Raw genomic sequence first — 114,766 nt, 5'->3', positions numbered from 1 at the left:
CTGAAGGTCCCGTCACCGCCAATCATAAAAAGTATGTTCACATTTAGTCTCGTCAGGGCGTCTACTATCTCGTCCGCAGGTTGATTCCCACGGGAGGATCCCAAAACTGTGCCGCCGTATTCGTGTATGCGGACCACCGATTCGGGCGTAAGTTCCATTACCGGGATGCCGTATTTTGGGATAAAGCCCCGAAGTCCATAACGGATGCCAACTATGGGCTGCACACCATAGCCGAAGTGCAGGGTCATGACGATAGCGCGGATTACGTCGTTTATGCCTGGACAGAGCCCGCCACATGTCACTATCGCGCAACGTGTCTTGGCTGGATCGAAGTATATCTTTCTTCTTGGCCCGGCCATCTCAAAGGAGGGTAGGGATGCGCCGCGTTTGATGGTCTGTCTGATGTTATGTTCCGACACCCTTACGAGCACCCGGTCTTCATCTCGGATGAAGCAGGAATACAGTTTTTTCACCAGCGGCGAGTCTATCTTGCATTCACCGAGCGAGATTATCGTCGTCTCTATTTCCTCATCCTCACCTATTTCATCTATTATGTCATTGTATCCTGCAACGTTGGGCAGGCATCTATCTTTTTCTTGCAACATATCGGCTACCTCGAAGATGTTTATTTTTTGATCTTTTACACTAGCCAAAAATACTCTGCTGTGTCAATGTAAAAAGTCGTTATGAAGGTCATGAGGGATATGATAATCGGTATTTTCGATTCAGGTGTTGGTGGGCTTACCGTGGCACGGGAGTTACGGCGCATGCTTCCCGGCAGACAGCTCGTATATTTCGGCGATACGGCCAGAGCTCCTTATGGTGCAAAGAGTCCCGAGACGCTTATCAGGTATGCGGTTGAGGATGCACGGTTTCTCATCAGTCAGGGGGCGGGGTTGATAGTGATCGCCTGTCATAGCGCTGCTAGCGTCGCCACAGAGGCGTTGAGGAAGACGCTTGATGTGCCTGTATTCGAGGTTATCACGCCGTCCATAGACCAGGCCGTGGCCAGGACGCGTAAAAAGGTCATAGGGCTTATAGGGACGAGGGCTACTGTCTCAAGTATGGTATATGAGCGGGAGATCAGCGCCAGGGATCCTGAGATAAAGGTCTATAGCCAGGCATGCCCACTGCTTGTACCCTTGGTCGAGGAGGGTTGGTTCGAGGCACGCGAGACCAGGATGATTGTGAGGAGATATCTTAGGCCCCTTAAAGACAAAGGAATAGACACCCTGGTACTCGGTTGTACCCACTATCCGCTTTTAAAGCAAGTGATTACGGAGAAGATGGGGAAACGCGTTGAGATAATAGATCCATCGCGAGAGGCTGCGGCGGCTATCAGAAATTATCTTGGAGACGACAGCACTGCCGGCATGTTAGGGGTGCGGGCCAAGGCCAGGTTCTTTCTGTCTGACGTCACCCCCATGACCGAGCGGATAGTCGCATGGTTTTTGGGAGAAAAGGTAAGGCTCGAAAAGGTGACCATTGGCTAGAGTGGCGACATGGGTTCTTTAAATAGCCTTCGAATCACCTCGAGATCTTCGGCCGTATCCACATCCAGCGGGGCCTTTTCAATCTTTACCACGCCGATTCGGAAGCCATTTTCAATGGCCCTTAGCTGTTCAAGTTGTTCGATCCTTTCGAGGGCGCCGGGTTTAAGTCCAGCAAAGGTCTTTAAAAAGCCAAAACGATAGGCATAGAGGCCGACATGCCTCAAAAAGGCCCCTCTGATCCCTTTCAGCACCCCATCGCGGTCGAATGGGATCAGCGCCCTTGAAAAATATATGGCGTGCCACCTGGCATCCACCACCACTTTAACCCTGTTGGGGTTTATCGCCTCTTCCATATCCATGGGGCATGCAGGTGTGGTTATAGCGAGCTCGGTTTCGCGGACGAGCCTTTCTATGATCATTCGGACCGGCTCCTCCTCGATCAGCGGCTGATCTCCTTGAATGTTCACCACAATATCTTCATCCGAGAGCCCAAGTGCGCGCGCCGCCTCGGTGATCCTATCCGTGCCCGACAAGAGCGTCGGATCCGTGAGCACAGCATTGCCTCCTGCCTCTTTTATGCATTCGGATATGCGCCTATCGTCAGTGGCCACCACTACTTGATCCATGTCAGGGATGCACACGGCCCGTGTATATACATGCAGTATCATGGGCCTGCCTCCGATGTCGGCAAGCGGTTTCCCGGGTAGTCTGGTTGACTTGAATCTGGCTGGGATAATGGCAACGATCTTCATCCCTTTTTCACCTCCAGTGCGATTTTATAGATGACGCCCTTGGCTATGCCTGTGGCCTTACTCAAGGTCTCAGCCGCCTCTCTGACTGATGTCGAGGCGAGCATAAGGGAAACAGCGTCCCTTATGGCCTCTTCGCGGCCCTTGATATCCGGTTTGACAGGAGGCGCCCCTTCAGCAACAATGGTGATCTCCCCTTTTATTTCATTCGGCAGGTCTTTCATGATTTCACTTATATGGCCCGCCATAATAGTCTCATGCACCTTTGTTATCTCCCTTGCAATAACTATCTTTCTGTCCCCCAGCACATCCAGCATGTCCACCATGAGTTCGTGGAGCCTGTGTGGGGCCTCAAAGAGGACGAGCGTGCAAGGGAGGCCTGATGCTGCTTCAAGACTCTTTCTGCGTTCACCTCTCTTGGATGGCAGGAATCCGAGAAAGAGGAAGTTGTCCGCTGGCATACCGGCCACACTGAGGACGGTCGTGACGGCTGACGGGCCTGGGATCGGGATGACCGAAAAACCAGCCTTTCTTGCAGCTGCTACAAGCCTGGCCCCTGGATCTGAAAGCGCGGGGGTCCCTGCGTCAGTGACCAGGGCTGCGTCCTTTCCCTGTTCGAGTGTCTTCAAGATCACATCTTTTACTATAAGTTCGTTTTGCTGCCTGGAGCTTATGAGTTTTGGGTTGAGTCCGAGATGGCTTAGGAGTTTCCTCGCCTGTCTCGTATCCTCTGCAGCCACCAGATGTACCCTTGCGAGGGTCTCAATTGCCCTAATGGTTATGTCTTTGAGGTTTCCAATCGGGGTTGCGATTACATAGAGTCGACCCGGTTTAATGTGCGTCTTTTTGTCTGTAGACATGGATTATCCGCTGAATGGCGGTTGCGTGTGTAAAGACAGCGAGGATTATGAGCATAGGATAGATGAGATCGAAGATGAGCCCTACAACCAGGATGAGGATTCTCTCAAAACGCGTGAGGAGTCCGACATTGCAGGTAAAACCCAAGGCCTCTGCGCGGGCCCTTGTGTAGCTCACCAGAAGGGAGCCTGACATGGCGGAAAGTGTCAAGAGGGGTGCCCACCATCCCCAACCGTCTGTATCTGAGGATGTATGAATCATGAGCCCTACAAACAAAAAGAATTCCGCATAGCGGTCAACGGCAGAGTCAAGAAAGGCCCCGAATCGGCTCACCATACCGTTCTCCCGCGCGACAAGGCCGTCGACGGCGTCCAGGGGGCCGAATACGGCTAGCATTATCCCTGCCCAAAATAAAGATCCGAGACCAATCATGACCCCTGTCGCCCCATATGCCGCAAGTCCGATTATGGATATAGCATTTGGGCCAAGACCTATGTGAGAAAAGAGGCGTGCGACGGGCAGGAGAAGGGGCCTTGACCATCCCCTGGCCAGATCGCTTGGTGACTTCACGGCCGTAGTCCCCCTAACCGTTGAGCCCAAGGGCCCTGAGAACCCCTGAGCAGCGGCCGCATACATCTTTGAACGTAAGGTCTTTGCCTACGTCTTCGCTCCATGTCCAACACCTGGCGCATTTTTGTCCGGCTGCTGGTTCTACCTTGATGTAAAGGCCTGCTACCCCTTCGGCCTCCCGGATATCTTCCCTATTAGGGCGTTGTTTCGTATAGATCGTCTCAAGTTGGGAGACTATGGCTAGCATCTTCATGATGGACTCGTGTCCCTTCAGGAAGGCTTCGGTCTCCCCATCGCTTGTATACAACGTGACCTTGGCATCAAGGGCAAGCCCTATCCGCTTCTCTTTGCGCGCTGTCTCAAGGGCCTTTGTGACCTCGGCCCTTATGGACAAAAGCCGCTCCCATTCCAGTCTTTCCTCTTCACTTAGAACATTTGCATCAACATCCGGAAATCCAGCCAGGAATACGCTCTCTTCCTTATCGCCAGGCAGATAATCCCAGGCCTCATCCGCGGTAAAGGAAAGGACAGGTGCGATCAAAAGCATCAGATCGCGGACTATCCGGTAGATGGCGCTCTGGGCCGAACGCCTCAGCCGCCCGGCAGGGAGTTCACAGTAGAGCCTGTCTTTCAGGATATCGAGATAAAGGGCGCTCATGTCAACCGTGCAGAACTGGTAGGTCTGATGAAACACCATGTGAAATCTCATATCCTCATAGGCCTGTTTCACCTTGGCTATAAGGTTTTCAAGCCGCCACAGCGCCCAGCGGTCTATGGGCTCGAGCTCTTTCAAGGGCAGTGTGTCCCTTTCAGGATCAAAGTCAGAGAGGTTGCTTAAGAGGTAGCGGATCGTATTTCTTATCTTTCTGTAGGCCTCTGTCAGGCGCTTCAGAATCTCTTTGGATATCTTGATGTCGTCCTGATAGTCCTCGGCAGAGACCCAGAGCCTCAATATCTCAGCGCCATACTCCTTTATTACGTCGGCAGGCGGGATCACGTTTCCCACGGACTTGGACATCTTCTTGCCCTCTTTGTCCACAACGAATCCGTGTGTGAGGACCGCCTTATAAGGCGCCCTGTGCCTTGCGGCCACAGAGGTGAGGAGTGAGCTCTGGAACCACCCACGGTGCTGGTCGCTCCCCTCGAGATAGAGGTCGGCAGGGGCGTGAAGCCCTTCTCTATTTTCAAGGACCGCTGCGTGGCTTACGCCCGAGTCGAACCAGACGTCAAGGATGTCCATCTCCTTTTTGAGCGCTGTTCCGCCGCACTTCGGGCACCTTGTATCAGGCGGTAGGAGTTCCAAGGCGTCTCTCCTGAACCAGGCGTCCGCCCCTTCCTTTTCAAATATGGAGACTAGGTGCGCCGCGATCTCTTCATCCATCACCGGCTCTTCGCAATCTCCGCACAAAAATACAGTAACAGGCACCCCCCAGGCCCGCTGCCGGGATATGCACCAGTCAGGCCTTGACTCGACCATGCCGTAGATCCTTTCCCTTCCCCACGATGGGATCCACCTTACGGTGTCTATGGCCCTTAACGCCTCTTTCCTAAGGTCGCCGGCTTCCATCGATATGAACCACTGGGGCGTGGCCCTGAATATCACCGGCCTTTTGCAGCGCCAACAGTGAGGATAGCTGTGTGTTAGGGACTCGCTTGATACAAGCGCGCCATTGCCTTGAAGGAGCTCGATTATCTCGTTATTGGCGTCAAATATGTTTTTGCCGTGGAAAAGCGGGACATCCGCGGTAAAACGGCCCAGGTCGTCCACAGGTGAATAGACCTCAAGGCCGTATTTGAGACCGCTCTCGTAGTCGTCCACCCCGTGACCGGGGGCTGTGTGGACACAGCCTGTACCTGCCTCAAGCGTTACGTAGTCTGCAAGTATGATCCTACTCGACCGATCAAGAAACGGATGCCTCGCAGACAATCCCTCAAGCTCAGCGCCCTTGAATCTACCCAAGATCCTTGCATCCGTCTGCTCGAGACCGCAGAGTGCAAGGATCTGCAGGAGCCGCCCTTCGGCAAGGATCCAGACCTCGTCTTTTACTTCTACGACTAGATAGTCAAATTCCGGGTGAAGAGCGATCGCCATGTTCGCCGGAAGCGTCCAGGGCGTGGTTGTCCAGATTAGCACAGATGCAGGGCGAGCGAGGTCTTTGATGCGCGCCTTGAGCCAATCTGTTAGGTCATCTTCGGCCTTGAACTTTACGGTGATGGCAGGGGAGCGGTGGTCTTCATATTCGACCTCGGCCTCTGCAAGGGCCGTTACACAGGTCGGACACCAGTGTACGGGTTTTTTGTTCTTTATCACGTGGCCTTCGTTGAATATGCGGCAGAACTCCCTTGCAATCGACGCCTCATAGTCAAAGGTCATGGTGAGATACGGGTTTTCCCAGTCGCCCAGGACGCCAAGCCTCTTGAATTCATCTCTTTGAACGCCTACAAATTTTTCAGCGTATCGGCGGCAAAGGTTGCGGATATCAAGGCGTCCCATCTCCTTCTTTTTGGGGCCGAGTTCCTTTTCCACGTTGTGTTCGATGGGGAGGCCGTGGCAGTCCCAGCCAGGGATATATGGGGCGTCAAGGCCCATCATCTGACGCGACTTTATGATTATGTCCTTCAAGACCTTGTTGACCGTATGGCCGAGGTGGATATGCCCGTTTGCATAGGGAGGGCCGTCATGGAGGATGAATTTAGGGCGTCTCTTGCCCTGTTCCCTCAGGAGTCTGTAGAGGTCCATCGCCTCCCAGCGTTTGAGCATCTCCGGCTCCTTCTGCGCCAGGTTGGCCTTCATTGGAAAGCCTGTCTTCGGGAGATTCAGCGTGTCTTTATATTCCATTTTTTTAAATCCCTTTCTTTGACAAATTGCAGCCGTTCGATCAAACAGATAGACAGAACACCCAATCGTATGCCAATTCAATGGGCAAGATGGGGTAAAATGCGTAAAAGTTGCCATTAAGATACATGAAATATGAAGAAATGACTACATGGCTTTTGCCCTGGTCGTTGTTTTGAGATGGATTTTGTGGTACAAATGAAATCCATGGTTTACCCTGATAGCAGCCCCAACGTGGTCATTTCCTTGTTTTTATCTTTTTTAAGGCTCGGGCTTACGGCATTCGGCGGCCCAGCTATGGTTGCGCATATAAAGGAACTTTCGGTAAGGCGCAAGGGGTGGCTGGACAGCAAGACCTTTAACGATGGCGTCGCCCTCTGCCAGTCCATACCTGGTGCGACCGCCATGCAGATGGCGGCCTATGTGGGGCTCAAGGTGAGCGGCATAACCGGGGCCTTGGCGTCCTACATAGGTTTCGGCCTTCCGGCCTTTATCCTCATGGTGGGGCTTTCGATTGGTTATATCATATCCCACGGGGTTTCGTGGACTGCATCAGTCTTTGCCGGACTCCAGGTGATCGTGGTTTGCATCGTAGCTAACGCCACTTTCGTATTCGGCAGGTCTATATTGAAGGGCGCCAAGGCTGTCTTGATGGCGGTTGCATCCGCCGTGTTCTTCTGGCAAGGCATAAGCCCTTTTTTTGTTGTGATTGGCTCTGGAGTGGCAGGATGTTTGTTTTTCAGCACCACTGAAGGTACGGACCTCCCAAACCCCCGCGGCGAGTCAGTCTTGTCTGTCGTCAAACGCGATATTGTTCTTGTTGCAGCCTTGTTTTCAGGCCTTTTTGCCCTTTATGTCTTAGATGACAAATTTTTTCACCTCGCCCTTCTGATGATGAAAATAGACATGTTCGCATTTGGAGGGGGCTTTGCCTCTTTACCGTTGATGCTCCATGAGATTGTAAACGTAAAGGGCTGGCTCGACGGCAAGACGTTTATGGATGGAATAGCTCTAGGCCAGGTTACGCCAGGCCCCATCGTCATTACGGCTGCATTTGTCGGATATTTGTTATATGGATTTGCAGGTTCAGTGGTTGCAACTATAGCGGTCTTCACGCCGTCATTTCTGATATTGGTCATGGTCGTCCCGGTTTTTGACAGGCTGAGGTCATGCAGGTATTTCCTGCCGGTTACAAAGGGAATCCTTTCGTCTTTTGTGGGGTTGCTCTTTTATGTAACGTTGAAGTTCGCCTTTGACATCCATTGGGATGTCGTGAGAGCGTTGTTGGCGTTGGTGGCCTTTGTTGCATTGTCCAAACAGATAGACGTCCTATATGTTGTAGTTGCAGGGGCCGTTGCCTCTTTGATTGTGTTTTAATCCTATCGAGAGTTTTATGATTTTATGATAGGATAGCCCCTAGGATCCCTGCCCCGACGATCACGAAAGACGGATCTGTCTTGGTGAAGGCGATTACAGCAAAGCTTATAACGGCGATCCCTAATGTGGGAAGGTCCACAAGCGCTGTATGTCCAAGCGAAACGGCCACTACTGACAACAATCCTATAACGGCTGGTTTTATCCCTTTGAAGCCCGATTGAACGATTATCGATTCCTTGTAATCGTAATAATATTTCGTCACAAGCGTTGCAATTATAATGCACGGCAAGTATGAACTTAGCATTGCCAATATAGCCCCTATCAAACCGCTGATTTTGTATCCGATAACGGCATTCATAACGGTCATGGGGCCAGGGGTGATCTGCCCGATCGCGATGGCATCCAGAAATTCCTGGTTGGTAAGCAGATGATTCTTTTCCACGAATTCTCTCTGGAGCATAGGAAGCATCACATAGCCACCTCCTATGGTGAGTGCGTTGATGACGATAAGCAACCAGCACAGTCTTAGCAAAACCATCATATACTCCTTCCATAGACAACGAAGCCGAGTGCTCCTGATGCCAGGATAAGGCCGATGGGATTCAATTTGAACAATATGAGGGCAAAAAAGGCGGCCAAGGCAAACAGCGCCGTCTTGTAATCCCTGATAGTGCTTTTTGCCATTTTTAGAATGATTGAAAGCAGCAATCCTATTACGGCTGCTCCAACGCCTTTCATGGCCGAATTCAGCAGGACATTGTCTCTGTTTTTTATATAAAAGATCGCAAGTAATATGGCCAGCACGCTGCCTGTAAACGACTGGCCGACGGTTGCGGCAAGGGCGCCTTTTATCCCTCGCAGCCTGTAACCTATGCAAATACCAGTATTTACTATGGGCGGACCGGGCGTCATCTGTCCGATGGCTATGCTTTCAATAAATTCTTCATGTGTCAGCCATTTGCGCCTTTCAACCAGCTCCCTTTCAAAAAAGGCAAGCATGGAATAGACCCCTCCGAAGGAAAGAGTACCTATTTTAAGGAAGACCAAAAATATCTTTTTCAAAGAGATGGTCGCCATGACAATCCTTTACATTAATTTTCAAATCTATTTTCGGCGGAATTCGTTCTTTGCCTTGTCACAATCTTGTCACAATTATAAACCGTCTTGATGCCGAATATTAAGGAGTCGGCTGATCGTTCCGTCATAGAGGATTGCGGCTTGACATATCATTATTTTTTTATATATAATTAATTATATATGTCTAAAAATTATCCTTCAAAGATATTCGGCTATATATTTAAAGATTTCGATCTACTGCCCCTCATGATGTGTATGATAGATGAACTCCATTTATAAAATCTATGATGGCCATCCTAAAAAAACAAGAGCTCTTTTATTAAAATCCGGCATGTTTACAATATAACAAGATTAAGGGAGGTAAAAATGGATAATCTTACCAGGCGTCTCAGTTTTCTTGACAGGTTTCTAACCATGTGGATATTCCTTGCGATGGCGGCAGGGGTGCTAGGCGGTTATTTTTTTCCGTCGGTAAAGGACGTTATAGATCTTTTTCAGGTCGGGACGACAAATATCCCAATCGCCATAGGCCTTATCCTCATGATGTATCCCCCGCTTGCCAAGGTGCGCTATGAAGAGCTTGGCAAGGTATTCAGAGACAAAAAGGTCTTGACCCTTTCCCTTGTGCAGAATTGGATCATAGGGCCGATCCTGATGTCTTTACTTGCAGTCATCTTCTTAAGTGGCTATCCACACTATATGTACGGCCTTATCATGATAGGGCTTGCCCGCTGCATAGCCATGGTGATAGTATGGAATGATCTTGCCTGTGGAGATCGTGAGTATGCAGCAGGCCTTGTGGCGTTTAACTCCATATTTCAGGTACTGTTTTATTCCCTCTATGCATACATATTCATTACAAAATTTCCGCTGTTGTTTGGCCTTAAGGGAATAATCGTTGAAGTAAGCATGTTAGAGATAGCCAAGAGCGTATTTATCTATCTTGGCATACCTTTCACGGCAGGCATTGTTACCCGTTTTGTCTTTTTAAAAATCAAAGGCAGGGAGTGGTATGAAAGGTCTTTTATTCCAGTCATAAGTCCTGTTACCCTTATCGCCCTTCTTTTTACCATAGTTGTTATGTTTGCCCTTAAAGGCGAGTATATTGTAAGGCTTCCGCTTGATGTACTCCGTATAGCGATACCACTGCTTATCTATTTTGTCAGCATGTTTCTTGTATCATTTTATCTTGGAAAGCTGTTTGGGGCTGGTTATGAAAAAACAGCTACCCTTTCCTTTACCGCAGCCAGCAACAACTTCGAACTGGCCATCGCCGTAGCCATCGCGGTCTTCGGGATAAATTCAGGCGAGGCCTTTGCAGCAGTAATCGGTCCGCTGGTCGAGGTGCCGGTCTTGATCAGTCTTGTAAACCTGGCGCTTTATTTTCAGAGAAAATATTTTACCGATCAATACTGCAAGGTCAGCGAAATAGAACAATTATAAAATAATGTTTGGAACGGCAATGATTATGAAGCCATACCATCGGATGCGATAAGAAAGGCCGTCTGTAACATTGCAAGATGTTGTTAAAATAAGCAAAAGATTGAAAAAGGAGTCTCTAATGTCAGCTTTAAAAAAACACCAGACCTTTCCATCAGCCCTCTTTTTGACGCTTGCCCTTGTCCTTTCGGGTTGCGCAAAACCTGCCGTGCTGATGACCTCAACCCATGAATTAGGGATGGCAAACGAGAGTCGGCTTACGGTGCTCGGTTCCCCTCAGCCAAGCAGGGACAAAGATACCCTTTGCAGAGGAGACCTCAGTAAGATCATGACCTCTGCTTCGCTTGATCCGGATCAGCAGCAGAAGCTTCATTCATTTATATGCGGAGGCAAGGACTCAGTCAGCGCGCTTAACCATTTCTATTACGGCCTTCCCGATAACCAGCGTCTGAAACTCAGGCAGGCCTTCGAACACTATGGATATGACATACAGAATTTCGGCTGTTCCTGTGGTTTTTGATATATTTTTGGCGCGCACAACGCACAAACACCTATAACCATGTCACAGAGGTTGTAATGGCGCCTCTAAAATAAAAGGAGAAAATATGATCGAGAGAATTCGCTTCAAAGCAGCCCTTACTGTAATCACGGCGTTTTTTTTGACCGTGGCCTTTGTGTTGACGCCATGGGCGTCAAAGGCTGCATGGGCTGCGGATGCGCGCCCTGTCGCACCATCAGTCATCGCCTACTTTTTCCACGGCACGTACCAGTGAGTTACATGCAGAAAGATCGGCGATCTTTCAAAAGAAGTCATCACAAAGGATTTTGCTGATTACATCAAGGCAAAAAGGCTCAGTTTCGAGGTAGTTAACGTGCAAACCCCTGAGGGCGAGCACTTCATAAAGGATTTCGGGCTCTTCACCAGCTCCCTTGTGCTTGTGGAGCAGGAAAACGGGCGCTCAGTGCGCTACAAAAACCTCGCCAGGGTCTGGGAACTGGCAAGTGATGACACCGCACTTAAAAAATATGTGCATGATGAAACGGCCCAATTTCTGAAGGCTGCAAAATGAGGACAAGACCCCATGGATTTTAACAGCTCCTATCCGGCATTGACCGCCCTCTGGCTCGGCGTGCTCACATCCATCAGCCCATGCCCGCTTGCAAGCAACATAACCGCCCTCTTTTACATGGCTGGCGGCGCCGGTGGCGCAAGGCCAGGCAGGGTATTTTTTAAGGCGCTCTGTTACGCCGCCGGCAGGGCCGTGGCCTACACCCTCGTGGCATGGCTTCTGGCCTGGGGCGTCCTTTCAGTGCCGGCCGTTGCGAATTTTCTCCAGACCTATCTGAACCAGGTCCTTGGGCCGGTGTTATTGATAATTGGAGCGGTGCTGATGGGGTGGATCAGGTTTCCGGCCATAGGGCTTTCAAAGGGGGATAGGCTGAAGGGCCTCGCGGACAGGGCCGGGACCGGTATGGCCGGCGCTGGGTTCCTCGGCCTCCTCTTCGCCCTTTCCTTTTGTCCGGTTTCGGCGGCCCTGTTCTTCGGAAGCCTCCTTCCCATTGCAATAACAAAGCAAAGCCCGGTGATCATGCCAGTCTTTTACGGCCTTGGCACGGCCCTCCCTGTGGTGGTTATCGCCATCCTGCTCTCCCTGGGCATGGATGTGACAGGCAGGCTCTTTTCCACGGCCAGGGTGTTTGAGACCTGGATAAAAAGCCTTACGGCAGCGGTATTTTTTGCCGTGGGCGGCTATTATACATGGTCTTTTCTGCTCTCTCCCATATTCCATTGAGTCTTAATGACCTGATTCTCCTGACAAGGATAAAATATGATATATAATTTGAACAAGGGCTGGATGCAGACTTGCGCGCATAAACGGGTCCAATATCCGATGCTTTCGTAAAAAATCCGGAATGTGATGGCCAAACAGGGGCGAACCTTACCAGAAGGAGGATGAATTATGTCTGAGCAGAGTTGTTCAATAACCTCCCCCGACCTTTCGCAGATAGAGGTTGTAGTCCTGAAGCCGGAAAGCAGGGTCAGTGATTACCAGGAGGCCGTGACCCTTGCCAGGAGCCAGGCTGCGCAGCGGTTCGAGGAGTATATGCTCGTTTCCTGGTATGACAGGGATCGGGATTTCGAGTCACCGCCCAATACCACCGAGTGTCCGAAGGCCTGTCAAAAGAATGGCTATATCTTCTATGGCCTGAGCCATGGCGCAAAACTCAAGGTGGATATCGAGAACGGCCGCTTTGTCTTTTTCTTTGCCCCGGTGGAATAATAATCCCTGGTACAGTATACCTGATGCAGGGACGAAACCATTTCGTATAAGTCGAGTCATATCTGTATGGAGCGCGTCTGGATCAGGATGAACTCGGTCGTCGCTCCAGCATTCTACAGCGCCACAGACTCGAGCTGGGCACCTCTTTTAGCCTTTTTTCATGCCGGTTGTTGTTTTGCGGCCATGTCTGGTGTTACGTCACATGGCACCTCAAGCGAATCGGCGATACTCATAAAACTCTGGAACAGCTTCACCGCCATCATCGCCTCGCATATCTCCTTCTCGGTGGCTCCGGGACATAAGGCCATGGTCTGGTGCGCCAGATGGCAGTATTGGCATCCCTTCATTACCGAGACCACCATAGCGATTATCTCCTTTGTCTTGCGGTCCAAACTACCCTCCCCAGCATGATCCTCTTCACCCGAAACCAGTTCAACTCGGCCCACTCGGGATCCACCGCCGCCTGTGCTTTAAAGAAATTGGGTATCATGCCAAAATTTGCCTTCATATCGTCATAAACTCCGCCGCTTTCCCTGTAGCCTGTTCCTCGTGTAACAGCTTGCATCCCGTTGTGTCCTCCTTAGCAATGGAAATTTCCCCCTTGGCCTTCCGGATTCACGCCTGGTCCATTGGAACCAAGAATATCTCTCCTGTCATCCGCAACGCCTCATCCTCTTCCTCGGCACATCTTTCTTTGACCACTCTTAGAAGCCTTCCAGCCGCTGTCTTATTCCAAAACCATTGTTTGAACGCCGAAGCCCCGGACAATCCGATCGAGCCTGGCCGGGCCAGCACTGCCTCGTAGTAAAACGTCCTGAGGTCAGTTGCAGCAAGGCGAAGCGCGGTAGCCAGATCGAAGTTGTGCACTGGCACATCAATTGCCTCTCCCAAGGCAAGGCGGGAAAGCAGTTCCAAGGCGTCCTCCGGCCCGAAGTATCCGACCGTCGAACGCCCGCGCCTCTTAAGATTCAGGTCATACCACGGCCGCAGTTCCGCGACCTCGCGCCTGAAGGCGGATACGAGCGCCCTCTCACCCGTCTCGTTTCCCGGAGGCGGAGCGAAACTGGCGGGGCAGGCCAACCCTTTCTCTCCGTATTCCGCTCCGGGTCCATCCCCAGGCGCTTCTTCGGTGAAGTCCCGGAGCACCGGCCCTTCCGAGGTCTCCAGAAGTTCAAGGGCCTCCAGGAGCACCCTGCGCTGGAAGTCAGCGGCATCAGGGGCGCCCAATGGGCGGCCGAGTTCGAAGGGTACCCAGAGCGCCCTAGGTGGGCGTATGATTTCCGTATGTTCACGGATAAGGCTGATCTGTGTGGTGGGAATGCCTTCTGATTCGAGGTAATGCGCCAATGCGCCCACGGCGCGGGTGCAGAGCGGTCACACCGGCACCAAGAGGGCTGCGTCCACGCCGTCACCCTTTAGAATAGCGGCCATGTTGCGCGCTGACGGCTCCATTTCTGCTGGATTGGCCCCTCCCATAAATGAATAATGGTAATCGGCCACGCTTCCGATGACGCCATCAGCTGCTAGTTCATGGAGCCGATCCAAAGGAAACACTACATTCCAATCCCGCTGGAAGCCGGTGCGATCGAAATTGGTCGATATGTGGGTCATCACCAGATCCATGGCCTTCGTGTCCGCCGGGATTATACGGTACTCCCCGCTCATCCCCACGAAAGGACGGTCGTCACGACGATGCAGTCCGGCGGTGGATATTAAGGACACCCGCCGTTGCGATAGAGGCGACCCCTGCACCCATGGCTCGTCCTTAAATGAAGGACAGGGAAGGTCCGCTATGTGAGAGCGAAGAGGTTCTGGTATTTTTTCAAGTCTTGCCATTTAAACTCCTTTTCCGTTATGCATTGTCTTCCCGGGTCCTGCGTTCCGGCAAGGAAAGATATCCGGCTGCGCCCGATGCCCAATACCCTAATAAGTTGTATATGCAACTCTATGGACAAAAAAATTATTTATTTTGGATAGTTCCCATCGGCCAAAACCTTTCCGTCAGCTTCATCAACGCATTGGCTCCATCCCGGCCGAGACAGCTCAATGTATCATCCTGCGCCTTCGCCCAGGCAAGATACGCCTTCTCAAGGACGCTTTCGCCTTTGGGGGTGATTTTGACAACAGCAAACCCGCTCCCACCTTCTTTGATGGAGTCTATCCAATTATTTTTTTTCATGCGCTCGATATTCCTGCTCAGGGTTGATTTCTCCATATGCAGAATCCTGCATATGTCACCGTATCTAGCGCCGCCTGTAATAAGGATGATCGTCAGGATGCTAGCCTGATTGAGGCTTATGCCATACGGACGCATGGCCGTATCATATATATTTGTTATGATGCGATTTAGCAGTCTGACCCTGACGGCAATACAGTCTCTTGAGATCAGCTCCGCCTGCTTGCGAAGATTAGAGTTTTTCATGTATATGTCTCTATGTTGTATATACAACATATCTAAAATAACCCAGTTTGTCAAGGATGGCTTCCTAGCAATCACCACTTTACCACATTCACCAGGGCCGGGCCCCGCTGCACGGTCCGGTGGTATTCCACCGCCGGTTCGCCAAAGGCCATCGCATACCCCAGGGTGTGGTTTTCGGGAATGCCGAGCCTGCCGGCCACGTCGGGGCAGGCGGCAAGTGCCATCATGAAGATGCCGTCCCAGACAGTGCCGACCCCGTGGGCATGGGCGATCAGCTGGAAAGTGGTCAAGGCGATAAGGGTATCCTGTACCGGACAGGGGGCGTCCGCCGGTGCGCTGGTGATGATAAGATGCGGCGCTCCCCGAAAAAGAATGTCCTTGCCCTCCTGCTGCCAGGCAATGACAGCTCGGCCGAGGTACTTGCCGGTCAGACCTTCCGGTAGTCTCCCTTCATCTTGAAGTTGCGCAAGGCGGCTAATCAGATGATCCCGTAGCCTGTTCATCACGGCCCGCTCCCTGACCACGGTGAAGAGCACCGACCTTGAGTTGACCCCGGTGGGCGCATGGCAGGAGATTTCAAGCAGCTCGTCGATCAGCTCCGGGGCCAGATCCCTATCGCGATAGCGGCGCACCGACCTCCTCCCCTTGATCAGGGTCGCAAGGCCTGCCGGATCCGGCATGTTTCCCTTGAGCACGGTGCCCGCGTCAGGGTCCTTGCCGAGGATCGAAACGGCCGCGGTCGGGCAGACGGCAAGGCAGTGCTGACACTGGAAGCACCCCGCTTCATTGGTCATTTTAGGGTAGCCATCCATGACGATGACACCCGCCGGGCAGTCAAGCGCACATTCGCCGCACTGGATGCAACGCTCCTCATCGATGTGAAACTCAATCATGGTATCCTCCTTCAGGATGCTCATCCGCATACATCTGCTCTTTCCCCTCCCTTCTTATCCCTCACCCCAGCCCTCTCCCACAAAGGGAGGGGGGGATTTTTGCCTTCTTTAACCTTAATTTTTTATAGAGAACCATTATTTAATATATCATCTCCGGCCGTCTTGGCAAAATAAAGAGACCAGTTCTTTTTTAGCCTTAACTACTTGATTTTCCTAAAAAGACCTTGCATAAGATATTTTTTATTTACCGTTTTTGTGACATAGATCACAATCCTTTGTGAGCGGCGTCATTGAATCGATCTGACGCTATCCCTTAGTGTGTTTAAAAAAACAAGGAGGGTTTGTTATGTCAAAAAAGGGGATAGTGCTTTCTGTCTTTTTGTTTTTGTCTGTGTTTTGCCTGAGTAAACAGGCTAACGCAGGCCCTGCGATTGATTTTGGGGACAATGGGGGTTACTTGCAGATTGATGTAAAATTTCAGGGCATCCTGGACCATACTGATTTTGGGGCAGGAACCGATAATAACAAATCTCGCAATGACCTCTACTTAAGAAGGGCGAGGCTTGTCTTTACCGGAATGTTTAATGACACCTGGGGCGCCAAATTCCAGACCTGCGGCGGCACCAGCGCAACCCGCAACCTTGGAGGCGGCGGCTATGAGCTTGCCAAGTCGAACACCAAGGCCAACTCCCAGATAAGACTGGTCGATGGCTACTTGATCGGTATGCTCAGTGACCAATTTAATCTGAAAGTCGGTCTGACCAAGATCCCTCTTACAAGGGCGAATCTGGATGAGTGCTTCAGCCCGCTTTCCACAGAGAGATCGGCCTTTGTCTATTCGCCCTTCGGCACGGACGCCACCAAGAACAGCAGAGACATGGGCATCGTGGTGCACGGCAATTTCTTTGAAAATCAGATGAAATACTGGCTTGCCGTAATGGAGGGCAGGGAGGGATCAACCAGTTATGAAAATACATTTGTTGATAAAACATTCAAGTCAAGCGCTGCGCCAAGGAGCTATCTTGAGTATGTCGGCAGGGTGCACTGGTCATTTCTGAAACCAGAGACAGGACCTAGTGGCTCAGGCTACATGGGCACATATCTTGGCAGGAAGGGCAAGATACTCACCATCGGCGCTGCCGCCGCATATCAGCCGGAAGCCGCATACAAATACACAAAGGCCGACCCAAACAACCCGCTTGACGCCGTGGTATTAAATAAGAATGACACCGTTGATTATAAGGCGTATACAACGGATATCTTTTTTGAATACCCGTTTGATAATGGTGGCGTGGTGACCGCCACAGCGCTGTATCTGCATGCAGACCTGGATGATGCCTACAAGACCGCCCTTGCCCCGGCGGATCAGGCCACGATAGTCGCTGGTCTCCTCGGGCAGAAAGAGGGCTGGTACACAAAGCTTGGCTATATACTCCCTGTGACAGTCGGGCCAAAGGGCAAGTTACAGCCGTTCGGACGCTATGAGCACTGGAATATGGCATCCATATTTAACGTAAAGAATCAGCATATTGACCAGTTTGGTGTTGGCGCTAACTACTTTGTCATGGGAAACGACTCGGTCAGATTCAGTTTGGAGTATCAGAGGACTGATTTTGACAAAAAGACAATGATCGGCGATTACATGGACATGTCAAAGAACCATAAGCTTTACGATGGTTATGATGTATATACTGCAATGTTCATGGTCGTATTCTAGGGCGTGATTTTAAGTAACCCCATGTCTTAAAGAGACAGGGGGTTACTTTTATAAATTAAGGGGAAAAAATGAAAAAAATAGTCGTTTTCTTCGTCATAGGCATGGCCTTTTGCGCGGTCTCTTTTGCAGAGGAGCTGGTGGTGAATCTGAAATCAGGCAATACCATAGTAATAAAATATACAGGAACCATTCAGGGGGTGACGCTTAAGGGTACAACCGACGCCATAGAGGCCATGAACATACAGGGCGTCCCTGATGGAGCGGCCGCGCAGCAGACAGGCCAGCCTCAGGCTCAAAGGCAGGGCCAGGCCCAGGGCAAGGTCGAAAAGGCCAAAGACAGCAATGATGGCAGCTGGTTCAAGTTGAGATGGGCCGCCCCCAAAAGGGAAGACTAGCCTAGGCCCTTAAGTCTAATGGCGATGTCGAGATGGATCCCCATGAAGCCCTTTCCCGGGAAAGGGCCGGACGGAGAACCCTGCGCCCGTCGTTCAGACTTGGCAGACCTGGCCATACTGAACCAGTATCTGGAGCGTTTCACCAGCATGTCAAAGCGGCTGAGCCATCTGCCCGGTCAGGGCCGGGCATGGATCGCCCACGTTGATGCGCTCAAAAGCCTTGTAGCCATTTTGTTTGTTGGCAGAGGCGATTTTGAAACAATAGATCAACTTTCCAGCGATCGTTTTTTTGCCGAGTCTCTCGGGCTCAAAGAAATCCCTTCAGAGTCCGCGCTAAGGCGGCACCTGGAAGAATATGCCGAACCCCTCGGCGCTGTTGCAGATATCTGTATTACTGAATTTTTTAAACGCGCAAGTATCCCTCTTGATACCTTGCCGGATGGCCATGTTACTTTGGATATCGGCGTGTTGCCCATGGCTGACCCATGCTCCTTCCTGGGAAGGGCGCGGTGGGGCCATGTCTGCAAAAATCTTCGAGATTTAATCCCTGTGGTTGCCTGTCTGTCCATGAGGAAATGGGCCCTGACCACAGGGCTTCTCGGACGAAGCAATGACGAATTCGCCGCATTTCTTGCCAGGGTGATTGACAAGGCGCAAGGGCTGACAGACGCCCCTCTGCTTATTCGCATGGACGATGTCTGCGGGGCGTGGGATGCATGCAAGGCGCTATCCAAATGTAACCAGGCGGACTACATACTGAAATGGAATTGCCACGATCAAAACCTGCCCCTCTGGTACCGCCGGGCCTTTACTGAAGGCAGGGTCAACACATCCTGCCCTGGCAAAGAGGTGGCGCTTTTAAGCGTGGAAGATCAACACAGCCGGGATAATGAAGACGGGACCCAGCACAAGGCCGGTGCGCGGCTGGTGATAATGGTGACCAAATACACCACTGATAAGTCAGGGGCGACACTGTTGGTGCCAGAGGTCAAACTTGAGGGGTGGTGGACCTCGCTGCGGCTCTCTGAAGAGGCTGTCATCGCCCTTTATCAAGATCACCTGGCCCAGGGGCGGCACATAAGTAGATTTAAAAATGAAACAGGCCTGGATCGGTTCATCTCTTCCATGCCATCTGTGAACCAGGTGATTCTGGCCAGTGCTGCGCTCGCCTGCAATATCCGGCATCTCATATATCAACCGGGTTTTATGATTGAGGAACCATCACCATCCGCGGAATCAAACGCCCCCTGATCAAACTTTAAATCTCTCCTTTTATTCAACTAATTGGCAATAGACCCTGCTATATTTTATAACCAGACCCCCGATAAGGGCGTTCAGGAGTAACGAATAAATTATTTTTGATAACATGTTGTATAAATTTTTGTTTATTGTATCATATTGACACATATTTTAATTTTTAATATAAAATTTTTTGTTGCGCAACAAAAAAACAACCCTTTGTAGTCAAGATCAAATTGGCTTTTATGAATCTGATTATTAAAAATAAATCGCAGTTAAAGAAGGATTGCATCGATGATTTTCTTGTAAGCATCCCCACGTTTGCAGGTCTAAGCGAACAGGCTTTAGCTGAAATAAAGGCGCACCTATATAAAAAAAATTTTTCAAAGGGAAAACTGATATATCAAGAGGGAGATGCGGTCAATATCCTTTATATAGTTGAAATGGGCAAGATAGAGATATATAAGACCAATTCCGACGGTAAAAAATTTACGATCTGGTTTATCAAGCCCAGGGAATTTTTCTGTCTTGCGATGATGCTGTATGGGGTTGCCTTTGCAAATGTAGAGGCGGTGCAGAATACCATGGTGTATTGTTTAAACAAAAAAGATTACGAGGCGGTCATAAACAAATATCCAGAGATTTCAGCCAGACTTTTGCAGTGTCTTGCCGGCAAGATGGTCGCCTATTCAGGCCTGGTGGAAAAGTCGGTATTTTTTAAGGCCCAATCCCGTATTGCATCGATACTTATCAACCATCATTCTATTGACAAACAAGGCGTACCTGTTTGTCAGCTCTCCCAAAACGAAATCATGTCCCTCGCAGGCATAGCCCGTGAAACCGTCTCTCGAATGTTGAGGAAATTCAAGGAAGAGGGCCTGGTAAGCGTAAGCCGCTGCAATATCCACATACAAGATATGGAGCGGCTGAAGAGTAAATTGCTGGAGGGAAGCGGGTCTGATTTATTTTAAAAATGTGTCTTCTGCACAAGCTCAAGAAACTCATCCTCATTTATAATTTTGATCCCGAGCTCCATTGCCTTTTTGAACTTTGATCCAGGATTCTCGCCGGCCACAAGATAGGAGGTGCCTTTGCTTACTCCCGATGCGGTTCGCCCGCCAAGCCTTGTCACCAGCATCTTTGCCTCATCCCTGGTAAATTTGGATAGTTTGCCTGTAAAGACAAAGGTCTTTCCCTCAAGCGAGGGTCCTCCTGTCGTGCCTGAGTTTGAGAACGTTATTCCGGAGCCTATTAGCCGTTCGACAAGCACGCGGTTTTTTTTGTCGGAAAACCACGTCCTTATGCTGGATGCCGCCTCGGGCCCAATGCCTTCCACGGACGTCAGTTTCATTTCATTTGCATCAATAATTTGTTTGATTGAAGTAAAGCTATTTGCAAGCACCTGGGCCGTGGTCTCGCCTACATGTCTTATGCCAAGGGCGTAGATGAAACGTGCGAGTGTGGTCTTCTTGCTCTTTTCTATGGCCGCCAAGAGATTTCGCGCTGATTTTTCAGCAAATCGTTCAAGCGAGGTAAGGTCGCTCAGCTTGAGCGTATAGAGGTCGGCGACCTCTCTGACAAGCCCGGCCGTTATCATCTGTTCCGCCACCTTTGGGCCGAGCCCGTCTATATCCATCGAACCCTTGCCTGCAAAGTGTACAAGCTGTTTTACGAGTCTCGGGAAGCAGTCAGGATTAGGACAACGCCATACTGCCTCCTCTGGTCTTTTGACAAGCCTTGAACCACAAACAGGACAGGTCGAGGACATCTCGAATATCCGCTCAGCGCCGGTCCTTCTTTCTATAAGCGGGCGGACGACCTCCGGGATTACGTCGCCGGCGCGTTTTATTATAACCCAGTCGCCTATACGTATGTCTTTTCTGCGTATTTCGTCTTCATTGTGTAGGGTAGCGCGACTTACCATCACCCCACCTACCCGTACAGGTGCCATTATGGCTATCGGTGTGACAGCGCCTGTGCGCCCTACGCTTAATTGGATGTCCTTGATCACAGTCACAGCTTGGGCAGCTTCGAACTTGTAAGCCAGCGCCCAACGCGGACTTTTTGCCTTTTCTCCGAGCCTGGTCTGGAGTTCAAGGCTGTTTACCTTGATCACGATGCCGTCTATCTCATAGCTCAGGGTGTCCCTCTTCTCTCCGATGCGTCGGTGATAGCGTATGGCAGCCTCTATACCTGTTATTTTCTCCGCCAGCGGATTTACCTTGAGCCCCCATTTTTTGAGGGTAGAGAGTATCTCCCATTGTGTCTTGAATGTGCGGCCCTTTACTATTCCAACGCCATAGAAAAATACGTCGAGCGGGCGTGATGCGGTTATGGCAGGGTCAAGTTGACGCAAAGAGCCAGCCGCTGCGTTTCTAGGGTTGGCAAACAATGGTTCACCTCTGGCCTTTCGTGCCTCATTTAATGCATTAAAGCCGTCTTTGTTTATAAATATCTCCCCTCGCACCTCGAGTCGATCCGGCAGGGGCACCTCGTGCCCAATCAGTTTCAAAGGCACCGCCCTGACCGTTCGTATATTATTGGTTACGTCTTCGCCTATGTAGCCATCTCCCCTGGTTGAGCCGAGGATAAAGATGCCGTTTTCATAGACTAGTTCGATTGCGAGGCCGTCCATCTTAGGTTCGACTGTATATTCGATCTCTTTCTCTGTCCCCAGAAACCTCCTAATCCTTCTGTCGAACTCGATCACGTCGCCCTCGCTGAATGCATCGTCAAGGCTAAGCATCGGGACTGTATGATGGGCCGTGGCAAATTTGTCAGACGGCTGCGCCCCTATCCTTTGGGTGGGTGAGTCTGGTGTCACCGCCTCAGGATATCTGGTTTCAAGGTCTATGAGCTCGTGCATAAGGGCGTCATAGTCTTCGTCGCTTATGATAGGCTGATCAAGCACATAGTAGCGGTAGTTGTGGTAGTTGATCTCTTGTCTTAATCTGCCTATGCGTTCAAGGATATCCTTGTCGATCACTTTTTATCCGCCTACTACTGTTTTGTTGCAATTACTCGCCCTGCTTGATGCAGGCCGTTCTTCAATTACCTCAAAATTTATGTGTCTGCGTGCGACATTTACCTCTTTTACACGTACCTTCACTATGTCGCCGATTTGAAACGTTCTCTTATGCCTTTGACCTACAAGCCTGTATCCCGCCTGGTCAAATACATAATAGTCGTCCGTAAGATCGACAAGCCTGACCGCCCCTTCGATAAAGACATCTTTGAGTTCAACAAAGAAGCCGAATGACGCAACCCCTGAAATGACGCCTTCATACACCTCTCCAATCTTGTCTGCCATAAGTCTGACCTTGAGCCTGTCTATCATCTCGCGTTCGGCCTCCATGGCCGTCCGCTCCTTCTGCGAACAGTGTCGGCCTAGATCAGAGAGGACCTCTTCCGTATAGAGAGGCGTCTTTTTTCTGCGTCCCATATTGGCGGTGAGTATTCTGTGAACTATGAGGTCAGGATAACGGCGAATGGGCGAGGTGAAATGCAGGTAGTGGGTCGAGGCGAGGCCGAAGTGCCCGATATTTATCGGCGAGTATACGGCCTGCTGCATGGAGCGTAAGAGCAGCGTATTTATTATGTATTCAATAGGCGAGCCAGCTGCCTTTAGCAGTACCTCTTGACACCACCTTGGGCTCATCTCATCTGGAAGCGCGATGTCAAGGCCGATACCTCGGGCGAATGAGACAAAGTCGTTCAGTCTCAGCCTGTCGGGTTCAGGATGTACCCTGTAGAGGGTCGGGACGTCGTTCTTTGCAAGATGCGCGGCTACAGCCTCGTTTGCCGCGAGCATAAACTCCTCTATTATACGGTGGGCGATGTTGCGTTCGCGCCTTACTATATCTTCGAGGTTGCCTTGAAGCCCAAGGATTATTTCTGGTTCGGGCATGTCAAAGTCTATGCTGCCCCTCTCGACCCTCTTTGCATTGAGGATAAGGGCGAGCTCTTTCATCAACTTCAACATCTTTGCAAGCCAGCGATCTTCCTCTGCAATATCACTCGTCTTGCACCCCAATAGGCTGGTCGCCTCGGTATATGTCAACCTCCGATGGCTCTTTATCACGGCCTTCGAGAAAACGACCCGCCTTAGATTTCCCTGCCTGTCAAGGTTGAGCTCTATTGCAAGGACCAGGCGATCTTCACCTGGCACCAGGCTGCATAGGTGATTTGAAAGGGTTTCGGGCAGCATGGGGACGACCGCGTTTGGGAAATAGACACTTGTGCCCCTTTCTCGCGCGGCTTCGTCTATAGGTGAGCCTTCTTTTACGTAATGGCCTACGTCCGCTATGGCTACGATAATGACATAACCAGTCTTTGTCTTTTTTGCAAAGACCGCATCGTCGAAGTCCCTTGCATTCTCGCCGTCGATCGTAATAAGGGGTATGGCCCGCAGGTCCTTTCTGTCGCTGATGTCCTCTTGGCTTATGATCTTTGGCAGTTCAGCGGCCTGCCTGACAACATCGTCGGAGAATTCATGCGGCAGCTCGTACTTGTTTATGACTATCCTAGCTTGGACACCGAGGTCGTTCGGATCGCCGAGTATCTCTATCACACGGCCCTCTGGACTCCTCCCCTCCGGCAGGTAATTTACTATCTCCGCAACCACCACATCGCCGTTTTTGGCCTTCAGTGTGGCCTTTTTCGGTATGGCGACCTCAAATGCAAGGCGCTCATCTTCGGGTACAACAATTGCAATATCCTTGCCCTTATGGAAGGTCCCGACTATCCGCTTTGTCCTCCGCTCAAGTATCCTTATAACTGAGCCTTCTTGCCGTCTCCCCCTGGTCTGTTCTATCCGCACCACCACTCTGTCGCCGTGTATGGCCCCTTTTAAGGCCTTCGGCGGGATAAAGATGTCAGGACCTCCTGTCTGTTCCGGTGTTACGAATCCAAAGCCGTCAGGATGAACGGAGATGTTCCCTGTAACAAGGTGCATGAGATCTGAGAGCCCATATCTCTTGCCCTTGATCTGTAGGACTAGCCCTTTATTTATGAGGGCCTCCAGCGCGCTGGCGGATTCATGCCTCTCTTCCCTATTGAGATTGGCTGCCTTATTGATCTCTCTTAAGAAAAGAGGACGTCCTGCATCTCTCATCACCCTCAGGATGCGGATGGATAATGGATCTGTTTTGGATGTATGTTTAGGCTTTGTTGGGGGTTTTTTATCCAGCGTATTTTTTTTCTTTGTCATTATTAAAATTATACGGTCAATGTGGCATCCGGTCAATCTTTTGCGAATCCAAGCCGTTCCTTTCTCATGCTGAATGTCTCGGTAGGGGATGGGCTTTTTTCGACCGAGGAGTTCCGCCCCCCCCAAGGGGGTTTTTCGAATAATTTGAATAAAAAATCTACGGGAAGGTGCGATTTCGAGGCGGACACCTGCGAAATTCGCATACTGCATTTTGTTTTTTTTGGGGTCGTTTGTTTGAAAGAAGGAAGATTGTCGACACCGGTTCGGCAACGGCGTCGAGTGTCGGATTCAGTTCTTCAGATGGTCCGATGATCCTTGCGTCCATGGGGGCTTAAGGCCGAATTTTTTGATCTTATACCCCATTTGTCTCTGCGTTATCCCAAGCTCCCTTGCGGCCCTGACCTGGACCCAACTATGTTTGATCAGGGCCTCCTCTATCCTGTTTTTCTCGAGGTCGAGCAATTTCCCATATGTATTGGTGCGGCCTTTCCATGCATTGTCTGTACCGTTGGCCTTTTGATCCTGGTTTGTAATAAGTTCGGGTTCGGCCTGTATGACTGAGGGTATATCTGAAAGTCTGATGTATCCTCTGTCCGAAAGTATCACCAGGCGTTCTATGAGATTTTGGAGCTCGCGGACATTGCCCGGCCATGAATAACCTTGAAGGAATTGCAGGGCCTCACGTGATATTTTTACGTTTTTATGGTTGCGTGCATTACTTTTATCGAGGAAATGTCCTATTAGGGCCGGAATGTCTTCAGGGCGGTCTCTCAGTGGAGGCAGTTTTATCGGCACGACATTCAGGCGATAATAGAGGTCGGTCCTGAAAATACCATTGACGACGGCCTGTTCAAGACTCCTGTTGGTGGCTGCTATAACCCTCACATCTACCTCGATCGTTCTCTCTCCGCCAAGCCGTTCGAATCTTTGCTCTTGAAGTACCCTCAAAAGTTTTGCCTGCACATTAAGACCCATCTCACCTATCTCATCCAAAAACAACGTCCCGCCGTCTGCAAGCTCGAATCTTCCCTTTCTGGCGCTGAAGGCCCCAGTAAAGGCACCTTTTTCGTGGCCAAACAGCTCGCTTTCCAGGAGATTTTCAGGTAAGGCGGCGCAATTTACCTTGATAAAGCCCTTCTCCTTCCTTGGGCTTGTCTGATGGATGGCCCTGGCGACAAGTTCCTTTCCAGTGCCTGATTCACCCAGAAGCAGCACCGTCGCATTGGTGGATGCGACTTTCTCGACAATTGTGAGCACGTCGCGCATAGCCTTGCTGTTTCCTATTATATTGTGCCGGTTGTAAATGCTGTCGAGTTCCGCCTTGAGGGAACGGTTTTCATCAATCAAACACTCTTCTTTCAGATTTATCTCATCATTGAGTTGAAGAAACTGGGCCACCAACGTAGCCACGACAGTGAGGAACTTGACATCTTCTTCAAACGATATCTCCGGCCCGAAAAGACGGTCAACCGTGAGAACACCTGCTGGTTTTTGCAGGATCATTATCGGTACACCTATAAAAGATATTTGCCCCTTTTCAAAACGCGGCCTGGCGCCGGTCTTGTTGAGGAAAAGAGGCTCTTTATTGATGTCCGGTACAACAAATGGCAAAGAGGTCGTGAAGACCTTGCCTATTATGCCCTCATCTAGATTGTATACGCCGCGCATTTGTTCTTCGGCCGTCAGGCCGTAAGAGGTCCTGATGCGAAGCTGTTTCCCTGTTCTGTCAAGCAGCACCATCGTCGCACGCTGCATATTCAAGATCTTGTGTAGGATATGCAGTATCTCGGAGAGACTTTTTTCAAGCGATATAGCCGTGCCTATAAGTTTGGATATTTCATAAAGGGCAGCCAGTTCTCCATTGAGTATCTTTAATGTATCTTCAATGGATGGCTTTCTATTATGTATTGGGAAATAGTTCATGAACAGCTGTCTTATCTCTTTTTATTAATGCCCTATGCAGCAACCATAAGATTTTATGATTCTTACTTTTGCTGCAATTTTCATACCCAGTCTATAATCAATTTTTTATGAATTATAATAATAAGTTATAGCTTATAATACAGTTTTTCCACGAATTTATAGTACATTTTTGTTGAATGTCTTTTCATTTCTGTAAAAGAAACATTTCTTACAAAAATGAATAGAAGATTTCATTTTCGTATTTTTTATTGCAAAAATATTTTTCTCTTATGCCTGAAACAAGGAATTATATTTTTTTATTTTTAATATCAAATACTTATAAATAAAAAATTTTGGCATCGATGTTGCTTTTTGATATTTATCAAAGGCGCAATATCAGAAATCATAAAGTGAGGATGTCAAAATGAGAAAGATAGCTATTTACGGCAAAGGTGGAATAGGCAAATCGACAACAACCCAGAATACCGTTGCCGGTCTCGTAGAGATGGACAAGAAGGTGATGATCGTCGGATGTGACCCGAAGTCAGACTCCACCCGGCTTATCTTGGGAGGCCTGGCCCAAAAAACTGTTCTCGACACCCTTCGTGAAGAGGGCGATGACGTTGATCTGGAGGACGTTATGAAGATCGGTTTCGGCAACTGTCGTTGCGTTGAATCCGGCGGCCCTGAACCTGGGGTCGGGTGTGCGGGTCGGGGTATAATCACGTCCATTAACCTGCTTGAATCCCTTGGCGCATATGATGCCTCGCATCAGATTGACTATGTCTTCTATGATGTCCTCGGTGACGTCGTGTGCGGTGGTTTTGCAATGCCTATGCGTGAGGGCAAGGCGCAGGAGATATACATCGTAGTCTCAGGCGAGATGATGGCCATGTATGCGGCGAACAACATCTCAAAAGGCATCAAGAAGTTTGCTGATTTGGGCGGCGTTCGTCTTGGCGGGCTTATCTGTAACAGCCGTAAGGTGGACAACGAAGAGGCGCTCATAAAGGCGTTTGCCGAGGAGTTGGGCACACAAATGATCTATTTTGTGCCAAGGGACAACATAGTCCAGAAGGCTGAGATTCATAAGAAAACAGTCATAGAATATGATCCGGCTGCGGAGCAGGCCCAGCATTACAGAAATCTTGCAAAGGCTATCGATGGGAATCAGATGTTCGTTATCCCAAAACCATTATCCCAGGAAAAACTTGAGCAGATTCTTATGGATCATGGGCTATTTGACTAAATTTTTAAAAGTTTCCTGAATATAACCTGAATATAAATGGAGGAAAACAAGATGATAATGATACGGGCAATAGTACGTCCTGAAAAGTGTGATGCAGTTAAGGCGGCCCTGCTTGAGGGCGGATATCCAGCCGTTACAAAAATAGAGGTCTTTGGCCGCGGGAAACAACGCGGGCTGAAGGTCGGCAATATCACATATGATGAGCTGCCTAAGACAATGCTTATGACAGTCGTCCCTGATGAAGAAAAGGACCTCGTAGTCAAGGCAATCATGGAAAGCGCAAGGACCAGCGAAAAAGGGGCATACGGGGACGGCAAGATATTCGTGAGTCCTGTGGATGATGTATATACAATCAGCTCCGGTAAAAAGGAGGCATAGCATGAAAGAGGTCCTGGCGATAATAAGGCCAAACAGGATGAATGTCACTAAACAGGCCCTTGTTGGCGCAGGCATCCCAAGCTTTACTGCTGCCATGGTCATGGGGCGCGGGAAGCGAACCCTCGACAAGGAGCTTGTTGAGGCAATATATACAGGTTCTGTTGAATCTGATGAAATGCTTCCGCTTATAGCTAAGGGACCTGCTTGTATGCCAAAACGCATGATAAGTATGGTAGTCCCTGATCAAATGGTCTCAAGTGTTGTCAAAATAATAACAGAGATAAATCAGACTGGTAGTCCAGGTGATGGGAAGATATTTGTGATGCCCATGCTGGACGTAGTAAGGGTACGTACAGGGGAGAGTGGTGAGAGCGCAATAGACGAAATGAAGGGCATATAGGAGATAATAAAATGTATGATGAAACGGATGATAAGACAAGGGCAAGCGATACAAAAGAATTTATTGAAGATATATCCAAGGCATATCCGACAAAGGTTGCCAGAAAACGGCTTCAGCACATGATAGGTGTCAATAGCCTGGAAAAACAGAAGATTGACGCCAATGTGCGCACCATTCCCGGGATAATCACTCAGCGCGGCTGCTGCTATGCAGGCTGCAAGGGTGTGGTTATAGGCCCAATAGTGGATATGATTCACATAGTGCATGGCCCGATCGGATGTTCATATTATGCCTGGCTGACCAGGCGAAATCAGGGCAGAGCAAGAAGCGACGGCAAGAACTATCTACAGTACTGTTTTTCTACTGATATACAGGAAGACAATATAGTATTTGGCGGAGAAAAGAAGCTGAAGGCAGCAATAGAAGAGGCATATAATATATTCAAGCCAAAGGCCATATCTGTCCACGCAACATGTCCAGTAGGTCTAATCGGAGATGATGTGGTAAAAGTGTCAAAGGAGATGTCAGAAAAGCTTGGAATAAATATATTTGGTTTCTCTTGCGAAGGCTATAAGGGAGTAAGCCAGTCTGCCGGTCATCATCTTGCAAACAATGGTCTTTTCAAGAATGTAGTTGGCATGGATGACACTGAGGAAGAGGGTTTTACAGTAAATATCCTTGGCGAATACAATATAGGAGGTGATGCGTGGGAGATAGAGCGAATATTTAACAAGGCAGGCATCAAGGTCATCTCCAAATTCAGCGGCGATGGTTCCTATGATGAGATCGCCAAGTCTCATACTGCAAAGCTGAATATCATACAGTGCCACCGTTCGATTAACTACATGGCAGAGATGATGGAGACCAAGTTTGGCATACCATGGATAAAAATAAATTTTATAGGTATCAAGTCCATGTCAAAGAGTCTAAGGAAGATAGCAAGATTCTTCGATGACCCAAACCTGTCAGAGAGAATAGAGAAGATAATAACAGAGGAGGAGGTGGAGGCTGAAAACGCCATAGCGCCATACCGTGAACGTCTCAATGGCAGGACGGCCGCCATTTTCGTGGGCGGATCAAGGGCGCATCACTATCAGGATATTTTTAAAGATCTTGGGATGAAGGTGATTGCAGCCGGTTATGAGTTCGCCCACAGGGATGATTACGAAGGAAGGGATGTCATCTCTGACATCAAGGTAGATGCAGACAGTCGCAATATCGAGCAACTGTATGTGGAGCCAGATCCGGCGCGTTTCAGGCTGAGGATATCACCTGAAAGATATGAACAGCTTAAAAAGGAGAAATTCCTTTCATACTATGAAGGGATGATAGGCGAGATGGAAAGCGGCTCTCTTGTCATTGATGACATAAGTCACCATGAGCTTGAGAAAATTATAGAGATATATAAACCGGATATCATCTGCTCCGGTATAAAAGACAAGTATCTTATTGAAAAATGGGGCATACCATCCAAGCAGTTGCACAATTATGACTACGGAGGGCCTTTTGCAGGCTATCGCGGCGCTGTCAACTTCGCAAAAGATATTGACATGAGGGTCAACAGCCGTGTCTGGTCATATATAACTCCCCCATGGAAAGGCACACCTATAATAAATGCCGAATTTGCGGCATAGAAGAAGGAGAAAGCCATGTTAGACATGACACCACCAGGAATAGCAGAACGCAGCGCACTCACGATCAATCCAGCCAAGACGTGTCAGCCCATAGGGGCCCTTTATGCAGCCCTTGGCATACATGAATGCCTGCCGCACAGTCACGGAAGCCAGGGTTGCTGTGCATATCATCGCAGTCATCTTACGAGACACTACAAGGAACCTGTGATGGCTGCGACCAGTTCATTTACAGAAGGAACCGCTGTCTTTGGAGGCGGCGCCAATCTGCGGCAGGCCATAAAGAATATCTTTCAGATATATAAGCCCAGGGTTGTGGCTGTGCATACAACATGCCTTTCCGAGACCATAGGTGACGATCTTTCCACCCTGATAGCCAAGGCAAAGGATGACGGACTTATACCTGAAGGCAGTTTTGTCATACACACCAATACGCCAAGCTATGTAGGCTCTCATGTAACAGGCTTCTCGAACATGACACGGTCCATGGTGAACTATTTTGCAGAGCCTGCTAAACAAAAGAAAGGGCAGATAAATGTCATACCAGGATTTGTGGAGCCATCTGACATGCGTCACATAAAGATGCTCTTGAATGAGATGGGCGTAAAGGCCGTCGTATTTCCTGATACCTCTGATGTGCTGGACGCCCCCCAGACAGGCAGCCACAGGTTTTATCCAAAGGGTGGCGTGACCGTGGAGGCGCTTAAATCAACAGGCTCAAGCAAGAAGACCATAGCGATGGGGTCCTTTGCATCCGAGGCCGCCGCCCAGGCCCTCATGGTCAAGGCCGATGTGCCGTATGACCTGATCGATCTGCCCATAGGCATCGCCGCCACCGACCGCTTCATGCAGTCTCTGATGGATATTACTGGCAAGGAGCCATCCGAAAGGATATTGGATGACAGGGGACGCCTGGTTGACATGATGACAGATAACCAGCAGTACTTCTATGGGAAAAAGGTGGCGGTCTTTGGTGACCCGGATCATGTGATATCCATGACCGAATTTCTGGTAAGCATGGATATGATCCCAATCCATATCTTGACAGGGACCCCTGGCAAGAGGTTTGAGCAGCGCATAAGAGAGATATTGAAAGATGTTGCGCCGGATGCAAGGGTAAAGGCCGCTGGAGACCTGTTTGAACTCCATCAGTGGATAAAGGCCGAGCCGGTCGATCTTCTTATGGGCAACACCTATGGCAAGCACATTGCCAGGGCGGAGGACGTACCGTTTGTCCGTTTCGGTTTCCCGATACTGGATAGAGTAGGGCACAGCTACTTCCCTGTCGTGGGCTATAGAGGCGCCATGCACCTGATGGAAAAGATACTTGGCGTCCTCCTTGACCGCAAAGACAGGGATGCCGCTGAAGAAAATTTCGAACTTATCATGTAGGAATGCCTGTGGAGGGCGGCATCTAAAATATTAATGCTGCTTGTGGGTTGCCCGCAGGCTTATGTCAAACCAGACAGGAGGAAACGGATGGCCTCTGCAATATTCAAAGAAAGGGAAAAACAGGTATATCTCAAGGGGAGCAGGCCCTTTGATCTTGAATGTGAAAAGGAAAGCCTCGCAGGGGCGGTAAGCCAGAGGGCGTGCGTATTCTGCGGTTCGAGGGTCGTCCTTTATCCCATAGCCGATGCGCTCCACCTCGTACATGGTCCTGTGGGATGCGCGGTCTATACATGGGATATCAGAGGCGCCCTTTCATCAGGCCCTGAGCTCCACCGCCTGAGCTTTTCCACCGATCTTCAGGAGAAGGATGTCATATTCGGCGGCGAGAAAAAACTCTACAGCGCGCTTGTCGAACTCATAGATCGCCATGCCCCCAAGGCGGCGTTTGTATATTCAACATGCATCGTTGGTATCATCGGGGATGACCTTGAGGCAATATGCCGAAGGGTGAGCGAAGAAAAAAATATCCCCGTGATCCCTGTCCAGTCAGAGGGTTTCAAGGGCAACAAGCGAGCGGGTTACAATGCGGCCTGCAGGGCCTTGTTCAGGCTGGTGGGTGAGGGCAGCACCGAGGGCATCTCTCCATACAGCGTAAATATACTCGGAGACTTCAACCTGGCCGGGGAACTATGGATCATACGCGATTACTTTAAGCGCATGGGTGTCCAGGTCGTGGCCAATATCACAGGCGACGGCAGGGTGGATGACATAAGGCGCGCCCATGGCGCGGCGCTCAATCTCGTGCAGTGCTCAGGGGCTACGATGGACCTTGCGGTCATGATGAAGGAAAAATATGGCACCCCGGTCATGAGGGTATCCTATTTCGGGATCGAGGACATGGCTGAGGCGCTCTACGGCATAGCCCGCTTCTTCAAGGAGCCATCTATCATGGAAAGGACACAGCAGCTTGTGAGGGAGGAGCTTTCAGCCCTCTATCCTGAGCTTCAGAGATACCGCAAGGCATTGAGCGGCAAAAAGGCCGCCATATATGTCGGCGGCGCATTCAAGGCGTTTTCGCTGGTTAAGGCCTTCAGACACCTTGGCATGAAGGTGGTGATGGTAGGTTCACAGACCGGCACACAGGAAGACTACAGGGAGCTTGAGGCGATAACCGACGACGGGACAATTATAGTGGATGACTCAAACCCGCTGGAGCTGTCGGCGTTTCTGCAGGAAAAGGAGGTCGATATCTTTGTGGGCGGCGTCAAGGAACGGCCCATAGCATATAAATTAGGTGTCGGCTTCTGTGACCACAATCACGAGAGAAAAGAGGCGCTTGAAGGCTTTGTGGGCATGCTCAATTTTGCAAAAGAGGTCTATTCCTCTGTCATGAGTCCTGTCTGGCGTTTTGTGCCTAAAAACAGCCAGGGGATGCTTGATGGACTCTCAAGCCATAAAGAGAAAATCCTGAGGTGCGTATCATGAAAAAACAGGAAAATAAATATGTCTCAACCACCAATGCCTGTAAGCTCTGTAAACCCCTGGGTGCGTGTCTGGCATTCAAGGGCATAGAAGGCGCAGTGCCTTTTCTGCATGGTTCTCAAGGATGCGCAACCTATATGAGAAGATACATCATAAGTCATTTCAATGAACCTATGGATATTGCATCATCATCTCTGGGGGAAAAACATGCGGTATTCGGAGGCGCAGCCAATCTCAAGAAGGGGCTGAAAAATGTATGCCGGAAATTCAGCCCCAGCATGATAGGCGTCGCCACTACATGCCTTACAGAGACCATAGGCGATGATGTCCCAATGATACTCAGGGAATACAGAAGCGGGATAGCGCAGCAGGGCGATCCGGCGCCTTTTCTGGTGAATGTCTCGACACCCAGCTATTCAGGAACCCATATGGAAGGTTTTCATGAGGCTGTGAAGGCCGTTGTCGAACAGCTTGCGGAGGGCGGCGAGCCGCTTGATTTCATAAATCTCTTCCCTGGTTTTGTATCTCCGGCTGATATACGTCATCTCTATGAGATCGTCTCTGATTTCAGTCTGGAGTGCACGATCCTTCCTGATTATTCAGATACCCTCGATGGGCCGGCCATGCGTGAGTATGAGAGGATACCCCAGGGCGGCACCCCTGTCTCGGCGATAAAAGAGATGGGCAGGGCATTGGGCAGCATAGAGTTCGGCCGGAACCTGAAGACAATGGTGACTGCCGGTGAGTTTCTTAAGTCAAGATTCGGGGTGGTTAACCGCCGGATAGGGACACCCATAGGGCTCAGGGAGACAGACGCCTTCTTTACGGCGCTTGAGGAGATATCGGGTATCCCTGCCCCTCAAAAATACATGATGGAACGTGCGAGACTCATCGATTCCTTTGTGGATTGCCACAAATATGTCTTTGGCAAACGGGCCGTTGTCTATGGTGAAGAAGACCTCGTGACAGGCCTTACCTCTTTTCTTACTGAAATCGGCATTCAGCCCGTACTGTGCGCATCGGGTAGCAAAGGCGGCGCATTCCAGGAGTCCATAAAAGAGGTGACAGAAGGCATCCTTACTGATGATCCTGATGTCAGAGACGATGCCGACTTCTATGATATAGCTATTGATGTCGAGTCAATGCAACCGGATATCATGGTCGGTCACAGCAAGGGCTATCCTCTGGCAAGAAAGTTGGGCATACCGCTTATAAGGGTAGGCTTTCCAATCCATGACCGTATAGGTGGGCAGCGCATTGTCCATATAGGCTACAGAGGCGCGCAGAATCTGCTTGATACAATAGTGAATGCAATAATAGAGAAGAAACAGGATGATTCATCCGTAGGCTATAGCTATATGTAGAATGAAAGGGGTAAAATTATGAAAAATATGATAAATATAACACCTGATAGATCAAGACATCCATGTTTTAATGCAAGTGTAAAGGGAAGCTGTGGCAGGGTGCATCTTCCTGTAGCGCCAAAATGCAACATACTTTGTAATTACTGCAATCGAAAATATGACTGCGTAAATGAGAGCAGGCCTGGTGTCACAAGCGCCATACTCTCACCTTATCAGGCGCTTGCCTATATGGAAAGGGTCATTGAGAAGGAACCGCGCATAACAGTTGCAGGTATAGCAGGGCCGGGAGACCCGTTTGCAAGCCCTGATGAAACCATAGAGACCATCAGGCTTATCAAGGAGAGATTCCCTGAGATCATCCTATGTCTTGCCACAAACGGCCTTGGCGTATCTCCTTATGTGGATGACCTCGCCTCCCTGGGCGTCTCTCATATCACTGTCACCATAAATGCCGTTGACCCTGACGTGAGCCAGAATATCTATGCCTGGGTTAGGGACGGGAAGGTGGTTTACCGCGGCAGGGAGGCAGCCGGACTGCTCCTTCAAAGACAGCTTGACGCCGTCTCGAAGCTCAAGGCCAGGGGTATCACGCTCAAGATAAATACGATCGTTATCCCAGGAATAAATTATGATCCTGAAATCAATGGTGGCCATATAATTGATATTGCAAAGAAAATGGCAGAGATGGGCGCTGATGTGCTGAACTGTATGCCCATGTATCCCAATGCCGGCACCGCCTTTGAAAACATCAGGGAGCCAGACAAGAAGGAGATCAGAATCTTGCAGGACAGGGCAGGGGAACATATCGCCCAGATGAGACACTGTACCAGATGCCGTGCTGACGCCATAGGGCTTCTGGGTGAAGACCGCTCAACTGAGATGCATGGATGTCTCTCCGCATGTGCCAGTCTTCCAAAACCCCTTGCCGGCAATGAACGGCCGTTTGTCGCGGTGGCGACACTTGAGGGGATGCTGGTCAACCAGCACCTTGGTGAGGCGGAGAGGCTTCAGATATGGGGCAGGGGCAAAGATGGTTTCTACCTGGTTGAAGAGCGCAGGACACCTCTCCCTGGTGGCGGGCCTAAAAGATGGGAGGCCCTTTCAGAGATGCTCAGGGACTGCAGGGCGATACTCGTGGGCGGTATCGGTGAAAACCCCCGAAATATTCTTTCAGGGGAAGGCATTGAGGTCTTTGAGCTGAACGGTTTTATAGAGATGGGGCTTAAATCCGTATTCATGGGCGATGATATCTCCTTTCTCAAGGTGAGAAGGAAGGGCGGGTGCGGCGGTTGTAAAGGTGCGGGTCTTGGTTGTGATGATTTGTCCAGCTTGCCTATCTTTTAGGTCGGTTGTCTCGTAGCGATTCTGTTTTTTAGGGTGGATCAATTAAAGATTGACAATGCTTTATCTTATATGTTATATAACGCACGTTATATTAAACTATGTATAGCGAAAGGAGGAACTATATGAAGATATTTAAAAAAGTAGTTATGACTGTGCTTGTTGTAGGGTTTTTGGCCATGTCATGTCTTCCCAGGGATGCCTTTTCGGCTGAGAGGCTTATGGTCTTTGCTGGTGCAGCCTCAAAGCCGCCGCTTGAGGAGGCTGCAAAGGCCTTTGAAAAGAAAACCGGCGTTAAGGTGGATATCAGCTTCGGTGGTTCAGGGACTGTCCTTTCCCAGATGATCCTTGCAAAGGAGGGGGATATCTATTTTCCTGGCTCATCTGACTACATGGAGCTCGCGAAGAGGAAAGGGATGGTGTTGCCTGAGACGGAAAAGATAGTGGTCTATCTCGTCCCTGCCATAAACGTGCAGAAAGGCAATCCCAAAGGGATCCATAGTTTGAAGGACCTTACAAGGCGTGGGCTCAAGGTCGCCATCGCAAATCCTGAGGATGTATGTGTGGGCGCCTATGCCGTTGAAATAATTGAAAAAAACTTTACTCCCCAAGAAAAGGAGGCGTTCAGAAAGAACCTCATCAACTATACTGAGAGTTGCGACAAGACTGCCACCGCCGTATCACTTAAGATGGCGGACGCGGTGATCGGTTGGCGGGTTTTCCATTACTGGGATCCGGAAAGAATAGAGAATGTCCGGCTTAAAAAAGAAGAAATCGTCCGTGTAGGTTATATCCCAATAGCTATATCTAAATTCACCAAAAACAAGGCCCTTGCCCAGAAGTTTATAGATTTCATCTTGTCTGACGAAGGAAAGGCGATATTCAGAAAATATCACTACCTCATGACCCCTGATGAGGCCTTTGCCTATATTGGCGAGAAGAAACCCGTCGGCGGGGACTATGTGGTGCCGCAGGAGTGGTTGAAGAAATAAAAGATAAAGCTATGGGATTCTATAGCCGTTTAAAACAAGAGCTTGGGTATTTAGTCGAAAAGCATGATCTTTTTAAAGAACATATTACAATTACTGCAAAAACCTTAACACCGAAAGAGGCTATCGGTGAGCCGGAAAGAATGGATTTTCCGCTTCTGAAGGGGAAAGAGGTGATGATTGAGGCTAGATTTCTGGATAAGAAGGGCCAGGCATACACCAGTATGCCTGGCGATTACCAAGGGACAATAGAAGATATCATCAAACTTTCTCTATCCAACGATTTTGAAAGGGCATGTCTGATATCCAGCTTAAATGCCGTTATGAGGCATCTTGGTAGCATTGAAAAGACAATCCATTGCAGGAATAGCGATCCTGAAAGGTGTGCGACCATGTTGCCTCATTATATTCAGAAACGCTTTGGAAAGCCCAAAATAGCATTTATAGGATTTCAACCCGCAATGATAAATAGTCTATCAGGGTCATTTGAACTAAAAGTCATTGATCTTGATGAAGATAATATCAATAAGGAAAAATATGGGGTGATAATAAATGGACCTGACAAGACAGATGAGATAGTATCATGGGCTGATATTATTATTGCAACAGGGTCAACATGCGTAAATGCTACAATTGAGAAATTTATCAAAGATAAACCAGTTATATTTTATGGTGTATCTATAGCTGGAATAGCAAAGATTTGTGGATATGAAAGGTATTGCCCATGTGCATATTGAATCCACCGCACAACTTTCAATACTAAAAGCAATACTAAAAGGAAGCTAATATTGCGGCGTCGCAAAAGGTCGCCAACCGCGTTGCGCTGCATCTTTTTCGTCACTGCGGCGTATAAGTATGCCGCATTCCTCAGGATCTGCGCGCATTTTTGCTTAGCCATTAATGACTTTTTACGAGATCATCAATATTGAGAGGGAAGATAATGAAAAGAATAAGTTCGAAGATCTTGATCTATCTGGTGATGCTGCCTTTTATCATACTGAATGTATTATCCATTGCATGCGCTGAAGAACTTATGGTCTTTAGCGGCGCCGCCTTTAAGAAACCCTTGGATGATCTCATACAAAGCTACGATAAGGCAAAAGTGAGCGCCAATTATGGGGGCGTGACGGCTATACTGACCCAGCTGAGCCTTGGCAGACAGGGTGACGTCTTTGTCGTCCCGTCACCTGATGTCATGGAGCAGGCGGTTCAAAATGGGCTTGTGAAAAAGGAGAGTGTAAGGAGTTTCGTCTATGCCGTTCCCGTCATGGTTGTCAAAAAAGGAAATCCCAAAGGCATACACAGCATCGAGGACCTCCTCAGGCCTGACGTCAGGTTTGCCATGGCGAATCCAGAGATGGTATATATAGGACGGCTTGCCGCGGAGATTTTCGATAGAAACCTCCCCCCTGATAAAGTTGATGCCTTGAGGAAAAAGGTGCAGACCTATGTAGATGACATCTCGAAACTCTTGAGCTATCTACTGATGGATCAGGTGGATGCGGTGCTGGGATTTGATTTTCTCAAGGGGTGGGCCCCTAACAGGGTGGATATCGTAAAATTAAAACCAAATGAGGTCATTCGCATCGGAAACGGTCAGATAGGTGTCACTACATCTTCAAAAGATCCCCAGGGGGCAGAGAAATTCATCGGGTTTGTCTTATCGGGCAAGGGACAGGAGGTGTTTAAAAAGTATGGGTATCTCACTTCTCTTAAGGAGACATATGCCTTTTTAGGGGCCAAAAAGCCGGTAGGCGGCGTTCCGCAAGTCGGCCAGGAATGGATTAGCAGATAGATGAATTTGAAAAGACTTAGCATCTTCTGTGCCTTTTCGACATTTTCAGTCTATGCAGGTCTTGTCCTGTCGATGTGCTACTTTCTGAGCGGCCGTCTCTTTGTGGAGACCATTTTGTCTGGAAGGACGCTTTTTTCCATAAGGTTGAGCCTTCTTTGCGCAACCATCGCGACAGCGCTTTCCGTGTGTCTTGCGGTACCGTCAGCCTATGCCTTGAGCAGATTTGATTTCAAGGGCAAGGACATCCTCGACACCACCCTTGAGTTTCCAATGGTCGTCTCGCCAGCAGCCCTTGGCGCCTTGCTTCTGATCTTTTTCAACACCCCATTGGGCGGGTTCGTGCAGAAAAATACCTTTCAGTTCGTCTTTGCCTTTGCAGGCATAGTGCTTGCCCAGTTTGTTACTACTCTGGGTGTTGCAACCAGGCTTTTAAAGGCCGCTCTTGACGAGATCCCGCGACGATATGAAGATGTTGCCAGGACCCTCGGCGCATCCCCTCTCTCAGCATTCTTCAGCGTCACTCTGCCCCTTGCCAGACGCGGGATCCTGGCGTCCATCATCCTTACCTGGGCAAAGGCCTTGGGAGAGTTCGGCGCAACCATTATGGTGGCGGGCTCGATGGCCATGAGGACAGAGACCCTGCCTGTCGCCATATTTATGCGGCTTGCAAGCGCCGATATCGAGGGCGCAGTTGTGCTCATCCTGATCTTAGTCTCTGTTGGTTTCTTTGTGCTGTATGTCGCCAGATTTTTAATAAAGGCACGAAGGCATGCTTGAACTCGAAAGACTTACCATCAATACAGGCATGTTTTCTGTAAAAGATGTGAGTCTAAAGATCCAGCCAGGCAGCTGCAATGTGCTTGTAGGGCCTACCGGTTGCGGCAAGACCACGCTTCTTGAGGCCATTATTGGTATACGAAGGCCTGATTCGGGAGTAATTCGATTGGAAGGCAGACGAATCGATGACCTGCCTATTGAAAGGCGTGGTATAGCCTATCTGCCTCAAGACCTCGCCCTTTTCCCACACCTGACCGTTGAAGGCAACATCTTTTATGGCCTTAAGCATCAAAAAAGGTTGAATGAGCGCCGGCGCGATTTCGTCCTGGAATTGGCGGAGACCTTGGGCATAACCCATTTGCTTAAGAGGATGGTAGACCACTTAAGCGGCGGTGAGCGTCAGCGAGTGGCGCTTGTTCGGGCCCTTGCCACAGGAAGCAGGTATCTGTTGCTCGACGAGCCCTTATCTGCCCTCCATGAGGCCATGAAAAAAGACCTCTGGTTCCTGATTGCCGATATTAAGGTGAGGTTTGGTCTTGCCATAGTCATGGTTACTCACGATATGGACGAGGCCTTCTTCATGGGGGATGAGATAGCTGTTATGATAGACGGTATGATTCGCCAGGCTGGCCCAAGGGGTGAGGTATACGGACATCCCATAGACATAGATGTTGCAGGATTCTTCGGGATTAAGAACCTTTTTTCAGCGGAAGTTATAAGAATGCGAGGGAAATGGGCTGAGGTGAGATGTAATGAACTCAACACCGACCTCATCGTCCCGGCCTGGAGACATTCAGGCACCACCTCCATCTTGCAAGGACTCCCCTTTATTATCGGGATAATGCCGGAGAATGTAATGCTCATCAGACCTGATCTTAATAGACGGGATAATGACAATCTCCTCGAAGGGGTTGTTTATGAGATATTTTCGAGGGGTCGGTCTAACACTCTCCTGTTTGTGCCGGATGGGTCAGACAGGGTTATCGAGATAGATATTCCTGATTACGCCATGCGGAAAATGGACATTACAAAGGGTGCAAAGGCCGTTGTAGCCTTAAGGGCGGAAAAGATATTTACATTGACCGCAAGAGCGCCTCACGCAGCCATTCCTCAACCTTTGCCTTTGTAGGGAGACGGCCTGAACATAAAACTTGCCCGTTTATAACAAGGGCAGGGGTGCTTATAACCCCATATCTCCAGATCTCGTCCAGGTCTTTTATATGTTCGATGTCAGCGGCTATGTCTTTCTGATCGAGGGCCGACCTCACGATCTCTTCAAGCCTATTGCAGCTTACACATCCAGGCCCCAGGATGCGGATGGATAGGCCAGACTCATTTCCATCGATGGTCCCGTTCCATAACTTTTTAATGGCCTCGATATAGGCGTCCCTTGCAGACAGAGGTATGTAGTTTTTCTTCTCGATAATATGGAGCACCTCAATAGCGGCCTCGTCAGAGGTCTTGCGGCCAGTCGGATCGGATGCCCTTATTTGTGAGATGGCCTCATCAAGTCCTACAATCCCTATATTTACACCGCCTATATTTATAATTTTGCCCGTCGCCATACCATATTTTCTTTATTTGCGGCGTTCTCTTTCTTTAAAGATAAAATGGATTGGGGTATGGATCAACCCCAGCTGCTTTCTGAACTGGTTCAGCATAAAACGCAGATAGTAATTAGGTATGAGCTCGGGATAGTTGGCAAAGACTAGAAATGTAGGCGGCGCGGTTGCCACCTGTGTCGTATAATAGAGTTTTAGGAAATGCCCCTTAATAATCGGCGGGGTCTTTAATGCCATGGCCTTTTGCAGTGCTTGATTTGCCTTCCCTGTGCCTACCGAGGCTGTAAATTCTTTATAGACGCTGTCGATGACTGCAAGGAGTTTATTTACATTTCTACCCGTCAGGGCCGAGAGGTTGACATGCGGTGCATAAGAGATAAACCGTTTGGCAGATTCAAGTTCCTCCGTTCTTAGACGTACCAATAATTTATCGCCCTGGATCAGGTCCCATTTGTTGAATACTGTCACAACCGCTCGTTTGTATTCCTCTATATAGCCTATGAGCCTTTTGTCCTGGTCAGTTATGCCTTCTGTTGCGTCCAGGACTACAACGGCCGTGTCGCAGGTCTTTAAGGCCTCGATCGCCTTTATGACACTGAATTTTTCTATCTTGTCGTCTATCTTGGCCTTGCGCCTTATCCCCGCCGTGTCGGTAAACAGGATGTCTCTGTCCCCGTTTCTCTTGAGCAAGGTGTCTATGGCATCTCTGGTTGTGCCGGCCAAATTACTGACTATCATACGCGGCTCTCCAAGGAGGCGGTTCAGGAGGGAGGATTTTCCGACATTCGGCCTACCTATGATGGCTACTTTTATCGGTGCATCTATGTGTGCCTGAGGTCTTGATTCGGCCACAGGGTTCGATTCGGTCCATGTGGTGAGTTCTGCGTATGATCCAAGCCGTTCCTCCGGCTTGCCGAATCCGAGTGACATGGCCGACTTTGCAAGTTTATCCGTAAGCTCTGATATATTCCATCCGTGTTCGGCGGAGATAGGGTTTATCTCAGCCATGCCCAATTCATAAAATTCTCCAAGAGCCGCTTCCTGCGCAGGGTCATCCATTTTGTTGACTGCAATTATGACGGGCTTTTGGCTGACCCTCAACATCTCTGCTATATCTTTGTCGCTGCCGGTCAATCCCTCCTTGGCGTCCAGTATAAACAGGATGATGTCAGCCTCGTCAATTGCCTTTAAGCCTTGTTTCAAAACCAGCGTTTCCATCTCGCTGTCCCGGCCGGATGGAAACGCAAGTCCGCCAGTATCGATGACCTCCATCGTCATGCCGCAGGCGGCGGTGAAGCGCCCGTAGTGGCGGTCCCTTGTAAGGCCAGGCATAGGGGCCACAAGGGCACTTTTTGATCTTGTAAGCCGGTTGAAGAGTGTTGATTTCCCGACATTCGGGCGCCCTATCAGGGCTATTTTCGGCATTTTGCTCATTTCAGACGGTCAGGTCCTTTTCCTGCTCTCGATCCTTGATGCCATCGGGCAGCTTTTTTTCTGGGGGGCCTGTGCCCTTTGGCCATAAATATCCTTGTATGGTCTTTGATGTCTATAGGATCCACCTCTTGTATCTCATTGTAGCCGCAGGTATCGAGTTTGTTTCCGAACGAGATATTTAGGCAGGCGGCGAGGACCTCGACAGGGTCGGCGTCTTTTAGAAGTTCTGCGGCCATGATTTTGAAAGTCCCAAGATCCTTGGACTGCATAGTCGTTTTTATCTCGTTTTTAAGGCGGTTTCTTCTAGATTTTATGATGTCGTCGATTTTTGGGACGCTCCCTTTGCGGATCGGGGCGCCGGAGACCTTGCGTATCAAATCTAACAGGCGCAACTCCCTCGGCGCAACAAAGGTGATGGCTGCGCCCCTCTTGCCTGCACGACCCGTGCGTCCTATACGATGTATATAAGATTCAGGATCTTGCGGCAGCGCATAGTTTATTACATGGGAGAGATCGTTGACATCAATGCCGCGTGCGGCCACATCAGTGGCGACTAGTATGTTCGTCTGTCGTTGCCGAAAGCCGCGCATCGTCTTTTCACGCTGGCCCTGGTTGATTTCACCGTGTATGATCGCAGCTTTATAGCCCCTTGAGATGAGCCTGGATGCGACGTTCTCTGTATCGGTGCGTGTCCGGCAAAAGATCAGGCCGTAGAAGTCTGGTTCCATGTCTAAGATTCGGCACAAGGCCTCGAATTTATCTTGCTCACTGACCTTGAAGTATATCTGGTCTGTAAGGGTCGCAGTCTGTTGTCTCTGGTTGTCGGAAATGGTCTCATATTCGTTCATGTAGCGCCTTGCAATCGAAACTACAGGTCTCGGCATGGTTGCAGAAAAGAGCATCGTCTGTTTCTCGGCCGGCACAAACTCCATGATTTCATTAATTTCGTCGATGAATCCCATGTCCAACATCTCGTCCGCTTCATCGAATACCAGAAAGGATATCTTGTCCAATCTGAGCGAACCGCGTCTCAGATGGTCTATAGTGCGGCCTGGCGTGCCTACGACTATATCGACGCCCTCCTGCAGGTGTTTCAGCTGCAGCCCTATAGCTTGACCGCCGTAGATGGGGGCGATCTTGAGTTTTTTGGCACCCTTGAGACTATTTAGTTCTTCCGCGGCCTGTATGGCAAGCTCCCTTGTTGGCACAAGTACCAGGGCCTTTACGTGCCTGGGGCGGGCCTCTATTTGTTCGATGATAGGGATGCCGAAGGCGGCCGTTTTGCCGGTGCCGGTCTGCGCCTGCGCCAAGACATCACGTCTTTCATTGAGCAGGAAGGGGATGACCTTTTGTTGTATGGGGGTTGGCGTCCCAAAGCCCTTTTTGCGCATCACGTCCAGCATGTTTTCCGAAAGCCCGAGTTGTTCAAAATGATCCATAAGTTCTCCTTTTGTTTGCATTGTCAAAAATCTTGCAGACACAGGAAGAACCTCAGAGATGACCTTCCGGATGACGCCAAGAATTTTTCAAATTATAAACCAATCGGTATAAAATATCACCACCCAAGGCCTTTGCATGATCGACTACATGACCATTTGACAGGGCCTGCCTTGCCGCCGAGAAGGCCGCCGTTGGCCGAAGCGGTGAGGCGCAGGTGGAGGATGATGGGGGGTGATTCCATATGGTTTTACATCTCAACCTGGGTGATCACCCCGTGCATTTTATTCGGTGGAAGCTTATAGAATTGAACAAATGTCGGGGTAAGTTTTTTTATGATGGCAAACAACTTCCATATAAAATTTGATGTGATTATGTCTTCAATGCCATAAAATATGACCTTTTCATCTATGCCGGCCTCTTTTAACAGATCTTCCACATCTATGACCTCCATGTAGCCGAGTTGAATCTCGAATATCCGTAGGCCATCCGCGAGTTTATCTTTGAAATATCCCATCACCCCGAATGGAGTGTCACATTTTACAATAGACACTATGATATTATCTTCATAGACAATATTGTTGATGAACATCGTATGGACGATATATGGAGGGAATTTATCTGTAACCTTTGCGAAGAAAAGGGCCGTCCCTTTTATCTTATTTGTATTTTTATACAGTTCATTGTAACCCTTGAGAAAGATGTCCCTTTCCAAGGGTTTGAGCGTCCTGTAAAGTTTTTTCTGTCCCGATGTATATACAAGGATTGTGCTGAGCGGGAAGGCGGCTATGATGATCGACCAATAGCCGCCATGCGGGATCTTGTATAAGTTAGACAAGAGAAAGGTCAGATCGACAAGGGTTACAAATGACGACAGTGCCGTCTTTGCCATATTATTTTTTAAATAAAATATCCACGTCAGCATAATACCCGTCAGGGTCATCGTGCCCGTAACTGCCAGGCCGTATGCGGCGGCGAGACGATTGGATTCCCTGAATTCATACATGATAAATAGTACGGAGAAGAGCAGAAACCAATTGACCGAGCCTATGTATATCTGCGACCTCAGTCTGGTCGATGTGTATTCAACCTTTAGAAGGGGCATGACACGCGTAGTTATGCCTTGATAGATTATAGAAAACATGCCGCTTATCATCGCCTGTGAGGCGATGACCGTTGCCGCAATGCTAAGTATCAGAAACGGGATGTAGAGCGCCTGGGCCTGTCGATAGACCATGCCGAACAGCACATTTTTGACCTCAGGATGCCGTATGACGAACGCCCCTTGCCCAAGATAATTGAGCAACAGGGCTGCGAATACGATATACCAGGCCCTGATGATGGGCATGCGGCCCAGATGCCCCATGTCCGCATACAGGGCCTCTCCGCCTGTTGCGCAGAGTATAACCTCTGAGAGCACGAAAAAACCAGCCACGCCGTGTTCCATAAGGAATTTAATGGCATAGTGCGGGCTCAGGGCCTTTAAAACCGATGGAGCATGGATTATTGAGACTATGCCTGAGATTGCGAGGGCTAAAAACCACAGGACCATCAAGGGGCCAAAGGCGACAGCCACCTTTTCTGTCCCCTTTTTCTGGAATAAAAACAATGTGACAGCTATGACGCCCGCTACAAGTATGAGCACCCACTGCGGCGTATTTGAAAACTGCGGGACCAGCAAAAGGCCTTCCACGGCGCTGAGGATACTTATCGCAGGGGTGATTACGCCGTCCCCCATAAGAAGGGATATGCCTATAAATGAAAGGTATGTGACGAGTACGGCATTTCTCCTCGACCTGAGCAGGGGAACGAGTATCTCTTTCAATACGATGGTGCCACCCTCGCCTTTTTTCCCGAGGCTCATGGCAAGCCAGGCGTATTCTATGGTTACGAGTATGATCAGCGTCCAAACGATCAGGGATAGGACGCCCATTATGTTTTCTTGGGTAGGTTTTGTGATTAAAAATATTGTTGCAATGGTATAGATCGGGCTTGTGCCGATGTCGCCGAAGACAAGGCCGAAGGATTTTATTATGCCTTTTATCAAAGAATCTTCCTCGGCCATCCGATCCCCTCAAGTGCTATTTGTAAACGCCTTGCAGTTTCGCCTATCACCCAGACGCATTCCTTCCGGCGACCGTCAGGGTCTTTTTTGAAAGACTTTACCTGCTCCCTCTCTTTCCAGTCGACCCTTGCTATATTGCAGCAATCCTGCCCTCCGTATGCGGCTGTGAGTTCTTTGAACTCTTCGGCCATTTTGTGACCCAGACGCCACATGTCCTTGTGATCTTTATGTCCTGGCACCGTCTTTCCCATGACAAGTCCTATGACCGCCATGGCACCCGGCAGTGCGCCGCATAGCCCGCCGCTGCACCCGATACCGCCGCCGAATGGGGAGAGGGCCGCGATCACCTCTTTCGGCGGCGTAATGCCAAGCGCCTCCGCAACAGCTGCAAAGACCGCTTGGCTGCAGTGAAAACCTGAATCAAAGAGCTCTCTTGCCCTTTCCGCCGTATCTTCAGGCGTTGCCATGACGTGTATTCTCCTTAGATTCTTAACCGCCCTGTCTTCAGACAGCCAAAAATAACCTTATAAATAAAGACGTTTCAAAAAGCAAGCCGAAAAATACAGCCGATGCCTGGTATAGGAGTCTTACCGCCTTGTCTATGTCGTCTGTGCATGGGTCCCTGCCTGACGGGTTCAAAAATGGCCTGTCAATATACCTGTCTTTATACCATGCCGGTCCGGAAAGGCGCACATCGAGGGCTGCGGCGAACGCGGCCTCTGGAAGGCCTGAATTGGGGCCGTCATGGCCTGCGCCATCCTTCACCGCTGCCATGAAGATGTCAATCGGTTGTCTATGCCCTTGTATGACAGCTGCTATTGCAACTATCGGTACGGAGAGCCTTGCCGGTATATAATTCGCTCCATCGTCCATTTTAGCGCCCCATGTCCCGAATCTCAGATATCGTGCATCCTTATAGCCGATCATGGAGTCGAGTGTATTTACCGCCTTGTAGCACATGGCAAGGACCGGTCCCCCGATGGCAGCATAAAAAAAGGGCGAGATCACCCCGTCCACCATGTTTTCCGCCACTGTTTCGATGACGGCCATAACAACGCCTGTTTCGTCGAGCCTGGCTGTATCCCTGCCGACTATTCTTGAGACCCGTATCCTTGCCGCCTCGAGACCGTCTCTTTCCAGCGTTGCCTTTACGGCCAACGCCTCATCGGCTAGACATTTCAGGGAGACGGCATAGTAGATGAAGGCTATAGACGTCGCCCAATAGGCTGCAAACAAGATATGGGCCAATCCTCGAAGGGCGGCATATACGGAAAACCCGGTAATCGTCGTGATGAATATAGCAAATACAGCGCCCTGGGCCTGTTCTTGCACGGGGATGGATCTAAAATATGGCTCGAGCCTGGATATCGCCTTCCCTATCAGCCGTATAGGATGAGGAAGGGACTCTGGATCCCCTGCTGCAAGATCAAGGAGTAAGGCCAGGGCCAGTATCCACCAGCCTTCTTTTGTCAAGATGAATAAAGATGGCGTCATTTTAAGCCGATGAGAGAAAGGAGTGCAGGGATGTCCGAATTATCCCTGAACCAGTCTGCCAGGCGGTCGAGCTGGGTCTTCCTGAATTCACCATATGAAGATACCTTTCCGATGGTAGGTAGGCCTTTTTTGTCCCTTAAATAGTCCAAAAATACCCTTCTGACGAGGTCGTTTTCGAAAAAACCGTGCAGATAAAGACCCATTACCGACTTGTTTGTATCGATCGCTCCGATGTCGGCCTCGATATCCGGCCCGAGGGGGCTGAACGTCCCGGTCGCCCTCGTGTGCCCCATGTGTATCTCATAACCAGCGGCCTTGATTGGCCTGGTAAAGATCGGCGGTGAATCCAGCATGATGCTGGTATGCCTGAGTTGTTTTTCAGCCGCGAATTCAGTTACGATTGGCAAAAGACCAAGGCCTTTCGATGTCCCGGGCTGCCCTTCAATGCCGTGCGGATCGGCGATTTCCTTGCCGAGCATCTGATAGCCGCCGCAGATGCCGAGGATAAAGACGCCTTTCCCCAGAAACCGCTTTATTGCCGTGTCCCAACCGGATATCTTGAGAAAGTCCAGGTCTGCTCGCGTGGTCTTGGTACCCGGTATGATAATGCAGTCGCACTCTTTAATTTCGTAAGGGCGACGGACGAACGAGACCGAGACATCTTCTTCAAATGCAAGCGGGGCAAAGTCTGTGAAGTTGCTGATCCGCGGCAGATGGATGACTGCGAGTTTGACCTGGGCATCGCGTTCAGGTGCTGTCGCATGGACATAGACCCCGTCTTCTTGATCCACGGTTATATTGTCAAACCATGGGAGTACGCCGAAAAATTGCAGCGGAACGATGTGCCTGAACTGGATGAGGCCAGGGGTGAGGATCGATGCGTCGCCTCGAAATTTATTGATAAGAAAACCTACTATCCTCGCCCTGTGTCTGTCCGGTACCAGATCATAGGTGCCTTTGAGCCAGGCGAAGACCCCGCCTCTGTCTATGTCGCCTATGATTATGACCGGTGAGTTGGCATAGGAGGCCGTCTCCATATTGACTATGTCCGTCGCCTGGAGATTTATCTCAGCAGGGCTTCCAGCCCCTTCTATTACAATTACATCATATTCCCTTGCCAGGGATCGGTATGCATCTTTTGCAACGGCGAGATGTCTGTCTCTTTGTTCGTAAAATGAACGCGCAGAGAGGTTATAGGCCACCTTCCCCATGAGGATCACCTGGGAGCGGGTGTCTCCTTGTGGTTTCAAAAGTATCGGGTTCATCCTGACGTCGGGTTGGAGTCCGCAGGCCTCTGCCTGAAAGACCTGGGCCCTGCCCATCTCCAGTCCATCTGGTGTTACAAACGAGTTTAAGGCCATATTCTGTGCCTTAAACGGTGCCACCTTTATGCCCATTTGCCGCAGGACCCGACAACATGCTGCGACCACGATGCTCTTCCCAACACCGGAGCCGGTACCTTGAAACATGATTGATTTTGAATCGATCGACATGGTTCGAGAATTTATGACCAAATGGAAATGCATGCAACATTTTATTTATTTTGCATTGCTGCAAGTTATTCATTGACATCCGGTTTGTTTAGAAGCTATATTCAAAGATAATTCTAGAACAAGGAAGGGGGGATTCCTTTGGCGATTGTGGTGGACGTCCAGGACGATAATCTGGAGAAGGCCCTTAGAACCCTTAAAAAAAAGATGCAGCTTGACGGGATTCAAAGGGAACTTAAAAATCGTCGTTTTTATGAAAAACCAAGCGTAAAAAGGCGACGTAAGATGCAAGACGCCGAAAGAAGGCGCCGCAAGGCTCGCCGTAGGCAATATTGATGTCATTTGATGGATAAATTAGTAGGGGTCAAGGTGTTTTGCCAGTCTTGGCCCCAGGCCATAGTTAGCTCCCTCCAACCCGTCCACACAGATTGAAGCAAATTAATACTTAGTGGATTATTGCCGCGCCGGCGGTAAAATATAAAAAGGAGACAGCTTATGAGGACAGTGGTGAATGGTGATATAGTAACCGTGCATTATACGGGTACGCTTGATAACGGCGAGGTGTTCGATACCAGTATCGGCGGGGAGCCGCTCCAGTTTCAGGTTGGATCGGGCCAGATCATCCAGGGATTCAACGATGCAATAATAGGTATGGAGGTCGGCGCTGAAAAGACCTTTAGTCTTGATCCAGATATGGCTTACGGTTACAGAGATGAAGAGCTTGTCCGGAGCATTCCACGCTCCATAGTGGGCAGTCAGTTCAAACCCGAGGTTGGCATGACCATAGGGATACAGATGGAAGACGGCACAAAGATGCCGGCAAGCATTACAGAGGTTACCGAAGAATCGATAACGATAGACATGAATCCGCCGCTGGCTGGCAAGACATTGAATTTCAAGGTCCAGGTTATAGACATCGCTGACGCATCTTCATGTGGATGCGGGTGCGGCAGCAGTTGCGGTTCGGGCAGCAGGTCTCCTTCGTCTTGCGGCTGTTGCTGACGCCGTATTTTTTCAAGTCCGCTGCCCTTGAAAAGTCGCCGACGTCTTGACGGGTTAAGGCCTTGAGGGGGGGGGGGTGGCGGACTTGAGATTTCTGTCATGATTTCATGGCCGCGAGGACCCTTGCATTGCCGCTGTAATCGCGCAGCATCTTTATATTCATGTAACGGTTGGATTCCTCGACCATTCTGATGACAGCCTCTTCTTGATTCCATCCGATTTCGCAGAGAAGCCACCCGCCAGTCTTCAAGACATTGGGACAGCCCGTTATAAGCCTTGATATATCCTTGAGACCGTCCATACCGCTGAAGAGGGCGGTATGTGGCTCGTATGCCGTTATGTCTCTCGGCAGAGCATCCTTTACGTTAAGGGCCACATAGGGCGGATTTGAAACGATCATGTCAAAATAAGGGCTGTTTTCTTTGAATGCACTGAGCCAGTCGGCCTGAATAAAGCTGATCCTGGAGGCCACGCCGTTCCTTTCGGCATTTCGCCTCGCCACCAGGAGGGCACCATATGAGATATCAGTCGCAATAGCTGTGATGCAGGGCAGCTCATAGAGGAGGCTTATGGCCAGGACGCCACTCCCTGAGCCGAGGTCCAAGATGCGCATCGGGCGGTTTGAATCGCTTGTGAGTATAGAAAGGGCGGTTTCTATGATCAGTTCGGTCTCGGGCCGAGGGATCAATGTGTCTCTGGTCACTTCAAAATAAAGAGACCAAAACTCCTTTCTGCCAGTGATATAAGCAAGGGGTTCGCCATTGAGCCTCCGCATTGTCACCTCTTCATATCTTTCGACGAGATCGAGTGGAAGCTCCTTCAGATGGTTTAGATAGAGCCATAATCTATCTTTTTGAAGGATGGAGGCAAGGAGCGCCTCTGCCTCCATCCGTGGATGCTCGATGTCAGGGATGCGGCAAAGTCGAGATGTCGCCTTTTTTAGCGCATCGGCTACATTCATGTCTCCCTTGACCCTGCCAGGGCCTGTGTTTGATAGTGGGTGCCAAGGGCCTCGATCATCTCGTCTATATCGCCATCCATAAAGCTTTCGAGTCGATAAAGGGTTAATCCGATCCTGTGGTCTGTCACCCTGCCTTGTGGAAAGTTGTATGTGCGTATGCGCCCGCTCCTATCGCCTGTGCCTACCAGGTTACGGCGTTCTTCGGTCAGTTGTGCCTGTTGTGCCGCCTTTTTCATTTCAAGGATGCGGGCATATAGGATTTTCATGGCCTTTGCCTTGTTTTTGTGCTGCGAGCGTTCATCTTGGCACTGTACAACGATCCCTGTAGGGATATGAGTAAGCCGGACCGCAGACTCTGTCTTGTTTACGTGCTGCCCTCCTGCGCCGGAGGCCCTGTATACATCCACTTTTATCTCTGAAGGGTCTATATCGACATCCACTTCATCGGCTTCAGGCATCACCGCTACTGTTACTGCCGATGTATGGATGCGCCCCTGGGACTCGGTTTCAGGCACACGCTGGACGCGATGTATCCCACTTTCGTATTTAAGCCTACTATAGACCCTGTCGCCGGATATAAGGGCGATGATCTCTTTGAAACCGCCTATCCCTGTTTCGTTGGAGCTCAAGATCTCTACCCTCCACCTTTTTCTCTCGGCGTAACGGCTGTACATGCGAAAGAGATCGGCGGCGAATAGTGCCGCCTCGTCGCCGCCGGTCCCCGCCCTTATTTCAAGGATGATGTTCTTCTCATCGTTTGTATCTTTTGGGAGGAGCATGAGCGTTATTTTATGGAGTATCTTTGCGGCCTTTTCTTCGAGCTCGGTTAGCTCCACCTTGGCCATCTCTCTTATCGCGGGATCAGGGTCATTGGCGGCAAGGGCTTTATTGTCGCTTATCTGCCTCAGGAGGTCCTTGTAGTCGTTGTATACCCGCATTATTTCGCTTATGTCGGCGTGTTCCTTGGCGAGTTTTCTGTATCTTTCACGGTCTTGAGCAACTTTAGGGTCGCTCATCTCCGACTCAAGGGAAAGGAATTTTTCTTCTAACTCCTGGAGTTTAGATAGCATTATTCTTTGCCGCCTATTGATTATTCAATCGATGGATTGATCATTTTCCATCTTTAAGGCCCTCTTCAGTGCCTCTATCGCCACTTCAAGCTGATCGTCCGTCGGGTTGGAGGTGGTGAGGGTCTGTATGAGAAGACCTGGGTAAATAAGTGGTGCGGCAAACCGCCTCATTGCATCTTTGTCGGCAAGGCGTGTTATCTCGTAGGCGATACCTGCAATCGGGAGCATCAGAGATATTTTTGTGAGTATAATCTCACCCGTGACATACCATCCGGTCCCGCTGAACGAGATCAGCGGAATGACCGTGGCAAAGACGCCTATGCTTACAAAAACTACTACCATGATAAATGCCGTGCCGCACCTCGGGTGGAGGGTGCTGTAGCCCTTTGCATTGGCTATACAGAGTTCTTTATTGGCCTCATAGGTATAGATAGCCTTGTGCTCGGCGCCGTGATACCCGAACAGTCTTTTTATATCTGCCATCCTGCCGATAAGCAGGATATAATTAATAAATATAAGCATTTTTATGAGTCCGTCCAGGGCGTGGAATGCAAACGACCTGACGCCGCCTCCAGCGCCCAATATCTTGAGCAGGAAGCTGCTTGCAAGATGCGGGATCACCAAGAACAGGCACAGGCCGACAGCTACGGATGACAACATGGCCAAGGCGATCGCCTTATTGGATAAGTTGTCAGCGTTTGTTCTTTTGCCGTCGTTATCGATGCCGGCCAGTGCCTCCTGCGCGGAGAAATTGAGGGCCTGTATCCCATTTATCATGGCCTCTGCTAGCACTACCGAACCTCTTATAAAAGGCCACTTTAGAAATGTTAATTTCCTGCCGAACGAGCGCCATTTTCCTTCTTTCACAAATATACCGCCGTCTGCGCGGCGGATCGCTATTGCCATCGCCTTCGGGCCCCTCATCATCACGCCCTCGATTACGGCCTGGCCGCCCACTGCAATAGGGGCGCAGAGCGAGGCCGTCACCAATGATTTGAGGGCGCTTCGCCGGTTATTTCTTTTCAATGAGGCCATATTTGCGCTGGAATTTTTCAACCCTGCCAGCGGTATCGATCAGTTTCTGTTTGCCCGTAAAAAATGGATGGCACTGCGAGCAAATTTCAACCCTGATCTCGTTGGCGGTCGAGCCTACCTCGAATTCGTTGCCGCACGCGCAGCGTACTTTTACCGTCTGATATTTTGGATGTATGCCATCTTTCATTTTTGTTCGCCTCCGTAGTCTATGTTATCGTTCTTAATTTAAAGAAATCACTAATCATGCCGTTGGTCAACAGGTTTGGACGTCTCACCGGTTCATTGATGCCAGGAATTCTTCATTATTTTTGGTATGTTGCATCTTATCCAACAAGAACTCCATGCTATCGACCGGATTCAACGGAGAGAGGAGCTTCCGCAGTATCCAGACCCTGGTCAATACATCTTTGGGCAGTAGCAGTTCTTCTTTTCTCGTGCCGGAGCGGTTTATGTCTATTGCAGGAAATGTGCGCTTGTCAGCCAGCTTCCTGTCAAGGTGTATCTCCATGTTACCCGTGCCCTTGAATTCCTCGAATATCACCTCGTCCATGCGGCTCCCTGTATCAACAAGGGCGGTAGCTATAATGGTAAGGCTTCCACCTTCCATAATGTTTCTCGCCGCGCCGAAGAAGCGTTTCGGCCTGTGAAGGGCGTTTGAGTCAACGCCGCCCGAGAGTATCTTGCCGCTTGGCGGTACAACGGTATTGTATGCCCGGGCAAGCCTTGTAATGCTGTCAAGGAGGATGACCACGTCTTTTTTGTGTTCCACCAGGCGCTTTGCCTTTTCTATGACCATCTCAGAGACCTGGATATGGCGCTGGGCAGGTTCATCGAATGTGGAGCTCACCACCTCTGCCTTTACCAAACGCTGCATATCCGTAACCTCCTCCGGCCTTTCGTCTATCAGTAGGACTATCAGGATTACATCGGGGTGATTTTTGGCTATGCTGTTTGCAATGTTTTGAAGCAGCATAGTCTTGCCTGTCCTTGGTGGGGCCACGATAAGTCCCCTTTGTCCCTTGCCTATAGGGGTCATGAGGTCCATTATGCGGGCGGAATAGTTGTCAGGCTCTGTCTCGAGCTTCAGCCGTTTGTCAGGATAGGTCGGCGTGAGGTTGTCAAAGTTTATCGTGCCGAAAGAGGCCTCTGGCGGGTCAAAGTTTATTGACTCGACCTTCAAGAGGGCGAAATACCTCTCTCCCTCCTTAGGAGAGCGTATCTGCCCTGAGACCGTATCACCGGTGCTCAAGTTGAAGCGCCTTATCTGAGACGGCGATACATATATATCGTCCGGGCCAGGGAGGTAGCTGTAGTCCGGGCTTCTTAGAAAACCGAACCCGTCTTGCAGTATCTCCAGGACGCCTTCTCCGTAGACCCCGCCATTTTTGTCTGTTTGGGCTTTTAAGATGGCAAAAATCAATTCTTGTTTGCGCATCCCACTGGTGACCTCGACGCCGAGGTCTTTTGCCATCTGATAGAGCTCGGTTATGTTTTTTTTCTTGAAGTCGGCCAGATTAATGGATTGATTGCCCTTGGTTTGTGCAGTGGATGATTCCTTTGCAACAGATTGTTCACTATTTTCTTTCTTTGTTCTAGGCATGTATGATATACCTCTTCGGATTCAAGGCGATGATCTCCGCTCCAGGTCTTAAGAACATTATTTTTAAATCAAACAGGATGTTTTAAACGAGCCATCTTTCATCAACAGGATTTTCGCATCTTCACAAGGGAAAGTCCTGCATTTTAGAAGGTTGTTAGCCTGAGATTTGCCCTGGCTTGAGCGGCTGGATCGTTGATTTCACAGAATCATAATGATGATGATGAAAAATAGCCGTCTTGAGGTATGCTTGTCAAGGGCTCTTTTTAAGAATTTTTATTTTCGACGCCGATAGTGGTGGGGCGGGCCGCTAAGGTCTAGCCGGTCTTGTCCGTACCTGCGGCCGTTTTAGGGAAATAGAGAAGTATGCTTATCCGCCTGTTCCTTGGATCTTTGGGATTGTCCGGTATTAGCGGCTCAGTGTCTGCATAGCCAGAGATGGTCTTAAGCCTGGATGGGTCTATTCCCATTTGCTCGATTATCTTTCGCGTGGTAAGTGCCCGTTCGGTCGAGAGTTCCCAATTGCTGTAGTTGCTTGTCTTGTATGCAAGGGAGTCTGTATGGCCCTCTATTGATATCGGGTTTGTGGTGGATTTTATGTTTTCGGCTATCACACGCAGTATGCGAAGGGCTAGGGGGGTAGGTTTGGCGGACCCGAGATCGAACATGGGTTTCCCCTCTTTATCAACCAGTTGGATACGCACCCCACCCTTGAATGTATCTACAATGATTTGGTCCTTGATGTCGCCCAGTTTTTTTTCTATCGCCTGTTTAAGAAGCCTTTGGAATGTCTCGGGACTTGTCTCTTTCCCCTCGTTTGATGACAATGTGGCCTTGTTACCTTCTAGCTCAGGTTCGACCTTTTCCTCACTCTGGCTGGGTTCTGTCAGTACGGCGTTTTCGTGTTCCAAAAACGATGTGCCGCTTGACTCGAATATGCTGAAGTATTTGAAATAGGCGGCAATGGCAGGTCGTTTTTCAGGGGATACCATGGTGATCAGCCATAGGAGCAGAAAAAAGGCCATCATGGCGGTTACGAAATCCGCATATGCAACCTTCCAGCTCCCGCCGTGATGCCCGCCGCCGGATACCTTTTTTATCTTTTTTATAATGATGTTGCCTTGCTGATCGCTCATTTGGCCCTGCTTTTTACGTATTTTTCAAGTTCGTCAAAGGTTGGCTTTTCCGAGTCAGGGATGGCCCTTCGCGCGAATTCCACTGCGATTTGTGGCAGTGCGCCGCCTATATATGAAACCAAGGCCCATTTGATTATCTGAAGATATACCTCATCATCGTGCGCCTGGTGTTCAAAGTTGATGGACATTGGCCCTACAAAGCCATAGCACATGAGTACGCCCAGAAAGGTCCCGACAAGGGCTGAGCCGATACTGTGCCCAAGCTCAGCCGGTGGTTTGTCGATCTTGCCCATGGTGATGACGACGCCAAGGACGGCTGCGACTATACCGAGGCCAGGAAGGGCATCAGCGATCTTTTCTATGCTGCGCGCTGGTATCATGGCCTCGTTGTGGTGTGTTTCTATATCGAGGTCCATGAGGCTCTCAAGTTCGTGAGCAGGCAGGTTTGTAGAGATGACTACCTTCAAGTTATCGCAGATGATATTGAGTGCATGATGGTTCGCCAGGATGTTTGGATATTTGCTGAAGATCGGGCTTTTCTCTGGATGCTCGACGTCCGACTCGATTGCAAGGAGCCCATGCTGTCTGCTTTTTGCGAACAATTGATAGAGCAGTGCCAAAAGCTCTAGGTATTTTTCCTTGCTCGGCCCCTTGTATGTCAGGAGACTGGAGAAGCCTTTTGCTACGACCTTGACTACTTTCATGGGGGAGGCGATGAAAAAGGAGCCCAGTGCAGCACCGAATATGATTATGACCTCCGCCGGCTGGACAAGGACGCTCAGATTGCCGTGCTCCATGAGATAACCGCCTATGACGGCTGTCAAGACAACACATATTCCGATCAATACAAACATAAGGCCTTTTTACTTCTCCTTTTAATTAAATTAAATTTAACCCGCCAAGCCGTATCTAGTAAAGATGATAGATATAAATCTTGTCTATTATTGGGTCCATTTCATGGATGTTCTTTAGCCTTATTATGTGTGTGTTTGTCAGGACGGAGTCCTTCGCCATGAGCATCCTGCCCGACGCAGTAACTATATCCCTGCTCAACTGCATGCCAGCCTTGAGATCGTCAATGTTTATTTGTTTCTCACCGCGGACTGGAGGTATGGATTTTATTATGTCTTCGAACACCCTCACTATTTCAGGATCCAGCGCGGAGCCGGCAAGCTTCCTTAGACGTTTCAAGGCGTTTTCCTTGTCCAGATCCTGCTGATGCAGATAGTTGTCATATGTGCTGACGACATTTATTATCCTAGCCCCGAGGGGTATTGAGACGCTAGGAAGACCAGATGGGAAGCCCATGCCGTCAAAACGCTCGTGGTGGCACATTACTATCACTGCCGTCTGTCTGAGAAATTCGATCTTGTAGAGCAGTCTATAGCCTATTTCGGGATGGGTCTTGAAAACCGCCTCCTGGGCCGGGCTGAAGCCGGACGGTTTCCAATGCCAGAATTCTTTTGGGACACCCATCAGTCCTATGTCATGCAAGGATGCGGCCATCTCTATGAGGTCAAGATCCGCCCCCATGATGTTCATCTTTTCCGCCAATTCCTTTGCAAGCATGCCTACGCGTTTTGAGTGACCGCCCAGGAATGGATCATACAGTTCTATGAGATCGACAAAGACACGGACGGTGTCTTTGAAATTGCTCTGGAGTTTCTGGTATAGCCTTGCCAATTCCTGATGCTTTTCAAGCAATTGGCTGGTACGCTCATCAACCCTTTTTTCGAGATCGGCATTCAGCTCTTCGAGTCTTTGATTCTGTTCCTGTGTAACCCTCAAGAGACGTTTGTTTTCAACAATAAGAAAGTGGTGGAAGATGGCCTGCCTGATAATGGTCTTCAGTTCCTCATCATCCCATGGTTTGCTTATGAATCTGAATACCTCGCCCTTGTTTATGGCCTCTACAGCGGCCTTTATGTCGGCATAGCCTGTAAGGATTATTCGGATGATGTCGGGGTCGATCGTCTTGGCCTTTGCAAGGAGTTCCGTACCAGTCATCCCGGGCATCTTTTGATCAGAGACGATTACGGCCACATCTTCGGTCTGCAGGATCTCAATCGCCTTTTCGGGATCGGTGGTAAAAAGCAGTCTGTAGTTTTCATTGCGCAAAAGTCGATGTACGGCCTTTAAGATATTCTCTTCGTCGTCTACAAAGAGGACGGCATCTTTTTGAGACTGCCCTGTCTGGGTGCTTGGTTCAGGTGTCTCCATGGCTGGCGCCCTTTTCTTTCAAAGAGGATATGGGATGGTCGATGAAGATCAATAAATAGCCGTAAGCCCCATCCGGATACCTTACCACCGTGCCACGCATCTCGATCGGATCGTTCATCCCGTCGATATCGACGGTCATTGATAGAGGACCTTCCCCATGTGTAAGGCCATCGAGCCTAGAGGCCGCATCCGTACCAAGAACCGCCTCGATGTCTTGATCCAACAGATCCTTCAGTCTGCCGATGTGTACGTAGGCCCAGTTGTTTGCAAATGCGATCCTCTTATCATCCCCCAACCCAATAAAGCCTATCGGCATCTGGTGTATGATATAGTGAAATCTCTCGAGGACCATGTTTCGCATCTGGAGCTCCTGTGTCCTCTTTTCGATCTCATCTTCCAGATTGTTGTTGAGCCATTGAAGCCTTTCATTTTTTATCTTCAGTTCCTCGGTTAGCCTGTAATTCTCATTTTGGAGATGGGCGACGTTTATGGCCTCGCGTATGGCGGCCTTGAATTCCTCGTCATCCCAGGGCTTCAATATGAATTTGTATATATATCCGCGATTGATGGCCTCGGTGACGGTCTTGAGGTCTGCATACCCGCTAAGGATTATCCTTACGGACAGGGGACAAAGCCCTTTTGCGTGTTCCAAAAACTCTATTCCGCTCATCCCGGGCATCCTATGGTCAGATATTATCACATCCACTTGATGGTCGTTTAAGAAGGCGAGTGCCTCTTCCCCACTCACCGCCGTGCTGATTTCATAACTTTCCTTGCGCAGTAGGCGCTTTATGGCATGGAGGATATTTTGTTCATCATCAACTATGAGGATGCGGCCTTGCATCATCTTCTTCGGCGTCTCCTAGTTCATCTTCATTTAATATGGGAAGAAAGACTGTAAATATTGAGCCTTTTCCAGGTGTGCTCTCGACCCTTATCTCGCCCTTATGCCTCTTGACGATCTTGTATGAGACATGGAGTCCAAGCCCTGTGCCTTTGCCAACGGATTTTGTGGTAAAAAACGGGTCAAAAATCCTTGGCATGACATCTTCTGGTATGCCTTCGCCAGTATCTTTGATCTCGACCTCAACCCCACGCCTGGGCTTGTCAACCGCCCTGGTGGTCACCGTGATCTCTCCCTTGCCTTTTATTGCCTGAGCAGCATTTACAAGGATGTTCATGAATACTTGGTTTAATTGCTGGGGATATCCGATAATGGTCGGCAATTCGCCGTAGTTCTTTTTCAAGACGGCCTTGTATTTGATCTCGTTCCACACGATGGTTATCGTGCTCTCAAGACAGCGGTTTATATCTACATCCTTGAGTTCGGCCTGGTCCACATGGGAGAAGTCCTTCAAGTCGGCGACGATCTTCTTTACCCTTTCTGTACCTTCGATACTTTGGAGTATCAGGTCATTCATATCTTTCAGTAGGAAATCAAGGTCTATTTCTTCCCTTCGCCTTTTGATGGTCGCGATAAGTGCAATGGCGTCTTCAGGCACCCCTTGAGCCTTTGAGATCTTCTCATCTAGCGACAGGTAGAGCCTTATGATTTCGACCAAATCTTTGCTGTATGAAAGAAGGGTGTGGAGGTTGCTGCTTACAAAGCCGACAGGGTTGTTTATCTCGTGGGCCACCCCTGCGGCAAGTTGACCGATGGACGACATCTTTTCTGACTGTAAAAGATGGGCCTGGGTCTCTTTGAGGCTATTCAACGCCGCATTAAGCCTTGAATTTTTTTCCGTCAGATCTGCAAGAGTCTGCTTCAATTCTTGGTTTAGAAGCGTGACCTGTCTTTCAGCTTCCTTTTGAGAGGTGATGTCCCTTAAAAAAAGCGTGACCTGTCTTGTCTCTTCATTGTCGTCTAAGACCGGAAATGCGTGGGCGGAAAACCATCTGATCCGACCCTCGCTGTCTTTTAACAGCACATCTGTATTGAACATTCGTCCTGACTTAAAGGCGATCTCGGCAGGGCATTTGTCGCCCGACATCCTGGGGCAGGTCGTCTCTCTTGCGAAGAGTTCGCTACATGACAGGCCTATTACATCTTTTACGTCCTTGCCAAGCCATCTGGCTGCGGCCCTGTTTGCAGAGACTATTTTGTATTCTCTATCTATGCCAAGGATCAGGTCGGGTATGGCGTCAAATATATTTCGAAATTTGTCGCGGCTGTTCTTCAGCACCGGCAAAAGCCTGTTGATTCCCTCAAGGTCGCAGATATGCCCTGATATGTATGAAGCGCCTTCAACCTCTTCGAGACATGCAAATATATTTACGAATGTCTTTTTGCCGTCGCCGCGTCTCCATTCAAGCTCGAGACCGCCGACCTCTCCTTGCGTATCTATCTCTTTGATGAATCTATCCCACGCCCTTTGCGAAGGGAAAAAGACTGACAGGTTCGCGCCATCCGACGCTGGATCTCCAAGTCCGAGGTATTGTCTGCCATATCGGTTGAGATATAGTATCCGCCCGTCCCTTGTCATTCTAAAAAATATCCCACGCATAACGTCTTTTTTTATTCCTTCCTAACCTTATCATCTTTTCGGCCTGTCTTTTATAAATCTTTACCACCTCGTTAAAGACCGCCAGGTACTGCGTGCCGATCTTGGCCAGCTGAAGGCCCTGGCCCTTCCAAATCCCTTTGACCGCAGTATCTGTTGCAACTTGCCGTCATTCAGGGGCAACTCGATCTTGTCCGCCAGATCCTCGTTGTCGCTGGGATCTATATACAAGGCCTCAGCTCTGCATACCTCCGGTACGGATATGATCATCTTCCTTGCACAAATACCTGGTTCAGAGATAAAATTGGGCTGCCAATAGATATATTGACCTGTGGGGCAATGATCCTTGTGATACAGCAATGGCCTTGCGCACGATCTTTTTTATAAATTGATTTTTGACGATGATGTCTTTGATCTTTTTTGAAGCAGCTTCATCTTCATCTGGATGGATCAAATAGCGGTTGATATAGCCGTAATAATTAGAGATATTCATGTGTATCATCCGATCTTGCAAGCTCCCTTGCGATCTCATATGTGTAAAGTCCGATCCCGGTAAGGGTAGACAGGAGCAGGAGGGCATCTATCAGGATTTTAAGGTATGGCTAATCGCTCATAGTCTATTCAGTTTACAATGGCAGTCTGTTATTATGATCTATAACCTATAAATATAAAGGAGGTTGACGGCGATGTCGGTAGAGACTCTAAATGAGATCCAGGGTGCTGTCGGCTCTTTTGAAGAGCTACTTACCGAATCGGTAAGGCTCCACGGGCATCTGTGCGCAGGGCAAGTGATAGGGGTCAGGCTAGCTATGCTGGGGCTCAGGCTGCTTGGTATCACCGACCCGAAGGGCAGGGACAGGAAGAATCTGGTTGTCTATGTGGAGATAGACCGGTGCGCTACAGATGCGATCCAGTCTGTAACCGGCTGTTCCCTTGGGAAGAGGTCGCTTAAGTGGATGGATTTTGGCATAATGGCCGCTACATTTGTTCATCTGCCGACAAAAAGGGCATTCAGGATCCTGGCAAGGGAAGAGGCCCGTGAGATTGCCAAAAACTACTGTCCTGAGATAGAAGACAGATACCGTCAGCAGCTTGAGGCATATAAACGTATGCGCGACGATGAGCTTTTTGATGTCCAGGAGGTGAAGGTTGATATCCCGGAATGTGACCTCCCTGGTAGACCCTTGAGGCGCGTAAGGTGCAGCCGTTGCGGGGAATATGTTCAGGACTGTCGAGATGTGGAAAGAGATGGTGAGGTATTGTGTCGTGCCTGTGCCGGCAGCCGTTATTATGAGGCCGCATCAAAGATGTCCATCTGAGGTCGTCGATGGCGTTTTTTTGCTTTACAAACGAAAAATTGACGTTTTCATTATAAAGTTTAAAATATAATGGGCAAGTAAAGCTGGTATTGTGTCCGCCCATGCCCCGGATGCAGCGGTCGGTGCCGCGACGGACTTTTGCAGAGTTGTCAAAACAAAAAGCTGGAGGTCTTGAATGGCGATTAAGAAGGTCCCTGTCGACGATGCGGTCGGGATGGTGATCCCCCATGATTTGACCGAGATAGTCCGCGGAGAAAAAAAGGGTCCGGCCTTTCGAAAGGGGCATGTGATTACAGAGGCCGATATACCGCATCTGAAGCGGATTGGCAAAAATCATATCTATGTCATTGAGCTCTCCGAAGATGAAATGCATGAGGATGAGGCGGCGCTTTTTATGGCAAGGGCCATAAGCGGCCCGTTCATAAGTTATGATGAAAAACCATCCGAGGGTAAGGTCGGTTTCAGGGCCGCCACCCGAGGGGTGTTGAAGGTCGATCGTCAGGCCCTTTTTGAATTCAACATGCTTGGTGAGGTGATGATCGCAACGCTCCATGAAGATACCGTTGTAAGTGAGGGCATGGCGGTCGCCGCGGGTCGCGCTATTCCACTTGTGATCCGGCGTTCCGTAGTGGAGCGAGCGGCTTCAATAGCCAGGGATGCAGGCGGCATTGTGTCAGTAGCACCATTCAAGATAAAAAAGGCCGGTATCGTTGTCACGGGGCGTGAGGTCTATGAAGGCAGGATAAAAGATGCGTTTGGTCCGGTGATGAGGGAAAAGTTGGTCGGCATGGGCCTTGAAGTAGCATATTCGGCCATGGCACCTGATGATGTAGACCTCATTTCAGGCGAGATAAAAAAGGCCATGGATGCCGGTGTAGAGCTGATACTGTGCACTGGCGGCATGTCCGTCGATCCGGATGACGTAACACGTCTTGCTATTGCAAAGGCCGGGGGCAAGGATGTGGTGTATGGGTCCCCTGTCTTGCCGGGCGCTATGTTTCTTGTGGCATATATCGGCGATATGCCGGTCCTCGGGGTCCCTGCATGCGGCATGTATTTCAAGGCGACCGTGCTTGATCTCGTGCTTCCGAGGGTCATGGCCGGAGAAAGGATCGATAGGACCGCGATGGCGGCCCTAGGCCACGGGGGGCTGTGTCTGAACTGCAAGAGGTGCAGATATCCGGTCTGCCCTTTCGGCAAGGGATAATAAGCTTGTTTGAGGAGTTGTCATGTTCGTCCTGAGGCATTTCATAGAGGCTGTTGCGTCGGTTATAGATCTTGTACTTGGTTTTTATATGTGGGTGCTTATTGTCCGGGCTGTTGTGTCTTGGGTGAATCCTGACCCGTACAACCCTTTGGTGCGTATCCTTTATGGCATTACAGACCCTTTGATGTACCGCGTGAGGCGGTTTTTGCCCCTTGTATTCGGCAGCATAGACCTGACTCCTATGGTGCTTATCATTGTAATAGTGTTTCTTCGGGGTTTCCTCGTACCTACGCTTTACGATCTCGCAATACATCTTTACTGAAAAGGGGTTTGAAATGGGCGTTACACCAAACGAGATACTCGAGAAAGAATTTAAGATGCGCTTCAGGGGTTATGACCCGTCCGAGGTGCAGGATTTTCTCGAAGAGGTTGCGGCTGAGCTTACTGAGGTGATCAAGGAGAGAAATGCCTTAAAAGGTTATGTGGCAGGCTATAAGGCCAAGCTCGATGAATTTAAGAAGAAAGAAGATGAATTCATGTCGGCCTTGACTACCGCAAACAAGCTGGCCGAGGACATGAAAGCCCAGGCCGCCAAGGAGGCGGGACTCATATTGGAGAGGGCCAGGATGGATGCGGAACGAATCGTGGCGGATGCCCACCATGAGGCCGTACAGCTGGAGGAGCGCATAAGAAGGCTCAGACGTATGCAGCGCGAGGTCGTTTCCAAAATACGCTCGTCGATAGAGGGATATCTTAGGTTTTTGGACGAAGAGGCCTTGCCTCCGCAAGAGGTGGACGAGGTCTTGAGAGATATCGCATCAGAGGTGCGTGCGGTTCAATCCAACGGGGAGGGCGACCAAAAAGATGCTACGGAGGCCGATTCGTCCGCAAAAGTCGCAGGTGTTGCTAAACTGGTTTCCGCTGCCGACAAAGGTGAAACAGGGGCAAGGCTTGTTGAAGGCGATATCCTTGGAGATGAGGATTCAAAGATCTTCTCGTAGAAGGCATATGTAAGTGCGGTCAGCTCATCGAGTGATCGCGCCTTGTTGACCAGGCCTCTAAAGGTTGAGCCGTGCGGCAACCCCTTTGAATACCATGCAAGGTGTTTTTTTGCCATCCAGAGACCTATTGGCATGCCGTAAAAATCCTTGATGTATTTAAGGTGTTCAAGGACGACTGCACACTGTTCATCAATTGTAGGGCTGTGCGGCTTGATTCGTGGAGCGAAGCGGTCTTTGTTTGCCAGGCAATCGGCTATAGCCGAAAATATCCAAGGCCTTCCGAGTGCACCCCTTCCTATCATCACCCCATCGGCCCCGGACTCCAAGAGGCACTTGATGGTCGATGTCGGATCCCGGATATCGCCGTTTGCTATCACCGGGATCGATACAGCCTCCTTCACCTTTTTTATAGAGATCCAATCAGCCTGCCCTGAAAAGAATTGGTTCCTGGTACGTCCATGTACGGTTATTAGCGACACCCCGACCTTTTCGGCAATCATGGCGATCTCCCGCGCATTCTGCAGGTTACGATCCCAGCCGAGCCTGATCTTTATGGTGACCGGGATATTCACGGCCTTTACCACGGCCTCCATTAACCTTGCGGCCGCAGCTTCATCGCGCATGAGAGCGGCCCCGGCACCTGCACGTACTATTTTCGGCTGGGGACAGCCCATATTTATGTCGACGGCTGCCGCGCCAATAGATTCGTTCATCCTTGCAGCCTCTGCCATCGAGATCGGGTCTTTGCCCACGATCTGTGCCGAGAGCGGGTATTCTTTTGAGGCGGTGGCCGAAAGTCTAAGTGATCGTTCGACCCTTTTGGTCATCGCCTCGGATGATATCATCTCGCTTACGGCAAGCCCGGCGCCGAATCTGCGTGCCAAACGCCTGAACGGATAGTCTGTTATACCGGCCATTGGCGCAAGTATTATAGGGGTGAATTCAAGGGTTCCGAGTTTTATTGATTTGGCGCCGCTCATCTCTTCTCGATTATGAGCTCGATAAAGCCATGGCCGTGGTGTTCCTTTATGACCTTTCCACCGACAATATTCAGCAGACGGATCATCTTCGGCATGACATCGGGCATTATCAATACCTTGATCCTGTATTCTCTGGGCGTATTAGGGGATCTGAGGCGCAGACCTACGCCCACAAGTCCCTTTCAGCAGTCATCTTTGCTGTCTATGACCTCATCGATCCTCGTTGGGTTTGAGGTATTCATTTCCATCTGTCTATATCTCCTTTCTTTTTCCACCTTATCTGTATCGACATGTGCAAGGGGCAATGATAGAACTGGTGACGCTGCGGCGTAGGTCGCCATCGTCAATGCAAGGCCGTATGGCATAGATTTTTTTGCTATAGGCAGCATCTTCAATGACATATTAAGGACATATCGCACAGGACTTTTGAGTCTTTGAGTCAGTGTCTGTGGAGTATTAGGTGGTGGTCTCCAGGGATCAGCTCCCTTACCCTTGCCGATGAGCAGAATTCATCATGTGTCCCGTGAAAGACAAGGGTCTGGTTGAGGCATGCCACCTTATTGACATGTTTATTTACTATACCTATGTCGTGTGTAACAAGGACTATTGTAACCCCGCTGCGGTTGAGGTTGTCAAGCATTTCATAGAAGTCATCCTGTGCCTTTACATCGACGCCAGTGGTCGGTTCATCAAGAAAGAGTATTTCGGGACTGTTGACTATGGCCCTGGCTATGAATACGCGCTGCTGCTGACCCCCGGAAAGCGCACCTATGCGGCAGTCAACGTATTCACCGATCCCTACAAGATTGGCCGCCTGTCTTGCCGCATCCCTGTCTTTTTTGTCCAGCCATCGAGGGAATTTCTTGCCTGAAAGTCTGCCAAGGGCTATCACTTCTTCGACTGTTATAGGGAAGATCGGGTCTATGTGGGTGGCCTTTTGTGGGACATAACCGATCATGTCCCAATTGAAAAAGGTCCTGACAGGCCTGCCGAGGATGTAGATCTCGCCACTGTCAGGTGAGAGAAGCCTTAAAATAAGCCTTATGAGGGTTGATTTGCCTGACCCGTTAGGGCCTATGATGGCCAGGAAGTCCCCACGAGCGATATCAAATGTTATGTCTTTTAAAACCTGTTGTTCCCTATATGAAAAGTCGACGTGTTCGATCCGGACAAGGACGCCTCCCTTTTTAGTAGTGTTGGTTGTTGTATCCATATTTTATTATTTTTACGACTGATTTAATCCTGATCCACAGGGATCAAGTTTTTGATATTGAAGATATAGCTTAGGAATTTGTATATCAGCCTTGCAGCTAAGAAATCGGCTGCATGATAACCAGGGATCGGCGCAAGCTCCACGACATCGAATCCGACGACCATAGTCGACGCTGCGATGGCCTTTAAAAATTTTGTGATATCGCTCCAGGAAAGTCCACCTGGCTCTGGCGTACCGACTGCCGGCATAATCGATGGATCTAGACAGTCGAGGTCTATAGTGACATATGTCGGCTGTTGCTTGAGCCTTGAGATCGTCTCGGCTATTGAGGCCTCCCTGTCTTCGATGACCATGTTGGCCCAGATAGGTCGGCAGGTCGGCCAGTGTCTCTGCCCCTTTAGAAATTCCATTTCCTCCCTGGAGACGGCACGCACACCTATTTGTATTATATCGCCGAGTCCCCAAACACGCCTCATAACGCAGGCATGGCTGTATCGGCTTCCGAGATAGGAATCCCTCAAGTCAGTATGTGCATCGAAGTGGACTAGATTGAGCCGTCCCAGCTCGCTGTATATTGCCTCTATGGCACCGATGCTTACAGAGTGGTCACCACCGATTACACATGGTATCTGGCCTGAACGTACAATCGGGATTACAGCCTCCCTGACCTTTCGGACCATATTTTCAGGCGGCAGTTCAGGCTCAATCGGCGTAGCCGTGAAGATACCTTTTCTGAAGGCCTCTGAATCCGTCTCTTCATCATAGAACTCCATGTGTGGAGATGCCTCGATGATGCGTGCCGGTCCATCTCTGGCACCTGCCTTGTAGCATGTGGTGAGATCAAAAGGAACAGGGACCAGGATCGCTTTTGCCTGGTCCCTGTTCGGGCAAGATGATGAGAGTCCGAGGAATTGATCCACGTTAAATTGTCATGCCTGTCCTTTCGGCGCGCACAAAGTCGTGTACCTTACGGATAACCTTTGGAAATTCAAGCCCGCGGTCGAGTAGCTTGATCTCAACCTTTTTGATGTCAAAGAGATTTGTAATATATTTTATGGCCCCTTGAGTGTCAAAGGCCTTGCAGGAAAAGATGTCCAGACTCAGGTATAACTTTTCTGGAAAGGTATGGATGCTTATATGACTTTCGGCTATGAGCACAAAACCTGATATGCCCCAGTCTTCAGGGATTAGACCTGAATATTTGAATACATAGGGCGGCATGATCTTGGTCATGTTTATCTCTTCGGGATAACGGCTCAAAAAGTCATAGATCCCGTCTAGATCTTTTAGTTTTTCCTGGTCACATCCGTAACCATCCATCATCAGGTGCTGCCCGAAGCCGTATTCGATGTCTTCCATCATCTTTTTGTCCTCCTTGTTTAAAAAGTTGGTGGCGTAACCACCCACAATATCCTGGCCTCAGCCTGACCGGTGTTTTGCACGAAATGTCTTCTGTCAGCTGAAAAATAGAAACAATCCCCTTCTTCAAGCTCATGGCTCTGTCTGCCTAGACGCAGCATTACCTTGCCCGAAAGGATAAAGCCGAACTCTTCACCCTGGTGTTGCCTGTCCTCCCTTGTCTTTGCACCAGGCGCCAAGGTTACAAGTACTGGCTCCATCTCCTGCCTTTGAGAGGCATGTATCAAGAGTTCAACCCTTGCCTCCTCGGTGGAATCAGCCAATAACTTCCGATTCGAGCGTTTAAAGACCGTTTGTTCCTGCGGGCTCTCTTTAAAGAAATCAGCAAGATTTATCCCCAGCACCTCAAGGATGTCGCCAAGGGTTGCAAGCGACGGGGAGGTGTTGTCGCGCTCGAGCTGACTTATATAGCCTTTTGTAAGATCCGTCCGGTTCGCAAGCTCTTCTTGAGTCAGATTACTGGCGAGCCGCAGGCGCTTGAGCCTTTCGCCTATCTTGATTTCCATTATCTTTTGCTATCCGGCCTCGACCGGAATTGAGTTTACTGTTATTAAACAAAGTGATTTATGTTGGGCGCTTATATAAATGTTGGATCCCTGGTTGTCAAGGGAATTTTTTGTTGGAGTGGCTGCTCTAAAGATAATTTTTTTAAGATCAGGGAATGGTTTTATTATCCTTTTATTGCCTGTGATTTTTTGATAGACTTAAATAAATTGAATCTTTAAGGGGGCCTTGGAGAAACGCCATGAAGCACTACCGGAAGGAACTTTGGTTCAATGTGCCTGCTAGGATGGGGTTTGTTAACATTACCCCACTGGTTGAAGACTGTGTGCGCGAAAGCGGGATACAGGAGGGCCTCTGTTTGGTAAATGCCATGCACATAACCGCCTCTGTGTTTATTAATGACGATGAACCAGGACTGCACAAGGACTACGAAGACTGGCTGGAAGGCCTCGCCCCCCATGAGCCTATATCGAGATATCGGCACAACCTGACAGGGGAAGACAATGGAGATGCGCATCTCAAGCGGCAGGTCATGGGTAGGGAGGTGGTGATCGCAATATCGGGCGGCGGTCTGGATTTTGGGCCGTGGGAGCAGATTTTTTACGGCGAGTTCGATGGCAGGAGAAGAAAAAGGGTGTTGGTGAAGATTATAGGCGAATAAGTTTATGGCTTCCGGCCGGATGAGTTATGTTCGTGATTAAGCTTATCAGGCGCCTTGTCCGCCGGGTGTTTCATCCCGGTGTCTTCCTGAGAGACAGATACAGGGCATTTAAAAGTCTTTTGGAGAGTGACAAGGAGGCGCACGCAGTAATAGCTGGGCTTCAAGAGTTGGTTTACGGCAAAGATGCCGCAAGCAATGAGGCCGTTCAAGGCCTCTACAAAAGTCTCAGGGATGCGGTCGGCAACATGATTGAGTGTCTACTGGAGATGGTCCCAGGCTCTTATCTTGCTTTACCGTGGTCTTTTAAAAAGATAGACGACGACATCATGAGGCATATGTCGGGCCGTTTGTCTCCCTATCACGATTTCAAAGATATGATGGTCTTTATAGACCACTTGAATCTCTTGGATCCCTCTCATCACTCGTTCCGTCCGCAGGGTTGCCGTTCGATGTATGACATCATCCGTTTTGTGCACGAAAAGGCCATATACGAGATGTTTTCGACCGGCACTGATATTATAAGCGGCAAGATCAAGGGGGCAAAGAGGCTCATATCGGAACACCCTGTCAACCTTTATTTGTTGGATATGGATGGCGGTCTCTGCAAGGGGTGCGAGGGGCTTGAGGAGATTGACATATCGATGGTCTGTTCCATACCTATGCGCGCCTTATGGCAGGGGATCGTCTATCCTGACATCAAGCGGTCTGGACAGATGCCTTTTGATTGGCGGTCTTTCGGTGAGGCGGTCTCGGCGGGTGGCATTGCAAGCAGGGATTCCCCGACCTTTGCTAGTTATGCTGCCATATCTGCTGATTACATGAACATAAGTATAAAATTTGGATATCATTTTGTCGTTGTTGACGCCCTCTGCGGGGAGGATCTAGATCAAAACTACATTATGTTCAGCTTTACTGGGGGAGGCGGCGACTTTCGGGGAAGGACCTTGAGGGTAGCGTTTTTGGCTGGCGTTTTGAATGGATTGGATTTTGATGTCAGGACAAAAAAAGATGTTATAAACGCCCGCATTGATAGGCTTGGGCGGCTCGAAATAGAAGGGCGGCTCGATATTCTTGGACGTCTCCTGGCCGTTACCAGGCTGATGGATATGGATATCAAGGACGAGGCGACCGTAGAGAGATGGGTGGCGGAGTTTATGGCAGGGAGATATGATTTCAGATATGATGGTCCCGGCGGATTCCAGGTCTGATGCATGTTGTCATGTGAATTGAGGTAACGTCAGGATAGTATGGCTGAATACAGGCTTAACTGGATCACATCGCATCTTGCCGTAGGCTATGCACCCATGTCATATGAAGAGCTCGATTCGCTTAAGAGGCAGGGCATAAACGCCATCATGAATCTTTGCGCTGAATTTTGCGATCTCCATAAGATTGAGGAGCAGACCGGCTTTGAGGTCTATTATCTCCCTATCGAGGACGAGGGCGTTCCTGCCATTGAGGAGATGGAAAAGGCCCTCGCATGGCTGGACGAGGCGGTTTATCTCGGCAAAAGGGTGTTGGTCCATTGCAGACATGGGATCGGGAGGACCGGGACGTTTGTGACAGCATATCTTATACGTAGAGGTCTTGGGCTCAAGCTTGCAGTTAAAAAGTTGAAGCCCACATATGCTACTCCGGCCAATTACGAACAATGGCATCTTTTAAAGAAATATGGGAAAAAGACCGGTGAATTAAAGATAAGAGAGCCGATCTTGGAGTATAGGCACACTGTAAACCTTTCTAGTTTTTTTGCGCAATATGAGGCGGTCGTTCAAGGGTTTGAAGAAAAAAAAGAGGAATACAGGCGCAAGGTGCCGGGATACGAAGACTGTGGGCTCGATTCCGATTTCTGTTGCCATGATGGTTTTGAGGTAAAATTTATAGAGGCTGTTTATATAAACAACAAGCTCAACAGCACCCTCACAAGCAAAGAGCGGCTTGAGATCATAGCGAGGGCCGCAGGGCTTTCCGCTGCGATAAAAAAGGGGATGGCCGTTCAAGCGAAGGATGAAGATAGCAGGGTCAGACGGGAAGATCATCTGACGGATTTCCTGTGTCCTTTGAACGCAGCGGGTAAATGCGTTCTTTATGAATACCGGCCTTTGAGATGTAGGTCTTGCGGTATCCCCGTTGATGTCTCAAGTTATGGACTGATCGAAGACATGCTTTTGGGCGTTTCGAAAAATATGTTTTTTGCCCTTTCGGGCACATTCGCCGACGAGAATGTGTTGATATTCCCGTTTTATGATGTGGTTTCCGGTAGGTTTGTACAGACCTATTTTTACAGCCTCCTTAAGGCCTAGGACTTGAGCACCTGCGCGACCTTTTTCTCAAGTTCGTCTTTATCTATCGGCTTTATGCAATATTCGACTGCGCCGAGGTCGACTGCCTGTCTCGCGGTTTCTATGGTGGGGTAGCCGGTCAAGATTATGACCTTTATGTCCGGCATTGTCTTCTTCAGCTCTTCAAGGACCTCGATTCCGGTCAATTTCTTGAGCTTTATATCCAGGATTGCAAGCTCGACAGGATGCCCCTTTGCGTAATCCAGCGCACCCTCTTCTTCATCGAAGACATGGACATCATGTCCCTTTCTCTCAAGGATCTTTTTTATCATGATGCCTGCATCAATCACATCATCAAGCACCAATATCTGCGCCATACAGACCTCTAGCTTTTATCCTTTGAACGAAATTCCTCTGATTTTATGCCGTACCGCCTCATTAAACGCTGGAAGGCCTGCCTTTCAATCCCGCTTATGTTTGCGGCCTCGGTTACATTGCCCATAGTTTTTTCCAGCGCCCTTCTAATATAATTTCTTGTAAATAGGCTGACAACTTGTATTTTTGCTTTATTGTAGCTTAATTGTTCAAAGCAGGGAATATGTTGCCATGTTATTTCCTTTTCAGCTCCTTCTCCGTTTGCATATATATCAGACAGGTCTATAGTATTGCCTGAACTCAGGAGAACGGCTCTCTTTATAGTATTTTGGAGCTCTCTGACATTGCCGTTCCATTGTCTTCTCTCAAGGCATTTTATGGCCCTCGGCGTGAATTCAGTCACGTTTCTTTCATATTCCTTGGCATATAATCTTAAAAAATGGTAGGCAAGAAACGCTATATCTTCTTGAATCTCCCTTAAAGGCGGCATGACGACGGTTATGACGTTGAGTCGGTAAAAGAGATCCTCCCGAAAACTGCCTTCCCTGATCTTGCTCTCGAGGTCTTGGTTTGTAGACGCCAGGACGCGCACATTGATCTTGATACTTTGTGTCGATCCGAGCGGTCTTATCTCTTTTGCCTGTAGGACGCGCAGGAGCTTTGTCTGAATGGACAGCGGTATGTCTGCTATTTCATCAAGCAGTATGGTCGAGCCGTCCGCCTCCAAAAAAAGCCCTTTTTTGTCCTTGACGGCCCCGGTAAACGCCCCCTTTACATAGCCGAAGAGTTCGCTTTCAAGGATGTGTTCAGGCAGGGCTGGGCAGTTTACGGCAACCATCGGTCGGCTTGAGCGGCTGCTTAATTCATGCAAGGCCCTTGCGGCCAATTCTTTACCAGTTCCACTTTCCCCGCGTATAAGCACCGTCACGTCCGTATCGGCAATCTTTGATATAAGATCGAAGACGCGGCGGATACGCGGCGATTGTCCGACGAGGCCATGAAATGCCTCCTGATCTTCTATTTTTTTTTGAAGTCGCCGGTTTTCCCTGAGGAGAAGCGTCCGCTCTATCGAGCGTCTGATGACATGTACAAGATAGTCGTTGTCGAACGGCTTCTGGAGAAAGTCATAGGCCCCTTCTTTCATGGCGCTTACCGCAAGTTCAATGGTCCCAAAGCCGGTCATTATGATTACAGAAATGGTTGGGTCAAGTTCTCTAGCAAGGGTCATCAGTGTTATGCCATCCATATCGGGCATCTTTACATCCGTAAGGATGACCTCCGGCAGGTCCTGTTTAAGCACCTCAGCCGCTTCTCTGCCTGATGATGCGAGAGTGAGTTCGCATTTGCATTTTCGCCCTATCACCTTGCCAAGGAGTGTGAGCATCTCCCTGTCGTCGTCTACTATTAAAATATGGGGCTGTCGGTGGCTATGGTTGATAATTTTAAAATCTTCTCTCATGCCCGGTCTTGAGGTAGCTAGAGGTTCTTGCAAAGGCCTAAGGCACATATTCTTGTTATTTTCGGCCGTTGCCATTTAACCCTCCCGTTGCCATCTCAACCGAAGGGATAAACCTTGACGGAATCAATGCAACGATTCTTCATTATTTTGTTCGGAACGATAAAATAGATCGCTATAAGGGACTCTATGTATAAATTACTTGGCCTGAGATTTTGTGCAATATATTACTTTGTACATCGAAACCGTCAGATAAAATTACTTAATAATATAATTTTTTGTCTTTCCGAGAGAATTAAATTATTATTAAAATATATGGATGTTTAAATTAGGGCATGGATTCGTGAAATAGTTTTTAATAAAAGCAAAAGCCTATCTTTCCCCGGTTCAGATTGTAAAATTGCAAATGGAGGGAGGTGATGCAGACCTTGTTAAAACTGATTCTTAGATGTGTCTGCGTGTTAAATACTTCCTTGAAGGCGGCGCAGGCCTTGGCCATGATACTCGGATTCTGGGCGATTTCTGCAATCTGGCCGTGTAGCGCCTTGGCCTTACAGGTCCATTCCGGTCCAGAGGGTCTGTACACCCATCAGATGGCCCATGTATTTTTCCTGGCCGCCATGGTGTTTTTGTTCTCCATCCTTTTCAGGCACCCTTTGGGCTATGGAAGGGCCTGGGTTTACTTGAGACTCTCCCTCCTGTTTTTTTCGATATGGAATGTAAATGCCATAATCACGCACAGTCTCGAATTGACCATCCCGCCAGAGTCGCTTGTTGTTCAAGAAGGTCCTCTACCTTGTTATATCTGCATGCCAGCGGTTTTTAAAAGTTGGGTATATTATGTAGGCAAGTTCGATCATCTCCTCTGCGTGCCGGCCATGTTCTTCCTTACCATGGCGCTTAAGACCTTCTGTCGTGAGGCCGAGCGCCAGGCAGAAGAGAAGAGAGATAAAGAGGCAGCCGAACAATGACACAATGTCTGCCGCTCCTCCCTATCTATGTGGTGGATTTTATAGGCGCAAGCCTTATGGTTGTTTTTTCCCTCACTGCCTTTTATTACTCCTGGAGACTTACAAGACTTGAGCCCAAGAGCGTCCTCTGGAGCTATTTTTTCTGGCTGTGCATGGCTATGGTGGCCTTTGCACTCTCGCGCAGTATAGGGCATATCCTCAGGTTTGTATTCATATTTATGGGATTCCCTAATATATGGAATTTTTTCGCCCCGTACAGCGGTGGGCTCAATACAATGACGTTTGTTTCGATCACCACGCTCACCTTTTATTTCCCAGGCGTTAGAAAGATAATAGGCCGAGTTAAGGAAGACGCAAAGAAGCTTGAGGAGGCCAGGATCGGACTTGCTCAGGCCAACAAATCCCTCATGGACTTGAATCAGACCCTTGAACAGCGCGTGGAAGAGAGGACTAGGGCGTTAAAGATATCTGAACAGAAGTTCAGGCACCTCTTCGAGAGTTCAAAAGATGTTATCTTTTTTTGCAATAATGAGGGGAGGCTCCTTGATATGAACGACAGCGGGGTCGAGCTCCTGGGATTTAAGGACAAAAATGAGATTATCGGTAAGACAATGGCAGAGTTTTTTGTAAATAAGGCCGATTGGGAGAATTTTTGCGCGACTCTCCATTCGGCGGGGCATATAAAAGATCTTGAGATAGAATATGGAAGACAGGATGGCTCCATCCTTTATCTCTTGGTTACGTCCGATCTCATAAGCGATGAAAACGGTACTGTGATAGGTTGTGAAGGCATTGCCAAGGACCTTACACGCTATAAACAGGTCATGGCAAATTTGATACAGTCGGAGAAGATGGCCTCGCTCGGACAGATGGCGGCAGGTGTGGCCCATGAAATAAATACCCCCCTTGGCATAATACTCGGCTATACTCAGCTCCTTGAAGAGGATTTCAAGGACCAGAAAGATGTATACGAAACCCTTGAGACTATAGAAAAACAGGCGAAGATATGCAAAAATATCGTATCCGATCTACTGAATTTCTCACGGGATTCCATAAGACAGGAAAAGGGACCAGTGGATATAAATCACTGCCTTGAAGAGGTCATGGCCGTGATTGAGCATTCGCTGAATATGGACAGGATATATGTCCACAGGGTCTATGGCGAAAATCTGCCTATGGTGTTTGCTGATAAGGAGAGGCTCAGGCAGGTATTTGTAAACATCTTGAATAATGCCCACCATGCAATACAAAAAGAAGGACTTGTAGGCATATGGACACGCTATAACCCAGCCAAAAAGACTGTTGAAATATTGATCGGCGATACCGGGCCGGGTATCCCGCCAGAGATTTTAAAAAAGATATTCGATCCCTTTTTCACCACCAAGGAGGTCGGTAAGGGGACGGGTTTGGGTCTTTCTGTATCCTTTGGCATAGTGAAGGATCACGGCGGCAATATAGACGTCGAATCCCCACCCAAAGAACAGGGGCTGATAAATGCTGGTATGGAGACGGTATTTATAGTCAGTCTTCCTGCTTATATAGAAGGTATCGATCAAGAGAAATAGTTGTATATAGATATACAATACATTGTCTTTGTGCATTTTTTCTCATTATAATCTTAAAGATATAATTGGCAAGTTATATATTTTTAGTATTTAAGACTTGATTTTTTCTTTCATTTGATTTAATCAATATATAGTTAAGATATTTGTGAACAATATTGCTTATGATTTAGCAGTTAAATTCTTTAAGGTTTTTAGTTCAACATCTATTTTTATTGCCAATAAGATGTGTGGAGGAAGATCATGAAAAAGACCGTATGGAGCATGTGCGGCATGTGTACCGTCAGGTGCCCTATAAGGGTGGAGGTAGAAGACAACAAGATAAAGTGGCTTGAAGGCAACCCCCATATACTTGGTGGGGCGTTGTGCGCCAAGGGGTCGGCAGGTGTTGCATTGGTTCAGGACGACGAAAGGCCCCAGCAGCCGCTCATCAGGATAGGCGGGCGCGGCGCTGGCCGGTGGGAAAAGGTGAGTTGGTATACTGCGCTCGATTATATAGCTGAAAAGATAAATAATATAATAAACAAATACGGCGGCAGAAGTATCATGTTGAGCTGTCGAGGGGGGCCATTTGTGGACCTTCCCAAGGCGTTTATCCATGCCCTTGGTTCTCCGAATTTTACAAACCACGACAGCGCCTGCGGCAGAAATGTCCATCACGCCAGCCTTTCCGTCTACGGGCTTGGGCGCAAGGCCTTTGCCTATGACATAAAAAACGCAAGACACCTGATACTATTCGGGCGCAATCTCCTTGAGTCGTTGAGGGTCGCCGAGGTAAATCAAGTAATGGACATGCTTGATGCTGGCGGGCGTCTTACCTATGTGGACGTACGCCAGTCAGTGACAGGACTTAAGGCCACGCGTTTTTTCCAGGTAAGGCCTGGGACAGACTATGCCCTCGCGCTCGGCATGATCAACGGCGTCGTAAAGAAGGGTTTTTATGACAAGGAGTTTATCGAGCACTATGTAAAGGATTTTGATGAGCTTGTGGCGTTTATCGAGCCTTATACGCCGGAATGGGCGGCAAAGGAATGCGAGATAAAACTAAACAAGCTTATGGATTTTATAGACGAGCTCGGCGAAGACCGTCCGAAGGTCATATTTCATCCAGGGTGGATGCTCGCCAGATATCACGATTCCTTCTATGCAAGCCGGGCGTTGCACATCCTGAATGTCCTCATGGGCAACGTAGAGATAAAAGGTGGTCAGATATTCGCCAAGGGTCCGGGAGACTGTGGGGTGAAAGGCCTTAGAAGTCTCGATGCCCAGGTGCCGAAGCCCACTGAGAAGCGGGCTGACGGCGTGGGCTGGAAGTACAAGCACTTTGACAAGGGGCCGGGCCTATTCCATCTCTTTTATGACGCCATCGAGACAGGGGAGCCCTATCCTGTAAAGGCACTTATAGCCTATAGGCATGATCCCTTTACATGTTTCCCCGATCCTCCGGCGCAAAAGAGGGCGCTTGACAAGATGGATCTCCTGGTCTCGCTTGATACCCACTACAGCGAGTTTGGTTGGTACAGCGATGTGATCCTGCCTGAGTCGGCATATCTTGAGAGGGAGAGCATCATTGCGACACAGAAGGGGCCCAAACCCCGCTTTATAGTCAGACAAAAGGCCCTTGAGCCGCGTTTTGATACAAAGCCTGCCTGGTGGATATTCAAACAACTGGCGGATAGGGTCGGCATCGGCCGATATTTCCCATACAATACTATAGAGGAGCTCTGGAACTGGCAGCTTGAGCCCACTGGTTACAAGATCGAGGACTTTAACGAAAAGGGTTTCATCGAACTCTCTGACAAGCCTGTTATGTACGACAGGGAAAAGCTGGATGACAAGTTTAAGACGCCGTCCGGCAAGATAGAGATTGTAAGCGGTGTATTGACAGAGGTGGGGCTTCCCTCCCTCAAGCCATATAAGAGCCCCATAAAGCCGCCGAAGGGTATGTTCAGACTGGTCTTTGGCCGTTCAGCGGTCAACACCCACGGGCATACTATCAATAACCCCCTACTTTATGAGCTATTACCTACGAATAGTCTGTGGATCAACAAGCGTGCCGCGGATAAATTGGGCATAGCCAACGGAGATTGGGTGGATGTGATGGCTGATGGTGCCAGCGGCACCATTAAGGCCAATGTGACCGAGTTTATCCATCCCGAGGCCGTGTATCTAATTCATGGCTTCGGCCGACAGATACCGCTTCAGACAAGGGCCTATCACGCGGGCATGAGCGACCAAAAGCTTATGACAGGGTGTTTCCTTAAAGACATGGATCAGTCCGGCGGCGGGCTTTGCCTGTGTGAGTGTTTTATTGAGGTAAGGCGGAGCCCCAAAAATCCGAAGAGGAGCGTTGAGCTATGAACAAATACATGCTTTATCTCAATTCAAAGCGTTGCATAGGGTGTCATGGCTGTGAGGTGCACTGCAAGGTCAACAAGGGACTCCCGGTCGGCCCTATTCTGTGTGAAATAAGCCATGAACCGTTGAAGGCCGTAAAGGGTGTGCCCAAGTCCGAGTTCCATTTCAGGTCCTGCTATCACTGTGAAGATCCTTTCTGTGTCCCTATCTGTCCGACCGGCGCCATGCAAAAGCGGTCGGACGGCATAGTTTTTGTGGATCAGGAAAAGTGCATAGGCTGTATGGCCTGCGCCGGGGCGTGTCCGTGGGGTGTGCCTCAGTTCAATCCGGCCACAGGAAAGGCGATTAAATGCGACTATTGCATGGACAGGGTCGATCAGGGGCTCAGACCAGCATGCGTGGCAAAGTGTACGACCCATGCCTTAAAGTTTGTAGCCCTTAAAGAACTCTGATAACCTTGACAGGCAGCTGAAAATCAACAGCCGCTCTCTTTGCGAAAACCGGAAAGGAGCGGCTTGTTTTTTGGTTGAACCGAGCGGCTACGTACCCATAGCCCACGATCCGAGATATCTTGCCTGCTCATCCGTCAACCGGTCGATATCGATGCCCATACTGATGAGCTTAAGCCTTGCTATCTCACGATCTATCTCTTCAGGGACGCCATAGACCTTCCGTTCGAGTTTTTCAGCGTTTTTTGCCATGTATTCCGCACACAGGGCCTGGTTGGCGAAGCTCATGTCCATAACGCTCGATGGATGACCTTCCGCAGATGCAAGGTTTATAAGTCGTCCTTGGCCCAGGACATAGATGCGTCTTTTGTTGACGATAGTATATTCCTCGACGAATGGCCTTATAGTCCTCTTGGCCTCTGTGATATCGGAAAGGTCATTGAGGTTCAGTTCTACATTGAAGTGGCCTGAATTTGCAACTATGGCCCCATCCTTCATTTTAAGGAAGTGTTCCTTTCTTATAACATGGATATCTCCTGTTACGGTGCAGAAGAAATCGCCGATCGGGGCCGCTTCGGCCATAGGCATGACGTCATAGCCGTCCATTACCGCCTCGAGGGCCTTTAGCGGATCAACTTCGGTTACTATCACCCTTGCACCCATGCCTTTTGCCCTCATTGCTACACCTTTGCCGCACCATCCGTATCCGGCCACTACAAAGACACTCCCCGCTATAAGTCTGTTTGTGGCCCTTATGATGCCGTCAAGTGTAGATTGGCCGGTGCCATAGCGGTTATCGAATAGATGTTTGGTGTTCGCATCATTTACTGCTATGATTGGATATCTGAGTACACCGTCCTTGGCCATGGCCCTGAGTCTTATGACGCCTGTGGTGGTCTCCTCTGTGCCGCCTATAATGTCTTCAAGAAGCCCTTCTCTCTCGGTGTGGAGTGTTGAGACGAGGTCGGCGCCGTCATCCATGGTGACATTCGGTTTTGCATCAAGTACCGCGCGGAGATGGGCGTAATAGGTCTCGTTGTCTTCGCCCTTTATGGCAAAGACAGGGATGGCGTCGTATTTTACCAGCGAGGCAGCAACATCATCTTGCGTGCTCAATGGGTTGGATGCGCACAGATATACCTCTGCCCCGCCTGCTTTGAGTGTCCGGACAAGGGACGCAGTCTCTGTTGTGACGTGGAGACAAGCACCGAGCCTCATGCCTTTTAAAGGCTTTTCAGTCTCAAAACGTTCCTTGATCTGATTTAATACCGGCATGCTCTTTGCCGCCCATTCAATGCGGAGGCAGCCGTCTTCGGCAAGTCCGATATCTTTTATGTGATGATCCATGTCTTCCTCCTAGAGCCCAGCCTGGTCTTTTAAAGTTTCCACCATGTCGAGACGTTCCCATGTGAATTCGGGTTCCATCCTCCCGAAGTGGCCATATGCGGCAGTCTTTTTGTATATAGGCCGCCTAAGATCCAGATATTCGATTATATCCCTTGGCTTAAAGCTAAAGTTCTTCTCTATGAGTTCAACTATGCGTCCCTGCGGTATCCTCTCTGTATTGTAGGTGCGCACGTTTATTGCTAGTGGCCTCGGCACCCCGATAGCATAGGCCACCTGGACCTCGCACTCACCGGCGAGGCCGGCTGCCACGATATTTTTGGCCACATACCTGGCCATATAGGACGGAGAGCGGTCTACCTTGGTCGGGTCTTTCCCGGAGAATGCACCGCCGCCGTGATGCCCGCGTCCCCCGTATGTGTCGACGATGATCTTCCTGCCTGTAACGCCGCAATCGGCAAGCGGTCCACCTACGACGAATCTACCTGTGCTGTTTATGAAGAATTCAGTCTCCCTGGTGAGGTGTTCGGGGGCCACGATCTTTTTTATTACCTCTTCTATAACGGCTTCTTCTATCTCTTTATGGCTCACTTGAGGTTCATGCTGGGCTGCTACCACTATTGAGTGTGCGGCGATTGGTTTGTGATCTTCATAGCGGATGGTTACCTGGGTCTTGCCGTCCGGTCTCAGGAAGGGCAATATCCCTTTCTTTCTTACCTCAGCGAGGCGTTGGGCCAGTCGATGCGCATACCAGATCGGCATCGGCATATAATCGGGGGTCTCCTCGCAGGCATAGCCGAACATGAGCCCCTGGTCCCCTGCGCCAATGTCGCCGTTTCTATCAACGCCCATAGCGATGTCGGGTGACTGCTTGTCGATGCTGGTCAGGACCGCACAGGTCTGCCAGTCGAATCCCATGCTCGAGTCGGAGTACCCGATTTCTTTTATAGTGCCGCGCACTACCTGCGGCATGTCAACATAGCAATCCGTCGTGATCTCGCCCGCGATAAGGGCAAGCCCTGTGGTTACCAAGGTCTCGCATGCCACCCTTGCATAAGGGTCTTTGGCGATGATCGCGTCCAGAATTGCGTCTGAAATCTGATCGGCTACCTTGTCTGGATGGCCCTCGGTTACCGACTCCGATGTAAAGAGGAAGTTGGGCATCATGGCTTGAATCTCCTAAAAAATAGACTTTTCACTTCTATAAAAAAACCGGCCGTCGCCGGTTGATTAGCCAGGGCGATTAATCCTACGCCTGTTTTCTGGCGGAGAGGGAGGGATTCGAACCCTCGGTACACCTTTCGGCGTACACTCACTTAGCAGGCGAGCACCTTCGGCCTCTCGGTCACCTCTCCAGGCTTTTCTTTTCGAGGTCTAATGACCTTGAAATTTTTAAGGTATGGCGGAGGGAGTAGGATTCGAACCCACGGTGCCTTTCGGCACAACGGTTTTCAAGACCGCCGCCTTAAACCACTCGGCCATCCCTCCCGGGATATTCATGACCCGTTGAAAACCTGAACAAGTTACTGTCACAGGCATATACTGTCAAGAAGGCTTGATGAATTCATTCTATTTCTTCTATGCCCCACTTCTTGAGTTTTTGGCGTAGCGTTTTTCTATCTATGCCGAGGATGCGCGCGGTCTCTGTGCGGTTTCCTTTGCTTGCTCTCAATACCTGCACGACATATCTGCGTTCCATCTCATTCAGGGGCATGAGTTCGTATGTCTCGTATGAGCCGCTTTCGGTTCCATCAACACCATCGATGCCATGTCTCTGGAAAGTGTCTTGGCCGCCTGCTGTTATTGGAAGTCCGCTGAGTTCGATATCGTCCGGTCCTATGGCCTCTTTGTCGGCAAAGATCACCAGGCGCTCCATGCTGTTTTCAAATTCCCTTACGTTGCCAGGCCATTGATATTGTGACAGGAGACGGATTACTTCTTCTGTAAGAAAAAGGCCACGGCGTCCATGCTTTTCACCGAATTTCTTCAAAAAGTATTCGGCCAAGGCTGGTATATCGTCTTTTCGTTCCCTAAGAGGTGGGGTCTTTATTGCAACTACGTTTAATCTGAAATAGAGGTCTTCGCGAAAAGTCCCGTTTTGTACGGCCTGCTTTAGGTCTTGATTCGTAGCCGCTATTATTCTGACATCCACTTTGGTGAGTCTGTTGCTGCCCACCCTTGATATTTCTTTTTCCTCTACAGCTTTAAGGAGCTTTGCCTGGCGCTCAAAGCCTATGTTTGCTATTTCATCCAGAAAGAGCGTCCCATGGTTTGCAAGTTCAAATTTACCCATCTTATTTGCATTGGCCCCTGTGAAGGCACCCTTTGCATGTCCGAACAGTTCGCTTTCAAACAGCGATGGAACAAGAGTAGAACAGTCGACCGGCACGAATGGGTGGTCGCGCCTTGGACTCAATTCGTGGATGCGCCTTGCAATGAGACCCTTACCTGTTCCGCTTTCCCCAGTTATCAATACTGTACTGTCGGTAGGTGCGAGTCTTGCCACCTGTTCCAAGAGGGTCTTTATAGCCTTGCTTTCGCCTATGATCTTGACCTCACCCTCTTTGCGTTTGAGCTCTTCTTTTAAAAAGAGGTTTTCCATGGCAAGTTGCCTGGCTTTAAGGTTCCGCTCTACAGTTATAAGGAGTTCGTCGGGCTCAAAGGGTTTTGACAGGAAATCATTGGCTCCGAGGCGCATAGCCTCTATGGCGTTTTGTATGGTGCCATAGGCCGTAATTATAACCACTGGCACGATCGGGTCTTTTTCCCTGATGGTCCTGAGCAGATCAAGGCCGTTTATGTCAGACATCTTGAGGTCGAGCAGTATGAGATCGTATTCATATCGGTCAAGGAGTTCAGATGCCTCCTTACCCCTCGAGACCTCAGAGACATCGAATTTTCTCCGCCTTAAGACCTGAGCGCATCCATCTCTTATGGCCGCGTCATCATCTATAATCAAGATGTCCTCTTTCATCTTATGGCTATCCTCCGCCTGAAAGGGGTATTTTTACCTCAAAACGGGTCCCATACCCTGGTTTGCTATTTACAGTTATCTTTCCGCCGTGCCTTTGTACTATGCCATGCGTTATCGAAAGACCCAGTCCCGTCCCCTTTCCGGCCCGTTTTGTAGTAAAAAATGGTTCAAATATCCTTGGCAGTAGATCATCAGGTATCCCTGGACCATTGTCTTCGACGGTAAGACATACAAGCCTCTGTTCCTTTGAAAAATCCGTTTCTATAATGAGTTTTCCCTTGTTGTTCAGGGCCTCCCCTGCATTTATGATAAGATTAAGTATTGCCTGTTCAATCTGGCCTTTGTCGCCCATGAAATGGGGCAGGTCTTTTTTAAAGCGCATATCTACCTCTATATTTTTCAGTATATGATGATCTTCGATGAGGGCGTAGACATCTTTTATAATTTGATTCAAATCGACCGGCGCATAGCTTTTTGAAGAAGACCTGCCGAAATTCAAAAGCCCTTTTGCTATGATACGGCATCTTGTCGCAAGCTTTATGATCTTTCCTATGTTTTCATATGAGACGTCTTCTTCGTTCAGTTCTTCTTTTATAAGGTTCGCATAAAGCAGTATCCCGCCAAGGGGATTGTTGATCTCATGTGCTATTTCGCCTGCAAGCTTTCCCATGGCCGTAAGCCGCTCAGCCTGAAGAAGCTTGTCTTCCCATGATTTGATCTCTGAGACGTCTTTGATGAGGCTCTGATGCAGTATGCCGCTGCTGACGGACAACGGTAGACATACGACCTCAATGTCTATGTTTGAACCGTCTCCACGCCTGCCCATGGCGCTTCTCCATCCAGGCCTGGGTGTATCCATGGGCCATGGAGATATGAAGTCAGCCATAGATCGCCCTGGCACGTCTTCATTTCTTTGTTGTCCGAAGAGTGTTGAAAAGGCCTCGTTTGCGACAATGATCGTATCTTTTATATGGATGACTGCCGGCTGGCTTATTTCCTGCCAGTATTCTATAAATTCCTGTGTGATTTCTTTCGCGGGCGGCGGATTAATTTTAGCCACTTTCCCTGTTGTTTGTATTAAAATAGACAATAGACATATATTTAAAATAACTATATTTTATAGACAATCTCATTCGTCCTTTCAAGGGCATTGAGTTAAAACTTGACAGACGGAGTCAGGATGAGATATTTTATTCTGAATGTATATTCATTCACAATAAAAGCCGTATCTATATAAAATTATATATTATGAAGATAGCCGACAAACACGAAAAGATCATCCAGTCTTCCATTAAGGTCTTCGCAAGAAATGGTTTTTTTAACTCGCGGATATCCGAGATAGCGAAAGAGGCAAATGTCGCCGATGGTACTATTTATCTCTATTTTAACAATAAATATGATATATTAGTTACAATCTTTGAGGAAGAGATAGGGAAAATAATTGCAAAGGTCAAACAAGAGCTGGCCTTGCTTGAGAGCCCAGAGGAGAAGCTGGAGCGTTTTGCTGCATTGCACTTAAGCCTCGTAGAAGAAAATAGAGACCTGGCGGAGATCATCCAGGTCGAGCTGCGTCAGAGCAGTAAATTTATGAAGGAATATCGCAATAAAAAGTTCGCCGAATATGTAAACATCATCTCCCAGATAGTAAGACAAGGGCAGGCGGCAGGTGTATTCAGGGCGGACGTGATGCCGGGCATATTCAAAAGGGCGTTTTTTGGGGCGCTGGACGAGATGTCCCGCTTTTGGGTGCTTTCAAGCCGCAAAAAATATAGTGTATCGACTGCGGCAAAACAGATAAGCGAATTTTTCCTTCAAGGGATACGCGAGAAAACACCTGGCCAGTAAAAACAGACTATTTCTTTTTCTTTAGCTGATAAGGGTGTCGTTGTATAATGGTTTAAATTTAGTTATATATAAGTTAATATAACGGAAAAAACCTAACGTGCCACAATGAAGCAATGAAGATAAATATTTATTCTGTGTAGAATGATATAGCCGAAATAATTTTTGATGATCTCGTAAAAAGTCATTATATGAGATGGCTAAGCAAAAATCGTAAATGCAAGGCGCGCAGATCCTGAGGAATGAGGCGTATTTTCTTGTACGTCGCGGTGACGAAGGATGCAGCGCAACACGGCAGTCGGCGACCTTTTGCGATGCTATCAACTTTTTATATCGTAAAAATATATAACGAATTTGGGTTGCAAAATATATTTTTTTCTTCTATCATCGTTTTTAGATGATCTAACTAATTAAAAAGTTTGAGAAATTTGTAACAAAATTTCACTTTTAAGTCTGTTTATGGAGACGATCCAGGCTAGGAAGGAGGTGATGGAGATAACATAATAAAATGCATCCGCAGTGATTTATTAGGAAAGAAAAGAGAAAAAGGAGGAATGTAATGGGAAAGAGGATTTATCTTGTTTTTTTTGTATTGTTATGTGTATCGGCATGGATCTTGGCCCTGTCTCTGCAGGTAAGGGCTGATGAAAGCGGGGATATAAAAGCGCTCAAGGCCCAGGTAAGGGAGCTTATGCAGCGGATCGATCAACTTGAAAAGAATAAAAAGGAGGCCCCCCCTTCCAACTTGAACGTCTACTGGAATGATGGTTTCCGTATCGAGTATAAAGACCCGAAGACCGACAATGAATACAAGTTCCGTTTCAGGACCGGGATCCAGCCAAGATACACCTATGTCTTTACAGACGATACCGTTGCCAAGAATACAGAAAATTACAGCAACTTCAATTTCCGCCGCATCCGTTTCTTTGTAGATGGCAGTGCACCCAACAAAGATTGGGAATATTTTGTACATGTCCAGCTTGAGCCCCAGAGTGCAGTCAATATCCACGATGCGACTATTCAGTGGCAGAAGTATAAATTCGCCAGGGTGCAGTTAGGCCGTATGAAAATACCATACAGCATAGAGTTTTGGCAGAGCGGTTTCATGCAAAACGGCGCTGACCGCACCATATTTACAGGGGATTCAGAGGTTACCAAGGACCAATTCGGTCAGACTACCTATAATTTCCCGAGTAATAATGCCCCACTAAACGTCTCCAACCAATTGCTTGCAAATGGGTTCCCTGCCGGCGGTATGGAGCTCTTTCGTTCCCAGGGCATAAACGTGAACGGCTATGTGGACATGCTTGGCCAGAAAGATTTCCTTGCCTACTGGCTTGGTGTTTATAATGGCCGCGATACAAGAGGATTTACTAATACGGACTCCAATATGCTGTATGTGGCACGGATAGGGATTAATTTCCTGCCGGGCTCTGATCCGAGAGGTCCGATGGGGCCAAGTGGGTTTAATCACTACTTCATGCAGGGCGATTATGGCTACAACACAAAACCGCTTGCAGCCCTCGTCCTTGCCAGCTTCACAAACAGAGATAGGGTGAACAACTACTTCGACACAAAGCTCGATACCTCCAACAACAATGCAGGTACTAAAAAGACCGGAATCCATGACGTCGAAAACTACGGTTTTGATTCGGCGCTTCTCTTCAGGTATCTGGGCTTTTCCACCGACCTTGAGGCCGGGTGGGAGGAGTTCAAGCAGGATCCTGGCGACTCAAAGGGTCTGGAGCAAACATGGGACCGCTGGGCGGCCAGGGCGAATGTCGGTTACTTTATCGTGCCTAAGAAGTGGGAGGCTGTGTTTAAGGCCGCATACTTCGAGCGTATTAACAGCAACAACCTGGAAAAAAGCCTCAGAAGTGGTCTCGGTCTTGTAAAACTCAGCGATGGCTACGCGGTGGAAGACAATCTTCAGCAGTATATATTTGGTGTAAACTATTATATCCATGGCTTCAATCAGTATGTATCGGCCGATGTCCGTTGGATGCGCCGCAACTTTAATGAGATCAGTGTGTCAGAGGCCAAGAGGCTCGGCTTCACCTATCCGATAAGCCATAATCCAAGCGATGAAGACGATGTCGGTGTAAGGGTTCAGTATCAATACTTCTTCTAGCAATGAAGAACTAGCAAGGGCATATTGTAGCCTCCTATTAAAAGAAAGGCCCTGCTGTTGCAGGGCCTTTCTTTATTCCAACCGTCTCAAAGATGTCATAAAAATAGTGGCCGTCGAACTGACAGTCACCGGTATCCTGATAAATCGGCCGCCGCTGGTTGCCTTTGCCCACGACCGAAATCTCAGGTATATTAAAAATATAAAATATAGTTGCGACATTCCTCCCATAAGGGCAGGGTAAGAATGGAGGACCTCCCATCAAATGGAGGACATCAAAGAGCTTCTCAGGCTTTGCGGCATTGAACATGGCTATTGGGATATCTGGGGCAAATGGCATGTTGCACAGGACGAGGCCGTGATGAATATCCTCCATGGTATGGGGGTATTGGACGGCGATGGCTATGAGGCCGCATTGTCGAGGCTCAAAGAGGACCTGTGGTTGAGGGTGCTTGAGCCGGTCAGGGTGGTATCGTTTGGCTCTCCTGTCGAGATATTGTTGACATTGCCGCATGAAAAGGATGGTTTCAGGTTCGAATGGGCGGTTTTGGAAGAGGCTGGGGTATCGCATGCCGGGGCGTTTAGGCCATCCGATCTCCAGGTCAAGGGATCGCATGAGATCAATGGCAGGCGCATCTTCCGTTATTCCCTTATGCTGCCTGTATCAATGCCCATGGGCTATCACCGCTTTTTGCTGTTTTCCGATGAAGAGCCAGGCGGTTTATCCATGTCTCTTATCGTGTGCCCCAAGAGGTGCTATGTTCCGGATGGGCTTTTCAGAGACGGCAGGACCTGGGGTCCGACCGTCGGGCTGTATGCCCTGCGTTCAAGGCGTAATTGGGGCATTGGAGACTTTGGAGACCTGAAGACGGTTATTGAGCGTTTTTCAGCTTTCAGTGCAGGGATTGTGGGTACAAATCCGCTGTGCGCCCTTTCCCCCTGCGATCCGTCGCACATAAGTCCTTACAGCCCGTCGAGCCGCCTTTTTTTGAATTATCTCAACATTGATATAGAGGCAGTGCCCGATTTTGCTGAATGCGAAGAGGCGAAGGCTTTGGCCGGGGGGCAGGCCTTTCAGGCCAGGCTTTCACATCTAAGAGAGGGCGGATTTGTGGACTATGAGGGGGTGGCGGGCCTGAAATTGGAGGTGCTTGAGGTGCTTTTTAGGCACTTTAAGAGAAATCACCTAGTAAACAACAGTCAGAGGGCCAAGGAGTTTTTGACGTTTAAAAAAGAAGGTGGCAAGGCGCTTAAATTATACAGTACATTTAATGCCATCAGCGAGTATTTCAAGGGACGGGACTCAGCGATCTGGGGCTGGCCGGTTTGGCCGGAGGCATATCAAGATCCAGATTCAGTCGAGGTTACAGACTTTGCATCAAAAAGAGGGGATCGTGTAGATTTTTATTGCTATCTGGAGTGGCAGGCCGAGAGGCAGCTTGCCGCTATTGGGCAACGCTCGTTCGAGCTTGGGCTCAAGGTCGGACTCTATTTGGACCTGCCGGTAGGCGTCGACAGAACAGGCTTTGATGTCTGGTACCACAAGGGACTTTTTGCACTGAATGCAGGCATTGGGGCCCCGCCTGATGCTTTCAATCCCAATGGCCAAGACTGGGGCCTGCCGCCTATAATCCCTATCAGGCTCAAGGAGTCTGCTTACTTGCCGTTTATCAAGATGCTCCGTAGGAACATGTGCCATAATGGCGCCCTTCGGATCGATCATGTAATGGGTCTTATGCGCCTCTTTTGGGTGCCTTGCAGTATGAAGCCTGACAAAGGGGTGTATGTGAGGTATCCATTTGAAGACCTCCTTGGGGTCCTTGCACTTGAGAGCCATAGAAACAGGTGTATGGTCATAGGAGAGGATCTTGGAACCGTACCTGATGAGGTGCGTTCAGGGCTTGGGGAGGCCGACGTATTCTCCACCAGGGTCTTTTATTTTGAAACCAAGGAAGACGGCTCTTTCAGGCCGCCTGCCGAATATCCGACCAATGCCCTGGTTTCGGTGACCACACATGATCTTCCGACCCTCTACGGCTTTTGGCAGGGGCGAGATGTGGAGATCAGAGACAGGCTTAATCTCTTTCCGACGAAAGAGATTAAGGGGCGTGAGATCACCTGGCGAGACAGGGCCAAGGCTTGGCTTTTTGAGGCGCTCAAAAAAGAAGGCCTTGTATCCAATGATATGTTGCGAGGCCATGAGATCGATGACAAGACCGGTCTGCCAAAAAAAATGACGCCACAGCTGGTCTTTGCAGTATATAGCTATCTTGTTAGATGCCGTTCGAAGATACTTGCGGTTCAGATGGAAGACCTGACTGGCGAGCTGGATCAGGCGAATCTGCCTGGCACGGTGAATGAGTATCCGAACTGGAAGAGGAGACTTTCAAAAGATCTTGAGGCCGTATTCGAAGATAAAGACGTCTTGCCCCTTCTTGAATGGCTTAGGCGTTCTTTTCAGTAGCCGCTCATACATTCATTTGGCCTTTGCGACCCGCTGAAGCAACACATGCAAGTACATCCAATGAAGATAGCAGATATTGACAAGACGGCCATTATTTATCAGGGAAGGGAGATCTCGTTTCCCTGGCTTCACGCCTGGATCAAGGCCTTTTCAGATCTCATTCCTGTTGGACATGGGGACAGGGTGGCTATTTTTTCCGAAAACAGGCCTGAATGGATATGTGCTGTCTATGCAGCTTGGCAAAGGGGTGCTGCGGTTGTCCCGATAGATGCCCTTTCATCTCCAACCGATATAGTGCATGTGTTCAACGATTCCATGCCGAAGGCGATCTTTACATCAAAGGTGCTTGAAAAGGTCCTGTTGGATGCCGTTTCTTCAGGTGCGAGACCCGGACATATCTTCGTATTCGAGGATTTGTCCAGCTTGGTTGTACATGGCGGGAGATTCAGCTCGGCCCTTTCGGACGACGATGCGGCCTTGATCCCATACACATCAGGGACTACGGGAAGACCAAAGGGTGTGGTGCTAACGCAAAGAAATCTCCTCTCAAACATAGAAGGCATCATAAGTACAGGGATCGCCTCAAGGGATGACCGACTGCTCTCGATCCTGCCATTTCATCATACATATCCTATAATGACGACTGTCCTGACCCCCCTCTTTCTCGGCGCCACTATCGTGATGGTGGACAAGCCGTCTTCGGATGAGATCATTACGGCCTGCAGGACCTATAAGGTTACCATATTTGTAGGGGTCCCCAGGGTCTTCGAGCTCTTTTATCGGTCGATAATGGGCCGCGTACGCAAAAATCCCATCCTTTTCATGTTTTTTATGTTGTCGAGATCCCTTGATCGGCTGGCTATATCCCGTTTCATATTCAGACGGCTTCGCGTTCGTCTGGGAGGTGCACTGAGGTATCTTGTAAGCGGCGGGGCAAGGCTCTCACCGCAGATTGCAAGAGATTTCGCTGCCCTTGGTCTCCCTGTGGTTGAGGGCTACGGGCTCACGGAGACCTCTCCCATCATCTCTTTCAATTTGCCCCGTGTCATTAAAATAGGTTCGGTAGGTAGGCCTCTCCCAGGAGTCGAAGTGAAGATCGAAGGGGGCGAGATTGCAGTAAGGGGCCCCAATGTAATGAAGGGCTATCTGAATCTGCCTGATAGGACTAGAGACGCCATAAGGGACGGTTGGTTCTATACCGGCGATCTAGGCGCACTGGACCAGGACGGTTATCTATATATCACGGGCAGAAAAAAGGACATGATCGTCCTTTCGAATGGCAAGAACATCAATCCCGAGGAGATAGAGGGTATGGTGCTTGCTACAGCGGCCTGTGTGAAGGAGGCGGCCGTTATGGAGAAAAATGGCAGACTTTTTTGTCTCGTGCGCCCTGATCTTGAGGCCTTAAAGGCAGCTAACATTAGCAATATAAACGAGTTCATTAAATGGAAGGTTATAGATGAATACAACAGGTCTGTCCCTGATTACAAGAAGATATCAGGTTTTGATGTGGTTTCATCTGAATTTCCCAAGACAAGGCTTGGGAAGATAAAGAGGCATCTGCTTGGTTCGGTTGTTACGGCGGCGAAGAGGTCTGAGAGAAGGTCAAAAGGTCCCTCTGATGAGGTATTCACTGCCTTGAGTGCATATCTCAAGGAAGTTTCCGGCAAGGAGGTCTTCCTGGAAGACCACCTTGAGATGGATCTCGGCCTTGATTCCCTTGGCAAGATTGAGCTTTTGAGCTTCATTGAAAAGACCTTCGGGATGTCTGTGACGGAAGATGAGCTCTCGCACCTCCTCCTTGTTAAGGATCTTTATGTCTATATAAAACAGGATGCTGTAAGGGTTGAAAGGGGTGAGGTCGGCTGGCGGGATGTCCTTGGTGCCGATGGGGTGGTCGATATAGATATATATGAAGGCGATTTGTCTATCCTGACCTTGAAGGCTGTATTATCCCTTACGGCCAGACCGTATTTCCGCTTCAAGGTCAGTGGCGCCGATGTCCTACCAGCGCGGCCTTTTATCCTTGCCCCCAACCATCAGAGCCTCCTTGACGGCTTTTTGATAATAGCGGCCCTTCCGTCGTACGCCCTGAGAGACAGTTATTTTATAGCCACAGAGGAATATTTTAGGTCGCCGCTTAGGCGAGCTATAGCCCCAAGGATGCATGTGATCCCGTTCGATTTGAACAGAAACCTTGCATCAGCCCTGAAAAAGGCCGCCGTCCTCCTTAGAAGGGGCAAGTCAATAGTAATCTTTCCTGAGGGTGCGCGTACAAGGGACGGAGGGCTTTTGCCTTTTAAAAAGGCCTTTGCCATCTTGAGCAAGGAGATCGGTGTCCCTGTGGTTCCGGTTGCGATAGACGGTGCATTCAGGGCCTTTCCATTAGGAAGCCTTATCCCAAGACCTTATGAGATACATTTGAAATTCTTGCCACCTGTCTTTCCGAACGGGATGGATTATGACGAGATCGTCGGTATAGTGAAGAGGTCAATAGAAGGTGCTATGAAAAAGGGCGTCGTGCTGTAAGTCTTTATCGTCGGTTTTTTTATTTTTTTATTCATCCTTTCTAAAAAATCTACTTCGGGGTATCATAGTTACGGTTTAATGAATTGTTTTGCATGTCGGTGGTTTATTTGTTTAAGGGAAATTTTATGTTGGTTAAAGTCATTTTCTCGGCGTTATTATTGATGGCGATAGGCGGGTGCGCTATCGTCGCCCCATCGAGTACTATTCAGCTTGGGCCGCTCAAGCAGATTTCGCTTCCCATTAAAGAGGCCCTGGAGCGTCAGACGAGGCTTCCAGCGGCCATGAGCGCAAATGCGCTGGTTCAATTTACCTTGAAGGGCAAGGCCCAGCCAAGGGTCACGGGTATAATAAACTGGGAGCGCGCAGAGAACGGCCTGAAACTCAGGGCGACAGGTCTTGGGGCTATGGGTGTTACTGTCTTTGACTGTCTGCTCACAGACGATTGGCTTTACCTCTACATACCATCCCATGGCGTCATCTATACGGCGGATCTTGGTGATGAGGCATTGCTGCCGGATGGCCGCATGTTAAATGGTATCGCCGATGAGGCTATGCTGGTCCTCGCCCCATGGTCAGCATACGGCATGGGTGGTGACAAAGATGTCTCGGAGTGTCCTGCAGGGCAGTGGGAAGGGTCATCAGTTCGGCCACTGTGCATAGGGTTTGTGGAAGACGGGCGGCGGGGCGTGGTAGGTCTTGACCCAAAGACCCTGGCCCCGCTTTATCTAAGGCTTGAAGGCCTCGATGTACGCTACAGTGCCCCTGACGGACTGCCTGACGGTTCGCCGTACCCTACAGGTTTTCATCTTGAGATGGCGGGTTTGGGGTTGAAGATCGATGTCGATCTTAAGAAGATCCTGCCCCGACGGCCCGATGTCTCTTTGTTTGACCCAGCGCCGTTTTGCCAGGGGAGGATATTGCCACTCTCTGTGCTGATTGACAGGATAAAAAACAGCTAAAACCCTATCGCTCTTTTTAACTCTTCAATGCCGATCTTCTCCATCAGCCTGTCCATCCTTGATTTTATCTTTACATGCCTTGAGAACATCGCGGCAAGCCTCTTTATTATCTCGCCCGCCTCTTCAGGCGACGAGATCCTGCCCACCTCGCATCCCTCCTTGGGTCTGCTCCCGCCATGGCCTCCGAGCATGACCACAAAGCCGCTCTTTCTGCCTGAAAAACCTATATCCACCATATTCGCCCATGAGCAGCAGGCCGGACAACCAGCCACCGCCACCTTCAATTTCGGCGGGATAGGGATCCTGGCAAGCTCTTTGTAGATATACTCCCCAAACGGAAAGGTCTTCTGCAGTGCAAGCTTGCAATATGGTTTACCTACGCACACCCTTGGCTGGGAGATATCCCTGGCCTTCCTTACGCCAGCCCCGCCTTCTTCCAGGAGCTCTATTGCCCTCCGGCCTGTCTTTTGGTCAAGCCCCAGGAGCATGATCTTCTGAGCAGTGGTGATGTGGACGGTTATCCCCAACTCTTTTACGACCCTTGATAATGTATCGATGACCTCAGGGGTTATAATCCCGTTTGGGCATTCAATAGTAAGGGCGTAGGAGCCGTCTCCTTGAATTACAAGACCTGGTATTGGGATTGTATTATCCATCAGACACCTCCTTCGTCGTTTTTTCTTATTTGATATCTTTCCACCGCCTTGTCGTGTTCGGCGAGGGTTTTTGAAAAATAGTGTGTGTTATCGTTTTTCGACACAAAATATAAAAAATCCGTCTTCTCAGGATAAAGGACTGCCTTTATGGAATCGAGACCCGGGTTTGCAATCGGGCCAGGCGGTAGGCCGTCTATGCAATATGTGTTATATGGCGTCTTAGTATGCAGGTCTTTTTTGGTAAGCCTTGTCGGCAGGCTTGGCCCTTTTCCAGTCCCTGATTCGGACTCCAGTTTGTCCAAGATACCGTAGTAAACGGTTGGGTCGCACTGCAGCGGCATGCCTTTCTTGATCCTGTTCCAAAAGACACTTGCGATTATTGGGCGCTCGGAGGGTATTGCAGCCTCCTTTTCCACCATCGAGGCCAAGATCAAGACCTCTTTCATGGTGACTCCAAGCGCATTGGCCCTTTCTTGGAGGCCATGTTTCCGCCAGACATCTTTCAGTCTCTCTACCATTGTGGCGATGATTTTCTGAGGAGGGGTATCTTTAGTGAAGAAATATGTATCGGGGAAGAGATAGCCTTCAGCCGTCCGGCCGTCGATGCCGAGTCTCTTGAGGAGGGCCTGATCTTTGGCGGCGTCAAGAAAACGATTTCTGGGCATGATCCCGGCGTTCTCGATGAGTCCGGCTATGTCATAGATATTGAATCCCTCGGGTATGGTCACGACATGTTTGAGCACCTTCCCGTTTACCAGGTAGTCTAGGATGTCATCCGGGCTTTGGGCCGGAGAAAGCTGGTATTCGCCGGCCTGGAGCCTGCCGCTCATGCCTTTTATCCAAGCAAGAATGGTGAAGCCCGTCTTCGACCTAATCAATCCCTCGCTTTCAAGTAGGTTGGCCACCTCTGAGAACTTCATGCCAGGCGTTATGTTGATGATTTTTGACGGGGCGGCTGTATTTTTAGGTGTCATCCAGTAGTTCCAGGTGTTCCATGCCTCATAACTCCCTAGAAATACGACATAGAAAAGTAGGAGCCACCAGAGGTCTTTTAAAAGACGCATCAGCAGATGTCTCCATCTAGTGTCCCGGAATATACAAGCACAGCCTCGCCTTCCAGGAATACATCCCTTGCCTCTCCACCGTTCAGATCGAAATAGACCTTCAGGACCTCTCCACTTCTTGTTTTAACCCTTAAGGGTGGGGCAAGCCCGATTTTGACCGCCGCTATAATGGCCCCTGCCACTGAGCCGGTACCGCATGCAAGCGTTTCACCTTCTACGCCGCGTTCGTAGGTGCGGATAAGGACATCCCGGCCTTCAAGCTTGATGAAGTCTACATTTGCACCTGCGGGTTTAAAGCGTTCATGAAATCTTATCGCCCTTCCAAGTCCTACAACGTCGCATCTTTTGAGGTCGTCCACCAAAACCACTGCATGCGGCACGCCTGTATTTATGAAGTGTGTTGTGACTCGGTCGTCTTTCACATCAATGGATATGTTCAGTTCCATGTCGGCTGGGGCTGGAAGTTCAAGCTTTACCTTCGCACCTTTCACCTCGGCATGGATCAGCCCGGCCCCTGTCTCAAATTTTAATTTCGGTCCGGCGATCCCTGTAAGAACTGCAAACCTTGCAGCGCATCTGCCGCCGTTTCCGCACATCTCAGCCTCGCTTCCATCAGCGTTGAAGAAGCGCCATCTAAAATCAGCCGTTTCTGACCCCTCGATAAGGATAAGGCCATCCGCCCCGATTGAGAATCTACGACGGCATAGACGCCTAGCCAGATCATGGGCCGTATCTGCTTGAATGAGACTGGTTCTGTTGTCTATCAGGATGAAGTCATTGCCGCTTCCGTGCATCTTTTTGAATTTCAACGGTTCCATTGCGTTACCTCCAGGCCTCCCAGATCTCCTCGCCCCTTATGAGGTCTTCATAGGTCTCCCTTGTCCTTATGACCTTGAATCTGTCTCCGGCCACCAATACCTCAGCTGCCCTTGGCCTCGAGTTGTAGTTGGAGGACATGCTGAAGCCGTAGGCTCCGGCGCCCCTTACTGCAATGAGGTCGCCGTTTTTCATGGACGGCATCGGGCATCCCCTGGCCAGGAAGTCGCCTGTCTCGCATATAGGTCCAACGACGTCAGTCGGTTTGAGCAAGGCGGCCGTTCCGGCGGTCGGCCCGGTCACCGGCACGATCTCATGATATGCCTGATAGAGGCTCGGCCTTGCGAAGTCGTTCATGCCTGCGTCCACTATATAAAAACGTCTTTCCCCAGAGTCCTTTGTGTAGAGGAGCTTGGTGACCATGATCCCTGCATTTGCACATATGGCCCTGCCTGGTTCGAGTATCAAGGTCTGCGGGAGCGATGATATCTCTTGGATTACTGCGGCGAGATATTCCTCAGGTTCAGGCGGTGTTTCATCTTTGTATCTGACGCCGAGCCCGCCTCCCAAGTCAATGAATTTTAGCCTTATGCCTTCTGTCTCGAGCCCTTTTACGAGGCTACCTATCTTTTCGGCCGCAGCTTTAAAGGGACCAGTCTCTGTGATCTGTGAGCCGATATGGCAGCTTACGCCGATCGTTTCGAGCCAGTCCATCCCAGAGGCAAGCCGATATGCCTCAACGGCTTCTTGAACCGGCAGTCCGAACTTGTTTTTCTTGAGGCCCGTCGAGATGTAAGGGTGCGTCTTTGGATCGATATCCGGATTTACACGGAATGATATGCCAGCCCGCTTTCCCATCCTTGCCGCCGTCTCGCCGATTGTGTAGAGTTCGTCTAATGACTCCACATTAAACATCAAGATGCCGGCCTTGAGGGCGTATTCGATCTCCCGTCTGGTCTTGCCTACGCCTGAGTAGGTTATCCTGTCGGCGGGTATTCCGGCCTTCAACGCCCTGAAGAGCTCCCCACCTGAGACTATGTCGGCACCAGCGCCGAGACGGCCAAGGATGTTTAACACAGCTATGTTGCTGTTTGCCTTGACGGCGAAACAGATGATGTGGTTGCGGTGGACAAGGGCCTTTTCAAAGGCCTTGAAGTGTCTCTCCAGTGTGGCCGTGCTATATATGTAAAGCGGAGTGCCTGCCTCTTCGGCTATTTTCTTTACCGGTATATCTTCACAATAAAGTTCGCCGTTTTTGAAAACAAAGTGATCCATATAGCTACCTTTCAGTCGGAATCAATATATCTCGACACTTGCCGGTTTCGACGGGCGACTTTCGTTGGGGGGGTGCGCCCGATCAACGGCCGTAACCCAGTATTCGTAGATACCAGGTGACAGCCGCGTAAAGTCGATGAACTTGGGGATTGGGATCGGTGAATGGTTCAATTTGTCGATAAGGCCGTTTTTGTTGCGGCGGTAAACTATATAGCCCGCAAGGTCAGGCTCGGAGTTTTCCTGCCACAACAATTCGACGCCTCCTTCACCGCCGCTTCCTGCCAAGGCCTTCCTGTAGACCGCCACCAGGCCTTCAGGGGGCTTAGGTGGTGTCAGGTCAATTGGCTGGGCGGTTATTTCACGGCTGCGCCGGCCTTCGATCTCCGTGCCGTGATAGATGAGGACGGAGGATATGGAATATTTATATGTTACACCTTTTTTCACGGATGTATCAAAAAAGCCTGTTGAGTCAACCGGAGGGCCGATCGCCTTCCATTGCCCTTCAACTGCCTCTGCCTTGTATATCTTATACGAGATCTTTTTATCTATTGGGCTTCCATCCGCCCATGTTCCAGGTGGAACCCATGATAGATATATGCCATCAGCCGAAGGTTGTGCCGAAATCTGTGAAGGCGGCGATGCAGGGACATGCCATGCAAAGGATATCCTGTTTGACGGGTCACTTATGTTGAGCCAGCCCTTGACTGTGCGCACTTCATAAATATACCTCATTCCCTGGTGCAGCGTGCGGTCGTCGTAATACATCTTTCTCGCCTCTTCTGGATGGGCCTCAAACGGTATCTCTATGGGTGGTCCAAATCTTGGGGGACATCCGTCGCAGGTCTCATTCACAGACGCCTCTGCCTTATAGATCTCAAAACCCTTGATGCGTTCTATAGGGCTTCCGTCCAGGTTTCTGATCGGGACGGTCCAGGACAGTTCGGCGCCTTCAGGTGTTATCGTGTATGAGAGGTCTTTTATCGCGACCGGACGGATAGTGCCTGGGGGGACAGGCGCCCCCTTTCTTCCGCAGCCCGAGAGCATAATCAAGCCGCATAGGGCGGCGAGGAAAGCAAGGTAGTTTTTACAAGATCGTTTCATTGCTTATTAAATCCATTCAGTTCTATCTCGGCCCGCCTCACGGCCTCGGCCACTGTCTCGGGCGCCGTGCCGCCAATAGAGCACCTGGACCTTAGAGAACCTTCGACCGTCAGGACATCATACACATCTTCTTCGATGAGCGGCGAGAACGCCTTGAATTCGTCGAGACTGAGGTCTTTGATATCCCTGCCTGTCTCTATACACCTTGCAACTATCCTGCCGGCGACTTCATGGGCGCTTCTGAATGGAAGTTCTTTTTTTACAAGATAGTCAGCAAGATCGGTAGCAGTCAGAAATCCCTTTTCAAGAACCTTTCCTATGTGTTCTTTCTTAGGCTCAAGTCTGGAGATGATGGCTGTCATCATTTCTAAAGATGCACTTACTGTGTCGATTGCATCGAACAATGCCTCCTTGTCTTCTTGGAGGTCACGGTTGTAGGTCATGGGCAACGCCTTTATAAGTGTCAGCATGGCCATCAGGCAGCCGTATACCCTGCCGGTCTTTCCCCTGATGAGTTCCGGTACGTCAGGATTTTTTTTCTGCGGCATTATGCTCGATCCTGTGCAAAATGCATCAGGGAGTTCTATAAAGCCGAATTCAACCGTTGACCACAGGATAAGCTCCTCGGAAAGCCTGCTCAAGTGGGCCATGATAATGGAGAGTGCGGCCAGGAATTCCACCGCGAAATCCCTGTCAGCTACGGCATCCATACTATTTGCAGAGATGTCATCAAAGCCTAGTTCATTTGCGGTAAATTCCCTGTCTATGGGAAGGCCGGTGCCTGCGAGCGCGGCGCTTCCAAGTGGACAGATATTGATACGCCGTCTGCAGTCAGCGAGTCTCTCCTTGTCCCTCTTGAACATCTCATAATATGCAAGCATGTGATGCGGCCAGAGTACAGGTTGCGCCCTCTGAAGGTGTGTATATCCAGGTATTATGAGTTCAGGGTGGCGCTTTGCCTGTGACAGCAGGGCAAGTTGCAGTCCATGAATAAGATCGCTTATTCTGTCTGTCTCATCCCTCAGATAAAGCCTTGTATCAGTTACCACCTGGTCGTTGCGGCTCCTGGCCGTATGGAGTTTTTTGCCCGCATCCCCGATCCGTTCCACGAGGGCTTGTTCGATGTTCATGTGGACGTCTTCCAGCGCCTCCTGCCAGACGAACTTCCCGGCCTCGATATCATGCTGTATCTCGTCTAGGCCGCGGACGATCGCCATGCCCTCTTCGGGGCTTATGATACCCTGTTTCACCAACATAGTGGCATGTGCCTTGCTGCCAGCTATGTCTTGTCTGTAGAGCCTTTTGTCAAAATGGATCGAGGCTGTAAAACGCTCAACCAGCTTGTCTGTATCCTCGGCGAATCTCCCGCCCCATGGTTTCTTTACGGTTTTTTTGTCGTTATTCATAGCCATTGCATATTTTTTATTTATCATTTGGCCGAACAGTGCAATATGCGGGCAGTTCCCGCCGGCACACATACATTTATTTATGATGGCGATCTCATCCGATAAGGGCCTTTAAACCCCATGGCCGGAGCCCTATCGTCTTCAGGCCGATGACCAGCTCGGTGAGTAGTTCCGGCATCAGTCCGGCCATGTCGTGCCGCCCGCCCCCCTGTCCGGCGGTCAGGTAGGAAGGTATGAGGATTATGTCGCCCGATCTCACCTTGAGTAGTAGCCTGGATATCGCGCCCGAGATCGACTTTGCCGGATCTTGCCTGGCTTGCATGCCTGCCGCATATGGGCGGAGGGGCATGATTTTAAGGGTGAGCGAAGGGTTTACTACAATAAGTCCAAGTTCGTGCGCTACACGCATCAGGCGCAGGTCTTTAAAGCCATAGGGCGGCATGAAGTATCTCGCACCTTTGTCTTGGAATTCTCTTACAAGGAATTGGGTTGATCTGAGTGAGCGCCTTATATCCTGTTCCTTTTTGAATATGAGAGGTCTGTAGTCCTCGCCGTGTATGCCTATTTCAAACGCCTGAATATGGTCCATTGCCCACGGAAGGCTCCTGGCCTTTTTGCCTTCAATGAAAAATGCAGCCGGGATGGATAATTCATGCAGTCTTTTGCAGACAGCGGCTGTGGCCTGATTTGGGCCCTGATCGAACACGATCCCAACCGCATTGGTCGTCCTCGGCCCGTGGGTTATCACCCTGCCAAAAAATTCGGCCTTTGGGCAAAAAATCTCATACGCTGCACCAGCGGCCGCCCCCGTTCCGGCCAGGACGGCTAGTCCTTTTATTATCTTAGATCTATTTAAGCCCATTTTGCATCCTTATTAGCTCTTCATATTGCAACGCATAAATTAAACAGATTTATTTCCTACGCTCAACCACAAACCTTGCAAGCCTTTTCAATATCCCGGCTGTTTCCGATGATCCGAATATATCGAGGCCGTTGCAACCTATCCTTATGAGTTCTTCGGCTTTGTCTTTCGTGTATTTGAAGGCACCCTTGGTCTCGAGAAGGTCTTTTATCCATGCAAGCTCCTCAGGAGAATGTTTATCCTTTTTCAATATCAAAAATATCTCACTCTTTTCTTTGGGAGAGGCTATGCTGAGCCCGTAAACCAGGGGCAGCGTGAGCTTTCCTTCGGCAAGATCTGCGCCGACGGCCTTTCCGAATTCTTTTGTGTCAGCGGTATAGTCCAAGAGGTCGTCTATCATTTGAAATGCCTTGCCCAGACAAAGGCCGTAGTTGGAAAGGGCATTGACCCTGGTGTCATCCGCCCCGGCAAAGAGCGCACCGATCTTGCATGACATCGAGATCAGTGCAGCCGTCTTTCTGTATATAATATCCATATAGGTCTGTTCATCAAAAAAGTCCGGGTTCTTTGAATGCAGGAGTTGCATGACCTCGCCTTCGGACATAAGGGCCACGGTCTCGGCGGTGACCCTTGCTATGCGGATGTCTTCGAAGCGTGTGGCCAGCTCTATGGCCCTTGCATATAGAAAATCCCCTGCAAGGACCGTAGCCTTGTTTCCCCAGATAGTATATGCAGGCGGTTTGCCTCGCCTTAATTTCCCGTCATCGACTACATCATCATGCAAGAGGCTTGCCGCATGTAGATATTCAGGGACCAGTGCAAGATCATAGGCTTCATCTATCTCCTCCCTTCCGCATAGTATGGCTGAAAGCACTGTCAGCAGCGGCCTGACCTTCTTGCCGCCGGCAAAGAGTATGTGCCCTGTTATTTCATTTATAAATGGCATGTGTGAGGCAAAGCAGCTAGACATCCGGCTGTCAAGGCGCTCAAAATACGGTTTTAACTGTTCAAGTATATCGGTTTCCATGACTTTATTTTTTAATTGTTTGGTAGGTGCGCAGTTTTCAATCATTAAGGAAATAACATATAAAACCAGTAAGGGCTACATGTAATAGTCTGTGGATTATTGAATTTTGAAACTTTATAGGCTTTAATGAGGTCTAAGACCCTGGAAGGTCTGATTGAGACTGGTGTCTTTTGGATCGTATGGGCAAAGGCTGGACAGTCTGTCTCAGGAGGGGTAAACAGTGAAGATCACGCGCCTTGAGGTCGAGCATATTGCTAATTTGGCATGTTTAAGTTTTGATCAAGATGAGATTGAGGGATTTACTGTACAGCTGAACGAGATACTTGAATATGTAGCGAAGCTTGGCGAATTGGATACAGGCGGCGTATCCCCTTTGGCCCATTCCCTTGATTGTGTTAATCGCTTCAGAGATGATGTGGAGATGCCCTCGCTCTCTGTCGAAGATGCACTGAAAAATGCCCCTCAGAAGGAAGACGGCGCCTTTGCTGTCCCGAAAATCATTTGATCAGGACCATCTTTAAGAATGGAGAATGAGAGGCATGCCGGATCTTATAGACTTAACTATTAAAGAATTAGGTGAGTTGTACGCCAAGGGCGAGATAAGCCCTGTCGAGGTGACAAAGGCATATCTAGACAGGATTGATCAGGTTGATCCCAAGATAAGGGCCTATATAACCGTCACCCATGAGCTCGCATTGAATCAGGCGAAGGATGCGCAGAGACGTCTTGATAAGGGCGAGGATATCACACCCCTTACCGGCGTCCCGCTCGGCATAAAAGATCTCATCTGTACAAAGGGTATTAAGACGACCTGTGCCTCGCGTATGCTTGAAGGCTTCATCCCACCTTATGATGCGACAGCGATCGAGAGGTTAAACAGGGCGGGGGCTGTGATGTTGGGCAAACTCAACATGGACGAGTTCGCCATGGGATCTTCGACCGAGAACTCGGCCTTTCATCCTACTTATAACCCATGGGATCTTACCAGAGTACCTGGGGGATCAAGCGGCGGTTCAGCGGCGGCTGTGGCCGCAAGGCTCTGTGCAGGCGCCTTAGGCTCCGATACTGGTGGTTCAATCCGTCAGCCATCTTCACATTGCGGCGTAGTTGGCCTTAAACCAACCTACGGCAGGGTTTCTAGATACGGGCTTGTTGCCTTTGCCTCTTCCCTTGACCAGATTGGTCCTATAACAAAAGATGTAACCGATGCAGCTATACTCCTTGGCGCCATTGCAGGAAATGATCCGATGGACTCCACCTCTTCCTCAAGGGATGTCCCTGATTATACAGCCGGACTTGGTAAGGGGATCAGCGGTTATACCATAGGTTTGCCGAGGGAATATCTAGTTGGCGGCCTTGATCCTGATGTCGAGGCGGTCGTCAGAAAGGCCATAGGGGCCCTTGAGGCCATGGGTTGCAAGATGGTCGAGGTAAGTCTCCCGCATACTGAATATGCCATTGCAACTTATTATATCATCGCCACTGCCGAGGCTGCATCTAACCTGTCGCGATATGATGGCGTGAAATATGGACTGCGCGCCTCCGGTTATCGGAACCTGTCTGAAATGTATAAGAAGACCCGTTCCGAGGGCTTTGGGCCCGAAGTCAAGCGCAGGATCATGCTCGGGACCTATGTCCTTTCCTCAGGTTATTACGATGCCTATTACAAAAAGGCATCCCAGGTCAGAAACTTGATAAAGCAGGATTTCGTTGAGGCGTTTAAAAGGTGCGATTGTCTTATAACACCTGTCGCTCCAACCCCTGCCTTCAGGCTTGGTGAGAAGACAGGGGATCCGCTTCAGATGTATTTAAGTGATGTATTTACAATAGCGACGAATCTAGCTGGCGTTCCGGGCATCTCAACGCCTTGCGGCTTCAGTAAAGATGGCCTTCCAATAGGTGTTCAGCTTATGGCCGATTCGTTTGAGGATGAGAAACTCCTTAGGGTGGCGTATAGTCTCGAGACCTTTGTCGGGAAGATATCTAGATGGCCTGAGGTTTGAGTGAGGTAGCAGATGCAGAGCATCCCCATATCCCTTGCCGCACCTGAAATGATACTTGCAAAGGCGGTCAAGACCGAAGACGGTAAGATATTGTGTGGGCCTGGGGTGGAATTGACCGCAGAGCTTATAAGTCGACTTTCAAAGAGCGGTGTGCATGTCGTCGTTGTAAAAGGCCATCCCGTCCAGATGCCGGGTGAAAAGTCCCTTGCAGAGATGATTAAGGAGCTTGAGGAGAGATTTGCAAAGGTAAAGGACGACCCGGTATTGCGGGCGCTTATGAGGCTTATCGCCGAACACATCATAGAAGAGGCAAAGACATAATGAATCTATGCGGAATCTCTGATTGCGGTCTGATGACGCATAGATATTGCCTGAAATTGGATTTTCTGCCTCGCAACGGTGTATAATCTGCTCATGGGAGGGATCCAAACAAGATGGATAAACAGGACCAGGGGCAAAAGAGACAGGATATAAGACATAGATTGAGATATATAAAATCGCTTCCGACTCTCCCGCCTATCGCCTCCATGCTGAATAAGATGGTCGAAGACGAAGAGATGACGGCCTCAAGGCTCGGTTCGGTCATAGAAAAAGATCAGGTCTTGACAAGTAAGCTCTTGAAGATGGTTAATTCGTCTTTTTTCGGCTTTCCGCAGAGGATCGGCGCGGTCTCGAACGCCATAGTGCTTTTGGGGTTTAACGTTATAAAGACCCTGATCGTGACCTCCTCCATCTTTGATGTAATGCAGTCTTCCGACGTAGGGCTTTGGGAGCATTCGCTCGGGTGTGCGACAGCCGCAGGCATTTTTGCCAAGAGGCATGGGCTGAAAAATCCCGAAGAAGTCTCGACGGCAGGGCTTATACATGACTTAGGCAAGGTGGTGATAAGGGCGGAATTTACAAAAGAATATGAAGAGATACAAAATATGGTTAAGGAGCGCGGCATCTCTATGAGGGAGGCCGAGCTTGAGTGTCTTGGAGTCGCCCACCCAGAGATAGGCGGATGGCTCATTAAGCAGTGGAATCTTCCTGATCGGCTGATCCTGCCTGTTATTTATCATCATAATCCGGAAGATGCCACTGACTTTAGAGATATTGCCGCCATAGTGCACTTTTCCGATATCCTAATCAGGGCTGTGGGTTTCGGCTCAGGCGGGGACAAATGGGTCCCGCCGCTCGACCACAAGGCCTGGGAGAGGATAAAGATGGGTAAGGGTGAGATGAAAGAGGTCTTGAATGAGCTCGATGAAAAAATAATTGAGCTTAAAGACTTCACCCTTCGGATGCAGCAGACCAAGGGGGGCGCTGGAGAATAAATTGGCACGCATAGCTGTCGTAGCCCCTGTTTTATTTAATAGGCAGGGAGAGCGCCTCTTTCTTGAGGCGAGGGGCCACGAATTTATGTTTGAGCAGGATGTCCAGGCGGCCGTAGAAGATATAGTAAACGACCCACCCGATCTCCTGATTATGCAGAAAGGATTGCCCAACGACCTTGACAAGACCGTAATCCAGGCCCTTAAAGACAGCCTTCAGCTCGCCCTTCTTCCGATCATTCTTTGTATATCCAGACAGGATCTGACCTCCGGCATGGATTGGGGTGAATATCGGGTAGACGACATCATCTTCACCGATGCAAGCCTTAGGGAAATAAATGCCAGGATAGGGCTTGCACTGGAGCGCACGAAGAGGGTGGCCGACAACAACCCGCTTACAAAGCTCCCCGGCAATTCATCCATATTGAGATATATACAAGAGGTGTTGGATGCAAGGTTGTCTGTTGCGATCAGTTATGTTGATATAGATAATTTTAAACCTTATAATGATCTTTATGGGTTTTCAAGGGGTGATGAGGTCATCAGGATGGTGGCCCGCATACTTGTAAATGCAGTTCGGGAGATGGCTGGCGCAAAGGGGTTCGTCGGGCATATAGGCGGTGATGATTTTGTATTTTCGACACCAATTGAGATCGTAAGGGACGTATGCGAGAAGATTATCGATGATTTTAGTGCCTTGATCCCCCTTTTTCTGGACGAAAAAGATATAGATGCCGGTTGTTTTGTGGGCATCGATCGCAGGGGCGAGAAGGTGACCTTCCCACTGACCAGTCTTTCAATAGCAGTGGTCAGATGTATGCCAGGGCGTTATAGCCACTATGGCGAGGTGGCTGAAACGGCCGCCCAGTTGAAGCACAAGGTAAAAGGCATGCCTGGCAGCGTTTATCTTATAGACAGGAGAGGGCAGAATAATGGGGATGAATAGGGCTGTTATGAGATTTTTTGCGATTGTCTGCATTGTCTTTGTGTTTTTTGGTCTGTATTCGGCGGAGGGCGCCACGGCTGAGGGGCGGTTGGCCGTGGTTACGAGCATATTCCCTGTCTCCGAGATGGTAAGGGCCGTTGGTGGAGATAGGGTGGATGTAAGACAGCTCCTTCCCCCCGGTTCCGATCCGCATTCCTGGGAGCCTAAAATCAGTGATATGCTGTGTCTTGAGCAGGCCGATCTGGTGGTGTTGATCGGGGCAGGGCTTGAGCCGTGGGCCGGAGGGATTGTAAATAAAGTCCGTAGCGGAGGAGGCGGCGTCCTGGTGCTGGCTGAGGGTTCAGACCTTAAGGGTTGGCGAGGGAGGACCAGCGAGGTTGAAGGACATGATCACCATGGTCATGGCTGGGCTGATCCACACATATGGCTTGATTTCAAATGGGATGCGGAGGCCACGATGAGGATCGCCAAAAAATTGGCCGACCTTGATCCTGCAGGCGCTGGTTTTTATGAAGAAAATGCCAGGAGATATGCAAAGGCCTTGGAGGCGCTGGATACTTCTTATCGACGGACGCTTTCTTCTTGCGAGCAAAAGACGCTTGTAGTGGCTGGGCACGCGGCATTCGGTTATCTGGCTGAGGCATATGGCTTGAGACAGGTGGCTCTGTACGGCATATCCCCTGATGCAAGCCCGAGCCCGAAGAAGATGGCCGATGTGATTGAACTTGTAAAAAAAGAGGGGGTTAAGGCCATTTTTTTTGACGATACGGTAAATGACAGTCTTGGAAAGGCCATCTCAAGAGAGACCGGGGCGCAGTGTTTTGTAATAACGCCTGGGGAGAGCCTTAAAAAAAATGACATAGTCGACAAGACCACATTTATAAAACTTATGTACAGAAACTTAGCAGCCCTTTCAAGAGGACTTGGATGTAAGGGGTCTGCCAAGATACCACCAGAGAAACAGTCCTAGGACAAAAAAGCCGATGCTAAGGATCTGGCCCATGGTCAGACTCCCCAGCAGCACAAAGCCAAGCTGTGGATCAGGCTCGCGGAACAGCTCTGCAACCGAGCGTACTATTGCATAGAGCATGAGGAAAAGGGCGAGCTTCCTTCCATGTGGCCAAGGCCTTTTACTCAGAGGCCAAAGGATGATGAAGAGAAGTATGCCTTCCAGAAAGGCCTCGTAGAGTTGCGATGGATGCCTTGGAATCGGGCCTCCTTGCGGGAATATCATGGCCCATGGTACATTGGTGGGCCTTCCATAGAGTTCGCCGTTTATGAAATTACCGATCCTGCCGAACCCCAATCCAATAGGGGCTGTTACAGCGAATCTGTCGGCCCACAGCCAGAAGTTTATCCTGTGTCGTATGCAATAGGCCCATCCAGCAGCCATGGCGCCGGCCGCGCCGCCGTGAAAAGACATGCCTCCATGCCATGTGGCCAGTATCTCAAAGGGGTGGTTTAGATAATAGGGCAGATTGTAAAAAAGGACATAGCCCAGCCTTCCCCCCACGATTACCCCTATCGCAAGCCAGAGGAAAAGCCCGTCTAAATGATTTAATTCCGCTTCCATGTCAAGGTCGAGGGATTGGTCACCGCCGCCTACACCGCTTGTCACCGCATGTCTTGTTATCTGTCTGCGTACAAGCGAGTATGAGGCGAGGAAGCCGATGAGATACATGAGTCCATACCAGCGGAGCGCAAATGGGCCCGCTTCTAAAATGACAGGGTCTATCTGTGGATAGGGGAGCATGGTATTAATCCTTGGCCTTGTCTGGGTCTTTTATTGCATCTTTCAGTGAATGTATGCTTATCACCCGCTTTTTGCCTGCCTTTTTATCTTCCGGCCCATTGTCTCGTTTTTTCTCGGGATCCGGTTCGGGCTTTTGGGCAAGGGCAGCCTTTATCGCATGGTATTGTTCCGCAATTACAGGATTGATGTCAGGCTCGAGGATGAAACACGAGACCCGGCTTCTTTGAATACGTACGGAAGACGTCGTGAGCGCCGAGAGTATGTGGGGATGGACGATCGGACCGCGTTGTTGGTCATATAAAACGGTGCATGGGAGATAAAGATCGAAAAAGCCGGCCTTTTCAAGCGCAAAACTGGCCGTTTCAGTCTGGCGGTTGTATCTTATTTCTCCAAGCAACAGCCCGACATCGTCAAGTTCTATAAGTACTAGGTCTTTTGCATTTTGGCTCAATCTCATGATATTTCGACTTCTTTCTCCCTTTTTGGTCTTTTTCTGCGCCTTTTTCTGCGCACCTGCGCCTCCTTTTGGTATTTGGGGTTGAGGTGCGGATTAGGACCTATGGCAGGTAGTCCAAGCTGTTCCTGAATCAGGTCATAAAGCAATACGCTGTCGGCGAACCTAGATTTGCAATAGACGCGTTTCGGCCAATTGCCGATCTCAAGGCACCTTATTATCGGCCACAGACCTGACAATATCTGGGCTGCCTCATCCCTCACTGACTTCTTGAAGTCGTACGGGGCGATCGTCTCATTTAACAAATCCCGTGTCTCCTGGACAGGCCATCTTATGCGTTCAGAATAGAGAGATCTCCATCCTGGTGCAACATGGAGCCTCGGATACGCAAAGAGCGCAAGTATAAACGATTCCGTAGGTTTTTTATCGCCGCCGGCCGCCTTGTCAAGCCATGACAGCAGCCCTGAAAGGAGTGTCTTTGCAAGCCCGCGGTCTCCTTCTTTTATTCCCTTGAAGTAATTGGGGAATATAGATGAAAAGAGACCGCTTTCAAACAGGAGTTCCGCCCATTTCCAGCTTGCCCCTGAATGCAGGTCTTTGAGCCATTCATCACGCACCCTCGGAACGGCACACAGGCGTATCATGTCTTTATGTATTAATATGGCGTCCCAGGTCGCCTTTTCTATTGCAAACCCGGTGCGCGCAGCATGTCTGATCGCCCTAAGCATCCTCACTGGGTCTTTCAGAAAGCGCCTTTCAGGATCGCCTATCGTGCGGATTATCCCGGCCTTGAGATCGGCCATGCCACCTACATAATCTATTATACTGAAATCGGCGATATTGTAAAAGAGGCCGTTGATCGTCAGGTCCCTGCGCATTGCATCTTCCTGTGGTGTTCCAAAGATATTGTCGCCATCATCCCCTGCGCTGTCTTGAGACTGTACAGCGTCATATTCGGCCTTTTGCCTAAAGGTTGAGACCTCTATCACTTTACCACCCTTGAAATACACATGTACAAGCCTGAACCGTCTGCCTATGATGCGGCTGTGTGGAAAGAGCCTCTTTATCTCCTCGGGTGTGGCATTGGTCCCTACGTCAAAGTCCTTGGGGCGCTTCCCTATGAGCAGATCCCTGACGCTCCCGCCGACCAGGTACGCTATGAATCCGTGGTCTTTCAGGCGATAGAGGACCTTGAGCGCCTCTCTGTCCACATCTTTTCTGCTCAGGCAGTGCTCTGGCCTTGGGATTATGAAGGGCCCTGGCCTTTCATCGGTGCCGAAGAGATCAGGCTGTATCAGCCTCGGTTTAGGCCTTGAGCCTTTCATCTACCAGCTCTGCGACCTTTTGTCCTGAGAGTAGCATCCCGCCGAATATAGGGCCCATGCGGAACGATCCAAATGTGGCGTTTGCGGCCATACCAGCCACGAATATCCCTGGAAAGGCCTCTTTGGTGTTGTCGAGGGTGGTGTTTTCGGCAACCTCGGCCCACATGGAACGTTCGCCCATTATAGCGCCGGTCTCGGTGAGAAGACGGGCCCCCATCTTCCGTTGCACCACCTTCAAGACCTCTGTGGGGTGCCCTGTAGCTTCTATTACATACTTGGCCCTTACGGCGAGCGGATCTATGTGGAGTCCGGCCATATCGACCGCAGTCCAGTTGATGACAAGCCCTGTTACTCGATTATCTCTCACCATGACGTCTTCAACAGTTATAAGATTGAACAGTTTGGCCCCGGCCTTGCACGCGAGGCTTGCAAGGGTGGTCACGCACTCTACCGAGTCGGATGTGTAATATCCGTCTCCAACGTCCTCTACCCTTATACCCAACTCTTTTAATATGGCCGCACCTTCTTCCTGGAGGACTATTTCATTGAACATCATGCCGCCTCCCCACATGCCGCCACCGATGCTGAGCTTTCTTTCGAAGAGGGCCACCTTGTGGCCTTTTTCCGCAAGCTTCAGTGCGGCGATAAGCCCGGAAGGGCCTGCGCCAACGATAGCTGCGTCCAGTTCCAAATACTCCGAGAGCTTTGACATGTAGCGCGAAATGATGGCGCGGCTTATCTTGACCTCATCTAAAGACATAGAAAAAATGCCTCCCTTATGTTATTTAAAAGATAAACAAACTGGCAACTTAGCTTAATTTTGAATTTTTGCAAATCCGTTTGATAAAAAACCTTGGATTTTCATAAAGGCCGTCAAGATTGATGGAATTGTAAGAGGTCAAAATCCTTTGAAATCCTGTTGTGAGGAGGACTAAATGCGCATGGAAGGACTGGGGATAACAGTAACGGAGCACCTTTTGATACACCAGAAGGAATCGCCTGCGGCGACCGGACAGTTTACAAGGCTTCTGAGTGAACTCATATTCTCTGCCAAGATCATAGCCAGAGAGGTCAAAAAGGCTGGACTTGTGGACATCCTTGGTCTTACGGGCGATATAAACGTCCAAGGAGAGCAGGTCAGGAAGTTGGACGAGTTCTCGAACAGGGTCTTGATCTACAGGATGCAGCGTTCAGGGGTTTTGTGCGCCATGGCGTCCGAGGAAAATGCGGATGTCATCGAGGTGCCTGATGACATGCCCAGGGGGAACTACATCCTAATATTCGATCCGTTGGACGGTTCGTCGAATATAGATGTAAATGTAAATATAGGTACTATCTTTTCTATCTACAGGGTGGTCGGCGAGAGGCCTTATGTTACCATGGAGGAATTTTTGAGAAAGGGATCGGAACAGGTGGCGGCCGGTTATTTTCTCTACGGCCCAAGCACCATGCTGGTATATACGACCGGCAAGGGCGTTCATGGCTTTACCCTTGATCCTACGGTTGGGGAGTTCCTCCTCTCTCACCCAGACATACGCATACCGGAACAGGGCCGGATATATTCAGTAAACGAATCAAATACCAATTATTGGGATGGGCGCACAAAAAAAGTCGTCGATTATTTCAAGTCAACAGAGAACGCCCGCCGCAAGCCGTATACCGCAAGGTATATCGGGGCCTTGGTGGCGGATTTTCACAGAAACCTCTTGGATGGCGGTATCTTTATGTACCCTGCGGACAATAAAGACCCGGCAAAACCCAGCGGTAAACTGAGATTGCTCTGCGAGGCTGCGCCGTTGGCGTTTGTGGCCGAACAGGCTGGGGGGGCGGCAACCGATGGAAGGGAGCGTATATTAGATATCAGGGCGGCCCATCTGCATCAGAGAACCCCGCTCTTTATAGGCAGTAGGAGGGACGTAGAAACGGCTACGGCCATAATGAAAGGCGATGTTTAAATCAGGCGTGGTCCAGCGTCAGTGCCCTTTGGCCGTTTTAATGCCCGTCTGGTTTGTGCACCTCTTCCATATGACCAAAGAAATGATTATTTTATAAAAAATTCCTATTTTACTAGTCTGGTAGGCGGGCATTCTTTACCTGGCAGCGGATATTGTTTGTCTCTTTGCCTGGGTGTCAGACGCGACCGGGCAGATGGTGCAGTGAATTTTTAAAATATAGTACAGCATCGGCTGGAGGTTGTTTACAATTATGTCCAATCTATTAAAGACAACTGTTCTTCTTGCAGCCCTTACCGCCTTGTTCCTGGCGGTGGGCAAGGCCATCGGCGGCAATCAGGGTATGACCGTTGCCTTGGTTATGGCGGGTGTTATGAATTTCGGCGCATATTGGTTCAGCGACAAGTTGGCCCTTGCAATGGCTGGGGCTGTCGAGGTATCTGAGACGGATGAACCGGAGCTGCATGCAGTCGTTAGGGATCTCGCCAGGAAGGCTGGCTTGCCCAAACCAAGGGTCTATATAATCCATACAGAGACCCCCAATGCCTTTGCGACCGGCAGAAATCCGGAGCGTGCAGCGGTGGCTGTGACCGAGGGGATATTGAGGCTCCTCTCAAAAGACGAGCTTGAAGGGGTCATCTCCCATGAACTTGGACACGTTAAGAACAGAGATATACTCATAAGTTCTATAGCGGCCATGATTGCAGGGGCCATAAGCTATCTTGCCAACATGGCGCAATGGGCCATGTTGTTTGGTGGTTTCCGCCGCTCTGACGATGATGATTCCGGAGGGGTGATTGGGGTCCTTGTCATGATGATAGTCGCCCCGATAGCGGCTATGCTTATACAGATGGCCATTTCGAGGAGCAGGGAGTTCCTTGCCGACGCTACAGGGGCGAAGATATGCGGTCGTCCCCTTGCACTTGCTGGCGCGCTAAAAAAGCTTGAGGACTGGAATCATCGTCTCCCGATGGATGTAAACCCAGCCACAGCCCAGATGTATATCGTAAACCCCTTGACCAGTGGAGCGTTGGCCAATCTCTTCAGCACACATCCGCCGATCGAGGAGCGTATAAGGAGACTGAACGAGATGGCCATGGGTCGTGGCTTCTAGTCTCGGCGTTTGTCCTGTGCTGCAGCACCTGGCCTTGACCGGTTCGCATGAGGATGGGCCGTGAATTGGTTGCCTCTGGCCCTCCTCACGGCCTTTTCAACCGCTACAACCGATGTGGTCATCAAGGCCCGTTTCGCCCATCTTTCCCCACAGGATATGATGGCGATAAGGGCTGCAGCCCCTGTCCCATTTTTGCTCCTGCCGCTGATGTTCATGCCGTGGCCGAAACTTACCCTGGCCTTTTGGGAGACGTTGTCCATACTCCTGCCTCTGGAGATCTTTGCGCTTTTTTTTTACATGAAGGCCATCAAGACCTCCCCACTTTCCCTATCTGTCCCATTTCTCGCCTTTACGCCCGCATTCACGGTACTGACCGGTTGGTTGATCCTTGGAGAGAGGATCAACCTTAGGGGTATGGTCGGTATCTTGTTTACGGTCGCAGGGGCCTATTTGCTCCATTTCAGATCAAACACCCCAGGGGTCTTGCAGACACTTAGAATAGCCATCAAGGATGGCGGTTCAAGGCTGATGTTTTTTGTATCCGCCGTCTATTCGGTAACCAGCGTCCTTGGGAAAAAGGCGGTTTCTGAGTCGGGGCCTTTTTTCTTTGCCTGTTTTTATTTTGTAATACTTGGTCTCGCGACCATTATGATCTTCTGTGTCATTCCAGGGGTCTTCAGGTGGTGCCTGAGAGGTCGACCAAGATGCCGCGCGGCGTCAGCCATTATGGGCGGGTGGCGGGCCTTGATAGCTGCAGGGTTTTCGCAGTCCGTAATGGTTGTTAGCCATATGTGGGCCATACATCTTGTGGCGGCTGCATATATGATTGCGGTCAAGAGGACCAGTGCCATCTTTAGTGTCTTATATGGAAGATTTGTCTTTTCCGAGGATGAGACCCTTAAACGGTTGATCGGTGCCGGACTTATGACCCTTGGGGTGGCGTTGATCATGATCACTGATTAAAGCCTGAGTTTCTATGAAAATCGCCTTGATCGCACCGCCATGGCCTCTTTTCAACAGGCCATCTATCCAGATTGCTTCTCTTAAGGCCTATTTGAGAAGGGAGCGCCCATGGGTGGACATATCCTGTCACCACCCATATCTCGAATTGGCCTCCCAAATCGGTTTTGAGGTCTATCAATCCATCAGCGAATCAATATGGGCGTCTGAGGCTATCTCTGCAGGCATCTTGTTTCCTGAGATGGAACAGGAATGTGACAGACTATTTTTAAGGACGGTTAGAAAAGGAAAGGGTAGGGGACTCCTGCAGCCCGTCTGTGTGCGCGAGGCTGTGGATAAAGTGCTGACGGAGTTCGTTTCTTTTCTTGCTCTGGACGCCCTTGACCTCGTTGGTTTGACTGTCTCCGTAAATCAACTTACGGCTGCGCTTGTGATTGCAAGGGCTGTAAAGGCCCTTGCCCCATCCCTTCCCATCGTGTTGGGCGGTGCCGCCGTCTCCGGCGCTGCAGGTGCCTCTATTTTGAGGTCGTTTTCTTGGATTGATTATATTGTTGACGGTGAGGGAGAGCGTCCACTTGTAGGTCTTGCAGATTTTCTGAGCGGCAAAGAGACGTCATTGCCGGAGGCCGTTTATGGAAAGGTGATCCTGTCTGACAATGGAGAACGAGGTATTAAGGATGATAAGTCAAAAGGATCGGTCGGGGATCGGCCGAAGTCTCAGATCGATGGCCTGGATGGGCTTCCCGTTCCTGATTTTGACGACTATTTCTGTGATATTTTAAAGTTAGGGCCTAGCAAACGCTTTTTCCCTGTGCTGCCTGTGGAGTTTTCCCGCGGGTGCTGGTGGGGGCGTTGCAATTTTTGCAATTTGAACATCCAGTGGACGGCATATCGGGCAAAATCGGCAGAGAGGATGGCGACAGAGATAGATCAGCTTGCCAGGCGTTACGGCCTGCTTGATTTCGCCTTTATGGACAATTCCCTCCCTAGGCGGGATGCCTCTAAGCTATTTGATATCCTTGAAGGACATGGCAGGGATTACAGCTTTTTTGCCGAACTCAGGGTGGGTTACAGCCGTGATGAGTTATATGCCATGGCCAGGGGCGGTCTGAAAGACATCCAGGTAGGCATAGAGGCCCTGAGTCAATCCCTGCTTGGGCGGATGCGCAAAGGCGTAAGTGTCATGGACAATGTCAAGACGATGCGACATGCCGAGGAGTCAGGGCTGAACCTCTCAGCAAATCTGATCCTTCACTTTCCTGGCAGCACGGATGAAGAGGTTAATGAGACCCTTCGTGTGCTTGATTTTGTATGGCCCTTTAGACCCCTTAAGGCCGTCTCGTTTTGGCTTGGCCTTGGGAGCCCCATGGCCTCTGACCCGTCTATATTCGGGATAAGATCCGTGACGATCCATACATTCTGGCGCTATATGTTTCCAGAGGAGATATTGGCCGGCATCATGCCGCTGGTGCTTGGATATAAGGGTGACAGGCTTGTTCAACAAAGGCGCTGGAAGTGGGTCGAACAAAAAATCGCGGCATGGCGAAGGGAGAGGGCGGTGCTTGGGCTGCAAAGACCCCTCACATACCGTGACGGCGGGGATTATCTCCTTATAAGACAGATCAGACCCTCTGGCGAGGTGCTCACACACAGGCTAAAAGGGTCATCAAGGGCGATTTATCTCACTTGCCTTGAGCCAAGGCCGGTTCAGGATATTTTTGAGCGGTTTCCAGATAAATCTCAAGGAGAGATTGCGGCCTTTTTAACGGACCTTGTTACAAAGAGGCTTATGTTCGAGCAGGATGGCAAGGTCCTGGGGCTTGCTGTCAGACATATTTAGCCTATCTCCATCTAACCGGTCGCCTTTTTGGCTCATTATCTTAACAAGAAATCCCTATTTCATTCCAAAGATCTTTAAATAAAGTTGTAAAATGAAACAGTAATAAATTTTTCAAATTTTTAAAATATAATTAAATCAAATAATTATTTTAATTTTCTTAATTCGCTAAAAATAACTTGATTAAATTATGTTTAAATTTGAAAAAAAAGATATAAAATAAAAAACTACCAAGGATAGGAGATCAGTAGGATAAAAAAATAAACGGGAGGTGTTGCGAAAAGAAAAACGGATGGATGAAAAGACGACGAGACGGGATCAATCCTTTTTACAATAAGTTTGTTCAAGGAGGTAATAGATAGATGGATGGTGTTTATGAAAAAAAGAGACCTTACATAAAGATGATAATCATGGGGGCGATATCTGCGTCGCTCTATACGTTTTTGTTGCTCAAGGGGGATTTTGTTGTGCAGATATGCGCCAAAGGCGGTGTATATGCGTTTCTCCCAATTGCAATGGCGTTTGTTTTTTCATATGTCCACGGGGGGTTCACCGGCAGCTTTTGGTCGGTTCTAGGCGTGGATGCCAAAAAGACAAAGGGGGTTAAATAGACATGCATGATATCGCGCCTCAACTATCCAACT

The 114,766-nt window shown here is 49.4% G+C and carries 114 protein-coding genes, 2 tRNA genes and 1 pseudogene (2 of these 117 cut by a window edge); 55 read left to right on the top strand and 62 right to left on the bottom strand.

Annotation, left to right across the window (positions count from 1 at the left end; genetic code table 11):
* Positions 1-653, bottom strand: partial view of an ATP-dependent 6-phosphofructokinase gene (locus LGS26_RS09610; protein WP_237888649.1) — the 5' end (the start) only. Its footprint begins 772 nt before the window's first position; the window shows 653 of its 1,425 coding nt (coding positions 1-653); its start codon is at positions 651-653; its stop codon lies beyond the left edge, outside the window.
* Positions 654-686: 33 nt separating this feature from the next.
* On the opposite strand from LGS26_RS09610, the gene murI reads away from it, so the two are divergent.
* A complete protein-coding gene (gene murI, locus LGS26_RS09605; RefSeq protein WP_237888648.1) occupies positions 687-1,493 on the top strand; it encodes a glutamate racemase in 807 nt (268 codons plus the stop codon).
* Here murI and kdsB read toward each other — a convergent pair.
* The 4 genes from kdsB to ileS are packed head-to-tail and all read right to left on the bottom strand — an operon-like array spanning position 1,490 to position 6,509.
* The gene (kdsB, locus tag LGS26_RS09600; RefSeq protein WP_237888647.1) at positions 1,490-2,245 is read right to left on the bottom strand and encodes a 3-deoxy-manno-octulosonate cytidylyltransferase; all 756 of its coding nucleotides are present in this window, start codon (positions 2,243-2,245) and stop codon (positions 1,490-1,492) included. The genes murI and kdsB overlap by 4 nt on opposite strands.
* Positions 2,242-3,102: a 16S rRNA (cytidine(1402)-2'-O)-methyltransferase gene (gene rsmI, locus LGS26_RS09595; RefSeq protein WP_237888646.1), complete on the bottom strand. Its 861-nt coding sequence runs from the start codon at positions 3,100-3,102 to the stop codon at positions 2,242-2,244. The genes kdsB and rsmI overlap by 4 nt, the downstream gene beginning before the upstream one ends.
* Positions 3,074-3,670 carry a CDP-alcohol phosphatidyltransferase family protein gene (locus LGS26_RS09590; RefSeq protein ID WP_237888645.1) on the bottom strand — a complete coding sequence of 199 codons (597 nt, stop codon included), beginning with the start codon at positions 3,668-3,670 and terminating at the stop codon, positions 3,074-3,076. Before LGS26_RS09590 ends, rsmI begins: the two co-directional genes overlap by 29 nt.
* A gap of 13 nt (positions 3,671-3,683) precedes the next feature.
* Positions 3,684-6,509 carry an isoleucine--tRNA ligase gene (gene ileS / locus LGS26_RS09585; protein ID WP_237888644.1) on the bottom strand — a complete coding sequence of 942 codons (2,826 nt, stop codon included), beginning with the start codon at positions 6,507-6,509 and terminating at the stop codon, positions 3,684-3,686.
* A gap of 195 nt (positions 6,510-6,704) precedes the next feature.
* Between ileS and chrA the strand changes: the two genes are divergently transcribed.
* The gene (gene chrA, locus LGS26_RS09580; RefSeq protein ID WP_237888643.1) at positions 6,705-7,883 is read left to right on the top strand and encodes a chromate efflux transporter; all 1,179 of its coding nucleotides are present in this window, start codon (positions 6,705-6,707) and stop codon (positions 7,881-7,883) included.
* A 22-nt stretch (positions 7,884-7,905) separates the two neighbouring features.
* Here chrA and LGS26_RS09575 read toward each other — a convergent pair whose 3' ends face one another.
* Positions 7,906-8,424, bottom strand: coding sequence for a chromate transporter (locus LGS26_RS09575; RefSeq protein ID WP_237888642.1), 519 nt, complete (start codon positions 8,422-8,424; stop codon positions 7,906-7,908).
* A complete protein-coding gene (locus LGS26_RS09570) occupies positions 8,421-8,960 on the bottom strand; it encodes a chromate transporter (protein WP_237888641.1) in 540 nt (179 codons plus the stop codon). Before LGS26_RS09570 ends, LGS26_RS09575 begins: the two co-directional genes overlap by 4 nt.
* Before the next feature lie 366 nt (positions 8,961-9,326).
* On the opposite strand from LGS26_RS09570, the gene arsB reads away from it, so the two are divergent.
* The 6 genes from arsB to LGS26_RS09540 all read left to right on the top strand — a co-directional run bounded on the left by arsB (position 9,327) and on the right by LGS26_RS09540 (position 12,682).
* The gene (arsB, locus tag LGS26_RS09565) at positions 9,327-10,403 is read left to right on the top strand and encodes an ACR3 family arsenite efflux transporter (RefSeq protein ID WP_237888640.1); all 1,077 of its coding nucleotides are present in this window, start codon (positions 9,327-9,329) and stop codon (positions 10,401-10,403) included.
* A gap of 118 nt (positions 10,404-10,521) precedes the next feature.
* Positions 10,522-10,920, top strand: a complete 399-nt coding sequence (locus LGS26_RS09560) for a hypothetical protein (protein ID WP_237888639.1) — start codon at positions 10,522-10,524, stop codon at positions 10,918-10,920.
* 85 nt (positions 10,921-11,005) lie between these two features.
* On the top strand, positions 11,006-11,173 hold the full coding sequence (locus LGS26_RS09555; RefSeq protein ID WP_237888638.1) for a hypothetical protein: 168 nt from the start codon (positions 11,006-11,008) through the stop codon (positions 11,171-11,173).
* 15 nt (positions 11,174-11,188) lie between these two features.
* Complete coding sequence (locus LGS26_RS09550; protein WP_330873345.1) at positions 11,189-11,470, top strand: nitrophenyl compound nitroreductase subunit ArsF family protein; 282 nt, start codon at positions 11,189-11,191, stop codon at positions 11,468-11,470.
* Between the two features lie 12 nt (positions 11,471-11,482).
* Positions 11,483-12,193, top strand: a complete 711-nt coding sequence (locus tag LGS26_RS09545; RefSeq protein WP_237888637.1) for an aromatic aminobenezylarsenical efflux permease ArsG family transporter — start codon at positions 11,483-11,485, stop codon at positions 12,191-12,193.
* 168 nt (positions 12,194-12,361) lie between these two features.
* Positions 12,362-12,682 carry an AF1514 family protein gene (locus tag LGS26_RS09540; protein WP_237888636.1) on the top strand — a complete coding sequence of 107 codons (321 nt, stop codon included), beginning with the start codon at positions 12,362-12,364 and terminating at the stop codon, positions 12,680-12,682.
* Between the two features lie 158 nt (positions 12,683-12,840).
* On the opposite strand, the gene LGS26_RS09535 is transcribed toward LGS26_RS09540, so the two are convergent.
* From LGS26_RS09535 to LGS26_RS09510, 5 genes are all read right to left on the bottom strand, one after another.
* Positions 12,841-13,074 carry a carboxymuconolactone decarboxylase family protein gene (locus LGS26_RS09535; RefSeq protein ID WP_237888635.1) on the bottom strand — a complete coding sequence of 78 codons (234 nt, stop codon included), beginning with the start codon at positions 13,072-13,074 and terminating at the stop codon, positions 12,841-12,843.
* Positions 13,050-13,247: a hypothetical protein gene (locus tag LGS26_RS09530; protein WP_237888634.1), complete on the bottom strand. Its 198-nt coding sequence runs from the start codon at positions 13,245-13,247 to the stop codon at positions 13,050-13,052. The genes LGS26_RS09535 and LGS26_RS09530 overlap by 25 nt, the downstream gene beginning before the upstream one ends.
* Positions 13,248-13,297: 50 nt before the next feature.
* Positions 13,298-14,518: a glycine/sarcosine/betaine reductase selenoprotein B family protein gene (locus tag LGS26_RS09695; protein ID WP_269137054.1), complete on the bottom strand. Its 1,221-nt coding sequence runs from the start codon at positions 14,516-14,518 to the stop codon at positions 13,298-13,300.
* A gap of 124 nt (positions 14,519-14,642) precedes the next feature.
* A complete protein-coding gene (locus LGS26_RS09515) occupies positions 14,643-15,104 on the bottom strand; it encodes a MarR family winged helix-turn-helix transcriptional regulator (RefSeq protein ID WP_237888631.1) in 462 nt (153 codons plus the stop codon).
* A gap of 71 nt (positions 15,105-15,175) precedes the next feature.
* A complete protein-coding gene (locus LGS26_RS09510) occupies positions 15,176-16,027 on the bottom strand; it encodes a nitroreductase family protein (RefSeq protein ID WP_237888630.1) in 852 nt (283 codons plus the stop codon).
* Between the two features lie 316 nt (positions 16,028-16,343).
* Here LGS26_RS09510 and extI point away from each other — a divergent pair, with 316 nt between their 5' ends.
* From extI to LGS26_RS09490, 4 genes are all read left to right on the top strand, one after another.
* A complete protein-coding gene (extI, locus tag LGS26_RS09505; protein WP_237888629.1) occupies positions 16,344-17,714 on the top strand; it encodes a selenite/tellurite reduction operon porin ExtI in 1,371 nt (456 codons plus the stop codon).
* Between the two features lie 68 nt (positions 17,715-17,782).
* Entirely contained in the window at positions 17,783-18,109 is a 327-nt protein-coding gene (locus LGS26_RS09500) for a hypothetical protein (protein WP_237888628.1), read from the top strand.
* 42 nt (positions 18,110-18,151) lie between these two features.
* Positions 18,152-19,360: a hypothetical protein gene (locus tag LGS26_RS09495; RefSeq protein ID WP_237888627.1), complete on the top strand. Its 1,209-nt coding sequence runs from the start codon at positions 18,152-18,154 to the stop codon at positions 19,358-19,360.
* Between the two features lie 233 nt (positions 19,361-19,593).
* Positions 19,594-20,319 (top strand): Crp/Fnr family transcriptional regulator, encoded by a 726-nt coding sequence (locus LGS26_RS09490; RefSeq protein WP_237888626.1) that lies wholly within the window; start codon positions 19,594-19,596, stop codon positions 20,317-20,319.
* On the opposite strand, the gene ligA is transcribed toward LGS26_RS09490, so the two are convergent.
* The 3 genes from ligA to nifA all read right to left on the bottom strand — a co-directional run bounded on the left by ligA (position 20,316) and on the right by nifA (position 26,480).
* Positions 20,316-22,334: an NAD-dependent DNA ligase LigA gene (gene ligA, locus LGS26_RS09485; protein WP_330873293.1), complete on the bottom strand. Its 2,019-nt coding sequence runs from the start codon at positions 22,332-22,334 to the stop codon at positions 20,316-20,318. The two genes, LGS26_RS09490 and ligA, sit on opposite strands and share 4 nt — an antisense overlap.
* Before the next feature lie 3 nt (positions 22,335-22,337).
* On the bottom strand, positions 22,338-24,557 hold the full coding sequence (rnr, locus tag LGS26_RS09480) for a ribonuclease R (RefSeq protein ID WP_237888625.1): 2,220 nt from the start codon (positions 24,555-24,557) through the stop codon (positions 22,338-22,340).
* 288 nt (positions 24,558-24,845) lie between these two features.
* On the bottom strand, positions 24,846-26,480 hold the full coding sequence (nifA, locus tag LGS26_RS09475; RefSeq protein WP_237888624.1) for a nif-specific transcriptional activator NifA: 1,635 nt from the start codon (positions 26,478-26,480) through the stop codon (positions 24,846-24,848).
* Positions 26,481-26,883: 403 nt separating this feature from the next.
* Between nifA and nifH the strand changes: the two genes are divergently transcribed.
* From nifH to LGS26_RS09410, 13 genes are all read left to right on the top strand, one after another.
* Complete coding sequence (nifH, locus tag LGS26_RS09470; protein WP_237888623.1) at positions 26,884-27,708, top strand: nitrogenase iron protein; 825 nt, start codon at positions 26,884-26,886, stop codon at positions 27,706-27,708.
* A gap of 51 nt (positions 27,709-27,759) precedes the next feature.
* Positions 27,760-28,086, top strand: a complete 327-nt coding sequence (locus LGS26_RS09465; RefSeq protein WP_237888622.1) for a P-II family nitrogen regulator — start codon at positions 27,760-27,762, stop codon at positions 28,084-28,086.
* A gap of 1 nt (position 28,087) precedes the next feature.
* Positions 28,088-28,486, top strand: a complete 399-nt coding sequence (locus tag LGS26_RS09460) for a P-II family nitrogen regulator (protein WP_237888621.1) — start codon at positions 28,088-28,090, stop codon at positions 28,484-28,486.
* Positions 28,487-28,497: 11 nt separating this feature from the next.
* Positions 28,498-30,120, top strand: coding sequence for a nitrogenase molybdenum-iron protein alpha chain (gene nifD / locus LGS26_RS09455; RefSeq protein WP_237888620.1), 1,623 nt, complete (start codon positions 28,498-28,500; stop codon positions 30,118-30,120).
* Positions 30,121-30,135: 15 nt separating this feature from the next.
* Positions 30,136-31,509 carry a nitrogenase molybdenum-iron protein subunit beta gene (gene nifK / locus LGS26_RS09450; protein WP_237888619.1) on the top strand — a complete coding sequence of 458 codons (1,374 nt, stop codon included), beginning with the start codon at positions 30,136-30,138 and terminating at the stop codon, positions 31,507-31,509.
* An 87-nt stretch (positions 31,510-31,596) separates the two neighbouring features.
* Entirely contained in the window at positions 31,597-32,994 is a 1,398-nt protein-coding gene (nifE, locus tag LGS26_RS09445) for a nitrogenase iron-molybdenum cofactor biosynthesis protein NifE (protein WP_237888618.1), read from the top strand.
* The gene (locus tag LGS26_RS09440; RefSeq protein WP_237888617.1) at positions 32,991-34,355 is read left to right on the top strand and encodes a nitrogenase component 1; all 1,365 of its coding nucleotides are present in this window, start codon (positions 32,991-32,993) and stop codon (positions 34,353-34,355) included. Before nifE ends, LGS26_RS09440 begins: the two co-directional genes overlap by 4 nt.
* An 18-nt stretch (positions 34,356-34,373) precedes the next feature.
* A complete protein-coding gene (locus LGS26_RS09435) occupies positions 34,374-35,699 on the top strand; it encodes a radical SAM protein (RefSeq protein ID WP_407932015.1) in 1,326 nt (441 codons plus the stop codon).
* A 122-nt stretch (positions 35,700-35,821) separates the two neighbouring features.
* Positions 35,822-36,688, top strand: coding sequence for a molybdate ABC transporter substrate-binding protein (modA, locus tag LGS26_RS09430; RefSeq protein WP_237888616.1), 867 nt, complete (start codon positions 35,822-35,824; stop codon positions 36,686-36,688).
* Positions 36,673-37,422: a Rossmann-like domain-containing protein gene (locus LGS26_RS09425; RefSeq protein ID WP_237888615.1), complete on the top strand. Its 750-nt coding sequence runs from the start codon at positions 36,673-36,675 to the stop codon at positions 37,420-37,422. Before modA (LGS26_RS09430) ends, LGS26_RS09425 begins: the two co-directional genes overlap by 16 nt.
* A gap of 203 nt (positions 37,423-37,625) precedes the next feature.
* Positions 37,626-38,480 (top strand): molybdate ABC transporter substrate-binding protein, encoded by an 855-nt coding sequence (modA, locus tag LGS26_RS09420; RefSeq protein ID WP_237888614.1) that lies wholly within the window; start codon positions 37,626-37,628, stop codon positions 38,478-38,480.
* Positions 38,481-39,257, top strand: coding sequence for a molybdate ABC transporter permease subunit (locus LGS26_RS09415; protein ID WP_237888613.1), 777 nt, complete (start codon positions 38,481-38,483; stop codon positions 39,255-39,257).
* Positions 39,250-40,386: an ABC transporter ATP-binding protein gene (locus LGS26_RS09410; protein ID WP_237888612.1), complete on the top strand. Its 1,137-nt coding sequence runs from the start codon at positions 39,250-39,252 to the stop codon at positions 40,384-40,386. The genes LGS26_RS09415 and LGS26_RS09410 overlap by 8 nt, the downstream gene beginning before the upstream one ends.
* Here LGS26_RS09410 and LGS26_RS09405 read toward each other — a convergent pair.
* The 8 genes from LGS26_RS09405 to LGS26_RS09375 form a co-directional block, all read right to left on the bottom strand.
* Positions 40,331-40,822 carry a thioredoxin family protein gene (locus LGS26_RS09405; RefSeq protein ID WP_237888611.1) on the bottom strand — a complete coding sequence of 164 codons (492 nt, stop codon included), beginning with the start codon at positions 40,820-40,822 and terminating at the stop codon, positions 40,331-40,333. The genes LGS26_RS09410 and LGS26_RS09405 overlap by 56 nt on opposite strands.
* 12 nt (positions 40,823-40,834) lie before the next feature.
* The gene (der, locus tag LGS26_RS09400) at positions 40,835-42,244 is read right to left on the bottom strand and encodes a ribosome biogenesis GTPase Der (RefSeq protein WP_237888610.1); all 1,410 of its coding nucleotides are present in this window, start codon (positions 42,242-42,244) and stop codon (positions 40,835-40,837) included.
* Between the two features lie 5 nt (positions 42,245-42,249).
* On the bottom strand, positions 42,250-43,692 hold the full coding sequence (locus LGS26_RS09395) for a DEAD/DEAH box helicase (RefSeq protein ID WP_237888609.1): 1,443 nt from the start codon (positions 43,690-43,692) through the stop codon (positions 42,250-42,252).
* A gap of 116 nt (positions 43,693-43,808) precedes the next feature.
* Positions 43,809-43,934 carry a hypothetical protein gene (locus tag LGS26_RS09690; RefSeq protein WP_269137053.1) on the bottom strand — a complete coding sequence of 42 codons (126 nt, stop codon included), beginning with the start codon at positions 43,932-43,934 and terminating at the stop codon, positions 43,809-43,811.
* Positions 43,935-43,940: 6 nt separating this feature from the next.
* Positions 43,941-45,755 (bottom strand): KUP/HAK/KT family potassium transporter, encoded by a 1,815-nt coding sequence (locus tag LGS26_RS09390; protein WP_237888608.1) that lies wholly within the window; start codon positions 45,753-45,755, stop codon positions 43,941-43,943.
* Positions 45,734-46,222, bottom strand: coding sequence for a C-GCAxxG-C-C family protein (locus LGS26_RS09385; RefSeq protein WP_237888607.1), 489 nt, complete (start codon positions 46,220-46,222; stop codon positions 45,734-45,736). The genes LGS26_RS09390 and LGS26_RS09385 overlap by 22 nt, the downstream gene beginning before the upstream one ends.
* Before the next feature lie 37 nt (positions 46,223-46,259).
* Positions 46,260-47,249, bottom strand: a complete 990-nt coding sequence (cbiB, locus tag LGS26_RS09380) for an adenosylcobinamide-phosphate synthase CbiB (RefSeq protein WP_237888606.1) — start codon at positions 47,247-47,249, stop codon at positions 46,260-46,262.
* Positions 47,246-48,718: a cobyric acid synthase gene (locus LGS26_RS09375; protein WP_237888605.1), complete on the bottom strand. Its 1,473-nt coding sequence runs from the start codon at positions 48,716-48,718 to the stop codon at positions 47,246-47,248. The genes cbiB and LGS26_RS09375 overlap by 4 nt, the downstream gene beginning before the upstream one ends.
* A 168-nt stretch (positions 48,719-48,886) precedes the next feature.
* On the opposite strand from LGS26_RS09375, the gene rpsU reads away from it, so the two are divergent.
* Positions 48,887-49,075 carry a 30S ribosomal protein S21 gene (gene rpsU / locus LGS26_RS09370; protein ID WP_237889938.1) on the top strand — a complete coding sequence of 63 codons (189 nt, stop codon included), beginning with the start codon at positions 48,887-48,889 and terminating at the stop codon, positions 49,073-49,075.
* Positions 49,076-49,234: 159 nt separating this feature from the next.
* The gene (locus LGS26_RS09365) at positions 49,235-49,741 is read left to right on the top strand and encodes an FKBP-type peptidyl-prolyl cis-trans isomerase (protein WP_237888604.1); all 507 of its coding nucleotides are present in this window, start codon (positions 49,235-49,237) and stop codon (positions 49,739-49,741) included.
* Between the two features lie 97 nt (positions 49,742-49,838).
* Here LGS26_RS09365 and prmC read toward each other — a convergent pair whose 3' ends face one another.
* The 12 genes from prmC to LGS26_RS09305 form a co-directional block, all read right to left on the bottom strand.
* Entirely contained in the window at positions 49,839-50,702 is an 864-nt protein-coding gene (gene prmC / locus LGS26_RS09360) for a peptide chain release factor N(5)-glutamine methyltransferase (protein WP_237888603.1), read from the bottom strand.
* Positions 50,699-51,772: a peptide chain release factor 1 gene (gene prfA / locus LGS26_RS09355; RefSeq protein ID WP_237888602.1), complete on the bottom strand. Its 1,074-nt coding sequence runs from the start codon at positions 51,770-51,772 to the stop codon at positions 50,699-50,701. The genes prmC and prfA overlap by 4 nt, the downstream gene beginning before the upstream one ends.
* Before the next feature lie 24 nt (positions 51,773-51,796).
* The gene (locus LGS26_RS09350; protein ID WP_237888601.1) at positions 51,797-52,807 is read right to left on the bottom strand and encodes a DUF1385 domain-containing protein; all 1,011 of its coding nucleotides are present in this window, start codon (positions 52,805-52,807) and stop codon (positions 51,797-51,799) included.
* A complete protein-coding gene (gene rpmE, locus LGS26_RS09345) occupies positions 52,785-52,994 on the bottom strand; it encodes a 50S ribosomal protein L31 (protein ID WP_237888600.1) in 210 nt (69 codons plus the stop codon). Before rpmE ends, LGS26_RS09350 begins: the two co-directional genes overlap by 23 nt.
* Before the next feature lie 84 nt (positions 52,995-53,078).
* Positions 53,079-54,407, bottom strand: a complete 1,329-nt coding sequence (rho, locus tag LGS26_RS09340) for a transcription termination factor Rho (protein WP_407932014.1) — start codon at positions 54,405-54,407, stop codon at positions 53,079-53,081.
* A gap of 314 nt (positions 54,408-54,721) precedes the next feature.
* Positions 54,722-55,540: a flagellar motor protein MotB gene (locus tag LGS26_RS09335; protein ID WP_237888599.1), complete on the bottom strand. Its 819-nt coding sequence runs from the start codon at positions 55,538-55,540 to the stop codon at positions 54,722-54,724.
* Positions 55,537-56,394, bottom strand: a complete 858-nt coding sequence (motA, locus tag LGS26_RS09330) for a flagellar motor stator protein MotA (RefSeq protein WP_237888598.1) — start codon at positions 56,392-56,394, stop codon at positions 55,537-55,539. Before motA ends, LGS26_RS09335 begins: the two co-directional genes overlap by 4 nt.
* A gap of 55 nt (positions 56,395-56,449) precedes the next feature.
* The gene (locus LGS26_RS09325) at positions 56,450-57,760 is read right to left on the bottom strand and encodes an HD domain-containing phosphohydrolase (protein WP_237888597.1); all 1,311 of its coding nucleotides are present in this window, start codon (positions 57,758-57,760) and stop codon (positions 56,450-56,452) included.
* The gene (locus LGS26_RS09320; protein ID WP_237888596.1) at positions 57,747-58,607 is read right to left on the bottom strand and encodes a response regulator; all 861 of its coding nucleotides are present in this window, start codon (positions 58,605-58,607) and stop codon (positions 57,747-57,749) included. The genes LGS26_RS09325 and LGS26_RS09320 overlap by 14 nt, the downstream gene beginning before the upstream one ends.
* A complete protein-coding gene (locus LGS26_RS09315; protein WP_237888595.1) occupies positions 58,579-60,243 on the bottom strand; it encodes an ATP-binding protein in 1,665 nt (554 codons plus the stop codon). The genes LGS26_RS09320 and LGS26_RS09315 overlap by 29 nt, the downstream gene beginning before the upstream one ends.
* Positions 60,244-60,324: 81 nt before the next feature.
* Positions 60,325-60,531, bottom strand: coding sequence for a hypothetical protein (locus tag LGS26_RS09310; RefSeq protein ID WP_237888594.1), 207 nt, complete (start codon positions 60,529-60,531; stop codon positions 60,325-60,327).
* A gap of 22 nt (positions 60,532-60,553) precedes the next feature.
* Positions 60,554-60,754, bottom strand: coding sequence for a hypothetical protein (locus LGS26_RS09305; RefSeq protein WP_237888593.1), 201 nt, complete (start codon positions 60,752-60,754; stop codon positions 60,554-60,556).
* Between the two features lie 193 nt (positions 60,755-60,947).
* Between LGS26_RS09305 and LGS26_RS09300 the strand changes: the two genes are divergently transcribed.
* From LGS26_RS09300 to LGS26_RS09770, 4 genes and pseudogenes are all read left to right on the top strand, one after another.
* The gene (locus tag LGS26_RS09300) at positions 60,948-61,580 is read left to right on the top strand and encodes an FmdE family protein (protein ID WP_237888592.1); all 633 of its coding nucleotides are present in this window, start codon (positions 60,948-60,950) and stop codon (positions 61,578-61,580) included.
* Between the two features lie 175 nt (positions 61,581-61,755).
* Complete coding sequence (locus LGS26_RS09295) at positions 61,756-62,787, top strand: molybdopterin-binding protein (protein WP_237888591.1); 1,032 nt, start codon at positions 61,756-61,758, stop codon at positions 62,785-62,787.
* A gap of 22 nt (positions 62,788-62,809) precedes the next feature.
* The gene (locus tag LGS26_RS09290; RefSeq protein ID WP_237888590.1) at positions 62,810-63,109 is read left to right on the top strand and encodes a YggT family protein; all 300 of its coding nucleotides are present in this window, start codon (positions 62,810-62,812) and stop codon (positions 63,107-63,109) included.
* 13 nt (positions 63,110-63,122) lie between these two features.
* Positions 63,123-63,446, top strand: a pseudogene (locus LGS26_RS09770) (DivIVA domain-containing protein); the annotation flags it as partial.
* A 176-nt stretch (positions 63,447-63,622) separates the two neighbouring features.
* Here the strand turns inward: LGS26_RS09770 and dusB are convergent.
* From dusB to LGS26_RS09250, 7 genes are read right to left on the bottom strand one after another with little or no spacing between them, the layout of a single operon-like run.
* The gene (gene dusB / locus LGS26_RS09280) at positions 63,623-64,768 is read right to left on the bottom strand and encodes a tRNA dihydrouridine synthase DusB (protein ID WP_330873292.1); all 1,146 of its coding nucleotides are present in this window, start codon (positions 64,766-64,768) and stop codon (positions 63,623-63,625) included.
* The gene (locus LGS26_RS09275; protein WP_237888588.1) at positions 64,765-64,941 is read right to left on the bottom strand and encodes a hypothetical protein; all 177 of its coding nucleotides are present in this window, start codon (positions 64,939-64,941) and stop codon (positions 64,765-64,767) included. The genes dusB and LGS26_RS09275 overlap by 4 nt, the downstream gene beginning before the upstream one ends.
* 9 nt (positions 64,942-64,950) lie before the next feature.
* Positions 64,951-65,169, bottom strand: a complete 219-nt coding sequence (locus LGS26_RS09270) for a hypothetical protein (protein WP_237888587.1) — start codon at positions 65,167-65,169, stop codon at positions 64,951-64,953.
* A 38-nt stretch (positions 65,170-65,207) separates the two neighbouring features.
* Positions 65,208-65,981, bottom strand: a complete 774-nt coding sequence (locus LGS26_RS09265; RefSeq protein WP_237888586.1) for a metal ABC transporter ATP-binding protein — start codon at positions 65,979-65,981, stop codon at positions 65,208-65,210.
* Positions 65,982-66,004: 23 nt separating this feature from the next.
* On the bottom strand, positions 66,005-66,901 hold the full coding sequence (gene speB, locus LGS26_RS09260) for an agmatinase (protein ID WP_237888585.1): 897 nt from the start codon (positions 66,899-66,901) through the stop codon (positions 66,005-66,007).
* 1 nt (position 66,902) lies between these two features.
* Positions 66,903-67,343 (bottom strand): adenosylmethionine decarboxylase, encoded by a 441-nt coding sequence (gene speD, locus LGS26_RS09255; protein WP_330873291.1) that lies wholly within the window; start codon positions 67,341-67,343, stop codon positions 66,903-66,905.
* 17 nt (positions 67,344-67,360) lie between these two features.
* Positions 67,361-67,906 carry a cupin domain-containing protein gene (locus LGS26_RS09250; RefSeq protein WP_330873290.1) on the bottom strand — a complete coding sequence of 182 codons (546 nt, stop codon included), beginning with the start codon at positions 67,904-67,906 and terminating at the stop codon, positions 67,361-67,363.
* 239 nt (positions 67,907-68,145) lie between these two features.
* Between LGS26_RS09250 and LGS26_RS09245 the strand changes: the two genes are divergently transcribed.
* From LGS26_RS09245 to LGS26_RS09235, 3 genes are read left to right on the top strand one after another with little or no spacing between them, the layout of a single operon-like run.
* A complete protein-coding gene (locus LGS26_RS09245; protein WP_237888584.1) occupies positions 68,146-68,565 on the top strand; it encodes a secondary thiamine-phosphate synthase enzyme YjbQ in 420 nt (139 codons plus the stop codon).
* Positions 68,566-68,591: 26 nt separating this feature from the next.
* Entirely contained in the window at positions 68,592-69,773 is a 1,182-nt protein-coding gene (locus LGS26_RS09240) for a hypothetical protein (RefSeq protein WP_237888583.1), read from the top strand.
* Between the two features lie 39 nt (positions 69,774-69,812).
* Positions 69,813-70,868, top strand: a complete 1,056-nt coding sequence (locus LGS26_RS09235; protein WP_237888582.1) for a protein-tyrosine phosphatase family protein — start codon at positions 69,813-69,815, stop codon at positions 70,866-70,868.
* Here LGS26_RS09235 and LGS26_RS09230 read toward each other — a convergent pair.
* Together LGS26_RS09230 and LGS26_RS09225 are read right to left on the bottom strand one after the other, a co-directional pair.
* Complete coding sequence (locus LGS26_RS09230; protein ID WP_237888581.1) at positions 70,865-71,224, bottom strand: response regulator; 360 nt, start codon at positions 71,222-71,224, stop codon at positions 70,865-70,867. The two genes, LGS26_RS09235 and LGS26_RS09230, sit on opposite strands and share 4 nt — an antisense overlap.
* An 8-nt stretch (positions 71,225-71,232) precedes the next feature.
* Positions 71,233-72,756: a sigma-54-dependent transcriptional regulator gene (locus LGS26_RS09225; protein WP_237888580.1), complete on the bottom strand. Its 1,524-nt coding sequence runs from the start codon at positions 72,754-72,756 to the stop codon at positions 71,233-71,235.
* Positions 72,757-73,097: 341 nt separating this feature from the next.
* Between LGS26_RS09225 and LGS26_RS09220 the strand changes: the two genes are divergently transcribed.
* The 4 genes from LGS26_RS09220 (at position 73,098) to LGS26_RS09205 (ending at position 78,021) form a co-directional block, all read left to right on the top strand.
* Positions 73,098-73,649, top strand: coding sequence for a hypothetical protein (locus tag LGS26_RS09220; protein WP_237888579.1), 552 nt, complete (start codon positions 73,098-73,100; stop codon positions 73,647-73,649).
* Positions 73,646-75,214, top strand: a complete 1,569-nt coding sequence (locus LGS26_RS09215; RefSeq protein ID WP_237888578.1) for a two-component system sensor histidine kinase NtrB — start codon at positions 73,646-73,648, stop codon at positions 75,212-75,214. Before LGS26_RS09220 ends, LGS26_RS09215 begins: the two co-directional genes overlap by 4 nt.
* Before the next feature lie 240 nt (positions 75,215-75,454).
* Positions 75,455-77,572, top strand: coding sequence for a molybdopterin-dependent oxidoreductase (locus LGS26_RS09210; RefSeq protein ID WP_237888577.1), 2,118 nt, complete (start codon positions 75,455-75,457; stop codon positions 77,570-77,572).
* Positions 77,569-78,021: a 4Fe-4S dicluster domain-containing protein gene (locus LGS26_RS09205; RefSeq protein ID WP_237888576.1), complete on the top strand. Its 453-nt coding sequence runs from the start codon at positions 77,569-77,571 to the stop codon at positions 78,019-78,021. Before LGS26_RS09210 ends, LGS26_RS09205 begins: the two co-directional genes overlap by 4 nt.
* An 87-nt stretch (positions 78,022-78,108) precedes the next feature.
* Here the strand turns inward: LGS26_RS09205 and ahcY are convergent, their stop codons facing one another.
* From ahcY to LGS26_RS09175, 6 genes are all read right to left on the bottom strand, one after another.
* On the bottom strand, positions 78,109-79,365 hold the full coding sequence (gene ahcY / locus LGS26_RS09200) for an adenosylhomocysteinase (protein WP_237888575.1): 1,257 nt from the start codon (positions 79,363-79,365) through the stop codon (positions 78,109-78,111).
* Between the two features lie 9 nt (positions 79,366-79,374).
* Complete coding sequence (metK, locus tag LGS26_RS09195; RefSeq protein ID WP_407932054.1) at positions 79,375-80,526, bottom strand: methionine adenosyltransferase; 1,152 nt, start codon at positions 80,524-80,526, stop codon at positions 79,375-79,377.
* A 99-nt stretch (positions 80,527-80,625) separates the two neighbouring features.
* Positions 80,626-80,717, bottom strand: a tRNA-Ser gene (locus LGS26_RS09190).
* Positions 80,718-80,762: 45 nt separating this feature from the next.
* Positions 80,763-80,850, bottom strand: a tRNA-Ser gene (locus tag LGS26_RS09185).
* A gap of 76 nt (positions 80,851-80,926) precedes the next feature.
* Complete coding sequence (locus LGS26_RS09180; protein WP_237888573.1) at positions 80,927-82,336, bottom strand: sigma-54-dependent transcriptional regulator; 1,410 nt, start codon at positions 82,334-82,336, stop codon at positions 80,927-80,929.
* A 7-nt stretch (positions 82,337-82,343) separates the two neighbouring features.
* Entirely contained in the window at positions 82,344-83,396 is a 1,053-nt protein-coding gene (locus LGS26_RS09175; protein ID WP_237888572.1) for a two-component system sensor histidine kinase NtrB, read from the bottom strand.
* Positions 83,397-83,584: 188 nt separating this feature from the next.
* On the opposite strand from LGS26_RS09175, the gene LGS26_RS09170 reads away from it, so the two are divergent.
* The 5 genes from LGS26_RS09170 (at position 83,585) to LGS26_RS09150 (ending at position 92,258) form a co-directional block, all read left to right on the top strand.
* A complete protein-coding gene (locus tag LGS26_RS09170) occupies positions 83,585-84,181 on the top strand; it encodes a TetR/AcrR family transcriptional regulator (RefSeq protein WP_237888571.1) in 597 nt (198 codons plus the stop codon).
* 556 nt (positions 84,182-84,737) lie between these two features.
* The gene (locus LGS26_RS09165) at positions 84,738-86,309 is read left to right on the top strand and encodes a porin (protein ID WP_237888570.1); all 1,572 of its coding nucleotides are present in this window, start codon (positions 84,738-84,740) and stop codon (positions 86,307-86,309) included.
* Positions 86,310-86,571: 262 nt separating this feature from the next.
* Entirely contained in the window at positions 86,572-88,770 is a 2,199-nt protein-coding gene (gene malQ / locus LGS26_RS09160) for a 4-alpha-glucanotransferase (RefSeq protein ID WP_237888569.1), read from the top strand.
* Positions 88,771-88,815: 45 nt separating this feature from the next.
* A complete protein-coding gene (locus LGS26_RS09155) occupies positions 88,816-91,299 on the top strand; it encodes an AMP-binding protein (protein ID WP_237888568.1) in 2,484 nt (827 codons plus the stop codon).
* Positions 91,300-91,424: 125 nt separating this feature from the next.
* Positions 91,425-92,258 (top strand): hypothetical protein, encoded by an 834-nt coding sequence (locus tag LGS26_RS09150; RefSeq protein ID WP_237888567.1) that lies wholly within the window; start codon positions 91,425-91,427, stop codon positions 92,256-92,258.
* On the opposite strand, the gene LGS26_RS09145 is transcribed toward LGS26_RS09150, so the two are convergent.
* The 8 genes from LGS26_RS09145 to LGS26_RS09110 all read right to left on the bottom strand — a co-directional run bounded on the left by LGS26_RS09145 (position 92,255) and on the right by LGS26_RS09110 (position 100,465).
* A complete protein-coding gene (locus tag LGS26_RS09145) occupies positions 92,255-92,914 on the bottom strand; it encodes a nitrite/sulfite reductase domain-containing protein (RefSeq protein WP_237888566.1) in 660 nt (219 codons plus the stop codon). The two genes, LGS26_RS09150 and LGS26_RS09145, sit on opposite strands and share 4 nt — an antisense overlap.
* Entirely contained in the window at positions 92,914-93,978 is a 1,065-nt protein-coding gene (gene mltG, locus LGS26_RS09140; RefSeq protein WP_237888565.1) for an endolytic transglycosylase MltG, read from the bottom strand. The genes LGS26_RS09145 and mltG overlap by 1 nt, the downstream gene beginning before the upstream one ends.
* On the bottom strand, positions 93,978-94,796 hold the full coding sequence (dapF, locus tag LGS26_RS09135) for a diaminopimelate epimerase (RefSeq protein ID WP_237888564.1): 819 nt from the start codon (positions 94,794-94,796) through the stop codon (positions 93,978-93,980). The genes mltG and dapF overlap by 1 nt, the downstream gene beginning before the upstream one ends.
* Before the next feature lie 4 nt (positions 94,797-94,800).
* A complete protein-coding gene (lysA, locus tag LGS26_RS09130) occupies positions 94,801-96,069 on the bottom strand; it encodes a diaminopimelate decarboxylase (RefSeq protein ID WP_237888563.1) in 1,269 nt (422 codons plus the stop codon).
* Between the two features lie 21 nt (positions 96,070-96,090).
* The gene (locus tag LGS26_RS09125) at positions 96,091-97,170 is read right to left on the bottom strand and encodes a hypothetical protein (RefSeq protein ID WP_237888562.1); all 1,080 of its coding nucleotides are present in this window, start codon (positions 97,168-97,170) and stop codon (positions 96,091-96,093) included.
* On the bottom strand, positions 97,167-98,576 hold the full coding sequence (gene argH, locus LGS26_RS09120; RefSeq protein WP_237888561.1) for an argininosuccinate lyase: 1,410 nt from the start codon (positions 98,574-98,576) through the stop codon (positions 97,167-97,169). The genes LGS26_RS09125 and argH overlap by 4 nt, the downstream gene beginning before the upstream one ends.
* A 94-nt stretch (positions 98,577-98,670) precedes the next feature.
* A complete protein-coding gene (locus LGS26_RS09115) occupies positions 98,671-99,438 on the bottom strand; it encodes a polysaccharide deacetylase family protein (RefSeq protein ID WP_237888560.1) in 768 nt (255 codons plus the stop codon).
* A gap of 49 nt (positions 99,439-99,487) precedes the next feature.
* Positions 99,488-100,465: a polyprenyl synthetase family protein gene (locus tag LGS26_RS09110; RefSeq protein ID WP_237888559.1), complete on the bottom strand. Its 978-nt coding sequence runs from the start codon at positions 100,463-100,465 to the stop codon at positions 99,488-99,490.
* Between the two features lie 220 nt (positions 100,466-100,685).
* Here LGS26_RS09110 and gatC point away from each other — a divergent pair, with 220 nt between their 5' ends.
* The 6 genes from gatC to LGS26_RS09080 all read left to right on the top strand — a co-directional run bounded on the left by gatC (position 100,686) and on the right by LGS26_RS09080 (position 105,697).
* A complete protein-coding gene (gene gatC / locus LGS26_RS09105) occupies positions 100,686-100,970 on the top strand; it encodes an Asp-tRNA(Asn)/Glu-tRNA(Gln) amidotransferase subunit GatC (protein ID WP_237888558.1) in 285 nt (94 codons plus the stop codon).
* 34 nt (positions 100,971-101,004) lie between these two features.
* The gene (gene gatA / locus LGS26_RS09100; RefSeq protein WP_237888557.1) at positions 101,005-102,468 is read left to right on the top strand and encodes an Asp-tRNA(Asn)/Glu-tRNA(Gln) amidotransferase subunit GatA; all 1,464 of its coding nucleotides are present in this window, start codon (positions 101,005-101,007) and stop codon (positions 102,466-102,468) included.
* 12 nt (positions 102,469-102,480) lie between these two features.
* Positions 102,481-102,789: a hypothetical protein gene (locus LGS26_RS09095; protein ID WP_237888556.1), complete on the top strand. Its 309-nt coding sequence runs from the start codon at positions 102,481-102,483 to the stop codon at positions 102,787-102,789.
* A gap of 113 nt (positions 102,790-102,902) precedes the next feature.
* The gene (locus LGS26_RS09090; RefSeq protein ID WP_237888555.1) at positions 102,903-103,784 is read left to right on the top strand and encodes an HDOD domain-containing protein; all 882 of its coding nucleotides are present in this window, start codon (positions 102,903-102,905) and stop codon (positions 103,782-103,784) included.
* Between the two features lies 1 nt (position 103,785).
* Positions 103,786-104,727, top strand: a complete 942-nt coding sequence (locus LGS26_RS09085) for a GGDEF domain-containing protein (RefSeq protein ID WP_237888554.1) — start codon at positions 103,786-103,788, stop codon at positions 104,725-104,727.
* The gene (locus LGS26_RS09080; protein ID WP_237888553.1) at positions 104,720-105,697 is read left to right on the top strand and encodes a metal ABC transporter substrate-binding protein; all 978 of its coding nucleotides are present in this window, start codon (positions 104,720-104,722) and stop codon (positions 105,695-105,697) included. Before LGS26_RS09085 ends, LGS26_RS09080 begins: the two co-directional genes overlap by 8 nt.
* Here the strand turns inward: LGS26_RS09080 and lgt are convergent.
* From lgt to LGS26_RS09060, 4 genes are read right to left on the bottom strand one after another with little or no spacing between them, the layout of a single operon-like run.
* Positions 105,641-106,480 carry a prolipoprotein diacylglyceryl transferase gene (lgt, locus tag LGS26_RS09075; RefSeq protein ID WP_237888552.1) on the bottom strand — a complete coding sequence of 280 codons (840 nt, stop codon included), beginning with the start codon at positions 106,478-106,480 and terminating at the stop codon, positions 105,641-105,643. The two genes, LGS26_RS09080 and lgt, sit on opposite strands and share 57 nt — an antisense overlap.
* A gap of 4 nt (positions 106,481-106,484) precedes the next feature.
* Positions 106,485-106,937 (bottom strand): hypothetical protein, encoded by a 453-nt coding sequence (locus LGS26_RS09070; RefSeq protein WP_237888551.1) that lies wholly within the window; start codon positions 106,935-106,937, stop codon positions 106,485-106,487.
* A complete protein-coding gene (pcnB, locus tag LGS26_RS09065) occupies positions 106,934-108,259 on the bottom strand; it encodes a polynucleotide adenylyltransferase PcnB (protein WP_237888550.1) in 1,326 nt (441 codons plus the stop codon). Before pcnB ends, LGS26_RS09070 begins: the two co-directional genes overlap by 4 nt.
* Positions 108,240-109,019: a sulfide-dependent adenosine diphosphate thiazole synthase gene (locus LGS26_RS09060; protein WP_237888549.1), complete on the bottom strand. Its 780-nt coding sequence runs from the start codon at positions 109,017-109,019 to the stop codon at positions 108,240-108,242. The genes pcnB and LGS26_RS09060 overlap by 20 nt, the downstream gene beginning before the upstream one ends.
* Before the next feature lie 175 nt (positions 109,020-109,194).
* On the opposite strand from LGS26_RS09060, the gene fbp reads away from it, so the two are divergent.
* The 6 genes from fbp to LGS26_RS09030 form a co-directional block, all read left to right on the top strand.
* Complete coding sequence (fbp, locus tag LGS26_RS09055; RefSeq protein ID WP_237888548.1) at positions 109,195-110,214, top strand: class 1 fructose-bisphosphatase; 1,020 nt, start codon at positions 109,195-109,197, stop codon at positions 110,212-110,214.
* Positions 110,215-110,464: 250 nt separating this feature from the next.
* Positions 110,465-111,325, top strand: a complete 861-nt coding sequence (gene htpX / locus LGS26_RS09050) for a zinc metalloprotease HtpX (protein WP_237888547.1) — start codon at positions 110,465-110,467, stop codon at positions 111,323-111,325.
* Between the two features lie 60 nt (positions 111,326-111,385).
* Positions 111,386-112,288, top strand: a complete 903-nt coding sequence (locus tag LGS26_RS09045; RefSeq protein WP_237888546.1) for a DMT family transporter — start codon at positions 111,386-111,388, stop codon at positions 112,286-112,288.
* Positions 112,289-112,301: 13 nt separating this feature from the next.
* Positions 112,302-114,125, top strand: coding sequence for a RiPP maturation radical SAM C-methyltransferase (locus tag LGS26_RS09040; protein ID WP_237888545.1), 1,824 nt, complete (start codon positions 112,302-112,304; stop codon positions 114,123-114,125).
* Between the two features lie 359 nt (positions 114,126-114,484).
* Positions 114,485-114,733 (top strand): hypothetical protein, encoded by a 249-nt coding sequence (locus LGS26_RS09035; RefSeq protein ID WP_237888544.1) that lies wholly within the window; start codon positions 114,485-114,487, stop codon positions 114,731-114,733.
* A gap of 2 nt (positions 114,734-114,735) precedes the next feature.
* Positions 114,736-114,766, top strand: the start of a protein-coding gene (locus tag LGS26_RS09030; RefSeq protein ID WP_237888543.1) for a sulfite exporter TauE/SafE family protein. 1,064 nt of this gene lie beyond the right edge of the window; the window shows 31 of its 1,095 coding nt (coding positions 1-31); the start codon lies at positions 114,736-114,738; the stop codon falls past the right edge of the window.

Origin of the sequence: Dissulfurimicrobium hydrothermale (assembly GCF_022026155.1) — a bacterium.
In the GTDB taxonomy this organism is placed as follows: Bacteria; Desulfobacterota; Dissulfuribacteria; order Dissulfuribacterales; family Sh68; genus Dissulfurimicrobium; species Dissulfurimicrobium hydrothermale.
Note: the sequence above shows the minus strand (reverse complement) of the source record. Positions and strands in the feature narration are given on the sequence as shown.

Bases quoted from the DNA above. Each gene is read 5' to 3' on its own strand.
- LGS26_RS09350 (WP_237888601.1), bottom strand. From the start codon at position 52,807: ATGGCCTCATTGAAAAGAAATAACCGGCGAAGCGCCCTCAAATCATTG.
- modA (WP_237888614.1), top strand. From the start codon at position 37,626: ATGAAAAGAATAAGTTCGAAGATCTTGATCTATCTGGTGATGCTGCCT.
- LGS26_RS09575 (WP_237888642.1), bottom strand. From the start codon at position 8,424: ATGATGGTTTTGCTAAGACTGTGCTGGTTGCTTATCGTCATCAACGCA.
- LGS26_RS09490 (WP_237888626.1), top strand. From the start codon at position 19,594: ATGAATCTGATTATTAAAAATAAATCGCAGTTAAAGAAGGATTGCATC.
- nifH (WP_237888623.1), top strand. From the start codon at position 26,884: ATGAGAAAGATAGCTATTTACGGCAAAGGTGGAATAGGCAAATCGACA.
- LGS26_RS09540 (WP_237888636.1), top strand. From the start codon at position 12,362: ATGTCTGAGCAGAGTTGTTCAATAACCTCCCCCGACCTTTCGCAGATA.
- nifK (WP_237888619.1), top strand. From the start codon at position 30,136: ATGTTAGACATGACACCACCAGGAATAGCAGAACGCAGCGCACTCACG.
- LGS26_RS09385 (WP_237888607.1), bottom strand. From the start codon at position 46,222: ATGGCAACGCCTGAAGATACGGCGGAAAGGGCAAGAGAGCTCTTTGAT.
- LGS26_RS09510 (WP_237888630.1), bottom strand. From the start codon at position 16,027: ATGCGGATGAGCATCCTGAAGGAGGATACCATGATTGAGTTTCACATC.
- nifA (WP_237888624.1), bottom strand. From the start codon at position 26,480: ATGAACTATTTCCCAATACATAATAGAAAGCCATCCATTGAAGATACA.
- LGS26_RS09405 (WP_237888611.1), bottom strand. From the start codon at position 40,822: ATGGCGACGGGCAAAATTATAAATATAGGCGGTGTAAATATAGGGATT.
- LGS26_RS09690 (WP_269137053.1), bottom strand. From the start codon at position 43,934: ATGGAATCACCCCCCATCATCCTCCACCTGCGCCTCACCGCTTCGGCC.
- nifE (WP_237888618.1), top strand. From the start codon at position 31,597: ATGGCCTCTGCAATATTCAAAGAAAGGGAAAAACAGGTATATCTCAAG.
- LGS26_RS09125 (WP_237888562.1), bottom strand. From the start codon at position 97,170: ATGAAACGATCTTGTAAAAACTACCTTGCTTTCCTCGCCGCCCTATGC.
- LGS26_RS09155 (WP_237888568.1), top strand. From the start codon at position 88,816: ATGCAAGTACATCCAATGAAGATAGCAGATATTGACAAGACGGCCATT.
- LGS26_RS09305 (WP_237888593.1), bottom strand. From the start codon at position 60,754: ATGAATATCTCTAATTATTACGGCTATATCAACCGCTATTTGATCCAT.
- arsB (WP_237888640.1), top strand. From the start codon at position 9,327: ATGGATAATCTTACCAGGCGTCTCAGTTTTCTTGACAGGTTTCTAACC.
- LGS26_RS09070 (WP_237888551.1), bottom strand. From the start codon at position 106,937: ATGAGATTGAGCCAAAATGCAAAAGACCTAGTACTTATAGAACTTGAC.
- nifD (WP_237888620.1), top strand. From the start codon at position 28,498: ATGTATGATGAAACGGATGATAAGACAAGGGCAAGCGATACAAAAGAA.
- rsmI (WP_237888646.1), bottom strand. From the start codon at position 3,102: ATGTCTACAGACAAAAAGACGCACATTAAACCGGGTCGACTCTATGTA.
- rho (WP_407932014.1), bottom strand. From the start codon at position 54,407: ATGCCTAGAACAAAGAAAGAAAATAGTGAACAATCTGTTGCAAAGGAA.
- LGS26_RS09440 (WP_237888617.1), top strand. From the start codon at position 32,991: ATGAAAAAACAGGAAAATAAATATGTCTCAACCACCAATGCCTGTAAG.
- LGS26_RS09295 (WP_237888591.1), top strand. From the start codon at position 61,756: ATGGCGATTAAGAAGGTCCCTGTCGACGATGCGGTCGGGATGGTGATC.
- prmC (WP_237888603.1), bottom strand. From the start codon at position 50,702: ATGAATGTAGCCGATGCGCTAAAAAAGGCGACATCTCGACTTTGCCGC.
- cbiB (WP_237888606.1), bottom strand. From the start codon at position 47,249: ATGACGCCATCTTTATTCATCTTGACAAAAGAAGGCTGGTGGATACTG.
- LGS26_RS09435 (WP_407932015.1), top strand. From the start codon at position 34,374: ATGAAAAATATGATAAATATAACACCTGATAGATCAAGACATCCATGT.
- speD (WP_330873291.1), bottom strand. From the start codon at position 67,343: ATGATGGAAGACATCGAATACGGCTTCGGGCAGCACCTGATGATGGAT.
- malQ (WP_237888569.1), top strand. From the start codon at position 86,572: ATGGAGGACATCAAAGAGCTTCTCAGGCTTTGCGGCATTGAACATGGC.
- LGS26_RS09265 (WP_237888586.1), bottom strand. From the start codon at position 65,981: ATGGATACAACAACCAACACTACTAAAAAGGGAGGCGTCCTTGTCCGG.
- LGS26_RS09545 (WP_237888637.1), top strand. From the start codon at position 11,483: ATGGATTTTAACAGCTCCTATCCGGCATTGACCGCCCTCTGGCTCGGC.
- argH (WP_237888561.1), bottom strand. From the start codon at position 98,576: ATGAATAACGACAAAAAAACCGTAAAGAAACCATGGGGCGGGAGATTC.
- LGS26_RS09205 (WP_237888576.1), top strand. From the start codon at position 77,569: ATGAACAAATACATGCTTTATCTCAATTCAAAGCGTTGCATAGGGTGT.
- LGS26_RS09555 (WP_237888638.1), top strand. From the start codon at position 11,006: ATGATCGAGAGAATTCGCTTCAAAGCAGCCCTTACTGTAATCACGGCG.
- LGS26_RS09290 (WP_237888590.1), top strand. From the start codon at position 62,810: ATGTTCGTCCTGAGGCATTTCATAGAGGCTGTTGCGTCGGTTATAGAT.
- LGS26_RS09090 (WP_237888555.1), top strand. From the start codon at position 102,903: ATGGATAAACAGGACCAGGGGCAAAAGAGACAGGATATAAGACATAGA.
- LGS26_RS09180 (WP_237888573.1), bottom strand. From the start codon at position 82,336: ATGAAAGAGGACATCTTGATTATAGATGATGACGCGGCCATAAGAGAT.
- LGS26_RS09220 (WP_237888579.1), top strand. From the start codon at position 73,098: ATGCAGACCTTGTTAAAACTGATTCTTAGATGTGTCTGCGTGTTAAAT.
- LGS26_RS09530 (WP_237888634.1), bottom strand. From the start codon at position 13,247: ATGCAAGCTGTTACACGAGGAACAGGCTACAGGGAAAGCGGCGGAGTT.
- LGS26_RS09080 (WP_237888553.1), top strand. From the start codon at position 104,720: ATGAATAGGGCTGTTATGAGATTTTTTGCGATTGTCTGCATTGTCTTT.
- LGS26_RS09515 (WP_237888631.1), bottom strand. From the start codon at position 15,104: ATGAAAAACTCTAATCTTCGCAAGCAGGCGGAGCTGATCTCAAGAGAC.
- LGS26_RS09270 (WP_237888587.1), bottom strand. From the start codon at position 65,169: ATGTCATTGAAGATGCTGCCTATAGCAAAAAAATCTATGCCATACGGC.
- mltG (WP_237888565.1), bottom strand. From the start codon at position 93,978: ATGCGTCTTTTAAAAGACCTCTGGTGGCTCCTACTTTTCTATGTCGTA.
- extI (WP_237888629.1), top strand. From the start codon at position 16,344: ATGTCAAAAAAGGGGATAGTGCTTTCTGTCTTTTTGTTTTTGTCTGTG.
- prfA (WP_237888602.1), bottom strand. From the start codon at position 51,772: ATGCTATCTAAACTCCAGGAGTTAGAAGAAAAATTCCTTTCCCTTGAG.
- LGS26_RS09110 (WP_237888559.1), bottom strand. From the start codon at position 100,465: ATGGAAACCGATATACTTGAACAGTTAAAACCGTATTTTGAGCGCCTT.
- rnr (WP_237888625.1), bottom strand. From the start codon at position 24,557: ATGACAAAGAAAAAAAATACGCTGGATAAAAAACCCCCAACAAAGCCT.
- pcnB (WP_237888550.1), bottom strand. From the start codon at position 108,259: ATGAAAGGCTCAAGGCCTAAACCGAGGCTGATACAGCCTGATCTCTTC.
- motA (WP_237888598.1), bottom strand. From the start codon at position 56,394: ATGTTTGTATTGATCGGAATATGTGTTGTCTTGACAGCCGTCATAGGC.
- LGS26_RS09300 (WP_237888592.1), top strand. From the start codon at position 60,948: ATGTCGGTAGAGACTCTAAATGAGATCCAGGGTGCTGTCGGCTCTTTT.
- LGS26_RS09230 (WP_237888581.1), bottom strand. From the start codon at position 71,224: ATGGCGCAGATATTGGTGCTTGATGATGTGATTGATGCAGGCATCATG.
- LGS26_RS09495 (WP_237888627.1), top strand. From the start codon at position 18,152: ATGAAGCCCTTTCCCGGGAAAGGGCCGGACGGAGAACCCTGCGCCCGT.
- LGS26_RS09170 (WP_237888571.1), top strand. From the start codon at position 83,585: ATGAAGATAGCCGACAAACACGAAAAGATCATCCAGTCTTCCATTAAG.
- lysA (WP_237888563.1), bottom strand. From the start codon at position 96,069: ATGGATCACTTTGTTTTCAAAAACGGCGAACTTTATTGTGAAGATATA.
- kdsB (WP_237888647.1), bottom strand. From the start codon at position 2,245: ATGAAGATCGTTGCCATTATCCCAGCCAGATTCAAGTCAACCAGACTA.
- LGS26_RS09465 (WP_237888622.1), top strand. From the start codon at position 27,760: ATGATAATGATACGGGCAATAGTACGTCCTGAAAAGTGTGATGCAGTT.
- LGS26_RS09315 (WP_237888595.1), bottom strand. From the start codon at position 60,243: ATGACAAGGGACGGGCGGATACTATATCTCAACCGATATGGCAGACAA.
- metK (WP_407932054.1), bottom strand. From the start codon at position 80,526: ATGCCCAACTTCCTCTTTACATCGGAGTCGGTAACCGAGGGCCATCCA.
- dapF (WP_237888564.1), bottom strand. From the start codon at position 94,796: ATGGAACCGTTGAAATTCAAAAAGATGCACGGAAGCGGCAATGACTTC.
- gatA (WP_237888557.1), top strand. From the start codon at position 101,005: ATGCCGGATCTTATAGACTTAACTATTAAAGAATTAGGTGAGTTGTAC.
- rpmE (WP_237888600.1), bottom strand. From the start codon at position 52,994: ATGAAAGATGGCATACATCCAAAATATCAGACGGTAAAAGTACGCTGC.
- LGS26_RS09215 (WP_237888578.1), top strand. From the start codon at position 73,646: ATGACACAATGTCTGCCGCTCCTCCCTATCTATGTGGTGGATTTTATA.
- LGS26_RS09210 (WP_237888577.1), top strand. From the start codon at position 75,455: ATGAAAAAGACCGTATGGAGCATGTGCGGCATGTGTACCGTCAGGTGC.
- LGS26_RS09410 (WP_237888612.1), top strand. From the start codon at position 39,250: ATGCTTGAACTCGAAAGACTTACCATCAATACAGGCATGTTTTCTGTA.
- murI (WP_237888648.1), top strand. From the start codon at position 687: ATGAAGGTCATGAGGGATATGATAATCGGTATTTTCGATTCAGGTGTT.
- LGS26_RS09375 (WP_237888605.1), bottom strand. From the start codon at position 48,718: ATGTTTCAAGGTACCGGCTCCGGTGTTGGGAAGAGCATCGTGGTCGCA.
- LGS26_RS09570 (WP_237888641.1), bottom strand. From the start codon at position 8,960: ATGGCGACCATCTCTTTGAAAAAGATATTTTTGGTCTTCCTTAAAATA.
- dusB (WP_330873292.1), bottom strand. From the start codon at position 64,768: ATGAGCGGCGCCAAATCAATAAAACTCGGAACCCTTGAATTCACCCCT.
- LGS26_RS09320 (WP_237888596.1), bottom strand. From the start codon at position 58,607: ATGATGCAAGGCCGCATCCTCATAGTTGATGATGAACAAAATATCCTC.
- modA (WP_237888616.1), top strand. From the start codon at position 35,822: ATGAAGATATTTAAAAAAGTAGTTATGACTGTGCTTGTTGTAGGGTTT.
- LGS26_RS09460 (WP_237888621.1), top strand. From the start codon at position 28,088: ATGAAAGAGGTCCTGGCGATAATAAGGCCAAACAGGATGAATGTCACT.
- LGS26_RS09235 (WP_237888582.1), top strand. From the start codon at position 69,813: ATGGCTGAATACAGGCTTAACTGGATCACATCGCATCTTGCCGTAGGC.
- LGS26_RS09060 (WP_237888549.1), bottom strand. From the start codon at position 109,019: ATGTCTTTAGATGAGGTCAAGATAAGCCGCGCCATCATTTCGCGCTAC.
- LGS26_RS09145 (WP_237888566.1), bottom strand. From the start codon at position 92,914: ATGGATAATACAATCCCAATACCAGGTCTTGTAATTCAAGGAGACGGC.
- lgt (WP_237888552.1), bottom strand. From the start codon at position 106,480: ATGCTCCCCTATCCACAGATAGACCCTGTCATTTTAGAAGCGGGCCCA.
- LGS26_RS09245 (WP_237888584.1), top strand. From the start codon at position 68,146: ATGAAGCACTACCGGAAGGAACTTTGGTTCAATGTGCCTGCTAGGATG.
- LGS26_RS09415 (WP_237888613.1), top strand. From the start codon at position 38,481: ATGAATTTGAAAAGACTTAGCATCTTCTGTGCCTTTTCGACATTTTCA.
- LGS26_RS09310 (WP_237888594.1), bottom strand. From the start codon at position 60,531: ATGATCATATCCGTACCGGAGGTATGCAGAGCTGAGGCCTTGTATATA.
- LGS26_RS09150 (WP_237888567.1), top strand. From the start codon at position 91,425: ATGTTGGTTAAAGTCATTTTCTCGGCGTTATTATTGATGGCGATAGGC.
- LGS26_RS09335 (WP_237888599.1), bottom strand. From the start codon at position 55,540: ATGAGCGATCAGCAAGGCAACATCATTATAAAAAAGATAAAAAAGGTA.
- LGS26_RS09500 (WP_237888628.1), top strand. From the start codon at position 17,783: ATGAAAAAAATAGTCGTTTTCTTCGTCATAGGCATGGCCTTTTGCGCG.
- der (WP_237888610.1), bottom strand. From the start codon at position 42,244: ATGCCGAAAATAGCCCTGATAGGGCGCCCGAATGTCGGGAAATCAACA.
- LGS26_RS09325 (WP_237888597.1), bottom strand. From the start codon at position 57,760: ATGGAGACACCTGAACCAAGCACCCAGACAGGGCAGTCTCAAAAAGAT.
- LGS26_RS09240 (WP_237888583.1), top strand. From the start codon at position 68,592: ATGTTCGTGATTAAGCTTATCAGGCGCCTTGTCCGCCGGGTGTTTCAT.
- fbp (WP_237888548.1), top strand. From the start codon at position 109,195: ATGCGCATGGAAGGACTGGGGATAACAGTAACGGAGCACCTTTTGATA.
- ileS (WP_237888644.1), bottom strand. From the start codon at position 6,509: ATGGAATATAAAGACACGCTGAATCTCCCGAAGACAGGCTTTCCAATG.
- LGS26_RS09560 (WP_237888639.1), top strand. From the start codon at position 10,522: ATGTCAGCTTTAAAAAAACACCAGACCTTTCCATCAGCCCTCTTTTTG.
- LGS26_RS09250 (WP_330873290.1), bottom strand. From the start codon at position 67,906: ATGGAAATCAAGATAGGCGAAAGGCTCAAGCGCCTGCGGCTCGCCAGT.
- htpX (WP_237888547.1), top strand. From the start codon at position 110,465: ATGTCCAATCTATTAAAGACAACTGTTCTTCTTGCAGCCCTTACCGCC.
- ahcY (WP_237888575.1), bottom strand. From the start codon at position 79,365: ATGGATCATCACATAAAAGATATCGGACTTGCCGAAGACGGCTGCCTC.
- LGS26_RS09390 (WP_237888608.1), bottom strand. From the start codon at position 45,755: ATGGCCGAGGAAGATTCTTTGATAAAAGGCATAATAAAATCCTTCGGC.
- LGS26_RS09095 (WP_237888556.1), top strand. From the start codon at position 102,481: ATGCAGAGCATCCCCATATCCCTTGCCGCACCTGAAATGATACTTGCA.
- chrA (WP_237888643.1), top strand. From the start codon at position 6,705: ATGAAATCCATGGTTTACCCTGATAGCAGCCCCAACGTGGTCATTTCC.
- LGS26_RS09040 (WP_237888545.1), top strand. From the start codon at position 112,302: ATGAAAATCGCCTTGATCGCACCGCCATGGCCTCTTTTCAACAGGCCA.
- LGS26_RS09035 (WP_237888544.1), top strand. From the start codon at position 114,485: ATGGATGGTGTTTATGAAAAAAAGAGACCTTACATAAAGATGATAATC.
- LGS26_RS09365 (WP_237888604.1), top strand. From the start codon at position 49,235: ATGAGGACAGTGGTGAATGGTGATATAGTAACCGTGCATTATACGGGT.
- LGS26_RS09395 (WP_237888609.1), bottom strand. From the start codon at position 43,692: ATGGATCATTTTGAACAACTCGGGCTTTCGGAAAACATGCTGGACGTG.
- LGS26_RS09165 (WP_237888570.1), top strand. From the start codon at position 84,738: ATGGGAAAGAGGATTTATCTTGTTTTTTTTGTATTGTTATGTGTATCG.
- LGS26_RS09115 (WP_237888560.1), bottom strand. From the start codon at position 99,438: ATGGGCTTAAATAGATCTAAGATAATAAAAGGACTAGCCGTCCTGGCC.
- LGS26_RS09225 (WP_237888580.1), bottom strand. From the start codon at position 72,756: ATGGCAACGGCCGAAAATAACAAGAATATGTGCCTTAGGCCTTTGCAA.